107 protein-coding genes and 1 tRNA gene (1 of these 108 running past the window's edge) are annotated in these 115,343 nt (G+C 65.9%); 44 read left to right on the top strand and 64 right to left on the bottom strand.

Annotation, left to right across the window (positions count from 1 at the left end; translation table 11 throughout):
- On the top strand, positions 1–35 hold the end of the coding sequence (locus tag PV761_RS00590; RefSeq protein ID WP_028270423.1) for an RDD family protein. Its footprint begins 775 nt before the window's first position; the window shows 35 of its 810 coding nt (coding positions 776–810); the start codon falls outside the window, past its left edge; the stop codon is at positions 33–35.
- Between the two features lie 10 nt (positions 36–45).
- Here the strand turns inward: PV761_RS00590 and PV761_RS00585 are convergent, their stop codons facing one another.
- The 5 genes from PV761_RS00585 to PV761_RS00565 form a co-directional block, all read right to left on the bottom strand.
- Complete coding sequence (locus PV761_RS00585) at positions 46–1,278, bottom strand: Ig-like domain-containing protein (RefSeq protein WP_347893516.1); 1,233 nt, start codon at positions 1,276–1,278, stop codon at positions 46–48.
- Between the two features lie 139 nt (positions 1,279–1,417).
- Positions 1,418–2,647 (bottom strand): Ig-like domain-containing protein, encoded by a 1,230-nt coding sequence (locus PV761_RS00580; RefSeq protein ID WP_347893514.1) that lies wholly within the window; start codon positions 2,645–2,647, stop codon positions 1,418–1,420.
- 158 nt (positions 2,648–2,805) lie between these two features.
- The gene (gene ahcY / locus PV761_RS00575) at positions 2,806–4,284 is read right to left on the bottom strand and encodes an adenosylhomocysteinase (RefSeq protein ID WP_028270426.1); all 1,479 of its coding nucleotides are present in this window, start codon (positions 4,282–4,284) and stop codon (positions 2,806–2,808) included.
- A 133-nt stretch (positions 4,285–4,417) separates the two neighbouring features.
- Positions 4,418–4,699 (bottom strand): Trm112 family protein, encoded by a 282-nt coding sequence (locus tag PV761_RS00570; protein WP_347893511.1) that lies wholly within the window; start codon positions 4,697–4,699, stop codon positions 4,418–4,420.
- A gap of 90 nt (positions 4,700–4,789) precedes the next feature.
- Complete coding sequence (locus PV761_RS00565) at positions 4,790–5,179, bottom strand: DUF3499 domain-containing protein (protein WP_028270428.1); 390 nt, start codon at positions 5,177–5,179, stop codon at positions 4,790–4,792.
- Between the two features lie 154 nt (positions 5,180–5,333).
- Between PV761_RS00565 and PV761_RS00560 the strand changes: the two genes are divergently transcribed.
- A complete protein-coding gene (locus PV761_RS00560) occupies positions 5,334–5,861 on the top strand; it encodes a metallopeptidase family protein (protein ID WP_347893509.1) in 528 nt (175 codons plus the stop codon).
- A gap of 19 nt (positions 5,862–5,880) precedes the next feature.
- On the opposite strand, the gene PV761_RS00555 is transcribed toward PV761_RS00560, so the two are convergent.
- Genes PV761_RS00555 through PV761_RS00545 form a run of 3 tightly spaced genes read right to left on the bottom strand, consistent with a single transcriptional unit; the run spans position 5,881 to position 11,523 of the window.
- On the bottom strand, positions 5,881–7,566 hold the full coding sequence (locus tag PV761_RS00555; protein WP_347893507.1) for a DUF5719 family protein: 1,686 nt from the start codon (positions 7,564–7,566) through the stop codon (positions 5,881–5,883).
- Complete coding sequence (locus PV761_RS00550; RefSeq protein ID WP_347893849.1) at positions 7,559–10,978, bottom strand: glycosyltransferase; 3,420 nt, start codon at positions 10,976–10,978, stop codon at positions 7,559–7,561. The genes PV761_RS00555 and PV761_RS00550 overlap by 8 nt, the downstream gene beginning before the upstream one ends.
- A complete protein-coding gene (locus PV761_RS00545; protein ID WP_081818858.1) occupies positions 10,978–11,523 on the bottom strand; it encodes a WhiB family transcriptional regulator in 546 nt (181 codons plus the stop codon). Before PV761_RS00545 ends, PV761_RS00550 begins: the two co-directional genes overlap by 1 nt.
- A 416-nt stretch (positions 11,524–11,939) precedes the next feature.
- On the opposite strand from PV761_RS00545, the gene PV761_RS00540 reads away from it, so the two are divergent.
- A complete protein-coding gene (locus PV761_RS00540) occupies positions 11,940–12,641 on the top strand; it encodes a TIGR03089 family protein (protein ID WP_347893505.1) in 702 nt (233 codons plus the stop codon).
- 21 nt (positions 12,642–12,662) lie between these two features.
- On the opposite strand, the gene PV761_RS00535 is transcribed toward PV761_RS00540, so the two are convergent.
- Complete coding sequence (locus PV761_RS00535; RefSeq protein ID WP_028270433.1) at positions 12,663–13,244, bottom strand: GtrA family protein; 582 nt, start codon at positions 13,242–13,244, stop codon at positions 12,663–12,665.
- A gap of 230 nt (positions 13,245–13,474) precedes the next feature.
- Between PV761_RS00535 and PV761_RS00530 the strand changes: the two genes are divergently transcribed.
- The 6 genes from PV761_RS00530 to PV761_RS00505 all read left to right on the top strand — a co-directional run bounded on the left by PV761_RS00530 (position 13,475) and on the right by PV761_RS00505 (position 20,233).
- Entirely contained in the window at positions 13,475–14,623 is a 1,149-nt protein-coding gene (locus PV761_RS00530) for a 5-(carboxyamino)imidazole ribonucleotide synthase (RefSeq protein ID WP_347893847.1), read from the top strand.
- Positions 14,620–15,213, top strand: coding sequence for a 5-(carboxyamino)imidazole ribonucleotide mutase (purE, locus tag PV761_RS00525; protein WP_051628797.1), 594 nt, complete (start codon positions 14,620–14,622; stop codon positions 15,211–15,213). Before PV761_RS00530 ends, purE begins: the two co-directional genes overlap by 4 nt.
- A 7-nt stretch (positions 15,214–15,220) precedes the next feature.
- Entirely contained in the window at positions 15,221–16,864 is a 1,644-nt protein-coding gene (locus tag PV761_RS00520; RefSeq protein ID WP_347893502.1) for an LCP family protein, read from the top strand.
- A gap of 54 nt (positions 16,865–16,918) precedes the next feature.
- Positions 16,919–18,169, top strand: a complete 1,251-nt coding sequence (gene manA, locus PV761_RS00515) for a mannose-6-phosphate isomerase, class I (protein WP_347893500.1) — start codon at positions 16,919–16,921, stop codon at positions 18,167–18,169.
- Between the two features lie 4 nt (positions 18,170–18,173).
- The gene (locus PV761_RS00510) at positions 18,174–19,121 is read left to right on the top strand and encodes a peptidoglycan bridge formation glycyltransferase FemA/FemB family protein (RefSeq protein WP_347893498.1); all 948 of its coding nucleotides are present in this window, start codon (positions 18,174–18,176) and stop codon (positions 19,119–19,121) included.
- Between the two features lie 161 nt (positions 19,122–19,282).
- Positions 19,283–20,233 carry a hypothetical protein gene (locus PV761_RS00505; RefSeq protein ID WP_347893496.1) on the top strand — a complete coding sequence of 317 codons (951 nt, stop codon included), beginning with the start codon at positions 19,283–19,285 and terminating at the stop codon, positions 20,231–20,233.
- 63 nt (positions 20,234–20,296) lie between these two features.
- Here PV761_RS00505 and glpX read toward each other — a convergent pair whose 3' ends face one another.
- On the bottom strand, positions 20,297–21,319 hold the full coding sequence (gene glpX, locus PV761_RS00500) for a class II fructose-bisphosphatase (RefSeq protein WP_028270439.1): 1,023 nt from the start codon (positions 21,317–21,319) through the stop codon (positions 20,297–20,299).
- 192 nt (positions 21,320–21,511) lie between these two features.
- Here glpX and PV761_RS00495 point away from each other — a divergent pair, with 192 nt between their 5' ends.
- From PV761_RS00495 to PV761_RS00475, 5 genes are all read left to right on the top strand, one after another.
- Positions 21,512–22,219, top strand: a complete 708-nt coding sequence (locus tag PV761_RS00495) for a DUF4245 domain-containing protein (RefSeq protein WP_347893494.1) — start codon at positions 21,512–21,514, stop codon at positions 22,217–22,219.
- Between the two features lie 9 nt (positions 22,220–22,228).
- The gene (locus PV761_RS00490) at positions 22,229–22,843 is read left to right on the top strand and encodes a carbonic anhydrase (protein WP_028270441.1); all 615 of its coding nucleotides are present in this window, start codon (positions 22,229–22,231) and stop codon (positions 22,841–22,843) included.
- Positions 22,844–22,930: 87 nt separating this feature from the next.
- Complete coding sequence (locus PV761_RS00485; protein WP_028270442.1) at positions 22,931–24,358, top strand: class II fumarate hydratase; 1,428 nt, start codon at positions 22,931–22,933, stop codon at positions 24,356–24,358.
- Between the two features lie 155 nt (positions 24,359–24,513).
- Positions 24,514–25,179 (top strand): TetR family transcriptional regulator, encoded by a 666-nt coding sequence (locus tag PV761_RS00480; protein WP_347893492.1) that lies wholly within the window; start codon positions 24,514–24,516, stop codon positions 25,177–25,179.
- Positions 25,176–26,789, top strand: coding sequence for an MDR family MFS transporter (locus PV761_RS00475; RefSeq protein ID WP_347893490.1), 1,614 nt, complete (start codon positions 25,176–25,178; stop codon positions 26,787–26,789). The genes PV761_RS00480 and PV761_RS00475 overlap by 4 nt, the downstream gene beginning before the upstream one ends.
- 37 nt (positions 26,790–26,826) lie before the next feature.
- Here PV761_RS00475 and PV761_RS00470 read toward each other — a convergent pair whose 3' ends face one another.
- Together PV761_RS00470 and PV761_RS00465 are read right to left on the bottom strand one after the other, a co-directional pair.
- A complete protein-coding gene (locus PV761_RS00470) occupies positions 26,827–27,297 on the bottom strand; it encodes an NUDIX domain-containing protein (protein ID WP_347893488.1) in 471 nt (156 codons plus the stop codon).
- Between the two features lie 37 nt (positions 27,298–27,334).
- The gene (locus tag PV761_RS00465; protein WP_028270445.1) at positions 27,335–27,895 is read right to left on the bottom strand and encodes a prepilin peptidase; all 561 of its coding nucleotides are present in this window, start codon (positions 27,893–27,895) and stop codon (positions 27,335–27,337) included.
- A 58-nt stretch (positions 27,896–27,953) separates the two neighbouring features.
- Between PV761_RS00465 and PV761_RS00460 the strand changes: the two genes are divergently transcribed.
- Both PV761_RS00460 and PV761_RS00455 read left to right on the top strand, forming a co-directional pair.
- Positions 27,954–28,787 carry a hypothetical protein gene (locus PV761_RS00460; RefSeq protein WP_347893486.1) on the top strand — a complete coding sequence of 278 codons (834 nt, stop codon included), beginning with the start codon at positions 27,954–27,956 and terminating at the stop codon, positions 28,785–28,787.
- 36 nt (positions 28,788–28,823) lie between these two features.
- The gene (locus PV761_RS00455) at positions 28,824–29,474 is read left to right on the top strand and encodes a GNAT family protein (protein ID WP_347893484.1); all 651 of its coding nucleotides are present in this window, start codon (positions 28,824–28,826) and stop codon (positions 29,472–29,474) included.
- Between the two features lie 171 nt (positions 29,475–29,645).
- On the opposite strand, the gene PV761_RS00450 is transcribed toward PV761_RS00455, so the two are convergent.
- Both PV761_RS00450 and PV761_RS00445 read right to left on the bottom strand, forming a co-directional pair.
- Positions 29,646–31,088 (bottom strand): PhoH family protein, encoded by a 1,443-nt coding sequence (locus PV761_RS00450; RefSeq protein WP_028270448.1) that lies wholly within the window; start codon positions 31,086–31,088, stop codon positions 29,646–29,648.
- Positions 31,089–31,375: 287 nt separating this feature from the next.
- On the bottom strand, positions 31,376–32,137 hold the full coding sequence (locus PV761_RS00445; RefSeq protein WP_043438146.1) for an isoprenyl transferase: 762 nt from the start codon (positions 32,135–32,137) through the stop codon (positions 31,376–31,378).
- 213 nt (positions 32,138–32,350) lie between these two features.
- Between PV761_RS00445 and PV761_RS00440 the strand changes: the two genes are divergently transcribed.
- A complete protein-coding gene (locus PV761_RS00440; RefSeq protein WP_197024919.1) occupies positions 32,351–33,022 on the top strand; it encodes a hemolysin III family protein in 672 nt (223 codons plus the stop codon).
- Here the strand turns inward: PV761_RS00440 and PV761_RS00435 are convergent.
- From PV761_RS00435 to mca, 4 genes are all read right to left on the bottom strand, one after another.
- Positions 33,019–33,714 (bottom strand): HAD family hydrolase, encoded by a 696-nt coding sequence (locus PV761_RS00435; protein ID WP_347893481.1) that lies wholly within the window; start codon positions 33,712–33,714, stop codon positions 33,019–33,021. The genes PV761_RS00440 and PV761_RS00435 overlap by 4 nt on opposite strands.
- Positions 33,711–35,915, bottom strand: a complete 2,205-nt coding sequence (locus PV761_RS00430) for a thioredoxin domain-containing protein (protein WP_347893479.1) — start codon at positions 35,913–35,915, stop codon at positions 33,711–33,713. The genes PV761_RS00435 and PV761_RS00430 overlap by 4 nt, the downstream gene beginning before the upstream one ends.
- A complete protein-coding gene (locus PV761_RS00425) occupies positions 35,893–36,273 on the bottom strand; it encodes a hypothetical protein (RefSeq protein WP_347893477.1) in 381 nt (126 codons plus the stop codon). The genes PV761_RS00430 and PV761_RS00425 overlap by 23 nt, the downstream gene beginning before the upstream one ends.
- A 66-nt stretch (positions 36,274–36,339) precedes the next feature.
- Positions 36,340–37,245 (bottom strand): mycothiol conjugate amidase Mca, encoded by a 906-nt coding sequence (gene mca, locus PV761_RS00420; protein WP_347893475.1) that lies wholly within the window; start codon positions 37,243–37,245, stop codon positions 36,340–36,342.
- A 92-nt stretch (positions 37,246–37,337) separates the two neighbouring features.
- Between mca and PV761_RS00415 the strand changes: the two genes are divergently transcribed.
- On the top strand, positions 37,338–37,796 hold the full coding sequence (locus PV761_RS00415; protein ID WP_347893473.1) for a DUF4307 domain-containing protein: 459 nt from the start codon (positions 37,338–37,340) through the stop codon (positions 37,794–37,796).
- Between the two features lie 203 nt (positions 37,797–37,999).
- Positions 38,000–38,494 carry a transcription elongation factor GreA gene (greA, locus tag PV761_RS00410; RefSeq protein WP_011691028.1) on the top strand — a complete coding sequence of 165 codons (495 nt, stop codon included), beginning with the start codon at positions 38,000–38,002 and terminating at the stop codon, positions 38,492–38,494.
- Positions 38,495–38,587: 93 nt separating this feature from the next.
- Here greA and PV761_RS00405 read toward each other — a convergent pair whose 3' ends face one another.
- The 4 genes from PV761_RS00405 to PV761_RS00390 are packed head-to-tail and all read right to left on the bottom strand — an operon-like array spanning position 38,588 to position 42,901.
- Positions 38,588–39,229: a rhomboid family intramembrane serine protease gene (locus PV761_RS00405; RefSeq protein WP_347893471.1), complete on the bottom strand. Its 642-nt coding sequence runs from the start codon at positions 39,227–39,229 to the stop codon at positions 38,588–38,590.
- 5 nt (positions 39,230–39,234) lie between these two features.
- Positions 39,235–40,473 (bottom strand): threonine ammonia-lyase, encoded by a 1,239-nt coding sequence (gene ilvA, locus PV761_RS00400; protein WP_347893469.1) that lies wholly within the window; start codon positions 40,471–40,473, stop codon positions 39,235–39,237.
- Positions 40,474–40,476: 3 nt separating this feature from the next.
- Positions 40,477–41,811, bottom strand: a complete 1,335-nt coding sequence (locus tag PV761_RS00395; RefSeq protein WP_347893467.1) for an AI-2E family transporter — start codon at positions 41,809–41,811, stop codon at positions 40,477–40,479.
- Between the two features lie 46 nt (positions 41,812–41,857).
- Positions 41,858–42,901 carry an aldose 1-epimerase family protein gene (locus tag PV761_RS00390; RefSeq protein ID WP_347893465.1) on the bottom strand — a complete coding sequence of 348 codons (1,044 nt, stop codon included), beginning with the start codon at positions 42,899–42,901 and terminating at the stop codon, positions 41,858–41,860.
- Between the two features lie 182 nt (positions 42,902–43,083).
- Between PV761_RS00390 and galT the strand changes: the two genes are divergently transcribed.
- The 3 genes from galT to PV761_RS00375 are packed head-to-tail and all read left to right on the top strand — an operon-like array spanning position 43,084 to position 46,705.
- Positions 43,084–44,274 (top strand): galactose-1-phosphate uridylyltransferase, encoded by a 1,191-nt coding sequence (galT, locus tag PV761_RS00385; protein WP_347893463.1) that lies wholly within the window; start codon positions 43,084–43,086, stop codon positions 44,272–44,274.
- Positions 44,271–45,446, top strand: coding sequence for a galactokinase (gene galK, locus PV761_RS00380; protein WP_347893461.1), 1,176 nt, complete (start codon positions 44,271–44,273; stop codon positions 45,444–45,446). Before galT ends, galK begins: the two co-directional genes overlap by 4 nt.
- 20 nt (positions 45,447–45,466) lie before the next feature.
- Positions 45,467–46,705, top strand: a complete 1,239-nt coding sequence (locus PV761_RS00375) for an acetyl-CoA C-acetyltransferase (protein ID WP_347893459.1) — start codon at positions 45,467–45,469, stop codon at positions 46,703–46,705.
- A gap of 111 nt (positions 46,706–46,816) precedes the next feature.
- On the opposite strand, the gene PV761_RS00370 is transcribed toward PV761_RS00375, so the two are convergent.
- Positions 46,817–47,743 (bottom strand): Bax inhibitor-1/YccA family protein, encoded by a 927-nt coding sequence (locus PV761_RS00370; RefSeq protein WP_028270463.1) that lies wholly within the window; start codon positions 47,741–47,743, stop codon positions 46,817–46,819.
- Between the two features lie 506 nt (positions 47,744–48,249).
- On the opposite strand from PV761_RS00370, the gene PV761_RS00365 reads away from it, so the two are divergent.
- From PV761_RS00365 to PV761_RS00350, 4 genes are all read left to right on the top strand, one after another.
- Positions 48,250–49,533 carry a branched-chain amino acid ABC transporter permease gene (locus tag PV761_RS00365; RefSeq protein WP_028270464.1) on the top strand — a complete coding sequence of 428 codons (1,284 nt, stop codon included), beginning with the start codon at positions 48,250–48,252 and terminating at the stop codon, positions 49,531–49,533.
- Positions 49,534–49,542: 9 nt separating this feature from the next.
- Positions 49,543–50,511: a branched-chain amino acid ABC transporter permease gene (locus PV761_RS00360; protein WP_028270465.1), complete on the top strand. Its 969-nt coding sequence runs from the start codon at positions 49,543–49,545 to the stop codon at positions 50,509–50,511.
- 95 nt (positions 50,512–50,606) lie between these two features.
- Positions 50,607–51,593, top strand: a complete 987-nt coding sequence (locus PV761_RS00355; protein WP_051628811.1) for an ABC transporter ATP-binding protein — start codon at positions 50,607–50,609, stop codon at positions 51,591–51,593.
- On the top strand, positions 51,590–52,360 hold the full coding sequence (locus tag PV761_RS00350; protein WP_028270467.1) for an ABC transporter ATP-binding protein: 771 nt from the start codon (positions 51,590–51,592) through the stop codon (positions 52,358–52,360). The genes PV761_RS00355 and PV761_RS00350 overlap by 4 nt, the downstream gene beginning before the upstream one ends.
- A gap of 160 nt (positions 52,361–52,520) precedes the next feature.
- Here PV761_RS00350 and PV761_RS00345 read toward each other — a convergent pair whose 3' ends face one another.
- The 24 genes from PV761_RS00345 to PV761_RS00230 all read right to left on the bottom strand — a co-directional run bounded on the left by PV761_RS00345 (position 52,521) and on the right by PV761_RS00230 (position 77,751).
- Complete coding sequence (locus tag PV761_RS00345; RefSeq protein ID WP_028270468.1) at positions 52,521–53,870, bottom strand: ABC transporter substrate-binding protein; 1,350 nt, start codon at positions 53,868–53,870, stop codon at positions 52,521–52,523.
- 170 nt (positions 53,871–54,040) lie between these two features.
- A tRNA-Leu gene (locus tag PV761_RS00340) sits at positions 54,041–54,114 on the bottom strand.
- 20 nt (positions 54,115–54,134) lie between these two features.
- Positions 54,135–55,085, bottom strand: coding sequence for an N-acetyltransferase (locus tag PV761_RS00335; RefSeq protein WP_347893455.1), 951 nt, complete (start codon positions 55,083–55,085; stop codon positions 54,135–54,137).
- Positions 55,086–55,151: 66 nt separating this feature from the next.
- A complete protein-coding gene (locus PV761_RS00330; protein ID WP_347893453.1) occupies positions 55,152–56,621 on the bottom strand; it encodes an FAD-dependent oxidoreductase in 1,470 nt (489 codons plus the stop codon).
- A 52-nt stretch (positions 56,622–56,673) separates the two neighbouring features.
- Entirely contained in the window at positions 56,674–58,017 is a 1,344-nt protein-coding gene (locus tag PV761_RS00325; protein WP_347893844.1) for a S8 family serine peptidase, read from the bottom strand.
- A 78-nt stretch (positions 58,018–58,095) separates the two neighbouring features.
- On the bottom strand, positions 58,096–59,043 hold the full coding sequence (locus tag PV761_RS00320) for a Ppx/GppA phosphatase family protein (RefSeq protein WP_347893451.1): 948 nt from the start codon (positions 59,041–59,043) through the stop codon (positions 58,096–58,098).
- Positions 59,040–59,723 (bottom strand): DUF501 domain-containing protein, encoded by a 684-nt coding sequence (locus PV761_RS00315; RefSeq protein ID WP_347893842.1) that lies wholly within the window; start codon positions 59,721–59,723, stop codon positions 59,040–59,042. Before PV761_RS00315 ends, PV761_RS00320 begins: the two co-directional genes overlap by 4 nt.
- Before the next feature lie 130 nt (positions 59,724–59,853).
- Complete coding sequence (locus PV761_RS00310; RefSeq protein WP_347893449.1) at positions 59,854–60,585, bottom strand: septum formation initiator family protein; 732 nt, start codon at positions 60,583–60,585, stop codon at positions 59,854–59,856.
- An 86-nt stretch (positions 60,586–60,671) separates the two neighbouring features.
- The gene (gene eno / locus PV761_RS00305; protein WP_018774732.1) at positions 60,672–61,952 is read right to left on the bottom strand and encodes a phosphopyruvate hydratase; all 1,281 of its coding nucleotides are present in this window, start codon (positions 61,950–61,952) and stop codon (positions 60,672–60,674) included.
- Positions 61,953–62,074: 122 nt separating this feature from the next.
- The gene (locus PV761_RS00300) at positions 62,075–62,695 is read right to left on the bottom strand and encodes a MazG nucleotide pyrophosphohydrolase domain-containing protein (RefSeq protein ID WP_347893840.1); all 621 of its coding nucleotides are present in this window, start codon (positions 62,693–62,695) and stop codon (positions 62,075–62,077) included.
- Positions 62,696–62,762: 67 nt separating this feature from the next.
- Positions 62,763–63,917 carry an adenosine deaminase gene (locus tag PV761_RS00295; RefSeq protein WP_347893447.1) on the bottom strand — a complete coding sequence of 385 codons (1,155 nt, stop codon included), beginning with the start codon at positions 63,915–63,917 and terminating at the stop codon, positions 62,763–62,765.
- A 69-nt stretch (positions 63,918–63,986) separates the two neighbouring features.
- Positions 63,987–64,730 carry a DedA family protein gene (locus PV761_RS00290; RefSeq protein WP_347893445.1) on the bottom strand — a complete coding sequence of 248 codons (744 nt, stop codon included), beginning with the start codon at positions 64,728–64,730 and terminating at the stop codon, positions 63,987–63,989.
- Between the two features lie 141 nt (positions 64,731–64,871).
- Complete coding sequence (locus tag PV761_RS00285) at positions 64,872–65,504, bottom strand: DedA family protein (protein ID WP_347893443.1); 633 nt, start codon at positions 65,502–65,504, stop codon at positions 64,872–64,874.
- Positions 65,505–65,601: 97 nt separating this feature from the next.
- Positions 65,602–66,936, bottom strand: a complete 1,335-nt coding sequence (locus tag PV761_RS00280) for a thymidine phosphorylase (protein WP_347893441.1) — start codon at positions 66,934–66,936, stop codon at positions 65,602–65,604.
- Positions 66,933–67,337 carry a cytidine deaminase gene (locus PV761_RS00275; protein ID WP_028270480.1) on the bottom strand — a complete coding sequence of 135 codons (405 nt, stop codon included), beginning with the start codon at positions 67,335–67,337 and terminating at the stop codon, positions 66,933–66,935. The genes PV761_RS00280 and PV761_RS00275 overlap by 4 nt, the downstream gene beginning before the upstream one ends.
- Before the next feature lie 5 nt (positions 67,338–67,342).
- On the bottom strand, positions 67,343–68,668 hold the full coding sequence (locus PV761_RS00270; RefSeq protein ID WP_347893439.1) for an ABC transporter permease: 1,326 nt from the start codon (positions 68,666–68,668) through the stop codon (positions 67,343–67,345).
- Positions 68,665–70,038, bottom strand: coding sequence for an ABC transporter permease (locus PV761_RS00265; protein ID WP_347893437.1), 1,374 nt, complete (start codon positions 70,036–70,038; stop codon positions 68,665–68,667). The genes PV761_RS00270 and PV761_RS00265 overlap by 4 nt, the downstream gene beginning before the upstream one ends.
- Complete coding sequence (locus tag PV761_RS00260) at positions 70,031–71,656, bottom strand: ABC transporter ATP-binding protein (protein ID WP_347893435.1); 1,626 nt, start codon at positions 71,654–71,656, stop codon at positions 70,031–70,033. The genes PV761_RS00265 and PV761_RS00260 overlap by 8 nt, the downstream gene beginning before the upstream one ends.
- Before the next feature lie 174 nt (positions 71,657–71,830).
- The gene (locus tag PV761_RS00255) at positions 71,831–72,904 is read right to left on the bottom strand and encodes a BMP family ABC transporter substrate-binding protein (protein WP_347893838.1); all 1,074 of its coding nucleotides are present in this window, start codon (positions 72,902–72,904) and stop codon (positions 71,831–71,833) included.
- Positions 72,905–73,183: 279 nt separating this feature from the next.
- Positions 73,184–74,209, bottom strand: coding sequence for an NADP-dependent oxidoreductase (locus PV761_RS00250; RefSeq protein ID WP_347893433.1), 1,026 nt, complete (start codon positions 74,207–74,209; stop codon positions 73,184–73,186).
- Positions 74,206–74,637 carry an organic hydroperoxide resistance protein gene (locus PV761_RS00245; protein ID WP_347893431.1) on the bottom strand — a complete coding sequence of 144 codons (432 nt, stop codon included), beginning with the start codon at positions 74,635–74,637 and terminating at the stop codon, positions 74,206–74,208. Before PV761_RS00245 ends, PV761_RS00250 begins: the two co-directional genes overlap by 4 nt.
- Before the next feature lie 28 nt (positions 74,638–74,665).
- The gene (locus PV761_RS00240) at positions 74,666–75,115 is read right to left on the bottom strand and encodes a MarR family transcriptional regulator (RefSeq protein ID WP_028270487.1); all 450 of its coding nucleotides are present in this window, start codon (positions 75,113–75,115) and stop codon (positions 74,666–74,668) included.
- 154 nt (positions 75,116–75,269) lie between these two features.
- Positions 75,270–76,469: an amidohydrolase gene (locus PV761_RS00235; protein ID WP_028270488.1), complete on the bottom strand. Its 1,200-nt coding sequence runs from the start codon at positions 76,467–76,469 to the stop codon at positions 75,270–75,272.
- Positions 76,470–76,617: 148 nt separating this feature from the next.
- Positions 76,618–77,751: a mannose-1-phosphate guanylyltransferase gene (locus PV761_RS00230; protein WP_347893428.1), complete on the bottom strand. Its 1,134-nt coding sequence runs from the start codon at positions 77,749–77,751 to the stop codon at positions 76,618–76,620.
- A gap of 257 nt (positions 77,752–78,008) precedes the next feature.
- Here PV761_RS00230 and sdhC point away from each other — a divergent pair, with 257 nt between their 5' ends.
- The 5 genes from sdhC (at position 78,009) to PV761_RS00205 (ending at position 82,466) form a co-directional block, all read left to right on the top strand.
- Positions 78,009–78,389, top strand: a complete 381-nt coding sequence (sdhC, locus tag PV761_RS00225) for a succinate dehydrogenase, cytochrome b556 subunit (RefSeq protein WP_081818859.1) — start codon at positions 78,009–78,011, stop codon at positions 78,387–78,389.
- 3 nt (positions 78,390–78,392) lie between these two features.
- Positions 78,393–78,887 (top strand): succinate dehydrogenase hydrophobic membrane anchor subunit, encoded by a 495-nt coding sequence (locus PV761_RS00220; RefSeq protein WP_347893426.1) that lies wholly within the window; start codon positions 78,393–78,395, stop codon positions 78,885–78,887.
- Positions 78,888–79,004: 117 nt separating this feature from the next.
- Complete coding sequence (gene sdhA / locus PV761_RS00215; protein ID WP_347893424.1) at positions 79,005–80,804, top strand: succinate dehydrogenase flavoprotein subunit; 1,800 nt, start codon at positions 79,005–79,007, stop codon at positions 80,802–80,804.
- A gap of 1 nt (position 80,805) precedes the next feature.
- On the top strand, positions 80,806–81,588 hold the full coding sequence (locus tag PV761_RS00210; protein ID WP_028270493.1) for a succinate dehydrogenase iron-sulfur subunit: 783 nt from the start codon (positions 80,806–80,808) through the stop codon (positions 81,586–81,588).
- A gap of 107 nt (positions 81,589–81,695) precedes the next feature.
- Positions 81,696–82,466, top strand: a complete 771-nt coding sequence (locus tag PV761_RS00205) for an alpha/beta hydrolase (protein ID WP_028270494.1) — start codon at positions 81,696–81,698, stop codon at positions 82,464–82,466.
- Here PV761_RS00205 and PV761_RS00200 read toward each other — a convergent pair.
- The 13 genes from PV761_RS00200 to glyA form a co-directional block, all read right to left on the bottom strand.
- On the bottom strand, positions 82,423–83,418 hold the full coding sequence (locus tag PV761_RS00200) for a YihY/virulence factor BrkB family protein (RefSeq protein WP_347893836.1): 996 nt from the start codon (positions 83,416–83,418) through the stop codon (positions 82,423–82,425). The two genes, PV761_RS00205 and PV761_RS00200, sit on opposite strands and share 44 nt — an antisense overlap.
- Positions 83,419–83,524: 106 nt before the next feature.
- Positions 83,525–84,097 (bottom strand): 2'-5' RNA ligase family protein, encoded by a 573-nt coding sequence (locus PV761_RS00195; RefSeq protein ID WP_156037098.1) that lies wholly within the window; start codon positions 84,095–84,097, stop codon positions 83,525–83,527.
- A gap of 142 nt (positions 84,098–84,239) precedes the next feature.
- Positions 84,240–85,283 (bottom strand): tryptophan--tRNA ligase, encoded by a 1,044-nt coding sequence (gene trpS / locus PV761_RS00190; protein ID WP_347893421.1) that lies wholly within the window; start codon positions 85,281–85,283, stop codon positions 84,240–84,242.
- Positions 85,284–85,303: 20 nt separating this feature from the next.
- Positions 85,304–86,137, bottom strand: a complete 834-nt coding sequence (locus PV761_RS00185; RefSeq protein WP_347893419.1) for an exodeoxyribonuclease III — start codon at positions 86,135–86,137, stop codon at positions 85,304–85,306.
- A 10-nt stretch (positions 86,138–86,147) separates the two neighbouring features.
- On the bottom strand, positions 86,148–86,711 hold the full coding sequence (locus tag PV761_RS00180) for a hypothetical protein (protein WP_347893417.1): 564 nt from the start codon (positions 86,709–86,711) through the stop codon (positions 86,148–86,150).
- Positions 86,712–86,769: 58 nt separating this feature from the next.
- Positions 86,770–87,618, bottom strand: coding sequence for an ABC transporter permease (locus tag PV761_RS00175; RefSeq protein ID WP_347893415.1), 849 nt, complete (start codon positions 87,616–87,618; stop codon positions 86,770–86,772).
- Entirely contained in the window at positions 87,615–88,490 is an 876-nt protein-coding gene (locus tag PV761_RS00170) for an ABC transporter permease (RefSeq protein ID WP_347893413.1), read from the bottom strand. Before PV761_RS00170 ends, PV761_RS00175 begins: the two co-directional genes overlap by 4 nt.
- Positions 88,483–89,406 (bottom strand): ABC transporter ATP-binding protein, encoded by a 924-nt coding sequence (locus tag PV761_RS00165; RefSeq protein ID WP_028270502.1) that lies wholly within the window; start codon positions 89,404–89,406, stop codon positions 88,483–88,485. The genes PV761_RS00170 and PV761_RS00165 overlap by 8 nt, the downstream gene beginning before the upstream one ends.
- A 188-nt stretch (positions 89,407–89,594) precedes the next feature.
- Complete coding sequence (locus tag PV761_RS00160; protein WP_347893411.1) at positions 89,595–89,870, bottom strand: SHOCT domain-containing protein; 276 nt, start codon at positions 89,868–89,870, stop codon at positions 89,595–89,597.
- 133 nt (positions 89,871–90,003) lie between these two features.
- Positions 90,004–90,675, bottom strand: a complete 672-nt coding sequence (locus PV761_RS00155) for a response regulator transcription factor (protein ID WP_347893409.1) — start codon at positions 90,673–90,675, stop codon at positions 90,004–90,006.
- Positions 90,672–91,838 (bottom strand): histidine kinase, encoded by a 1,167-nt coding sequence (locus PV761_RS00150; RefSeq protein ID WP_347893407.1) that lies wholly within the window; start codon positions 91,836–91,838, stop codon positions 90,672–90,674. Before PV761_RS00150 ends, PV761_RS00155 begins: the two co-directional genes overlap by 4 nt.
- Before the next feature lie 100 nt (positions 91,839–91,938).
- Positions 91,939–92,847: a bifunctional methylenetetrahydrofolate dehydrogenase/methenyltetrahydrofolate cyclohydrolase gene (locus tag PV761_RS00145; RefSeq protein ID WP_347893405.1), complete on the bottom strand. Its 909-nt coding sequence runs from the start codon at positions 92,845–92,847 to the stop codon at positions 91,939–91,941.
- Positions 92,848–92,855: 8 nt separating this feature from the next.
- Positions 92,856–94,163, bottom strand: a complete 1,308-nt coding sequence (glyA, locus tag PV761_RS00140) for a serine hydroxymethyltransferase (protein WP_028270505.1) — start codon at positions 94,161–94,163, stop codon at positions 92,856–92,858.
- Between the two features lie 334 nt (positions 94,164–94,497).
- On the opposite strand from glyA, the gene purU reads away from it, so the two are divergent.
- Together purU and PV761_RS00130 are read left to right on the top strand one after the other, a co-directional pair.
- The gene (purU, locus tag PV761_RS00135; protein WP_347893403.1) at positions 94,498–95,358 is read left to right on the top strand and encodes a formyltetrahydrofolate deformylase; all 861 of its coding nucleotides are present in this window, start codon (positions 94,498–94,500) and stop codon (positions 95,356–95,358) included.
- Positions 95,359–95,372: 14 nt separating this feature from the next.
- Positions 95,373–96,062 carry a class I SAM-dependent methyltransferase gene (locus PV761_RS00130; protein WP_347893401.1) on the top strand — a complete coding sequence of 230 codons (690 nt, stop codon included), beginning with the start codon at positions 95,373–95,375 and terminating at the stop codon, positions 96,060–96,062.
- A gap of 70 nt (positions 96,063–96,132) precedes the next feature.
- On the opposite strand, the gene PV761_RS00125 is transcribed toward PV761_RS00130, so the two are convergent.
- On the bottom strand, positions 96,133–96,720 hold the full coding sequence (locus PV761_RS00125; RefSeq protein ID WP_347893399.1) for a DUF2231 domain-containing protein: 588 nt from the start codon (positions 96,718–96,720) through the stop codon (positions 96,133–96,135).
- Between the two features lie 104 nt (positions 96,721–96,824).
- On the opposite strand from PV761_RS00125, the gene PV761_RS00120 reads away from it, so the two are divergent.
- The gene (locus tag PV761_RS00120) at positions 96,825–97,346 is read left to right on the top strand and encodes a gamma carbonic anhydrase family protein (protein WP_028270509.1); all 522 of its coding nucleotides are present in this window, start codon (positions 96,825–96,827) and stop codon (positions 97,344–97,346) included.
- Positions 97,347–97,386: 40 nt separating this feature from the next.
- On the opposite strand, the gene PV761_RS00115 is transcribed toward PV761_RS00120, so the two are convergent.
- The gene (locus PV761_RS00115) at positions 97,387–99,117 is read right to left on the bottom strand and encodes an FAD-dependent oxidoreductase (protein ID WP_347893396.1); all 1,731 of its coding nucleotides are present in this window, start codon (positions 99,115–99,117) and stop codon (positions 97,387–97,389) included.
- Positions 99,114–100,649, bottom strand: coding sequence for an amino acid permease (locus PV761_RS00110; RefSeq protein ID WP_347893394.1), 1,536 nt, complete (start codon positions 100,647–100,649; stop codon positions 99,114–99,116). Before PV761_RS00110 ends, PV761_RS00115 begins: the two co-directional genes overlap by 4 nt.
- 103 nt (positions 100,650–100,752) lie before the next feature.
- On the opposite strand from PV761_RS00110, the gene alr reads away from it, so the two are divergent.
- Complete coding sequence (gene alr / locus PV761_RS00105) at positions 100,753–101,961, top strand: alanine racemase (RefSeq protein WP_347893392.1); 1,209 nt, start codon at positions 100,753–100,755, stop codon at positions 101,959–101,961.
- Complete coding sequence (locus tag PV761_RS00100; RefSeq protein ID WP_347893833.1) at positions 101,951–103,624, top strand: PucR family transcriptional regulator; 1,674 nt, start codon at positions 101,951–101,953, stop codon at positions 103,622–103,624. The genes alr and PV761_RS00100 overlap by 11 nt, the downstream gene beginning before the upstream one ends.
- Here PV761_RS00100 and PV761_RS00095 read toward each other — a convergent pair.
- Positions 103,567–104,397 (bottom strand): nitrilase-related carbon-nitrogen hydrolase, encoded by an 831-nt coding sequence (locus PV761_RS00095; RefSeq protein WP_347893390.1) that lies wholly within the window; start codon positions 104,395–104,397, stop codon positions 103,567–103,569. The two genes, PV761_RS00100 and PV761_RS00095, sit on opposite strands and share 58 nt — an antisense overlap.
- 228 nt (positions 104,398–104,625) lie before the next feature.
- On the opposite strand from PV761_RS00095, the gene PV761_RS00090 reads away from it, so the two are divergent.
- The 8 genes from PV761_RS00090 to PV761_RS00055 all read left to right on the top strand — a co-directional run.
- Positions 104,626–105,816 (top strand): ROK family transcriptional regulator, encoded by a 1,191-nt coding sequence (locus PV761_RS00090; protein ID WP_028270515.1) that lies wholly within the window; start codon positions 104,626–104,628, stop codon positions 105,814–105,816.
- A gap of 131 nt (positions 105,817–105,947) precedes the next feature.
- Positions 105,948–107,507, top strand: a complete 1,560-nt coding sequence (gene mmsA, locus PV761_RS00085) for a multiple monosaccharide ABC transporter ATP-binding protein (protein ID WP_347893388.1) — start codon at positions 105,948–105,950, stop codon at positions 107,505–107,507.
- A 45-nt stretch (positions 107,508–107,552) separates the two neighbouring features.
- Positions 107,553–108,824: a multiple monosaccharide ABC transporter permease gene (mmsB, locus tag PV761_RS00080; protein ID WP_347893386.1), complete on the top strand. Its 1,272-nt coding sequence runs from the start codon at positions 107,553–107,555 to the stop codon at positions 108,822–108,824.
- 50 nt (positions 108,825–108,874) lie between these two features.
- Complete coding sequence (locus PV761_RS00075) at positions 108,875–109,975, top strand: sugar-binding protein (RefSeq protein ID WP_028270518.1); 1,101 nt, start codon at positions 108,875–108,877, stop codon at positions 109,973–109,975.
- Positions 109,976–110,182: 207 nt separating this feature from the next.
- Positions 110,183–111,664: an FtsX-like permease family protein gene (locus PV761_RS00070; protein WP_347893383.1), complete on the top strand. Its 1,482-nt coding sequence runs from the start codon at positions 110,183–110,185 to the stop codon at positions 111,662–111,664.
- Between the two features lie 2 nt (positions 111,665–111,666).
- Positions 111,667–112,374, top strand: coding sequence for an ABC transporter ATP-binding protein (locus PV761_RS00065; protein ID WP_028270520.1), 708 nt, complete (start codon positions 111,667–111,669; stop codon positions 112,372–112,374).
- Between the two features lie 142 nt (positions 112,375–112,516).
- Positions 112,517–113,587 carry a Gfo/Idh/MocA family oxidoreductase gene (locus tag PV761_RS00060; protein ID WP_347893381.1) on the top strand — a complete coding sequence of 357 codons (1,071 nt, stop codon included), beginning with the start codon at positions 112,517–112,519 and terminating at the stop codon, positions 113,585–113,587.
- 1,191 nt (positions 113,588–114,778) lie between these two features.
- The coding region (locus PV761_RS00055; protein WP_347893379.1) for a chaplin family protein at positions 114,779–115,343 on the top strand (565 nt) is incomplete at its 3' end.

Genomic DNA, 115,343 nt, shown 5'->3' with positions numbered 1-115,343 from the left:
TGGACCGGCTCCCCTACAGCCGGGATGGCCGGTAGGCCGCGGGCACTACCGCTTGGCGTACTGCGCCCAGGGAATGTTCCAGTCGCCGTAGCCCTCCAGCGGCTCCACCGGCGGAGCGCCCGTGTTGAGGGTCTGGACCACGTCGCCGGTCTTCATGTTGTTGAAGAACCACGCTGCATCCGCGGGCAGGAGCCCCACGCAGCCATGCGAGACGTTGGATTTTCCGACGTAGCTCCAGGCGGATTCGAGGGCCTGGTGGACGTAAACGCCGGACGACGTCAGCCTGTTGGCGTATTCGACGGTCAGCGGCGGGTAGTAACCCTTGTCCCCGGGCTTGAGGCCGATGCTTCCGGCATTGAACTTGGAGTGCCGCTCCTGCTCCATGATCACGGCGTAGCCGGTGGGCGAGAGCCATTCGGCGTCGCCCAGGGTGACGGGAGCCGTCCGGACCAGTTGGCCGTCAAAGTAGACGTTCATGGTCTTGGTGACATCGTCCACGATGGCCACCCGCTGCGGGCCGACCTTGAAGCTGACCTTGGTGTCCACGTTGCCCACCATCTTGTTCCCGAAGTCGACGCCGAACAGCTTGAGGTCCACCGTGACCTGGCTGCCCGAGGCCCAGAACGCTTCGGGACGGATGCGCACGCGCTGGTCTGAGTACCAGCGCCAGGCGACCGCCTGGCCGGAGGATGAGGTGACGGTGACGGCCTTCTCCATGGCCTCCTTGTTCAGGACCGGCTCGGAGAAGACAATTTCAATCGGCTGGCCCGAGCCCACGGTGGAACCGTTTTGCGGGTACACGGCGGCGTCCGCCTCGTTGGCCGTTGCCACCGTGGTGAAAGTCTGGGTCTTTTTCGTTTCGCGGCCTGCCTGGTCCACGATCGTGAAGGCGTAATCGTAGGCGGCGTCGAATTCCAGCGGGTCCAAAGCGGTCCAGGTGGAACCGTCGGCGCTGAGGGTGCCCTTGACGGGCGCACCGCCGTCGGCAGTCGCCAGGACGACGTCCTTCACGGTGCCGTTGACGGCTTTGACGGACGGCGCGACGGCGGGATTGACTCCCGCGGCGCCGTCCGTGGGGGTTACGCCGAGTTCGACTGCCTTGACGACAGGAGCCGCGAGCCCCGGTTCGTTGCGGACCGGGCTGGAAGACTCCGACTGGAATACGGGTTCGGCCCAGCTGGGAGCCGTGGCCACGCCGATCCCGCCGGCCGCGACCGCAACGCAGATGGCGGCAATCCCCAGGATTTTCATGGTCTTCCGATTGTGGACTTTAGTCATGACCTTCTCCATGTCCCCCGACAGGCCCGTGATCAGCCCAAATACCGTCTTGAATCTTCAGTTGATACGTTCGTCAGCGCGTTAGTGAGGTGTTCAGCACTCACCGGTGACCAGACGATTTTACCGTATGCCGAACGGATCAATTGGCGTACTGCGCCCAGGGGATGTTCCAGTCGCCGAATCCGTCGTCGAAGTTGGCGTTTTCACCTTCGGTGTTGACTACCTGGACAACGTCGCCCGTGGTCATGTTCTCGAAGACCCACTGGGCGCCGTCCGGGCCCAGGCCGATGCAACCGTGCGAGAGGTTGCTGACACCGATGTACGGCATTGCGGAGCCCGTGGCCTGGTGGATGAATTCCCCGCTGGGTGTCAGGCGGGTGGCGAAGTTGACGTCCAGCTCGCCGTAGTAGGCCGGGTCGCCCGGCTTGAGCCCGATGCTGGCGGCAGACATATGCTCCACCCGGTACTTCTCCATGAAGACGAGGTAGCCCCTGGCCGAAGGGAACCGGGTGTCCCCCATGGTGGCCGGCCATGTGCCGGCCGGCTTGTCATTAACGCTCACCGAAAAGGTGTGCGCGGTAGCGTCGGCCACGGCGACCTTCTTATCGCCGATGTGGACCGTGACCAACTTGTTAAAGTTTCCGATCTGGCCGTTGCCGAAATCAACCCCGAAAAGCTGCAGGTCCATGGTGACCGTGCTGTTGGCCGCCCAGAAATTCTCGGCCCGGTACCGGACCATGCTGTCGCTGAACCAGTGAAAGTCGCCCACCTGGCCGGACGTCGAGGAGACCTTGATGGCTTTCTCCACCGCGTCCTTGTTCAGCACAGGTTCGCTGAAGGTGATCTGCAGCGGCTGCGCGACGCCGACATTCATTCCGTCCAGCGGGTAGACCGCGGCATCCGCCTCGTTGGCGGTGGACACCGTGGTGAACGTGCGGGTGCTGTTGGTCTTGCGGCCCGCAGCGTCGGCCACCACAAAGCTGTAGGTGTAGCTGCTGTTGAACTGCAAGGGCCCGGCGGCTGACCAGCCCGTACCGTCCGAGCTCAGGCTGCCCTCGACTGCTGCGCCGTCGCCGCCCGTGAGGGCCACGCGTTCAATGGTTCCGTTGGTGACTTTCAGCGATACCGGGGCTGCCGGATTTACCTGCTGCGCGCCGTCCGCCGGCGACGCTGCCAGTTGCACCGGCGCCATCACCGGCGCCGCGAGTCCCGGCGTCGTTCGCTCCGCGGAACCCGCTTCGGATTCGAAGGCGGCGTGGGCGGCCCCTGGTGCCACGGCGGCGAAAACGCCGCCGCTGGCGGCCAGCAGGCACAGCGCCCCAAGCAAAAAGGCCTTCCGGCCGGTGGTCCAGCGTTCCCTTGCCGTCACGACGCGGGGACCTTTGCAGTCATCATGGGCACAGCATAGGGCACGCTCCTTGGAGTTGACGGGGTATCCGGCAACCCGAAGGCCACGGCGAAGGGCCCCGGAAGTCATTCCGGGGCCCTCGCGATGCTGCTTTTACGGCCGCCTGGGCGGCTGCGCGCTTAGTAGCGGTAGTGGTCCGGCTTGTACGGGCCGGCAACGTCCAGGTCCAGGTACGCGGCCTGCTCCTTGGACAGTTCCGTCAACTCGACGCCCAGGGCGTCCAGGTGAAGCCGGGCAACCTTCTCGTCAAGGATCTTCGGCAGCACGTAGACCTGCTTTTCGTACTCCCGTTCGCCTTCGGGCTGGTCACGCTTGGTGAAGAGTTCGATCTGCGCGATCGTCTGGTTTGCGAACGAGTTGCTCATCACGAAGGACGGGTGTCCGGTGGCGTTGCCCAGGTTCAGGAGGCGGCCTTCGGAGAGGACGATGATGGAGCGTTCGTCCGGGGTGCCCTGGTCAAAGACCCATTCGTGGACCTGCGGCTTGATTTCCACCTTCTTGATACCCGGAATCCGGGCCAGGCCGGCCATGTCGATCTCGTTGTCGAAGTGGCCGATGTTGCCGACGATGGCCTTGTCACGCATGCCGGCCATGTGCTCGGCCATGATGACGTCCTTGTTGCCGGTGGTGGTGATGAAGATGTGGCCTTCACTGAGGACCGATTCCAGCTTCGCCACCTGGTAGCCGTCCATGGCTGCCTGCAGTGCACAGATCGGGTCGATTTCGGTGACGATGACGCGCGAGCCCTGGCCGCGGAAGGCCTCCGCCGCACCCTTGCCGACGTCGCCGTAACCGCAGACGACGGCGATTTTGCCGCCCATGAGGACGTCGGTGGCACGGTTGATGCCGTCCGGCAGCGAGTGCCGGATGCCGTACTTGTTGTCGAACTTGCTCTTGGTCACGGAGTCGTTGACGTTGATGGCCGGGAAGAGCAGCTTGCCCTGCTCCGCCAGCTGGTACAGACGGTGCACGCCCGTGGTGGTTTCTTCCGTGACACCCAGCAGGCGGGAACCGATGCGGGTCCATTTCCGGGCATCCGCTGCGAGCGAGGCACGCAGGACATCGAGGAAGACACGCCCCTCATCGGACTCGTCCGCGGCTGCCGCCGGAACGGACCCGAGGGCTTCGAATTCGACGCCCTTGTGGACCAGCATGGTGGCGTCGCCGCCGTCGTCGAGGATCATGTTCGGACCGAGGTCGGGGTTGCTGTCCGCGCCGGGCCAGGTGAGGATCTGCTCGGCGGTCCACCAGTATTCCTCGAGGGTCTCGCCCTTCCAGGCAAAGACGGGGACGCCCTGCGGGTCTTCGACCGTGCCGTTGCCCACCACAACGGCGGCGGCGGCTTCGTCCTGGGTGGAGAAGATGTTGCAGGAGGCCCAGCGGACCTCGGCGCCCAGAGCAGTGAGTGTTTCGATCAGCACGGCGGTCTGGACGGTCATGTGGAGCGAACCGGCAATCCGGGCCCCCTTGAGCGGCTGGCTGGCGCCGAACTCTTCGCGCAGGGACATGAGTCCGGGCATCTCGTGCTCCGCGAGGCGGATCTGGTGGCGGCCGGCCTCAGCCAGTGAAATGTCGGCAACCTTGTAATCGAAAGTCATGTGAGTCCTTGTGTTGTATCCGGAAAATTCTGGAACGGCGGAAGTCCGTGTCCGTTCGGCGAACCATGGGAAGTTCGACGCCAAGCGGACGGGCGATGGGCCGGCCGGGCGGTTATTCGGGCCGGCGGTGAAGCTATACGGCGTTGGCGGGCCCTGATGCCGCAGGGTTTGATGCCGCGGGGCTTGTTGCCGCGGTGCCGTGCCCGCCGTCATGCTGGTCCGACGCGGCGGCGTTCGCGGCGGCGACGAGTTCCGGCGGCAGCAGCAGCGGGATGCCGTCCTCGATGGCGTAGCGCAGCTTCTCCCCGGAGGCACCGGCGGCAGTCGAGACGAGTTCTTCGCCTTCCTGCACCAGTGTTGAGCCGGTTACGGGACAACGCAGGACGGACAACAGGTCAGGACTGATCTTTGGCATGGTGAATGCTCCCTGATGGGCGCCGCAGCAGGCGCCGGTGGCCGATGGATTTGCAGCTTCCAGCGTACAAGCTTCGCGGCGCGGCCGGGCTCAGGACGGTTCGCGGAGGACCCGCAGGTGTCCCCGCCGGGCGCCTTCCGAAGCCGGCGGGGCCTCAAGCGCCGCGTGGGCGGAACGCTGGCCCGGGGCAGGGTCCGCGGCGGACGGTCGCAGGGCCGCCTCGCGGACGGCGTTGGCGAGGGCCAGCAGGTCATCGGGCCCCGGCTGCGGCGGCGTTGCCGGCATGGCCAGGCGCAAAACTTCCCAGCCCCGCGGCACTGTCAGTGACCCGGCATGCTGTTCGCACAAATCGTAACAATGGGGCTCGGCGTACGTGGCCAGTGGCCCCAGGACGGCCGTGGAGTCCGCGTAGACGTACGTCAAAGTGGCCACCGCAGAGTTACGGCAGGCTGACCTTGAACATTGACGAATAGCACCCACGACATCACAGACTACTCCCCGTTGGCCGTTGTGCCGTACATTCCTGCCCGCAGTGTCCTGTGGTGTCGTCCGTGCTGCCGCAAGTTGCCGGGATGGTCCGTGTGGCGTTTCTAGTTATGTCGCGTATTTCAGGCGGCGGGTTTAGAGTCAATGTATGCAGCAATCGCACCACGTTCCGGGTTTTACGGTCCGGTTGGCTGACCCGGGAGCCGGCCAGCCGGCGGACACCGCCGCGCCCGCGTCAACAGTCCGCGGGAAGAGCTTCCGGGAGCGCCGCAGGAACCGCCATGGGCGTGGCCTGCGCGGCGAACTGATGCTGCCTACGCTTCCGGGCTACCGCACCCGTTCGGACCGCTTCGACGAGATGGTCATGGACTCCGCCCAGCGTCTCCACGACATCTGGGGCAAGCCCCTGGACGGTGTCAGGTTTGCTGTTGATGAGATCCCGCAGGGCCTGGAGCAGCTGGTTGCGGACCGCTCCCCCGCGCCGATGGGTCTTTATGAGCCCGCCGCCGCCGGCGAAGGTCCGGTGATCACGCTCTACCGCCGGGTCATCGAGAACGCCTGCTCCAGCCGCGAGGAACTCCAGGACCTGGTGCACGACGTCGTGGTGGAACGCACCGCAGAAATGCTCGGGGTGGCACCGGAAACACTGGACCCCGTCTACCGGCGCCGGTACTAAGCGCCGGCACCGGCTGGTGCTAGTAGCCGAGCTTCACCGCGACCTGTTCCTGTCCCGCGGCGCCCGGCGCCACCGCCACTGCGCCGATATCCGCGCGCCCGTCCTGCTCCAGCAGCACTGTGCCGTACGCCGCATCTCCGGACGCTGACACGACGTACCCCAGCACCGCCGAATCAGCCACCTCCGCGGGCACCTTGATGACTGCGGTGGTGCCGCCGGCGATGTCCGCGGCGGCCGCACTGCGGACCTTGCCGTCAGCAGTGATGGGTGTGTAGGTGATCTTGGCCCGGTCCTCGGGTGCACCGAAGACCAGGTAGCGTTCTCCACCTCGCGGCACCGCCACCACGTGCTGGCTCCCGAGCCTGGCGGATGACGGCGACCAGGCAAAGTCCGTGGCGCCGTCCGACTTGAGGCCGCGGGTGACCCGCGCCGCAGCGGCGAACGACACGTCGGAACTGGCCGCAACGGTGTATTGGCCGGCCGGAACACCCGCCAATGAAACCTCCGTCACGGATCCGCCCTTGGCCGTCACCACGCCGCCGCCCGGCAGCGCCTTTTGACCATCGCGGCCGTACAGCTTGATTTCCACCACGGCGTCCGCGGGGCCGGGGACGGCGAGCTGCAACGCCGCCGCGGCGTCAGCAAAACCTTGTTTGGCCGTGAGCGCCTTGGCGGAGGCCGGGTCCTGGATGTCCAGTCCGGACATGACCTGCCGCGTCGCCGGTGCCGCGCCGGGCACAATAAAGTCCACGCCGCCGGGAGTTAGCCCCCTCAGGACGCTCTGCTGGACCACGGCGGTGACCGGACCTCCGGCGCTCCGGGCGTGGATGCTGAGCTTTGCCTGGCCGGGCGCCAGCCCGGCCAGGACGATGGAGCGGGTGGTTCCCGGCGCAACCAGGAGTCCACGGCTGCCGGGGGCCTGGATCTGGCCCTCGGCGCCGTACAGGTCCAGGCTGACGGTCGCCGGGGTGCTGGAGGCGTTGCTGAGGTTGAGTACTGCGGTCCGCCCCAGTGAAGTGTTCGCGCCTACAAGCCACAGGTCGTTCGACGGCGCCTGGCAGCCGGCCGCGGCCAGGCCCTGCAGGTCACCGTCGGTGGCGGTGTAGCTCATCACTCCACCGGCCGTGGCCTGCTGGTTGCCTGCCGCGTCCGCGCTCAGGACGCTGACGGAATCCACCGACCGTTCGGACACGACCCCTGCCAGCAGCGCAGGAGGGGCGGTGGCAGCGGTGGGGCTTCCGGGATCCTTGGCGATTTCGACCAGCGGATTTCCGTTGAGCTCGGCAAGCCTGCTTCCGGGCAGCACTCCTGCGTTGGTGCTCAGCACTGCGCCGCTGACCAGGGTCCTGGCGGTGGCCGATTCCGGGCTGAACTGCGGGTCGGTGCCCACGGGGGTTCCCTCCAACAAGCGGGCGGGGCCGGGGCAGATCCCCACGTTGCTTCCCGCAGGTACTGCCGCCAACGGTGCTTCGAGCGTGCGGCTGCCGGCGCTTTGCGGGCCCATCGACGCCGCCGCCACCAGGCTTCCGGCCGCAGCCACGATGACCACTGCCGAGGCCAGCCCCGCCACCGTTCCGCGCACAGCCCTCCCGCGGCCGGTGAGTCCCTTCAGGCGTGCTGCCTCGGGCGCGGCTTCCCCTGCGTGGTCAGCCTCGTGGTCCGCGGTCCCTTCCTGCGGCACGCCGTCGTTCCCGTCCTTATGCATGCTGATGTTCCTTACGCAGGGAGCCTTCATCGCGGGAGAGTCCGGTGTTCGGCCGGCGGGCGGGCATGGGAATGGCGAGCAGCACGGTCAGTCCAATGACCGTGGCCTGGACGACGGCGGTCCACCCCGCCCACGGGTTTTCGTAGCGGATGGTGAGCTGTCCGGCCTGGGCGGGAAGAGTGAACGCCTGGGACCAGCCGGACGTTGTGGACGTCAGCCGCCTGCCGTCCAGCCATGCCGACCACCCCGGATCGGAACGTTCGGCGAGAACCACCAGCCGGCCTTCCGGCCCTTCCGGAACTGCGGCATCAACCGATTCCAGTCCGGAGGGCAGGAGCCCTATCGCGGCTCCGGCACCGTCAACGATGCGCACCCGGTGGGCGACATCCGCGGCGTCGATGACAGGCTGGTTGAGCGGGCTGATCCGCCAGAGCCAGCCGACGTTGGTCTGCCCCACGGCGACCAGTCCTGGCACGGCATCCATCCGGCTCGCAGTCAGCTGCGCGGCGGTGTCCGAGGACCGGAGGACAACGAAGCCTGCCCCCAGGCGTTCCAGTTCAGGGCGCGGGTCAACGCCCTGGCCGGCGACCACGGTGGCCACGACGCTGCGCAGGGCTGCGGTAACGGCGTCGTCATCCCTGACGGTCTCTTTGCCCGGGTCGCCCATGATGTTGCGGGCGGCAGCAATGGCGGACAGTCCGTCCAGGGTGGTGCCTGCACCCCTCACGATCGAGGCGTTGAAGCTGCCGTCCTCAGCCGTGTCGATCACCAGCGTCCGGGTCTGCTCCGGTCCCTGGCCGCGGTCGATGGCCGTTGCGGGCAGTGTGCGGGCAGAGGTGGAAGCAATCTGCCGAGGGGTACCCCAAGGGGCCGTTCCCGCAGCCTCAGGGGCAGCACCGGCAGCTGCGGCCCCGGAGGCGGACTGCAGCAGGTTCTGGGCTGCCCAGGCGCTCAGTCCGGCCACGGGCCCCGCCACGAGCAACACCATGGCAAGGACAGACATGCACTTAAGAGCGATCCGGCGGGCGGCCGGTGCGGCAGCTGTCCGCTCCGCGAAGCAGAGCAGACCGTCGGCCCCGATCAGGGCGGCACCCAGCAGCAGGAATCCGGACGCAGACACGGCAGGTCCCGTAAAGGGCGTGACCCGCGTGTCGGCGCTGGCGCCCGTGGCGACGTGGCCGGCGAGCCAGCCGCCCGCGAGGATGATCAGGGCGGCCACCCACAGGGCACGGGCAACGCGGGTGCGCTTGCCGGGGACAAAGAGTGCCGCCGTCGCCAGGGCGACGACCGGGAAACCGACCAGGAGGGCAAGGAGCAGCGCCCACGGGACGGCAGTTCCGTCGAAAACCGGAAGGCCGGCCAAACCGCCGTCGGCATCAAAGTACAACGGCTGTCCCAGCAGCTGCTGCCACAACGGCGCGCCATCAAAACCGAGCGGCACGCCGGGGTCGGCCAGCAGTGCCCGCGGGCGGTCGAGGACGGAGAACCCGAAGGGAACAAAAAGCGCTGCGCTCGGAAGCAACGCCCACCAGACAGTGCGTCCGCGCCGGCCCAGCAGGATCCCGGCAAGGACAACCACGGCGGCGGACGGAAGCAGCAGCGACGGTGCCGCAGCTGACACCACAGCCAGCGCCAGGCCGGCCGCAGCTGCGGCGGTCCACGATGGCATACCGTTGACGCCGGGCTTGGCGGGAGGCTTTTCCAGGAAGCGGCGGTCCCCCGGTTCGGGCACGGCAAAGCGGCCCTGGCCACGGGCAGTGCCGGTGGCACGCAGCAGGGCCACCACCAGTAGCGGAATCATGATGTGGGCTACCAGCGCACCCAGGCGTCCCTGGTTCAAAGCGACCTGCAGGGCGGGCGCCCCGCCCCACACGAGTGCAGCCACGAGGCGGAACCGCCGCCGGGTGGTCAGGCCGCCGGCTGCAAACCAGGCGGCGAGGCCGGAGAGCGGCATGGCAAGGAGCAGCAGCCAGGCCAGGGCGCTGTTGGCATCCCCGCCGCCCGCAATGCCAAGAACCCAAAGGAGGAGGGCGAAGGGGTCGCCGTGGCCGGGGAGTCCGGCGCCCAGCCCGATCCACCAGCTGGTGGCGTGGTGCCAGATGTCCGAGACCTTTGACGAAACGGGAATCAGGCCACCGCCGGAGACTGCTTCGGCACGGAACAACCCCGAAAGCCCGATCAGCGAGGCGGCCGCTGTCAGGATCACGGCCAGCAGGGCGCCGTTGCCCACCCAGCCGCGGTCCGAGGTGGTCAGCGCGGCGAAGTCGTCCGTGGAGTCACCGCTGGGCTGTTCGGCCAGCGGATCGGTTCTGGCCGCGTCGGGGCCCTGGTCGTCGGAGCCCAACGCTTCAATGAGGGAACGCCGGTGCGCCCAGACCTCGCGCCGCGGGGTCTGGAGTCCTTTGATCACCGAGCGGCGGATCCGCCGCGTCCGTGCTGCGTCGCGGCGCCCGCGGATCACGGCCGCGGGACGGCCCAGCGCCACAAACGTCGCCATGAGCTGGGAGAATCCGTGGCCGGGATCCTTGACGGCAATGCTCAGGACGAGCTTGAAGAGGCTCCCCAGCAGTGCTCCCGCCGCGTGCAGCGGCACCTTCCACCACACGGTGTGCTTGAGGCGGAGGTAGACCTGGGCCTTGCGGGCTGCGCTGGCGCTCCCCAGCGCGTGCGGCCGGTGCGACACGTGGAACATCCGCGCTGTGGGAACCACCACCACGCGGTGTCCGGCAAGGCGGTTGCGCCAGCAGAAGTCCACATCGTCCCCGGTTCCGGGCAGGGCGGCGTCAAAACCGCCCAGTTCCTCCCAGACGTCCCGTCGTACCAGCATGCCGGCGGAGTTGACCGCGAAGGTGTCGCTGCGGCCGTCGTATTGCCCCTGGTCGAGTTCATCCGCTTCGATGAGGGTCAGCCGTTCAGCCCAGCGGCTGGTGGAAAGTCCGACGTCGATCAGCCGGCGCCTGGCATGCCAGTCCAGCTGCTTGCAGCCGGCCACCGTCACTGACGGTGCCCGCTCCACGGCATGGAGCAGTTCGGCGAGCGCTTCCGGCGCGGGCGCGGCATCATCGTGCAGCAGCCAGATCCATTCGGCGTCGGCCGCCGGCCGGTCGCTGTCGCGGGGAACACTGTCCTGGGGAACGCTGTCCCCGGGATCTCCGTTTCGGGGGGCCAGGGCGGCCAGGGCGGCCTTGACCGCATCCCCCATCCCGGCCCGTCCCTGCTGGAAGGTGGTGACGTTTGCCTCGCCGAACGCCTGGTCCAGCAAGGCCAGGGAATTATCCCGTGAGCCGGTATCGACGCCGATGAAAGCGTCAACGGGTCGGGTCTGCTCCGACAAGGCCGCCAGGGTTCTGGGGAGATAGTCACCGCCGTTGTGGGCGACCACAACGGCGGTGACATGTACTACTTGAAGAATTAGACCGCTCGCTTCCTCAGCCGACGGCGCTCGCGCTCGGAGAGGCCTCCCCAAATGCCAAAGCGTTCGTCGTTCGACAGTGCGTATTCGAGGCACTGCGAGCGTACGTTGCAGGCGCCGCATACTTTCTTGGCGTCGCGGGTGGACCCTCCCTTTTCGGGAAAGAATGCCTCCGGATCGGTCTGGGCGCACAAGGCGTCGGTCTGCCAGCCGAGCTCGCCTTCGTCGTCGAAGTCCTGCTCGAAGGGTAGCCCGATCCAGACCGGTTGCGCGGTGGTTTCCGAGTGCAGTGTCTGCAGTTCCATCGGAGGATCGTGGAGATCGTTGTCCTGGTCGGGGTTGCCCGCCAGGAGTGCTTCATGTGCTGCCAGGAAGGCCGTAGCCTGGTCCTGCAGCAGATCGTTGGTGCTCTGGTTGTACCGCTCGGCGGCATCCGGATCGGCCGGATCTACATACCAATCACTTGGCACACCGCGCGAACGGTATTTTGCCGACGCCTGACCCGCGACGACTGCATCTTCATGGATACGCTCAACTTGCCCCATTATGGCGTCCCTCCTGATGTTGCTGCCCCTGACTGAATACCGGGACACTCGGTTGTGTGGCCCGTATCTGCGCAATGGCGTTCGATAACTAATTACACGTGTGTAAGTCGTTGGGAGTCAAGCGGCTGCCGGGATAATAATCAACTTCGTGCTCAATCCGCCGCCGCGCCACGCCCATGAATTTTCGGACGACTCGCCGCCATCACAGGACTTTCAACAGCATACTGACTAGTTTTCTGGGAATTTACCGGGAATCCCGGGAAATCCTCCGTCCATCGTGATTTAGGCAATCAAAGTGATCAAAAACGACGTGTCGCAAATCACACACTTCGGCGGGTGCCACTTCCCCGTAGCCCCGCATACCACCCTCCCGTCCAGGCCTCCCGCCCAGGCAGGCACCGTGGCAAGATGTTCGCATGAGCATCCCCGCGATCGACTTGATGACTGCACTGCGGTCCGGCCATTCCACTTCTCCCCGGCTGACCTGGTACGGACCGGACGCCGAACGGGTGGAATTGTCCGGCCGGGTCCTCGACAACTGGGTCGCGAAAACCAGCAACCTGCTACAGGACGAACTCGATGCCGAGCCCGGGATGCGGCTCCGGCTGGACCTGCCGGCGCACTGGAAGTCGATGGTCCTGGCCCTTGCCGCCTGGCAGCTCGGGATGGAAGTGGTCCTCGACTCCGCTGACGCAGAGCTCCTTGCCACCGGCTCGCCGGAGGCGGACCCCCAGGGCGGGTTCGACGCCGTCATTGCAGTTCCGCTTCCGGCGCTGGCCATGCGCTGGCCCGGCGAACTGCCGCCCGGCGTCGTCGATTTCGCTGCCGAAGTGCGTTCGCACGGCGACGTCTTTATGGCCCATCAGGATCCGGAAGGGTCACAGCGGGCCATCGTGTCGGCTGCCGGCACATCCCATCCGCACACAGAACTGCTGGAAGGCTTCGCCGCCACGCACGATACCGGTGTGCGGTTGCTGGTCCGGGCCGGCGACGGACTGGAGCAGGCCCTGGTCCAGTCGCTGGGCGCGTGGCAGAACGGCGGTTCGGTCGTCCTGGTCCACCCTGACGTTTCGGTGACCGAGAAGCTCCTCAACGACGAGCGCGTGCAGGGAGACTAGGCCCCAGCCGCTCCGGCCGTCCTAGCTGCGGGGCGGGCCGGGGAGGTCCGGATCCTGCACCTTGGCCAGCTCGTCGTTCGCGGGAACGCGGACCGCGTGCTTGTCCTGGTGGTGGTGCAGTTCGATGATCTCGTGGTCATGCGAGAACGACGGCTCTTCGTCCAGTTCCTTGTTGAAGACGAGGAACCGGTAGGCGAAGAAACGCACCACGGTGGCCACGAGGATACCCGCCACGCCGGCCAGGAACAGCATGTTCTTGTCCGTGATGCCGAATGAATACTTGGCCAGGGCGGTGAAGCCGGTTGAAATGCCGATACCGATGCCGTTGATCAGGATGAACATGAAGAATTCGCGGATCACGTTGTCCTGGCGGCGGTGGCGGAACGTCCAGAACCGGTTCGCGATCCAGGAAAAGACCGTGGCCACCGAGGCGCCCACGAACCGTGCCTTGGCCTCGCTGTCAGTCATCGGGCCGTGCATCAGGTAGTACGTCAGGCCGTTGTCGATCACGAAGGCGACACCGCCGACGGCGCCGAACTTGGCCACCTCGCGCCAAAAAAGCGAGGCGAGTCCGCGCAAACGTTCTGCAAGTGTGTAAATCATGACCCTCCATGGCCGTCTGAGATTTCGGGCCACAGGGCCGGGTACCCATTTTAGCCCGTTAGCTGGAAACAGTCTGAACGGGCCGGGCAGCCCAGCCTCCCGCCGGCTCTAAATAACGCAAATTCCGGGCCGAAACGGTGGTGAAGCCCGGAACTCCCCTGCACTTCTGTAGGCTGGTTCTTGTGACTTTTCCAGTAATAGGCGTAGTTGGCGGCGGCCAGCTTGCCCGCATGATGGCCCCCGCCGCAACGGCCCTGGGCTTTGAACTACGTGTCCTGGCCGAGGGCGAAGACGTGTCCGCGGTCTCCGCCGTGCCGACGTCGCCGGTAGGTGATTACAAGGACCTCGACGCCCTGCTGGAGTTTTCCCAGGGCCTCGACGTCATGACGTTTGATCACGAACACGTCCCGAACGACCACCTGCGCGCGCTGCAGGAGGCAGGGGTCAACGTGCAGCCCGGCCCCGACGCGCTGGTGCACGCACAGGACAAACTCGTGATGCGCGCCGCCATCGACAGGCTGGAGCTGCCGAACCCGGCATGGGCCTCTGTCGCCGACGTCGATGCCCTGGTTGCCTTTGGCGAGCAGACCGGCTGGCCGGTGGTGCTGAAAACGCCCCGCGGCGGTTACGACGGCAAAGGCGTCCGCATTGTCAGCTCGGCTGAGGAAGCCGCCGATACCGCCGACTGGTTCGCGGTCATGTCTCCCCTGCTGGCCGAGGCCAAGGTGGAATTCAGCCGCGAACTGTCCGCACTCGTCGCGAGGACACCGGACGGCGAATCCCGCGCCTGGCCGGTGGTCCACACCATCCAGGTGGACGGCGTCTGCGACGAAGTGATCGCCCCCGCCCAGGACATCCCGCTCGAGGTGGCGGCGGCCGCCGAAGACGCGGCAATCCGGATCGCCAACGAACTGGGCGTCACCGGCGTCATGGCCGTGGAGCTCTTCGAGACTCCCGGCGTCGGGTCCGGCTTCCTGATCAACGAACTCGCGATGCGTCCGCACAACACCGGCCACTGGACCCAGGACGGATCCGTCACGAGCCAGTTCGAACAGCACCTGCGCGCGGTACTGAATCTCCCGCTCGGCGCCACCGACGCCCTGGGGCCGGTTGTTGTGATGAAGAACTTCCTCGGCGGAGACAACCAGGAACTGTTCTCGGCCTACCCGCTGGCCATGGCCAGCGAGCCGGCCGCGAAAATCCACTGCTACGGCAAAGCCGTCCGGCCCGGACGGAAGATCGGCCACGTCAACCTGGTGGGCGCAGCCGCTTCCGACGTCGATTCCGTCCGGCAGCGTGCCACCACCGTCGCCAACATCATCAGGGACGGCCGTGCTCCGGCCCGAACAGCACCAGGGAATTCCGAGGAATCCGCATGAGCACTCCTGCAGCAGCAATCCACCCGGCCGAAACCGACGCCGCGGCGCCGATCGTTGGCCTCGTGATGGGCTCCGACTCGGACTGGCCCGTCATGGAAGCCGCAGCCGAGGCCCTGGCCGAGTTCGGCATCCCTTTTGAAGCCGATGTGGTCTCGGCCCACAGGATGCCCACCGAAATGATCCGCTACGGCCAGACAGCCCACGAACGGGGGCTGCGCGTCATCATCGCCGGAGCCGGCGGCGCGGCCCACCTGCCCGGCATGCTGGCATCCGTCACCCCGCTGCCCGTCATCGGTGTCCCCGTCCCGCTGAAGACGCTCGACGGCATGGACTCGCTGCTGTCCATCGTCCAGATGCCCGCCGGTGTTCCGGTGGCCACTGTCTCGATCGCGGGCGCACGGAACGCCGGCCTGCTGGCCGTCCGGATGCTGGCCTCGGGCACGGACGACTTGGCCGTCCGCCTGCGCGAGGACCTGGTGGAGTTCGCCCAGGAACTCAACGACGTCGCCACCCGCAAGGGCGCGGCGCTGCGGCACAAAGTCAGCGAAGTGTTCTCCGACGGCAACGTCGTTCTCCGGGGCAGCCGTTAGGAATCAGATGACCACCAGCCACTCCCGTCCCAAGGCGCCGCAACCGGCACTGACGGACCCCGTCCGCCATCCGGCGAATGCCCCGGCTCCGATGAGGACCAAACGCGCGTTCGTCCTCCTGCTGCTGACCCTGCTCGTCCCCGGCAGCGCCCAGATCGTGGCCGGCGACCGCAAATTGGGAAGGATCGCCCTCCGGGTGACGCTCGCCGCCTGGGCACTGGCGATCGCGGGACTGGTGCTGCTGCTGGTGAACCGCACGCTCCTGATCGGCGTCCTCACCAACACGGTGGCTTCGCTCCTGATCATCGCCCTCCTCATTGCCCTCGCAATAGGCTGGGCCGCGCTGTTCGTCAATACGCTCAGGCTCATCCGGCCGGTCCTGCTGGCTCCCGGGATGCGGCCCATCGTCGGCGTCGCCCTGGTCCTGGCCATGGTGCTCAGCAGCGGCACCCTGGGCTACGCGGCCTATGTGCTGAATGTGAGCCGGAACGCCATCGGCAGCATCTTCTCCGCCGGACCGGCCATTGATCCCGTGGACGGCCGCTACAACTTCCTGATGATGGGCGGCGACGCCGGAGACGACCGCACGGGCCGCCGTCCGGACAGCCTCTCCGTCCTCAGTGTCGACGCCAAGACCGGCCAGACCGCCATCATCTCGGTGCCGCGCAACCTGCAGAACGCACAGTTCAGCGAAGGCTCGCCGATGCGGCAGATCTACCCGGACGGCTACGACTGCGGCAACGAGTGCCTGATCAACGCCATCAACACCGAGGTGACCAACGAGCACGCGGACCTCTATCCCGGCGTCGCCGATCCCGGCGCCCAGGCAACCCTTGAGGCTGTCTCGGGCACGCTCGGCATCACCGTCCAGGCCTACGTCCTGGTGGATATGGACGGCTTCGCCAAGCTCATCGATGCCATGGGCGGCATCAGGATCAAGGCCGGCGGCTGGGTGCCGCTGAGCGGGGACATGGTGGACGAGGCCAACGGCATCCACGGCATGCCCCTCGGCTGGATCCCGGCCGGCGAGCAGCACCTGAACGGCTACCACGCACTCTGGTACGGACGCTCCCGCGAATTCGTGGACGATTACGCCCGCATCCAGCGTCAGCAGTGTGTCCAGCAGGCCATGCTGAAGCAGCTGGACCCGGCAACGCTGCTCGCCAAGTTCGAGGACATCGCCAACGCGGGCACCAAGGTGGTGGACTCCAACATTTCCGCGAGCCAGCTCGGCAGCTTTGTGGATCTGGCAATGAAGGCCAAGGGCAAGGAAGTCAGCCGGCTGACCATCGGACCGCCTGATTTCGACGCATCCTTCTCCACCGTGCCGGACTTCGACCAGATCCACCAGAAGGTGGACCAGCTGCTGGCCGCACAGTCCGGGAAGTCGGCCGGGGCGGCCGGGGATCCCGCTGGCGAGGACAGCATCGTGCAGGCCGGAACGGGGGCGGGCCACCTGATGGCAGCCGCACCGGCGGCGCCCCTGACACAGCCGGCACCCTCGCCGTCGTCGTCGGATTTCACACCGGTAACCACCACTCCCGACGGCGAGCCGATCACCGAAGAGATGCTCAACCAGTTCAAGCGTGAGGGCAACGAGCAAGCGATCCGGGACCTTGTGGCCACGAACGGCCAGTGCCGCCCGCTCTGAGCGCCCACGCCCCTTCCGCCGTAACTGCTGCACTGAGATAAAGGACACCAGGCTTTGTACGAAATCGAGAATGTCCTCCGGCCCTATGCCTGGGGCTCCACCACGGCGATTGCCGGCCTGCTGGGCAGGCAGGCCTCCGGCGGTCCGGAAGCGGAACTGTGGGTGGGCGCCCACCCGGACTCGCCGTCCGTGGCAGTTGCGGCCGACGGCGGTCCGCTGGCTTTGGATGCGCTGATCAGCTCCGATCCGGACCACCATCTGGGACGCGCCAGCGTGGCGGAGTTCGGCCCGCGCCTGCCGTTCCTCCTCAAGGTCCTGGCCGCCGAGAGCCCGCTGTCGCTGCAGGTCCACCCGACGCTGGAGCAGGCACGGGCGGGCTTTGCCCGCGAGGAGGCAGCCGGCGTCGACCGTTCCGCGGCCGAACGGAACTACAAGGATGACAACCACAAGCCGGAGATGATCTTCGCCCTGACGCCGTTCGAGGCGCTGTGCGGCTTCCGCCCGGCTGCGTCCACGCGTGCCCTCTTCGAACACCTGGCGGCGTCCATGCGCGCGATGTCGCTGGAGGTTCCGCACGTGATCCTCGACGTCGCGGAGGACCTCGCCGGCCCCGTGGAACACGATGCCCTGAAAGCCGCCTTCACCCGGCTCATCGGCGGCGGCCACGCCGTCTCGCACGCCGTGCGCGAACTCGTGGCGGCACTCAAGGCCGGGCTGCCGATGTCCCCGTACCAGACCGAACTGTCCACCGTGGTCAGCCTGCACGGCCACTACCCCGGCGACCCCGGCGTGCTGATCTCGCTGCTCCTGAACCGCATCTCGCTGGCGCCCGGCGAGGCTGTGTACCTGCCGGCCGGCAATGTCCACGCCTACCTGCACGGGCTCGGCATCGAGGTCATGGCGTCGTCGGACAACGTGCTCCGCGGAGGCCTGACGCCTAAGTTCGTGGACGTTCCCGAACTGCTGGCAACCGTGGAGTTCGAGTCCGTGGGCGTGCCGATGCTTGCCGCAGAGAGGTCTGAGCTGGGCCAGGAACTCTACCGGCCCCCGTTCCGTGAATTCCAGCTGCAAAGGATCGAACTGGAACCGGACGGCGGCCCCGTCCCGCTGGCACAGTCCGGCGCGGCAGTGATCATCGTGGTCTCCGGCTCGGTGCTGCTCGACTCCCCCAAGGGCGATCTCCATCTGGACCGCGGCGCGAGTGCCTTCCTCCCGGCCGCCGAGGCACCGGTCAACGTCCACCCCGCAGCGGGCTCCGAGGGGACCGCCGTGGCCTTCGCCGTGACCACTGCCGTAGGGGCTTGATCCGGTGGAATATTTCCTGCAGACCCCGCAGTGGGCCGACGTCCAGCGTTCCCTCGGGCGCACGGTGCACGAACAGTCGGGTCCCGGCTGGAGTTTCCTCGCCGTGGAGGAAAAAAATCCGGCAGGCAAGGTCCTTTACGCCCCGTACGGCCCCATTGCTGAATCACTCGAAGCGTTCGACGCCGCGTTGGCCGCCCTGGTGGCACTGGCCCGCAGGTGCGGTGCGGCGTTCGTCCGGATCGAGCCGGTCAGCGCCGGGTTCGACAACGCGGCATCCGAAACAGTGCTGCGCAGCCGCGGCCTGCGGCCGGCTCCCGTCAACCAGCAGCCTGAACTGAGCTGGATCGTGGACCTGGACCGGGACTTCAAGGAGGTCCTGGCCGGTATGAAACCCGTGAACCGGAACCTCTACCGGAACATCCACAAGAAGGACGTGACCTTCCGGACGTCGCAGGATCCCGACGAGATCCGCGTGCTGTTGAATTTCCTGCACATGACGGCCAAGCGGAGCGGATTCAAGCCGCAAAGCGATGAGTACCTTAGCCAGGTGGCCCGTTCCCTGATGCCTGCGGGCGCGGCCACGCTGTTCATCGCCGAGCGCCATGGCGGTCCCATCGCCGCGGCCCTGGCCTACGACTCCGCCGACACCCGCACCTATGCGCACGCAGCCCTGGACGACGCACACCGGAAGCTCAGCGCGGGTATTCCGCTGCTGGTGACGCTCATGGCGGATGCCAAGGAGAAGGGCCTGAAGTACGTGGACCTGTGGGGCGTGGCACCGGAGGACGAGCCGAACCACAAGTGGGCCGGGTTCACGGCGTTCAAGAAGTCCTTCGGCGGGCGCGAAATCGCCTACCCCGGCACCTGGGACCTGCCCGTGAAGAAACTCCGCTACGGGGCCTACCAGCTCGCCCGAAAGGCCCGGGAGAAGCTCCGCGCCCTCCGCAGCTGACCGACCCCCTGAGCGCGAACGGACACTTGAGACCCACCCCCTGAGCGCGAACGGACACTTGAGGCCCACCGTTTGGGGCTCCAACTGTCCGTTCGCGCATCGCCTGGAATCCGGCCTGTGGATAACGTCTTCGTGCATTACTGGCCGGTGCAGACTGAAGCATGCCCGTCACGCGCCTGCCCCAGGAATTACTCACCGGTTCTTTCACTGACCTTGCTGCCCGGGACCTTGGTGTCACCCGAAAGCGGCAGCGGCAACCCGAGGTCGCCATACCTTCACGGGGCATCCGTGTCCCATTTGGCGGCGCGGGCGGCCCGGCTGCAAGCCTCCGTGCCTATACGGAACTGGACAGCAAATCAGTCCTGACCCACCATTCCGGAGGCCGCATCTGGGAGTGCGCCTTGCCGGCCTGGATGCAGGAGGACTGGCGGATCCATATTGCCAGGGAACGGAACGGCAGCAAGCCGCGGCGACGCAACGTCGTGGGTCACCGTCTGACGTTCAAGGCAGGGGAGGTTGTGATGCACGACGGCGTCCGGGTCACCTCGCCGGCGAGGACGTGGCTTGACCTCGCGTCGCTAATAACCGTCGATGACCTCATCGCAGCTGGCGATTCGCTGGTCTGTGCCCATGGCCCTGACTTTCCCCGGCCGAAGGATGGCCTCTGTACGGTGGCCGAACTGCGTCGGATGGTCGGCGCCCATCCGGGAATGCGCGGGATGAAGACCGCAAGACTGGCTCTCACTGAAATACGAGTGGGCGCCGACTCCCCTCAGGAGACCCGGATGCGGCTGGTACTCGCCCGCTCCGGCTACGGCGAACCTGTTCTCAACTACGTCATCAGGAACACTTGGGGACAGCCGGCGGTGTGGCCGGATGCGGCCTACCCGGAGCAACGGATCGCGTTTCAGTACGACGGGGGCCACCACGCCGATCCGCTCCAGATCAGCAGCGACGTCCGCCGTCAGGCCCTGACTCAACGGCTTGGCTGGCGTGAAGTCAGGGTCTACAAAGAGGATCTCGACGGCGACAAACCGTTCCTGCTCGACAAGGTCCGGGCGGCCACGATGCCCAGCGCCGAACGGCAAACAACAGCGCGAACGTACACTTGAGGCCCCGCTAGGCGGGGCCTCAAGTGTACGTTCGCGCTGAATGAAGCGGGCGACGCAGAAGAGCTAGCTCTTGCGGGCGTAGCCTTCCCACTTGCTGGCCTGGTGCTCGCCGTCCACGAAGCGGATGGTGCCGGACTTGGACCGCATGACGATCGACTGGGTCAGGACCTTGTCCTTGGAGTAGCGCACGCCCCTGAGCAGGTCGCCGTCGGTGATGCCCGTGGCCGCGAAGTAGCAGTTGTCGCTGGAGACGAGGTCGTTCGTGGACAGGACGCGATCGAGGTCGTGCCCGGCGTCGATGGCCTTCTGCTTCTCGTCATCGCTGGTGGGCCAGAGGCGGCCCTGGATGACGCCGCCGAGGGACTTGATCGCGCACGCGGCGACGATGCCTTCCGGCGTTCCGCCGATGCCCATGAGCGCGTCCACGCCGGTACCGGAGCGGGCTGCGGCAATGGCGCCGGCGACGTCGCCGTCCATGATGAACTTCGTCCGTGCACCGGCTTCGCGGATTTCCTCCACAAGCGGGCGGTGGCGGTCCCGGTCCAGGATCATGACGTTCAGCTGGTTGACCTTCACGCCCTTCGCCTTGGCGATTAAGTGCAGGTTCTGCTTGACCGGGAGGCGCAGGTCGACCATGTCGGCAGCTTCCGGGCCCGTGACGAGCTTCTCCATGTAGAACACAGCGGAGGGGTCGAACATGGAGCCGCGCTCGGCCACGGCGAGGACGGCGAGGGCGTTGTTGATGCCCAGGGCGGTCAGTCGGGTTCCGTCAATGGGGTCGACGGCGACGTCGCACTCGGGGCCGGTGCCGTCACCGACGTGCTCGCCATTGAAAAGCATGGGAGCTTCGTCCTTCTCGCCTTCACCGATAACCACAACGCCGTTGAAGTGGACGGTCTGCAGGAAGGAGCGCATGGCGTCAACTGCTGCGCCGTCAGCCTTGTTCTTGTCGCCGAAGCCAACCCAGTGGCCGCCGGCAATTGCCGCAGCTTCGGTGACGCGCACAAGTTCAAGGGCAAGGTTGCGGTCCGGTTCGTCAATGCCTACGGCAAGCGACGGCGAAATCGTGGAGTACTGCTGGGTCATAGGCGCTGGTGACACGTGAACCTCTTCTTCGAGTGGCGATCATTGAACCCGTGCGGCCGGTACAGTCCGTCACGGTGATTCCTCTGTCACTGATCATAGTCGCGAGAGCATCCGAAGGTCATGGGATGACCGGCCCGTGATACCCGGCGTTTCCTCACCCCTGAATTGCAGGAATGTGAGAACGGCATTCCCATGGGCGACTATAGAAGCGTGAGCGAAACGCAGGACAAGTCCACCCCCGACAACCAAACGGCCAGCACGGGCTTCCCCGCGGCCACCAACGGCACCCCCGATGCACCCGTCGTGAAGCCCGTTATCCGCGCGGCGGCGGCGAAAAGGGCCAATGCCTCAGTCATCGGCATGATCATCGCCCTGGTGGTGAGTGTCGCCGCGTTCCTCCCCATCGTCCTCATGAACCCGTCACCCAAGAGCGACGGCTACCGCCCGAACGTCAATGTCAGCGCCGTGGCCCAGAACGCCGCAGGTGTGGCGGGATTCACACCCGTGGCCCCCGAGACCGGCGACACATTCAGTCCGAATTACGCCCGCTGGGAGTCCGGCACCGGCAGCGGCGTGCCCACGTGGGAGGTCGGATACGTCACGCCGAAGGAATCCTTCATCGGACTGGTCCAGACTGCCCAGGCAAATCCGACCTGGCTGCTTCAGCAGACGAACAATGCCCCGGTCACCGGAAGCCGCAACGCCGGCGGCCTGGACTGGGAACTCCGCGACACCGGCAAGGGCGAGCGAAGCATGGTCCTGGTCCACAAGGGCACCACCGTCATCCTGACCGGCACCGCGCAACTCGACGAGTTCGCCGTCCTGGCAGACGCCGTCGTGAAGTCCATGGAGAGTAACGCTGCCGCCACAGTTTCACCCTCGGCCGCACCTTCACCGTAAAGTGGCCCCGTGGCTACTTACTTGACTCCCGCGCTGGCTTGGCGGCGACTGCGCGAAGGAAACGAACGCTTTGTCGCCGGAGAATCCTCCCACCCCAACCAGGACGCATCACGCCGTTCCTCGCTGGTGGAGAACCAGCACCCGTTCGCGGTGATCTTCGGCTGCTCGGATTCGCGCCTCGCCGCTGAGATCATCTTCGACCTCGGCCTGGGCGACGCGTTCGTTGTCCGCACGGCCGGCCAGGTCATCGACGACGCCGTGCTGGGTTCCCTCGAATACAGCATCGGCGTGCTGGGTGTGCCGCTGATCGTGATCCTTGGCCATGACAGCTGTGGCGCCGTGAGTGCCACCAAGGACGCCGTTGAGACAGGCAAAATGCCGGTGGGATTCATCCGCGACCTCGTGGAGCGGATCACGCCGTCCGTGCTGACCTCGTTGCGCAACAACGAAACCGAGGTCAACGACATGGTGGTGGAGCACGTCAAGCAGACGTCACACCGCCTCGTGGACAGCTCCCGTGTGATTTCCAGCGCAATTGAGACCGGACGCGCGGCGGTGATCGGCCTCTCCTACAGCCTCAAAGAGGGCCGGGCGGACCTCGTTTCGGGCATCGGCGAACTCTAGGTCGCCGGTGCGCGGGCGGCCGCCCGCCGCCCGACTCAAGCGCTTCACGGTTTCAGCCAACGCCGCCAATCGCCCTAAGCTAGCCCCATGACTTCCACTGAAGAATTCCGCATTGAACATGACACGATGGGCGAAGTCCGCGTCCCCGTGAACGCCCTGTACCGTGCCCAGACGCAGCGTGCAGTTGAAAACTTCCCCATCTCAGGCAAAACCCTGGAACGCGCACACATCGAAGCCCTCGCACGGGTCAAGAAGGCTGCCGCCCAGGCCAACGCAGAACTTGGAGTGCTCGACGGCGAGCTGGCCAAGGCGATCGCGGACGCCGCCGATGAGGTTGCTGCCGGGAAGTACGACGGCGACTTCCCCATCGACGTCTTCCAGACCGGTTCCGGCACGTCCTCCAACATGAACACCAACGAGGTCCTCGCCGAACTTGCCACCCGCGCCCTGAAGGCCGCCGGCAGCGACAAGGTGGTCCACCCGAACGACCACGTCAACGCCTCGCAGTCCTCCAACGACGTGTTCCCCACCTCGGTCCACGTTGCAGCCACCTCGGCCCTGATCAACGACCTCATCCCGGCCCTCGGCTACCTCGCCGAATCGCTGGAGCGCAAGGCCGTGGAGTTCAAGGACGTCGTCAAGTCCGGCCGCACGCACCTCATGGACGCCACACCGGTGACCCTGGGCCAGGAGTTCGGCGGCTACGCCGCACAGGTCCGCTACGGCATCGAACGCATCAACGCCTCGCTCCCCCGCGTGGCCGAAGTTCCCCTCGGCGGAACCGCTGTGGGCACCGGCATCAACACCCCGGCCGGTTTCCCGGAGCGCGTCATCGAACTGCTGGCCACCGACACCGGCCTGCCCCTGACCGAGGCCCGTGACCACTTCGAGGCCCAGGCCAACCGCGACGGCCTCATCGAAGCCTCCAGCCAGCTGCGCAACATCGCGATCTCCTTCATGAAGATCAACAACGACCTCCGCTGGATGGGTTCCGGCCCCAACACCGGCCTCGGCGAAATCGCCATCCCGGACCTGCAGCCGGGTTCCTCGATCATGCCGGGCAAGGTTAACCCGGTCATCTGCGAGGCGTCCATCATGGTCTGCGCCCAGGTCATCGGCAACGACACCGCCATCGCCTGGTCCGGCACCAACGGCGCCTTCGAACTGAACGTCGGCATCCCCGTGATGGCTGCCAACCTGCTCGAATCCGTCCGCCTGCTGGCCAACACCAGCCGCGTCATGGCCGACAAGATGATCGACGGCATCACCGCCAACGTCGAGCGCGCGCGCTTCCTGGCCGAGGCCTCGCCGTCCATCGTCACCCCGCTGAACAAGTACATCGGTTACGAGAACGCCGCCAAGATCGCCAAGACCGCGGTAGCCGAGGGCCTCACCGTCCGCCAGGCCACCGTGAAGCTTGGCTTCGTCGGCGAAGGCGAAGGCAAGGTCACCGAAGCCGATCTCGACAAGGCCCTGGACGTCACCACCATGACGGCTCCGGCCCACAAGGCATAAGTCCCCACCGCCTCCTGAAGTACGACGGCGGCCGCTCACCTTCATCGCGAAGGTGGGCGGCCGCTGGCGTTTAAGGCAGCCCCCGCCGGGTGGGATCCCACTGTCCGCTCGCGCAAAAATTGCACCAATTCTTGATTGGTGCAAAACTTTACTTTGTGAATAATAGTGCAACAAGCGACGGCGGGCTCCGCGAACGCAAGCGCGCGGCAACGCGTGCGGCGATCACCGCCGTCGCGCGTAAGCTGACCGCCGAACGCGGGCTCAACGGCTACACCGTCGAAGAAGTCTGCGAGCAGACGGACATTTCCCGCCGCACCTTCTTCAATTACTTCCCCACGAAGGAAGACGCCATCCTCGGCCACGTGGACGACGAAATTCCCGGCGACGTCATCGAGGGCTTCATCCGCGGCGGCGAGTCCTCCGCCCCCGGCGAAATCTCCCCCACGCTCTTCCAGGACCTCATCGAACTTTCGTTGAAGCTGTCCGAAAACATGGCCGCCTCCGAAGAGGAGACCCGGCAGCTGATCGGGGTCATCAAGAAGGAACCCCAGCTCATGCTGAGGATCATCGGTGCCACCGAGGAACGTGAGGCGGAGTTCGCCCGGGTCCTGGCCATCCGTGAAGGCGTGGAGCCCGGCCACCCGGTGGTCCAGATGGCCGTCGTCCTGTTAGGCAACATCGCCCGCAAGAGCAGCATGACCTATTTCTCCGACGGCAACACCCGCACTTACCAGGAACTGTTGCTGAAGAACGTCTCAGCCGCCCGCCAGCTCTTTTCCCTTCCCTTTGAAGAACCCGTACCCGCAGAAGGACGCCCATGAGCACCGCCGTCAGTCCCAAGGCAGCCGAGCCGCTGCTGCTGACCCAGAAACGCATCTGGATCATTTTTTCCGCCCTCATCGCCGGCATGCTGCTTTCCAGCCTTGACCAGACCATCGTCTCCACCGCCATGCCCACCATCGTGGGGAAGCTCGGCGGAGTGGAACACCAGGCCTGGATCACCACCGCCTACCTGCTGGCCACCACCATCGTCATGCCCATTTACGGCAAGTTCGGTGACGTGCTGGGCCGCCGCAACCTGTTCCTCGTGGCCATTGCCCTGTTCACCCTCGCTTCCGTCGGCTGCGCCTTCGCGACCGACTTCTGGGGCTTCGTGGTCTTCCGCGCCATTCAGGGCCTGGGCGGCGGCGGACTCATGATCCTCTCGCAGGCCATCATCGCGGACATCGTGCCGGCCAAGGACCGCGGCAAGTACATGGGCCCGCTGGGCGCCATCTTCGGCCTCTCCGCGGTCGCCGGACCGCTGCTGGGCGGCTACTTTGTGGACCACCTCACCTGGGAATGGGCTTTCTACATCAACATCCCCATCGGCGTTGCGGCCTTCACCATTGCCTGGTTCACCCTGACACTGCCGAACAAGAAGGCCGAAAAGCGGATCGACATCCTGGGCGTGCTGCTGCTGTCCGCCGCCACCACCTGCCTGATCTTCTTCACGGACTTCGGCGGCAAGAAGGATGAGGGCTGGGATTCGCCGCTGACCTGGGCCTTCGGCGCCGGGCTGGTACTCGCCGCGGCCGCCTTTGTGATGGTGGAACGCCGCGCCGAGGATCCCATCATCCCGCTGGGCCTGTTCAAGAATCGGATCTTTGTGAACTCGACGGCCATCGGCTTCACCCTTGGCCTGGGCATGTTCGCGGCCATCGCATTCGTCCCCACGTTCCTGCAGATGTCCTCCGGGACCTCCGCAGCGGAATCCGGCCTGCTGATGCTGCCCATGATGGCGGGCCTGATGGGCATGGCCATCTACTCCGGCATCCGGATCTCCAAGACCGGCAAGTACAAAATGTTCCCCATCATGGGCGCCGCCCTCACCATGGGCGCCATGCTGTGGCTGACCACGCTCACAGCGGACACGCCCATCTGGGTCATCTGCGTCCAGCTGTTCGTCTTCGGCGCCGGGCTGGGCTCCATCATGCAGGTGATCGTCCTGGTGGTGCAGAACTCCGTGCCCGCCGAGCAGATCGGCACGGCCACCAGCACCAACAACTACTTCCGCGAGGTGGGTGCGTCCCTCGGCGTGGCCGTGTTCGGCTCCATCTTCACGTCCCGGCTGGCAGAATCCCTGACCAAGGCGTTCACCGGGGCAGGCGCCTCCGCCGACCAGGCAGCGCAGTCCACCCAGACGCTGGACCCGCAGGCCCTGAGCCAGCTCCCGGAACAGCTCCGGGACGCCATCGTGAACGCCTACGCTGATTCGCTGGCACCGGTGTTCTGGTACCTGCTGCCGTTCCTCGGGATTGCGCTGATCCTCGCGCTGACACTGAAGCAGATCCCGCTCTCCGACACCGCCGGAATGGTGGCCCGGGGCGAGGCTGTGGGTGGCGAGGAAGCAGAACGCCTCGAGGCTGAACGCCAGTCCGCCTCAGTCTAGGAAGCCGCCCTGAGGGGCTCCCGCAGCAGGGAGCCCCTCAGGGTTCGTAGTGGACGGCGTCCTCGGGCAGCAGCGCCCGCCGGATGCACTCGCGGTCACCGGGCCTGATGTCCGGAAGTTCCTCCAACGGAAACCAGCCGACGGCCAGGGACTCGTCGTCGTTCACGCGTGCTTCACCGGACACATGGCGGCAGCGGAACACAATATCCAGGAAGTCGCACACGTCGCCGTTGGGGAAGGTGACCGGACCCACGACGCCGACCGAGACCATGCGCTCCGTTTCGGCCACGACGGCCGTCTCCTCGAAGATCTCCCGCACGAGTCCGGGAGCAGGGTGCTCGCCCGGCTCCGGCATGCCCGAGATCAGCGCCCACCGTCCGTTGTCAGAGCGCTGGCCCAGCAGGACGTGGCCGTCGTCGTTGAAGACCACCCCGCGAACCGCAGGAATCCACAACGGATCATGGCCGATTTTTTCGCGAAGCTTGAGGACGAATTCAGGTGCTGGCATACCTTCAGCCTAGCGGCAGCACCGCTGGCGCAGCCCCTCAGGCCGCAGGCAGCAGCAGCATGGCCGCGGCAGTGCCTGCGAGCATGAACGGGCCGAAAGGGATGTCCGATTTGAGGGTTCCGCGGCGGGCAGCCAGCAGGCCCAGGCTCCAGAGCCCGCCCAGGAGGAAGGCGGCGAAGGTCCCGGCAAAAACATGTCCCCAGCCGAGGTAGCCAAGGTACAGGCCCAGCACGCCTGCGAGTTTTACGTCTCCGAATCCCATCCCGGGCGGATAAACCATCCGCAGGATGAAGTAGAACAGCCACAGCACGGCTCCTCCGGCAAGGATGCGTCCGCCCGGAAGCCCGAAAAGCGGGGCGGCGCCGTCGGGTACTGCCGCGGCGTCCGCACCGGCAGCGAGGACGGCGACAACCGCCGCCAACAGGAGCACGCCGCCTACGGCGTAGGACGGGAAGACAATCCTGTTCGGCAGCAGGTGGTGCCTGACGTCGATGACGGTCAGCCGCACCGCCATCACGCCGTAGTAGGCACAGGCCGCCAGGACCAGCCAGAACCCCAGCGGGGTGGATTCCCAAAGTTCGCCCAGTCGTTGGATCACCCTCGGATGCTACTGGATTTTCGCGTCCCGCCGCTGAGCCCGCGCGTAAACTGTGGATATGTCGACATGGGACGCGAGGCGCCAGGGGGAAGCCGGTCAGCAGTCCAGGCCGCCGGACATGGCCGCAAAGTTCCGGAACCTGTGCCGTTCCTCTCCCTGGAAGTGGCAGAGCCTCCGTTTCGAATATGTGGACCGCCCCGCGCCGGCCCCCGCAACCCCCCACACCGCAGATTCGGGCGCCGAAAACCCGGACCCGGAAAACACCGTGCGTGCCTGGCTGCGGCGGCCCGGCGCCCTCCGCCTTGAATCCGCAGCCGGCGTGGTGCTGCACAGCACCACGGGCATCAACGACTCCAAAGACGGCTTCTACGTCAGCTCCACCAGGAAGTCGTGGCTCCTGCCTCCGCAGCTGGTCACCCCCGTGTATGACGACGGCGGACTGGTCCGGCGCCGCCCGGAGGCCGCCTACGGCGAACCGTGCTTTGGAAACGGCCGCTTTGCCGCGGCCTTGGACCCGGTGGAACTCGCCGGCAATGCCCCCGTACCCATCGAATTCCCGAACACCAACGCCGTGGAGCTCGGCCCCATCACCGCCGTGGACCACCAGGGCCGCCCCGCCCTGGAAGCCGTCGTGACTCCCAATGCCGCCTACCGGCCGGCGGACCCGTTGGCGCCGCTGTGCGGACCGGGACGGAACCTGATCCGGATCGATGTCGGCACCGGTGTCTGCGTGTTGAGCCGCTCGCTGGAGAACGAATCGGCGGCCCCTGGCCACTGGCTCAGGATCCTCGGCGTGGACGAGTACATGCTTGATGACCTGTTCCTCGCCGAATCCATGAACCTTACCGACGTCCGCCGCCACATCAGCTGGGATATCTCGCGGGGCGTGTGACTGGCTGCCCGCGGGTCCCCCGGCTAAGCTTCCCTGATGACTGAGCCCGCCACCTTCTGGCCCCCGTTCGCCCTCACCCTGACCACGCCCCGCCTGGCCCTCCGGCCCATCCGTGACGAGGACATCCCGGCCGCGGTGCAGGCTGCGCTGAATGGCGTCCACGAACCCGGCCACAGCCCGTTCAGCCGGCCTTGGGCGGAGTCCCCTGCAGAGGAGCTGGGCCCCAACATGGCGCAATGGTACTGGCGCTGCCGGGGGAACATGTCGCCACAGGAGTGGACGCTCCTGCTCGGCATCTGGCACGACGGCGAGTTCCTTGGCTGCCAGGACGTCGAGGCCAAGGATTTCGCGGCGCTGAAGACCGTCACCACCGGTTCCTGGCTCACGAAATCGGCACAGGGCAAGGGCTTTGGCAAGGAGATGCGGGCCGCGGTCGTCAGCTATGCCTTCGACTACCTGAAAGCGGACGTCGCGGAATCCGAGGCGGCCGCCTGGAACGAAAAATCCCTCGGCGTGTCCCGGTCCCTCGGCTACGAACTGAACGGCGTCACCCGGGCCTCCTGGGGCGGCAAGGTGGAGGACGTCCAGAAGGTCCGGGTTACCCCGGCCACCTTCAAACGCCCCGACTGGACCCTGAAGGTAGAAGGCCACGAACCCACGGCCCGGTTCCTGGGTATTCAAGGCTAGTGGGGCGACCGACGCACTAGCCCGGTCGCGGTCCTTCGCGTAGGAGCGCATCGCGGCGCATCGGACCCGAAGGTCGCCCAGCGACCGCAGCGGGTCCCTATGCGACGTGTCTAAGCGACGGCGAAGGGCCGTGGCCGGGCGAACCCGGCCACGGCGCAACCACCTGGGAGCCTAGATTTCCGCCCCTTCCAGCAGTTCAGTGACGAGTGCCGCGATCGGCGAGCGCTCCGAGCGGGTGAGGGTGATGTGCCCGAAGAGCGGGTGTCCCTTGAGGGTTTCAACGACGGCGGCAACTCCGTCGTGACGGCCCACCCGGAGGTTGTCGCGCTGGGCGACATCGTGTGTCAGGACGATCTTCGAGTTCTGGCCGATCCGGCTCATCACCGTCAGGAGGACGTTCTTTTCCAGGGACTGCGCCTCATCGACGATCACGAACGCATCGTGGAGCGAGCGGCCGCGGATATGGGTCAGCGGCATGACTTCGAGCATCCCGCGGTCCATGACTTCCTCGACGACCTCCTGGCTGACCAGGGCTCCGAGGGTGTCAAAGACGGCCTGCGCCCAGGGGTTCATTTTCTCCGCTTCGGATCCCGGCAGGTAGCCGAGCTCCTGCCCGCCCACCGCGTAGAGCGGCCGGAAGACAATCACCTTGCGGTGTTCGCGGCGTTCCAGCACGGCTTCGAGGCCGGCGCAGAGTGCCAGCGCCGACTTGCCGGTGCCGGCCCGGCCGCCGATCGACACGATGCCTACGGACGGATCCATCAGCATGTCGATGGCCAGCCGCTGCTCCGCGGAACGTCCGTGGAGTCCGAAGACGTCGCGGTCCCCCTTGACCAGCCGGACCTGCTTGTCCGCACCCACACGTCCCAGGGCTGAGCCCCGGTTTGAGAGCAGCACCAGTCCGGTGTTGACGGGCATCTCTGCCGCGGCCGGGATAAAGACGGGCTCGTGGCCATAGAGGGTGGAGACGTCCTCCTCGCTGGCCTCGACTTCCGCCACGCCGGTCCAGCCGGAGTCCTTCACGAGTTCGTTGCGGTACTCGTCGGCGAGGAGCCCCATGGCGGATGCCTTGACGCGCATCGGCAGGTCCTTGGACACCACCGTGACGTTCCGGCCTTCGTTGGCGAGGTTCTTGGCGACGGCGAGGATGCGGCTGTCGTTGTCCCCGCCACGGAATCCGGCGGGGAGCACCTCGGTGGAGATATGGTTCATTTCCACCATCAGCGTGCCGCCGTCTTCGCCCAGCGGGATGGGCCGGTCAAGTCCGCCGTGCTGGACCCGGAGGTCGTCGAGGAGCCGGAGGGCCTTGCGGGCGAAGTAGCCCAGTTCGGGGTCGTGCCTCTTGCCCTCAAGCTCCGTGATGACCACGATCGGCACAATGACTTCGTGCTCCGCGAACCGCAGCAGGGCGCGGGGGTCCGAGAGCAACACCGAGGTGTCGATGACAAAGCTCCACAAGGTGTCATCCGCCGCAGCACTGCTGCCGGATACAGCAAGACCGGCCGCAGCGTCATAGCTCGCTGCTCCGGTCTGTGAGGTGGCTCGCGCGGTGCGAGAGGTAGCTTTCTCTCCCTGGTCGGAAATGACGTCGGGCAGTTGTTCAGAAATAGCCACATCGACTCCAGCCCCGGGGCGCACGCCCGGATAATTTATAGGTGAGGCGGAGCGGCCACGAGGCCGGTTCCGGCCTCCCATACATCCGGTGCGAAAGTTCGCTCCATGTACTGGCCTCCCCGATTAGCGGGCAGTGTGCCTGCTAATGGATTCAACGTAATTCCCCGCCGCTTTGTTTCCCAAACTATTTCGCGGCGATTCTTGTTGCGATCACGTGAATTCCGCGTGAACCGGCCATGAGCGGGCGCCGTACCGGGCTGCCGGCCGCCAGGCTTCAGGAGCCGGCTTCAGGAGCCGAAGCGCCGCTGCCGGCCGGCGTAGTCGCGCAAGGCCCGGAGGAAGTCCACCTTGCGGAAGGCGGGCCAGAGCGCCTCGCAGAAGTAGAACTCGCTGTAGGCGCTCTGCCACATGAGGAAACCGGACAGCCGCTGCTCCCCCGACGTACGGATCACCAGGTCCGGGTCGGGCTGCCCGCGGGTATACAGGAAGCGCGAAATGTCGTCGACCGTGAGGTCGTCCGCCAGCTTGCCGATGTCCTTGCCCCGGGCCACGGCATCGTGGAGGAGTTCCCGGACCGCGTCCACGATCTCACGGCGTCCGCCGTAGCCCACAGCCACGTTGACGTGGAGCTTTTCATGGGCCGGCGTGCGCGCCGTGAGATTGTTGAGCCGTTCGGCCAGGTAATCGGGAAGCAGCTCCGGAGCACCCATGGCGTGCACGGAGATGTCCTCGTCCTCGTCCAGCCGGTCCAGGGTGTTGGCGATAATGCCCATCAGCAGGTCCAGCTCCTCGCCGGAGCGGCTCATGTTGTCGGTGGAGAGCATGTACAGCGTGACCACTTTGACGCCGAGTTCCTGGCACCAGCCGAGGAACTCATGAATTTTGTCCGCGCCCGCCTGGTGCCCCTGGCTGGTGGGCGCGTTGAACTGTTTGGCCCACCGGCGGTTGCCGTCCACCATCACGCCGATGTGTTTGGGGATGCGGTCCTTGTCCAGCGAGCGCAGGAGCTTGCGCTCGTAGAAGCCATAGAGGATCCCGGGCAACTCCATCCGGAGACTCACCTGACTTCCTTGATGTACGACGGCAGTGCATTCCTAGGCTACCCGCCCGCAACAGCAGCGCGGTGCACGAGGGCTTTCCAATCCAGTAGACCCAATAGTTACTCACAAGTAACTTACTGGAACGTAGTTTATTCTTGAGCCATGGAAAGCAAAACTCCCCAACCGGATGCGGGAGCAGGCCGCGGCCGGAAATCGGGCCCGATGGACGAGGCTGCAGTCCGCATCGCGGAGCTCCTGACGATCAAGCCCAAATGGCGCGGCTGGATCCATACCGTCACCGCTCCGCTGGCCTTTGCCGCCGGGCTGGTCCTGATCCTGCTGGCCCCCACCACCGACCTGAAGATTGCTTCCGCCGTCTACGCAGTGACCGGTGTGCTGCTCTTCGGCATCAGTGCCGTGTACCACCGCGGGAACTGGTCACCGGGAGTCAAGATCGTCCTGAAGCGCCTCGACCACACCAACATCATGCTGGTGATCGCCGGCAGTTACACGCCGCTGGCATGGGCGCTGCTGGAACGGCCCAAGGCTGTGCTGCTGCTGTGGGTCATCTGGTCCGGCGCGATCCTGGGGGTGCTCTTCCGGCTGCTCTGGACCGATGCTCCGCGATGGCTCTACGTGCCCATCTACATCGCCCTGGGCTGCGGCTCCCTGTTCTACCTGCCGGACTTTTTCGCAGCCAGTATCGCCTCGGCAGTCCTGATCTGCGTTGGTGGCGCCCTGTACATCGCCGGAGCCGTCTTCTACGCCCTCAAGAAGCCGAACTTCAGCTACCAGCACTTTGGCTTCCATGAGCTGTTCCATGCTTTCACCGTGTTCGCTTTTGCCGCGCACTTCATCGCCATCGCCATCGCGGTGCTCGGCAGGCCTGCCTAGGGCCTGCCCGCGGAGATGAGGTCCGGAAGCTCCCTCATGTGCCGGAAGACCGTGGTGCCCGGGCCCGCCAGCCGGGCCGCCGGCGTCACTCCCCCGCCAAAGGCGAAGACGTGCATTCCGGCGGCCCGGGCAGCCTGGACTCCGTAGAGGCTGTCCTCCACCACGGCGCATCCGGCCGGTTCCGCACCGAGCATCCGGGCAGCATGAAGGAACAGATCCGGGGCCGGCTTGCCCCGTTCAACCTCCGAGGCGCTGAAGATCCGTCCTTCAAACGCCGGCAGCAGCCCCGTCTGTCCGAGCGTCCGCTGCATCTTGGCGTGCGTGCCGCTGGAGGCGACGCAGTGCGGGAGCCGCAGCTGTGCCAGGGCGTCCTCGATGCCGTCAACGGCCGCCAGGTCCCGTTCGAAGGCCGTCCGGTACCAGTGCTGGTACTTCTGCTCCCAGTCAGCGTCCAGCCTGATGCCCAGGTGCCGCTCCGCCTCCGCCACGAAGTGTGCCTCGGACCTGCCCACGAAGCGTTCCACGATCTCCTCGAGGCCAAGCTCCCAGCCGAGATCCGCGAGGACGCGCTGGTCCACCCTGATGGCGATGGACTCGGAGTCCACCAGGACACCGTCACAATCGAAAATGACCAGGTCAAAGGGGCGCCGGCTCCCGGGAGCCCCGGGCTCCGGGTGCGGCGAAGAAGTCATCGGGTCATCGTCGCCAGTCGCTCCAGCAGTTCGGCCACGGAACCCACCGGTCGTTCGCACACCATCCCGCGGCAGAGGAACGCCTGCGCTGAGCCGTCAGGCGCCGCTGTCCGGCCTTCCAGCAGCGGCACGGCGGGCGGGCCACTACTACCCGCGCCACCAACAGCAGCCGGGATCCCGGCGTCGGACGCCAGCGCTACCACCAGCCCCGGGCTGGCCGACAGCAGCAGCGCGTGGTGGAGTTCTGCGCGAGCCGGACCGTCAGGCCCGACGACGGCGGCTTCCACTGGTCCGGCCAGCGCAGCCTGCGCCGTGGCCAGCAGCCAGCCTGCCGCCCGGGGCGCCCGGGTTGCCAGCGGGGGCAGCAGCGAAAGGATATTACCGGCCATGATCCGGTGGTCACTGGAACCGGACAGCGCTGCATAGCCCAGCAGGGCGCCTGCGAACGCTGCCGCACCGCTCGGCGTGGCGTTGTCGAAGAGCTCCAGGCCGGCGCGCTGCCCCTGCGCGTTGAACACCTGGGACGATTCGCCGGCAGTGTCCACCAGGGTTCCGTCCGCGGCGAACCGCAGGCACGCAGCCAACAGGATGTCCTCGGCCAGCAGGTACCACCGGGCATCTCCCGTGACCCCGAAGAGGGTCAGGAATCCGTCCACGCAGAAGGCATAGTCTTCGAGCAGGCCGCCGATCCCGCGGGCCTCTCCGGCGTGCGACACCCGCACCAGGGTGCCGTCCGTCCAGTGGATCCGTTCGAGGTAGGCGGCCGTTCGCGTTGCAGCAGCCGTGAAGTCGGGCCGGCCGAGGACTGCCCCCGCTTCAGCGAGCGCAGCGACGGCCAGGCCGTTCCAGCCGGCCACCACTTTGTCGTCCCTGGCGGGCTGGGGGCGGCCCGATCGGGCAGCCAGCAGCCGCGGCCGGGCACGGGCCCACACGAGGTGCTCCGCGCCGTCGAGCTTGCGGCCGGGATGCAGCGGCGAAGCTGCCTTCGTCACGGTGCCCTCGGGGGCGACGTTCATCAGCCGCGCCACAACGGGACCGTCCTCCGGCCCCAGGATCTCCAGCAGTTCCGCCGGGGTCCAGAGGTAGCTGGCGCCTTCGAGGTGTTGGCCGTCCACCACGGTGTCCGCATCCAGCGACGAAGCAAACGCCTCAGCCTGCCCTGAACCCGCTCCGGGGCCGCCTCCGGCACCGGCGAGGCCCAGCGACGCGATCATCCAGTCCGCGGTGCGCGCTGCGGCGTCCGCGGCCTCCTCCGCCGTGTACACCGCGTTGCCTCCGAGCCGGACCCAGTGAACGTAGGCACGCAACAGCTGGGCGTTGTCGTAGAGCATTTTTTCGAAGTGCGGCACGGACCAGTCGCGCGTCACGGAGTAGCGGGCAAAACCGCCGTCCAGCTGGTCGAACAGGGCGGACCGGGACATCGCTGCCAGCGTCCGGCCCGCCATGTCCCTCGCGGCATCGGCGGTGTCGGACGCCACCGCGGCGTGCCGGACCAGGAATTCCAGCACGGGCGACGGCGGGAATTTCGGGGCGGTGCCGAAGCCGCCGTCGTGCGTGTCTTCAGAGCGGGCCAGGACGCGGACCGCCTCGGAGAGCAGCCCGGTGTCCACAGGGTCCGGCGCTCCGGTCAGTTGGACGGCGGCGGCAAGCTGCGTTTCCGCCATTCCGCGGGCCAGCGTCTCGGCGTTCTGTTCGACGGCCTCGCGACGCTCCAGCCAGGCTTCGCGGACCGCCTCGAGGACCTGGCGGAAAGAGGGCCGGCCGGGCATGGGCCGGGGCGGGAAATACGTTCCGGCGTGGAACGCGCGTCCGTCCGGGGTCAGGAAGACGGACATCGGCCAGCCGCCTTCACCGCTGATTGCCTGGGTTGCGGCCATGTAGACGGCGTCCACGTCCGGGCGTTCTTCCCTGTCCACCTTGATGGCCACGAAGTTGGCGTTGAGGAAGTCCGCTGTTTCCTGGTCTTCGAAGGACTCATGGGCCATCACGTGGCACCAGTGGCACGCGGCGTAGCCGATGGACAGGAACACGGGAACGTCTCGTTGGGCGGCAAAGCCGAACGCTTCATCACCGAAGGGCCGCCAGTGAACAGGATTGCCGGCGTGTTGCCTCAGGTAGGCGGAAGGTTGGCCGGCCAGCGCATTGGAGGCACCGGGCCGGGCGTCGCCGGCTGCGCCGTCAGCGTTGTCCGCGGCTTTCATCACCGTTGTGTTCCGTCCGGAGATCGGCGCCGTCCAGCGGGCCCCCGCGTGTGACGGCCGCATCGCTCGTGCCGGCCTCGTCGCTTCGCGGTCCGTCCGTTCCCGGAGCCTCCGGCATGTCCTGCTCTCCGGCGGCCAGTGCAGCCAGGCGTTCTTCCTCCACCTGGGCCCGGTAGCGGACCCGGCGGATGCGCCGCACCATGTCCACGATCAGCAGCGTGGTGGCCAGGACGAAAAACACGGTCATGATGAAGCCCCACGTGCCCGGCGTCACCTGGTCTTCGGAGAGGCCCGGGCGCAGGGACGGCGTGGGGCTGGGCGCCGGAGTTGTCGCGAGGGCGAGGAGCAAGTGATGCACGGTTAGACCTTCTGTGGAGCGTATTGGGGGCCCTGACTTCTACGGGAGATAGAACATGGCTTGGTTCTATCTTAGTCCGGCGAAGAGATCCTTTTCCGGCAGCTCCACCGGCACCCGCGACTGAATCAGGCTGTAGTCCTCCCAAGGCCACGCGCGGCGCTGCATGTCCGGGGATACGGCGAAAAAGAATCCCAGCGGATCAACCTGGGTGCGGTGTGCACGGAGCGCATCGTCCCGGGCTTCAAAATAGTCCCCGCAGTCAATTTGGGTGGTGGTGGGGTGCATAGGGGCCGGTGGCGTGTGGCCCTCGGCATCAGCCTCGAGCCAGGCCGCCAGCCGCTCGGCGTAGGGGGACTGCAGGCCCGCCTCTTCGAGCGCAAAGTGGAGGGCCCGGAACCGGTCAGGGCTGAAGGCACGGTCGTAGTACAGCTTGCTGACTGACCACGGTTCGCCGATACCTTGGTACCGTTCCGGGTCGCCGGCTGCTTCGAAGGCCTCGACAGCCACGCGGTGGGCCATGATGTGGTCCGGATGCGGATAGCCGCCGTTTTCGTCGTAGCTCAGGATCACGTGCGGCTTGAAGTCGCGCACCAGCCTGACCAGCGGGGCCGCCGCGACGGCCAGCGGCTGGAGGGCGAAGCAGCCGGGCGGCAGCGGCGGAAGCGGGTCGCCTTCCGGGAGCCCTGAGTCCACAAAGCCGAGCCAGCGCTGGCGGACCCCCAGCACGCGGGCGGCATTGTCCATTTCGAGGCGGCGGGCGCCTGCCATGTCTCGTTTGGGGTGCGGCTCGTGCTCCATGGCCGGGTTCTGGATGTCCCCCCGGGATCCGTCGGTGCAGGTGGCCACCATGACGTCAACACCGGCCGCTGCGTACATGGCCATGGTGGCGGCGCCCTTGCTCGATTCGTCGTCAGGGTGAGCGTGGACGGCCAGCAGGCGGAGCGGCTTGGACTGGCTTGCGGACGCTGTCATCTGAAACGGCTCACTTTCTTCGAATTTGGGCTTGCGGGTTATGGCTGAGCGACGCGGAAATATTCCGGTCGGATCCACACTAAACTGGAACGGTGACTTCCGAGGATCGGCCGGCCATCTCGACGCCGGCAACTACCACCCTAGCCAATCGTTACGGGGGCCAAAAGCGTGCCCTGTCCCGCAAGGCCAAGCGCAACATCGGAATCGCTGCTCTTGCTGCCGGCATAGGCTTCATGGCGTGGATCTCCACTTCCCTGAACACGGAAACCGTGTCCTTCACGGATATCGGCTACAGCACGACGGACGCCACCCAGGCGGAGATCGATTTCCAGGTCACCAAGGATCCCGGAACCAGTGCCAAATGCGCCGTCAAGGCGCTGGACGCAAAATTTGCCGTAGTCGGCTGGAAAGTGGTTGATATCGGGCCGAACCCGGCCGAAGCCACCCCCGACGGCGGACGAACGACGGTCCACCGTGCCGTGGTGCGCACGGAGTCGCTGTCCGTTTCCGGCGTGGTGGACAGCTGCTGGATTTTTGGCTCGGAGAAGTAGCCGCCCGCGGCCCCAGGCACACTCCCGGTCTGGTCATGTGACCCATGCCGCAGGCGTTCTTTGGTTTGTCCACCGCATTGACTACAATGGATCAAATACCTTTACCCCGCCGAGCTGGTTACTGAGTCCCACAAGTGGCCACCGTGGCGGGGTCTTTACTTGTTTGACCGCAAACTTGTTTGACCACGAAAAAGGAGAAGTCCGTGTCTACCACCAACAGCGCAACTGCAGCTTGGCTTACCCAGGAAGCTTTTGACCGCCTGAAGGCAGAGCTGGACCACCTCTCCGGCGCCGGCCGGGCGGAAATCGTCCAGAAGATCGAAGCTGCACGCCAGGAAGGCGACCTCAAGGAAAACGGCGGATACCACGCCGCCAAAGAGGAGCAGGGCAAGATCGAGGCCCGCATCCGCCAGCTCACCGTTTTGCTCCGTGACGCCCACGTGGGCGAGTCCCCGGCGGACGACGGAATCGTCGAGCCCGGCATGATCGTCGTCGCCCGGATCGCCGGCGACGAGGAGACGTTCCTGCTCGGCTCCCGCGAGATCGCGGGCGACTCGGACCTCGACGTCTTCAGCGAAAAGTCACCCCTGGGCTCCGCCATTGTGGGCCACAAGGAGGGCGACAAGCTCAGCTACACCGCCCCGAACGGCAAGGACATCACGGTGGAGATCCTCTCCGCCAAGCCGTACGCAGGCTAGGAGCGCAGCTCCCCAACCACGGCAAAGCCTTAACGCACGACGCCGGCCCTCCCCTCCGCGGGGATGGCCGGCGTCGTGCGTTAACGCTGAGTTCTATGTGCTTTGGTTCTCCGCCACCAGGCGTCCCCGCGTCAGCCGGCGGGGTTTCAGCAGCACAGCGGCGGCAACACCGCCCAGCGCGCCGCCCAGGTGGGCCTGCCAGGAAACGAATCCTGCCACGCCCGGAAGGACCCCGAACAGGATGCCGCCGTAGCTGAGGAACAAAAGCACTGACAGGGCGATCTGCCACCAGCTGCGGTTGAAGAAGCCGCGGACCAGGAGGAAGGCAAACAGGCCAAACACCAGGCCTGAAGCACCCACCGTGATCCCCCAGCCGCCAATCAGCCACACCATCATGCCCGAACCGAGCCAGCTGAACGCCACCGCGGTGACGAAGACCCTGAGTCCGGACATAAAGACCAGGAAGCCGAAGATGATGAGCGGCAGCGCGTTGGAGACCACGTGGCTGAGGTTGGCGTGGAACAGCGGAAAGGTGAGGATGTCCAGCAGTCCGTCGGCGCTGCGCGGGCGGAGGCCGAACGTCCTGTTCAGTGCATGGAACGTGGCAGCGTTGACGAACTCGATCGCAAACAGGAGCACGACGAACAACCCCGTGACCAGCAGACCGCCCTGCGCACGTGCGGCAGGGCTGTGCCTTGCAGTCTGCGGCCGTCCCCCCTGTGCGTCCAGCATCATGGCCCCTAGTGGACCACGATCGGCTGGAAACCCTCGGCACGGAGCGCGCCCAGGACCTGCTCGCAGTGCTCGTGCCCCTTGGTTTCCAGGTTCACGGTGATCGAGACGTCTCCCATGGAGATCGAACCGCCAACCCGGGTGTGGTCCAGGCCCGTGACGTTGGCGTCGTTCTCGGCGATGATCCGGGCGATGGTGGCCAGCGAACCCGGGCGGTCGTCCAGCATCATCCGGACGGTCATGTAGCGGCCGGCGGCGGAAAGACCGCGCTGGATCACCTTGAGCATCAGCATGGGGTCGATGTTGCCGCCGGAGAGGATCACGGCAGTGGTGCCGGGGTTTTCGATCTTGCCGTCCATCAGGGCGGCAACGCCCACGGCGCCGGCCGGCTCCACCACCATCTTGGCGCGTTCCAGCAGGAAGATCAGTGCCCGGGCGAGGGAATCCTCGCTGACCGTCACGACGTCGTCCACGAGCTCCCGGATGATGCTGAACGGCAGCTGTCCCGGACGGCCCACGGCAATGCCGTCCGCCATGGTGGAGACCTTTTTCAACGGCACCAGGGCATCGGCGGCGAGCGAGGGCGGGTAGGCAGCGGCGTTTTCGGCCTGGACGCCGATGATCCGGATGTCCCGGCCCAGCTCCCGGGCCCTCGCCTTCACGGCCACGGCCACGCCGGCGAGCAACCCTCCGCCGCCCACGCCCATCAGGATGGTGTCCACGTTGGGGATCTGTTCCAGGATTTCCAGCCCCACCGTGCCCTGTCCGGCCACCACGTCCACGTTGTCGAAGGGGTGGACAAACACGGCCCCGGTCTCATCGGCGTAGCGCTGGGCCTCGGCGAGTGCTTCGTCCACGTTGTGCCCGTGCAGGACCACTTCGGCGCCGTGGCTGCGGGTGGCTGCCAGCTTGGGCAGTGCCACGCCCAGCGGCATGTAGATGCGCGCCTTGATGCCCAGGCTCTTTGCTGCGACCGCGACGCCCTGGGCGTGGTTTCCCGCCGAAGCAGCCACCACGCCGCGTTTCTTCTCGTCGGCGGACAGTTTGGCCATGCGGACGTAGGCGCCACGGACCTTGAAGGAGCCGGCACGCTGGAGGTTTTCGCACTTGAAGAAGACTTCGCCGCCCACCATGCTGCCCAACGCCCGGGACGTTTCCACCGGAGTTTTCGTAATAATCCCCTCAAGCAGCTTCTGCGCCTCCAGGACATTGTCCAACGTGACGGGCAGGCTATTGAGGGTTTTCACGAACTAGTCTCCTTTGGGAAATTCGGCTGGGGCGTCCGGGCCGGAATGTCCGGCGGGAGTTCCCGTTGACTGTGCGGCGCCCTTGCCGCGGCCCGGATTCGCACCGGGAAGGTAGACATCCTTGAAGGTGTTGTCTTCGCTGGTTCCGGAGTCCCCGGTTACACCCGGGCCATCCGCCACCAGCACACCTTCATGTTCCCACGTTCTGGCAGCAATATATCGAATCGCCGAGTTTGCTACGGCAAGGATAGGCACCGAGAAGAGCGCGCCGGGGATGCCGGCGAGGTAGGAACCGGCCGCCACGGACAGGATCACGGCCACCGGGTGCAGGGCCACCGCCTTGCCCATCACCAGCGGCTGCAGGATGTGGCTTTCCAGCTGCTGGACCAGCAACACGATTCCCAGCATGATCAGCGCGTTGACCCAGCCGTTGGCCACCAGGGCAAGGAGCACGGCTACGGCGCCGGTGACCAGGGCGCCAACAATGGGAATGAACGAACCCATAAAGACCAGGACACCCAGCGGAAGCGCCAGCGGAACACCGATGATGGCGGCGCCCACGCCAATTCCCACAGCGTCCACAAAAGCCACGAACATCTGGATGCGGGCGTAGCTGACCATGGACGCCCAGCCCTTTCGGCCTGCACCGAACGTGGCGGCGCGGGCTTTCCTCGGAAGCAGCCGGACCAGGAAGGCCCAGATCCGGTCACCCTCGAGGAGGAAGAAAATCAGGACAAACAACGCAAGGATGAGTCCCGCGGCAAAATGGCCTGCGGTGCTTCCGAAGGAGAGGGCACCGCTCAGGATGCTGCTGCTGTTGTTCTGCAGCGCATCCGAGGCTTCCTTCAGATACTGGTCGATCTGGGCCGCCGTCAGGTGAAGCGGCCCGTCCGCCAGCCAGCCCTGGATCTGCTGGATTCCGATCAGAGCCTCGCTCCATAGTTCGCTGAAGCCGTTGACCAGCTGCCGGCCCACGAGCGCAAGGGAACCGCCGATCAGGCCGATGAAGCCCAGCACGGTGATGGCCACCGCACCGCCGTTGGGCACTCGCCGGGCCTTGAGCCAGCGTGTGATGGGACTCAGCAGGCCGGCCAGCAAAGCGGCCACCATCACGGGGATGATCAGGAAGCTGATCTTGCTCAGCAGCCAGATCAGCGCAGCAACAACGAGCAGGATCAACCCCAGCCGCCAGGCCCAGGAGGCGGCGATCCGCACGCCGTAGGGAATGTCCTGATCCAGTTCGCGGTCAGTGACCACCCGCAACGGGGCCGCGGTGGCGGCGGGACCGGTCGCGGCGTCGGTGCTACTGGTCGGTGCGGCGTCCTCAGCTGGCGTCATAGCCTAATACTTCCCCAGCAGCGCTCCGATGGGAAACTGCTGAGGGCTACAGCGCGGCGCTGATGCCCCAGGTCATGGTGAACTGCTCCCCTGCCGGCAGCCAGCGCAGGCCGTCGCCGCTGTTGAACGCATTGGCCGGGCCGGTCATGGGTTCGATGGCAACGGCTTTTGCCCTCCCGGGGAACTGGTCCGTGACGAAGACGTGGACGTAGGCGCAGCTCTCGTCCTGCCAGAGGCTCACGCTGCGGCCGTCGGATGCCTGCAGCGTTTGGCGGGCCACGCCGCCGTGGAACTCCAGGTCTGTGTAGGCGACGTCGATATCCAGTTCGGCCACGGTTAGTCCGCCCCGCAGGTCCGTGTCACCGCTGACCGGCTCCGAGCTGCGGGGTATGAGCCTGTCATCCGCCACGAGCCGGCGCCCGGCGCCAACTGTCAGTACCAGCTCCCCGGCAGGGACATCCCCCAGCCTGAGGTAGGGGTGGGATCCCAGGACGAAGGGTGCGGATGCCTGGGAATCGTTGAGCAGGGTCTGGCGGACAACAAGCCCAAGGTCCTCGGCCAGGGCGTACTGGACGCGGTGCCGCACCAGGAACGGGTAGCCGTGCTGCGGGAAGATCGGCGCCTCCAGGGTCACCGAAAACTCGGATTCATCCACCAGTTCGTAGGAGGCGTTCCGGAGCAGGCCGTGGCTGGCGTTGTTGCGCGAAACCTCGGTGATGTCCAACTGCTGCTTCTTGCCGTCCAGGTACCAGACGCCGTCCTCGACCCGGTTGGCCCAGGGAGCCAGCGTGATTCCGGTGGCTCCCGGCGGGATGTCCCCGTCCCCGTACGTTTCCGTCAGCTGGACGCCGTCGCGGGAATACAGCCGCAGGCCAGCGGCCAGCTCGGTGACAACGGCCAGGGCATCGCCGCGGCGGAGCTCAAACTGCCGGCCGGAGGCGTAGCGGCGCGGCGCGCCCTCGCCAGCGCCGGAGGCAGAGGTGGTGCCGGCGGCCGCGGTGGTGCCGGCGGCTGCGGTGGTGCCGGCGGCTGCGGTGGTGCCGGCGGCTGCGGTGCCGCCCTGGCCGGAATGAGGTGCGCTCGGAGTCATGGGCACAACCGTACCTGTTCGGCCCCGCTGCCTCACCTGCCTTGGGGCGTCCCCACCCGTCTTGTTATCTTTTGTTCGAAACTATTCCTTTTTGATCGTTTTGTGGGAGAATTGAAGTGCCTGCTGCCACGCCTTACCCACGGCGGGCTCCGATGGCCGCCCGCTCGTAAAGGATTAGACGCATGACACACATCTCCAGCACCAACCTTGCCGACGGCCGGGAGCTGCTCTACTTCGACGACGCCACGGCGGATGCTGCCTCGGCTGACGATGCCGCGTTGGATAGTGCTTCGGCAGGAAAGAACACGCGCCGGCCGGAGGAACACCCCGACCTCCGCGAACTGCCGGCAAGGAGCGAGCCGGGCGAAGTCAGGTTTGACGCCCTCACCGGAGAATGGGTTGCGGTGGCTGCGCACCGCCAGGGCCGCACCCACCTTCCCCCGGCGGACCAGTGCCCCATCTGCCCCACCACGCCCGGCAACCCTTCCGAGATCCCTGCACCCGACTACGACGTCGTGGTGTTCGAGAACCGTTTCCCGTCGCTCGGGCCCGCGCTCGGACCGGTTCCCGGCAACGCCGGCTGGGGAACCACCGGCACGGCATTCGGCCGCTGCGAAGTGGTGTCCTTCACCCCCGAGCACACCGGGTCGTTCAGCGGGCTCAGCGAAGTCCGGGCCCGCACCGTCGTCGAGGCCTGGGCGCACCGCACGGGCGCATTGAACGAGCTGCCCGGCATCAAGCAGGTCTTCCCGTTCGAGAACCGCGGCGCGGACATCGGCGTGACGCTCCACCACCCGCACGGGCAGATCTACGCGTACCCGTACGTCACGCCCCGCGCAGCTGTGATGGGGGCGGCAGCCCGGAAGTTCTTCGACGATGCCGACGGCCGGCAGACGCTGACCGGCTCACTGCTGCGGTCCGAACGCGAAGACGGCAGCCGTATGGTCCTGGAAGGCGAGAACTTCAGCGCCTACGTTCCGTTCGCTGCGCGCTGGCCGTTGGAGGTCCATCTGGTCCCCCACCGCCAGGTGCCGGACCTCGCGGCGCTCAGCGGCGAAGAGAAGGACGAACTGGCGCACGTGTACCTGGACCTTCTCAAGCGGTTCGATGCGCTGTATCCGACGCCCACCCCCTACATCTCGGCCTGGCACCAGGCACCGCTCGATGACGTGCTGCGGCCGGCAGGCTACCTCCATCTCCAGCTGACGTCCCCGCGGAGGGCTGCGGATAAGCTCAAGTACCTGGCCGGCTCCGAAGCGGCCATGGGTGCTTTCATTAACGACACCACCCCGGAACTCGTGGCGGAGCGGCTGCGCACCGTCACAGTTCCCGCATCAGCCCTCAAGCCACTCCCGGAAGGCGCACACGCATGACCGCCCCACTCAGCAACGGCGACCTGAGCAGCAACGACCTCGAAGCACGGTTCCGGGATGCCTTCGGCACCGAGCCGGACGGCATCTGGCAGGCACCCGGGCGCGTCAACTTGATCGGCGAGCACACCGACTACAACGACGGCTTCGTGCTCCCCTTCGCCATCGACCGGACGGCACGGGTGGCTGTCCGGGTCCGCCCGGACTCGACACTCAGGCTGCTGTCCACCTACGGCGACCAGGGCATGACGACGGCGGACACCTCATCCCTGGCGGGCCCGCAGGCCAAGGGCTGGACCAAGTACCCCCTCGGCGTCATCTGGGCGCTCCAGGAGCGCGGCATCAACGTGCCCGGCCTGGACCTGCTGCTGGACTCCAACGTTCCCCTCGGCGCAGGGCTCTCCTCGTCCCACGCCATTGAGTGCGCCGTCATCTCAGCCCTCAACGAGCTGACCGGCGCTGGGCTGAAGGCAGAGGACATGGTGCTGGCCACCCAGCGTGCCGAGAACGACTTCGTGGGAGCCCCCACGGGCATCATGGACCAGTCCGCCTCACTGCGCGGCGCCAAGGGCCACGCCGTCTTCCTCGACTGCCGGGACCAGAGCGTCCGCCTCGTCCCGTTCGAGACCGAACCGGCCGGCCTTGTCCTGCTGGTGATCGACACCAAGGTTTCCCATTCACACGCCGACGGCGGCTATGCGTCGCGCCGGGATTCGTGCGAGCTCGGAGCCGAAGTGCTGGGCGTCAAGGCCCTCCGCGATGTTGGCGTCGAGGATTTGGACGAAGCCAGCGGCCTCCTGGATGAGGTCACGTTCCGCCGGGTCCGCCACGTGGTCACTGAAAACGACAGGGTCCTGCAGACCGTGGAACTCCTCGGTTCGGCCGGACCGGGCGCCATCGGTCCCCTCCTCGATGCCAGCCACCGTTCGATGCGGGACGACTTCGAGATTTCCTGCCCGGAACTGGACCTGGCGGTCGACACCTCCCGCGCCAGCGGCGCCATCGGGGCACGCATGACGGGCGGCGGTTTTGGCGGCGCGGCGATTGCCCTGACGCCGGTGGCCGCGGAGCAGCAGGTGCGCACCGCCGTCGAGCAGGCCTTTTCCCGCGCCGGGTACCGGAAGCCGGAGATCTTCACCGTTACCCCGGCGGCCGGGGCGATGCGGCTGGTGTAGCCCGGGCGTAGGCTGGGCGCATGTCAGAAGCAGTCATTGTTTCCACTGCCCGCAGCCCCATCGGACGCGCCTTCAAGGGGTCGTTGAAGGATGAACGGCCGGATGATCTTGCCGCCGCGATGGTGACGGCGGCCCTGGACAAGATCCCGTCCTTCGACCCCCGTGGAGAGACCGGCGCCGGCCTGGACGATCTCTATCTTGGCTGCGCCGAACCCAGCGGCGAAGCGGGTTCAAACATGGCCAGGGTGGTCACCATCCTGGCCGGACTGGACAACGTCCCAGGTGCAACAATCAACAGGTTCTGCGCCTCCAGCCTGCAGACCATCCGCATGGCGTTCCACGCCATCAAGGCGGGCGAGGGGGACGCGTTTGTGGCGGCCGGCGTCGAAGCTGTCTCCCGGTACCCCCACTGGACCGGGGCCGGGGAAACCGATGCGGGCACGCACAATCCGCTCTTCGACGCAGCCCGCCGCCGGACAGAGGCGCGGGCCGCGTCCAACACGCCCTGGACGGACCCGCGGCTCGGCGGCCGGATGCCCGACATCTACATTGCGATGGGACAGACCGCCGAGAACGTGGCCACCACCTACGGCATCAGCCGGGCCGAGCAGGATGAATGGGCGGTCCTCAGCCAGAACCGGGCAGAGGCGGCCATGGCCTCGGGATTCTATTCGCGCGAAATCACGCCGTACACGCGCCGCGACGGCACGGTGGTGGACCGGGACGACTCGCCCCGCGCCGGAGTCACGCTGGAAGGAGTGGCCGCGCTGCAGCCTGTCTTCCGCAGCGGGGGGACGGTAACCGCCGGGAACGCGTGCCCGCTGAACGACGGCGCCGCCGCGGTGGTGGTGATGAGCCATGACCGCGCCCGGGAACTCGGGCTGGAGCCGCTGGCTCGGATTGTGTCCACGGGCGTCAGCGCGCTCTCCCCCGAACTCATGGGCATGGGGCCGGTGGAGGCAACCCGCCGGACGTTGGCGAGGGCAGGCCTGGGCATCGGCGACATCGACCTTGTGGAACTCAACGAGGCGTTCGCCGTGCAGGTGGTGGCCAGCGCCCGTGAACTCGGCATCGACCACGGGCGGCTCAACGTCCACGGCGGGGCGATCGCCCTGGGGCATCCGTTCGGCATGACCGGCGCGCGCATGACCACAACGCTCCTCAACGGTCTCCGGGAGCGCGACGCAACGCTCGGCCTCGCCACCCTGTGCGTCGGCGGCGGCCAGGGCATGGCGGTTGTTTACGAGCGGCTCAGCTAAGCAGGACCGTTAACTGGAATGAGCCCCGCCGTGTGGCGGGGCCCATTCCAGTTACTGCACGAATCAATGCACGACGGCTGAAGGCACGACGGCGCGTGCCTGGCTAGCGCCCTAGTCGTCGCCGCGGAGGATCGCCAGCAGGCGGATGATCTCCACGTAGAGCCAGACCAGGGTCACGGTGAGGCCGAAGGCGGCGGTCCAGGAGAACCGCTCGGGTGCGCCGTTGCGGACGCCTTCTTCGATGCTGGTGAAGTCCATCACCAGGGAGAACGCAGCCAGGCCAATGGCCAGGACTCCGATAACGACGCCAATGATTCCGCTGCGCAGGCCGAACGGTTCCGTCGTCAGGCCGGTCACCATCATCACGAGGTTCACCACGGAGAACAGGGCGTACCCGACGAGGGCGATCATAAAGAACTTCATGGCCTTGGGCGTTGCACGGACCTTGCCGCTCTTGAACAGCAGCAGGGTCACCGCGAACACGGACAGCGTGCCGATGACGGCCTGCAGGCCCACGCCCGGGTACATGGTGTCCAGCACGCGGGTCAGGCCGCCAAGGAACAGTCCTTCCAGCCCGGCGTACGCCAGGATCAGCGCCGGCGAAGGCTGCTTCTTGAACGTGTTGACCATGGCCAGCACAAAGCCGCCCAGTGCGCCGACGATCATCAGCAGCGAGGCCAGCGACATGCCCACGAAGAGCGTCACCGCCGCGCCGGCAACCAGCACACCGAGGCAGGCGGCGGTCTTGATGATGACGTCGTCGAACGTCATCCGTCCGGTTTCGGCCGGACCGGCTGCCGGCTGGTTGTACATCTGCTGCAGCTGGTCATGGGTCATGTTCTGCTGCTGGGCCATCCAGCCGCCCTGCGCATCCATGACCTGGCCGGGGGCGCGTCCCGGAGCCTGGCCGTACGGGTTCTGCCCGTACGGGGCCTGGCCGTAGGGGTTCTGGCCGTACTGAGCCTGCGGAACAGGCGGTGCCTGGGTGGCTCCACGGAAATTCTTTCCGTTGAAGATCGGGTTTCCGCCAAGTGCCATTGCGGGTGTCCTCCAAATAAAGGGGGTGGGTGGTGATCCTTATAGTTCAAGGTATCAATTCCCACGCCCAAGAGGCAGGGATAGTTCCCCCGTCCCGCCAGCCGAAACGCAACCGTGACATGCGCTACTCCAGGCTGTGACGGATCCCACGGGCACGAAGTCGAAGTGACTGTTTAGGAATACTCAGAATCAACAAAAGTTTTCTTTAGCAGAACTGTATTGATTCGAAGGTTTGGCTTCACGGTTGTTATCCGATCGCTATCTTAGGCGCCCCTGCACGAGGCTCCATTGATGCCCGCTGGCTGTAACATAAGCCCAAGCAGGGTGACTGACATCACAAGGTATTCGGTTTAACTACCGCATATTTGGCGCCACGACTACGTCCCCCGCACCGTTCGCAGTGGTTGTAAAGGCGCAACCCAGTCCACCCCCATGTGGAGGTTTTCATTTTGAGAAGCACACCGAGAGGCCTGTCGCACAGACGGCGCGGCGGATTGCTGAAGACGATGGGGGCTGTATTTGCCGCCGTCGTGGCAATTCTCCTCGTCGTTGCCCCGGCATCGCAGGCCACCACTCCCTCACCGACACCATCCCCGTCGAACCAGCAGTTCCAGAACAGCATCAGCGGCTTCCTTCGGGACGATGCACGTGCACCTATCGCTGACGTGACGATCACCGCCAAGAGCGGCGATTTCACCGGGACCGCAAAATCAGGCGCCAACGGCTCGTGGACCATCGGAGTTCCGGTCCAGGGCACCTACGAAGTGGAACTCGACGAATCCACCCTCCCCGAAGGCATCAAGCTCGCCGACGGCCAGGAAAATCCACGAAAAGTCACGTTCAGCCAGACGTCCAACCTGTCAGTGATCTTCGCCTTCGGAAAAGGCATCGTGGTCCAGCAACAGGACTTCGGCCAGAACCTGCTCAACCGGCTCGTAGCAGGGCTTAGCTTCGGCCTGCTGCTGGCACTGGCCTCGGTCGGACTCTCGCTGATCTTCGGAACCACCGGCCTTACCAACTTTGCCCATGGCGAAATGGTGACGTTCGGGGCCGTGCTGGTCTTCGCCTTCAATGCCATGAGCCTGCCGTTCTGGCTGGCTGTGGTCCTTGCCCTGCTGGGCGGCGGCCTGTTCGGCTACGTCCAGGATGCCGGGCTGTGGAAGCCGCTGCGCCGCCGCGGGACCGGCCTGGTCCCCATGATGATCGTCAGCATCGGCCTCGCGCTGGCAGTCCGCTACGTCATTCAGTTCTACTTCGGCGGATCCACCCAGCAGCTGCCGTACGCCCAGAGCTCCGAAATCCAGATCGGGCCGGTGTCCATCTCGCCCAACAACCTGTGGTCCCTGGTCATCAGTGCCGTCGTGATCGCGCTGATCGGCTTCATCCTGCTCAAGACCCGCCTGGGCAAGGCCACCCGTGCAGTAGCCGACAACCCCGCCCTCGCGGCAGCGTCCGGCATCGACGTGGATAACGTGATCCGGATTGTCTGGGTGGCCGGCGGCATGCTCGCCTCCCTCGGTGGCATCCTCTGGGCCTACTACCGGCCCGGCGTCACGTTCGACATGGGCTCACAGATCCTGCTGCTTATCTTCGCGGGTGTGACCTTGGGCGGCCTCGGCACCGTTTTCGGTGCACTGATCGGATCCATCATCGTCGGCATCTTCGTGGAGCTGACCACCGTGTTCGGCCTAGCCGCCGACCTCAAATATGTGGGAGCACTGTTCATCATGATTGTTGTCCTCTTGTTCCGGCCGCAGGGCATCCTTGGCCGTCGCGAGCGCGTGGGTTAGGAGACAGCCATGGACTTGGGATTCATATTTTCCAGCGCTGCCGGTGAACTGTTCAGCCCGACGACGGCGGCGTACGCGCTTGCCGCCCTCGGCCTCGCCGTTCACTTCGGCTACTCGGGCCTGCTGAACTTCGGGCAGGCCGGCTTCATGGCCGTCGGCGCCTACGGCTTCGCCATCTCCACCCTGACGTTCGGCGTGCCGTTCTTCGTCGGCCTGCTGATCGCCGTGATCTGCTCGGCGATCTTCGCCCTGCTCCTGGGTATTCCGACCCTGCGCCTGCGTGCCGACTACCTTGCCATCGTGACCATCGCGGCGGCGGAAATCGTCCGCTACATCGTCACCACCAACCAGCTGACGTCCGTCACGGGATCGGCCAACGGCCTCGCCGCCTTCGAAGGCGGGTTCTATGCCATGAACCCGTTCCCGGAAGGTTCCTATTTCGGTATGAACAACAGGGACTTCTTTATCCGCGTTGTGGGCTGGGGGCTTGTGATCATCTGCTGCACCCTGGTGTGGCTCCTGATGCGGAGCCCGTGGGGACGCGTCCTCAAGGGCATCCGCGAAGACGAGAACGCCGTCCGCTCGCTGGGCAAGAACGTCTACGCCTACAAGATGCAGGCCCTTGTCATCGGCGGCGTGCTCGGCGCCCTCGCCGGCATGATCTTCACCCTTCCCCGAGGCGCAGTCCAGCCGGCCAACTACGGCACTGAACTGACGTTCTTCCTGTACACGTGCCTGCTGCTGGGCGGCCTCGGAACGGTACTCGGCCCCGTGGTCGGCGCCATGATCTTCTGGGTGGTGCTTTCGCTCACCCAGGGCATTCTCTACGGCCTGATTGAGTCCGGCGCCGTGACATGGCTGAACACGGTCCAGGCCGGGCAGCTGCGGTACATCCTGGTGGGTGTGGCCCTGATGCTGCTAATGATCTTCCGGCCCCAGGGCGTCTTCGGCAACAAGAAGGAGTTGGCGTTCGCATGAGTGAGCAACGCAATGTGCCAACAGCAAACGGCACGGGAAGCACCGGAAACTCCGGGACCACCGGGACCACCGGGACCACCGACAAGATTGACTACATGACGGACACCCGGCCGATCGCGGCCGGCGAGACAGCTCCCGGCTGCAAGAAGCGGGACCCGATCGTCGTCGCAGAAAACGTCACCCGCAGCTTCGGCGGCATCAACGCCGTCGACGTTGAATACCTGGAGATCCCTCGGCACAAAATCACGGCGCTGATCGGGCCGAACGGTGCCGGCAAGACCACCCTGTTCAACCTGCTGACCGGCTTTGACACGCCGAACTCCGGCAAGTGGCAGTTCGAAGGCAACAGCCTCGCGGGTGTCTCCCCCTACAAGGTGGCCCGGATGGGCATGGTCCGCACGTTCCAGCTGACCAAGGTGATGGGCAAGCTGACCGTCATGGAGAACATGCGGCTAGGCGGTTCGGAACAGCCCGGTGAACGGCTCTCCAAGGCACTGTTCAAGGGCATGTGGGGCGGACGGGAAAAGGAAATCACGGCACAGGCCAACGTCCTGCTGGAGAAGTTCAAACTGGACGCGAAGAAGGACGACTACGCGGCATCGTTGTCCGGCGGCCAGCGCAAGCTGCTCGAGATGGCGCGGTCGCTCATGGTCAGGCCCAAGCTTGTGATGCTGGACGAGCCCATGGCCGGCGTCAACCCGGCGCTGACCCAGTCCCTCCTGGACCACATCAAGAACCTCAAGGCCGAAGGCATGACCGTGCTCTTCGTCGAGCACGACATGAACATGGTGCGCCACATTGCCGACTGGGTTGTGGTGATGGCCGAGGGCAAGATCGTCGCCGAAGGTCCGCCTGTTGAGGTCATGAAAAACCCGGCCGTGATCGATGCCTACCTGGGCGCCCACCACGACGTGGACCTGGGCGACGCCGAAGGCATCAAGGAACTGGCCGCCGAGCTCGTGGCCGACGAAGAGTCCATCGTGGGCACCGAGAACGCCGGCATCATCGCCGTCGACGTCATTGCCCCCGAAACGGACGCTGACACGGTGACGCCCGACACCAGGAAGAAGGACACCGAATGAGCGCCACCAGTGCGGCCGCGGCCGCCACACCAGCCGCAGCGGATGAATCCGTCGTCAAGGTCACCAACCTGGTGGCGGGCTACATCCCCGGCGTGAACATCCTCAACGGCTGCAGCATCGAGGCCCGCAAGGGTGAACTGATCGGCATCATCGGACCCAACGGCGCCGGCAAGTCCACGCTCCTGAAGGCCATGTTTGGCCTGGTGAAAGTGCACTCGGGGTCAGTGGTGGTCCGGGGCCAGGACATCACCGGGCTCAAAGCCAACAAACTCGTGTCCAAGGGCGTGGGCTTCGTCCCGCAGAACAACAACGTGTTTGCCACGCTGACCATCGAGGAGAACATGCAGATGGGCATGTTCCAGCGGCCCAAGGATTTCGCCGAACGGTTCGACTTCGTCACCAGCCTCTTCCCCGAACTCGGCAAGCGCCGCGCCCAGCGGGCCGGCTCGCTCTCCGGCGGTGAACGCCAGATGGTGGCCATGGGACGAGCCCTGATGATGGAACCCGCCGTCCTGCTGCTCGATGAGCCGTCGGCCGGCCTCTCCCCCGTCAAGCAGGATGAAACCTTCCTGCGGGTCCACGAGATCAACCGGGCCGGTGTGTCAGTCATCATGGTGGAGCAGAACGCCCGCCGCTGCCTGCAGATCTGCGACCGCGCCTATGTGCTGGACCAGGGCAAGGACGCGTACACGGGCACCGGACGGGAACTCATGAAGGACCCCAAGGTGATCCAGCTATACCTCGGCACCCTGGCAGACGAGGTCTAAGCCCCGCCCCTCCGGGAGCCATTCCAGGAACCGCGCAAGGGCCGTCACCGTCCGGTGGCGGCCCTTCTGCGTGCCCCGCGGCGCGTCCCCCGCCCCCGGGCAACAGAAAGCCCCCGTCCGGCCGGACGGGGGCTTTCCTGCTATCCAGGGTGGGTCGGCTTTACAGCTTGCCGAATTCTTCCTTGGACGGCTTGTAGGTGTTGTCATCCTGGTACTCGTAGATGCCGATGTAGGCTTCCGTGGGGTCGCCAGCATCGGAGAAGGTCACCGGACCGGACTGGCCGTCGTAGTCGATGTCCTTGCCGTTGCGGAGCAGCGTCACGCAGGATGCGAAGTCGTTGCACTTCTCGCCGGCCTCAGAGACAGCTTTGAGCTGCTTGGCGATGTCGGTGCCCTTTGTGCTCTTCGCGGCCTCGGCTGCCAGTGCAATCAGGTTGACGGCATCGTAGGACTCGCCAGCGTAGCTGTAGTCCTTCAGGGCCGGGTCGATGGCCAGCAGCTTCTTCTTGAAGTCGTCCTTGGCGAACGTGCCCGGGATGGTGCCCTGGGCGCCCTTCAGGGTGCCCGCCTGGAAGTCCTTGCTGTAGTCCGACGTGTTGCCGTCCACCAGGAACATCTGGGTTGCCTTGATGCCCTTGCCGGTCATCAGGGGGACGATGCTCTTGGCCTGGTCGAAGGTGATCAGGGCAATCGCGTCAGGCTTGGCTGCAATGACCTTGTCCACCTGGCTGCTGAACTGCGAGTCGCCTTCGTTGAAGAGCTCCTCGGCAACGACCTTGCCGCCGGCGGCTTCGAACGCAGACTTGACGTTCTTTGCCAGGCCGGTGCCGTAGGCGTCGTTCAGGACGATCATGCCGACGGTCTGGGCACCACAGGTAGCCATGTAGTTGCCGAGCACCTTGCCCTGCAGCACATCCGAAGGTGCCGTGCGCCAGTAGAGGCCCTTGTCATCCCAGGTGGTGAAGTCAGGAGACGTGTTCGCAGGCGAGAACTGGATGACGCCGGCGCCCGTGATCTGGTTGATAACGGTTTTGGAAACGCCCGAGGAAGCAGCGCCGATAATGGCGCTGACGCCGCTGCCGAGCAGCGCGGTGGTGGACTGCGTGGCGATGTCCGTCTTGGTGTCACCGGAGTCGCGGTGGATCACCTCGACGGGCTTGCCCAGTACGCCGCCTGCGTCATTGACTTCCTTGATGCCAAGGTTGACACCCGCAATTTCGGGCGGCCCGAGGAACGCCAGCGACCCCGTTGTCGGCAGGAGCGATCCAATCTTGAGCGGTGTGTCGGTTGTGGTGGTTGAGGCCGGAACCGACCCGCCTGCGCCTGCTCCGGTAGTGGCACTGCCGGTAGCGCTCGGCGCCGGGCAGGCAATACCTGACGCTGCGGGAGTGGTTGAGCCTGTCGAACTCGGGGTGGACGAGCCGCCACAAGCCGTAGCCAGAAGGGCGACGCCGATGCTAAGCGCTGTCAGCTTAGCGACACGCGGCGCCGCCTGGGGGAGTGAAATCATAGAGAGTCTCCTCGATCGAAAGGTGCGAACGGCCTTTGATGCGAATTACCAGGTGTACCTGATTTAGATTCAAGCTAGTGCAATTTCCCCGCGAACATAAGTGACTATGGTCACATCCTTATAACAGTCGTTGCATATGGGAAATCACGGGGCATGGAGGAGAAAAGTAGTACCCCAGGTGGGACTCGAACCCACAACACGCGGATTTTAAGTCCGCTGCCTCTGCCAATTGGGCTACTGGGGCGCCCGGTCCATGGTATCCCGTCAGAGCCGCTCAAAGGGTGCGGCGTACCGGAACGTCCCGTGGATGCCACCTGGCCAGACGGCGAGCGGGAGCACCTGGAACGATTCTCCCCACTCGGCAGTCGGAGGGTCGATGCCCAGCGAGACCGACGGCACAAATCCGAAACGGGAGTAGTACTCGGGGCCGCCCAGCAGGGCGATGCCCCGCTCCCCCGCGGCGTTCGCGCGGGCCACGGTTTCCTGGATGAGGGCCGAACCGATGCCGTGCCGCTGCAACCGCGGCACCACGCCGATGGGGCCAAGTCCCAGCAGCTCCAGGTCCCCCACCCAGCCCCTGGTGCTGATCACGTGGCCCACCACTTCGCCGTCCTGTTCCGCAACGATGCTGAACTCGGGCAGGTACTCGTCACAGTCGAACAGCTGCTTCAGCAGCCCCACTTCCACCGGTTCGCCGTCCACGGGCAGCCCGGTTGCGGGCGAGACCGAGAAAGCCGCCGCCGTCAGCTCCAGGATCGCCGGCCGGTCCGCCGGCTGTTCGGTACGCAGGACGAGCGCGGGAGCGGGCGCCGTCTGGTCGGAGCTCCGGGCGGCCAGTTCATGCAGTATTTCCAGGGCGCGGTCGGCGTCGGCCACCGGGACCAGGAGATGGTCGTGATGGAACCCGGCGAGGACGTTGCAGCTGATGCGGGCCTCGGTAAGCGCCGCACTGACGGCGGCTGTCAGTCCGACGGCTTCAAGCGACGAATGCACCTGAAGCGTGATCCAGGCGGCAACGAAGTCGTAGCGAAGCTCCAGCCTGTCCGCTTCAGCCCGGGGCAGCACCACCGTGAGCCCTTCAGCTTCCCGGACGGCGGCTTCGATGCCCGGCACGAGCGGCCGGCCGTACGGCCACAGGACATAGACGTATTCCCCCTCGCGCAGCACGGGATGGATGGATGCCAGCAGGGTCCGGATGTCCTTTTCACCAGTCATTGAGCCATTAAACAACAGCGGCGGCCGTTCCCCGGGGGAACGGCCGCCGCTGACGGAGTCGCGCAGCTACTTGGTGTCAGCCGATACGGTCTGCTTCTGACCGCTGGTGCTGCCGGATTCGGCCGGCTTCTCAGCCGCCGGTGCGGCCGGAGCCGCAGCCGGCTTGGGAGCAGGAGTGGCGGCGGAGACGAAGGCTCCGCGCGGGTTCTCCAGGTCGATCAGCTGTGTGGTGTCGCGGCCAACAAAGAAGCTCAGGATCCAGTTGAAAATAACGCGGAACTTGCGCTCGAACGTAGGCATGGCCATGCCGTGGTACCCGCGGTGCGCCAGCCAGGCCAGCGGACCCTTGAGCCCGATGCGGCCCAGGAGGTTGATGTTGGCAACGCCCTTCCATTCGCCGAAGCCGGCAACGGCGCCCAGGTTCTTGTGCTTGTAGTCCTTGAGCTCCTTGTCCCAGCGGGAGGCCCACAGGTTCTTCGCGAGGCGCTTGGCCTGGCGAAGGGCGTGCTGCGCGTTGGGCACGCAGGTGCCGTCGGGCAGGCCGCTGCCGGTGAGGTCCGGAACGGCGGCGACATCGCCGGCGGCCCAGGCGTTCTCAACAATGCCTTCGTCGCCTGCGATGCGCAGGTCCGGAAGAACGCGGACGCGTCCGCGCGGCTCCAGCGGGAAGTCGGTGGAGCGGACCATCGGGTTCGCCTGCACACCGGCAGTCCAGACAAGGGTGTCCGCTTCGAATTCCTGGGCGGGGGTCTTGTCCGGAAGGTTGATGAGCTTCAGGGAGCCCTCGGCGTTGTCCAGCGAGGTGTTCAGCAGGACTTCGATGCCGCGGCTGCGCAGGTGCTCCACAACCCAGTCGGCCTGCTTGGCCGTGACCTCGGGCATGATGCGGCCCATGGCTTCAACCAGGACGAAGCGGACTTCCTCCTGCTTGACGCGGGGGTTGTTTTTGACCGCCGCACGGGCGAGGTCTTCCATCTCGGTGATGCACTCGATGCCGGCGAAGCCGCCGCCAACCACCACGAAGGTGAGGGCACGTGCGCGATCCGCGGGATCGGTGATGGTGGAACCGGCTTCAATCCGCTCGAGGACCTTGTTGCGCAGCGCAACGGCTTCCTCGATGGTCTTCAGGCCGATGCCCTTATCCGCCAGGCCCTTGATGGGGAACGTGCGGGTGATGGCGCCTGCGGCCAGGACGACGTCGAAGTAAGGAACCTCAAAGTTCGGTCCGCCGTCGGACGGGGCAACCACGGCGGTCCGGTTGGCATGGTCGATCGAGGTGACGCGGCCCTGGATAAGTTCCGTCTGCTTCAGGTGCTGACGGTGTGAGACGACAGCGTGGCGCGCCTCAATGTTTCCGCCGGCAACTTCCGGCAGGAAGGGCTGGTAGGTCATATAGGGCAGCGGATCAACGACGGTGACGATGCCACCGGCATTCGCGATCTTGTTCTGCAGTTTGAGGGCTACGTACAGGCCGACGTACCCGCCGCCGACGACGAGTACCCTGGGACGGTCCTGGAGCTGTGGGGTTGTTGCCATGACTCAAGAATACAGTAGTTTGTGAAAATCTTCACTAACTAAATCGTCGCCGTTACGTTCCGTTCGAGTCCACCTTGTCAAGGACTCCGGTCTCCGGCTCCTCGGGCACATTTCCGGGGTTCCTGGTGGCCCGCCGCAGCTGGAAGGCGGCGCCCCCGATGATGCCCACGAACAGCAGCCCGAAGCCGATGACCACCACGGCCGGCACGGCACTGTCCAGCTGGGACGGCGCCTCAGCCACCGGCACCGTGGCCACCGGCAGTGTGGGCGGCGCACTCGTGGGGCTGTCGCTGGGCTCAGCGGCGGGGGCGGTTGCGGCTGCCTCGCCCCGGCGGTGGATCCTGATCCAGTCGGCGACGGTGCCCAGCGGATTCACCTTCGTTTCGGGCACGTCCGCCTTTAGCGCAGCTTCCGCGTTCAGCACGCCGTACCCGTAGATGGGGTCCTTCCCCGGCGCCCCGGCATCCTTGGCCGTGGTGACAATCCTGTTGATGACCTGGCTGGCCGTCATCTCCGGCCATTTGGACCGGATCAGCGCCGCCACGCCGGACACAATCGGTGTGGCGCCGGACGTGCCGGCCCATTCCGCATAGCCGTCCCCGGGCATCCCGCCGATCAGGTTTTCGGCCGGTGCCGCCACGCCAATGCTGATGCCTTGGGAGGAGGAATCGATGCTGGCAGCACCCTCCCGGTTCAGGCCCGCCACAGTCAGGACGCCCGGGATGGTTGCCGGCGCTCCGACCTGGACGTTGCCGCCCACCCGGTTGCCCGCTGCGGCCACAATGACCACATCCTTTTGCTCGGCGTAGAGGAACGCTGCATCCCAGCTCTGCGGCCATTCGGGTGAGGTGCTGCCCAGCGAAATATTGATCACGCGCGCGCCGTTGTCCACGGCCCAGCGGACGGCCGCCGGAATCTGTTCCTGGTCCGTCTTCCCGCCGGGGTTCTGGGAACCAAGCCAGGTGGACACTGACAGGATCTGCGCTTCGGGAGCCACGCCCACGATTCCGTCGGGGCCCGGGGCCGGAGTGGCGCCGGGACTCGCCGTGGACTTCGGCGGCTGGTGTCCGCGGCCGGCCAGCATCGTAGCCACCAAGGTGCCGTGCTCGGGCTTCGAGCCGATGCTTTTCTGCCCGTCCGCGCTGCCCGCCCCGGAAGCATCGCTGCCGCCGACGACGGCACCCTTGAGGTCGGGGTGCTTGGCATCCACGCCGCTGTCGATGACGGCCACTTTGACGTTGGCGCCCTTGGACACTTCCCACGCCTTGGTGATGCCGGACTCGGCCAGCCAGTACTGCTTGTCCCGCCATGAATCGGCACGGGCTTCCGGTGCAGCGACCAGCGACGTCGCCAGGCCGCCTGTGGCCAAGGCAATTGCCGTCACGGCGGAGGCCATCCGGCCCCAGCGGGTTGTTGCTCTGGTCATTCGGGTCCAATCGGCTGTACGTGCGAAGTCATGAGCTGATGCCACGTCCTAGCTGATGCTCAGGGCAATTCCGTCGAGAATATCGTGTTCACTGGCGACAGCCGAAGTGATCCTTCCCTCCGTTACCTCGGCGAGGCGTTCCAAAACGCGCCGCCAGACCAGTCCGCCGGCACCGATGACGTCTACCCGGCCCGGATGCATGTAGGGAAGTCCGGCCCGTTCGGCTTTGGTCATCCCGAGCAGATCCGTGCACGCCTCGCCAAAGGTCTTCAGCGGAAGCTCCGCGCCGTGGATCGCCGCAGGCGAGTATTCCGGCAGCCGGAGCGCGTGGGCCGTTATCGTGGTGACGGACCCCGCCACGCCGACGACGACGGTGGTGCGGTCCAGCGGAACGGCCAGTCCCGCCTCGCTGATGGCGGCGTCGACGTCGGCCTCCGCGGCAGTAACCTGCTCCGGAGACGGCGGGTCGTTGCGGAGATGGCGTTCGGTCATCCGGACGCAGCCGACGTCAACGGACTTGGCGGCGATGACGCCGTTGGCGTCGCCGAGCACGAATTCGGTGCTTCCCCCGCCGAGATCCACCACGAGCACGGGATCGGTGCCGCGGGACGGAAGAACGCTGCTGGCACCGGCGAAGGACAGGGCGGCTTCTTCGTCGCCGGTAATCACTTCAGGTTCCACGCCGAGGATTTCGCGGATGCCGTCCACGAATACCTTCCGGTTGCTGGCGTCGCGCGTGGCCGACGTGGCAACGAAACGGACCTTTCCAGCCCCATGCTCGCGGATCAGCGCGGCGTAGTCGGTCGTGGCGGCGAAGGTCCGGTCCAGGGCTTCCTGGGCCAGTTCTCCGGTTGCGTCCACGCCCTGGCCCAACCGGACCACACGCATTTCGCGGACGACGTCCGTCAGCTTCGGGCTGCTCCCGTTCCCGGCCACGTCGGCGATCAGGAGCCGGATGGAATTGGTTCCGCAGTCGATGGCGGCAACTCGGGTCACTGGGCGGCCTCCGTGGAGTCGGTTTTCTCGTCAGCGTGATTCTCTTCAGCGTGCTTCTGCGTGTTGCGCACGGGTGCCGGACGGCCCACGATCTCGGGCAGGCCCTGCGGCCCGTGCCGGCTGAGGTCCTGCGAGGGCGCTTCTCCGCCGGTGTCCCACGCACCGTCGCAGTAGCAACGGTCCGCCGTCCACCATTCACTGATGGCTTCGAGGGCTTCATCGCCCAGCGGATTGACACCGGGACCGGCAGCAAGGGAATGGCCCACCAGGACGTGAAGGCACTTGACGCGGGTGGGCATGCCGCCGGCAGAGATCCTGTCAATCTCGGGCACGGCGCCAATGCCGGACCGCTCCCCGATCTCCGCACGCGAAACCAGATATGCATCGTGGGCGGCGCGGTAGCTCGCTGCGAGTCCGGAGTCTTCGGCCAGGCGTTCGTTCATCCGGTTCATCAGGCCGGCGGCCTCAAGGCGCGACACGGCGGAGGTGATGACCGGGTGGGTCAGGTAGAACGTGGTGGGGAACGGGGTTCCGTTGCTGAGCCGGGGGGACGTCGCCGCGACGAGGGGGTTGCCGCAGACACAGCGGGCGGGGATTTCGACGACGTCGCGCACTGGACGCCCCAACTGGCGGCTCAGGACGTCGAGGTCGCGGGCGGAGGGGTGGCTGTACCCGGGCACGGTCGGGGCCTCGTTTTTTGCGGGGTGTCCGCCCGGGGCGTTGTCGCCTACTGCATGCTGGTCCACTGGCGCGGCCGCCTTCCTGCCCTTGGAGGCTGACCCGTGGGAAAGCCGGCGGAGGGCACCGCCTCTAGTCTGTTGCCGAGCGCCTGATGGACTCCCAAAGCGAGTCCACCCATGGCAGGTTGGCCGGGTCCTGGGCTGATCCTGTGCCGCCCTGGCCACTGGCGGTCCCGGCCGGCAGATCGCTGCCAAACACCCAGTAGCCGGTCTCTCCCGGCATAACCATGTTAATGCGGTCGCGGGCCTGCTGTTTCACGTAGTTCGGGTCCTGCCACCTGGATACCTGGAGTTTCAGCCCCTCCTGCTCCGCCTGACGGGCGGCGATATCCGCCTCCAGCGCCGCGATCTCCGCCCTTTTGTCGATGAAGATCTTGACGGTGGGGGCCAGCATGATGGTGATGGCAATCATGACGACGGCCAGCGCCAGCATCCGGCCGGAAAAGGCCTTGGCGGGCACCGGATCCTGGTTATCCCCCCCGTGCCTGGCGTCACTCCCCGAGGATTGGCCGGGCTGCTTGTTGCCGTCCGGGCTGCCGGCAGGCCGGCGGGCCGCCTGTTTGCCGGCGGCAACCCCGGCCTTGACCGACGCCCCCAGCCGTCCGGCGGTGGTGGACTTTCCTTGCGCAGCGGGTGCCCGCCCAGCGGGTGTATCCGCGGCGGGCGTTTTCGCTTCCCCGGCCGCGGGCAGGTGCCGCGTCGCGCCGAAATCGGCGCGGATGACGTCAGCGCCGTCGTCGGCGTCCTTTGACTGACGCGCCGCGGGCGTAGCCCGGGGAACCTTGGGACGGCGGGTGGCCATGACACTCCTTCAAAAGCGGACCACAAACAAAAACCGGTGGCCATGGTCTTTCAACCATAGCCACCGGTCAGCTGTTTTTTTGGATGCTAGCCCTTGAAACGCGGGAAAGCGCTGCGTCCGGCGTAGCGTGCGGCGTCGTCGAGTTCCTCTTCGATGCGCAGCAGCTGGTTGTACTTCGCGACGCGCTCGGAGCGGGCCGGGGCACCGGTCTTGATCTGTCCCGCGTTGGTGGCAACGGAGATGTCAGCAATGGTGGTGTCCTCGGTTTCGCCGGAGCGGTGCGAGGTGATGGTGGTGTAACCGGCACGCTGGGCCAGTGACACTGCGTCCAGGGTCTCGGTCAGGGAACCGATCTGGTTGACCTTGACGAGCAGCGAGTTCGCGGTCTTGGTGTCGATGCCGCGCTGCAGGATGGCCGGGTTGGTGACGAAGAGGTCATCGCCCACGAGCTGGACCTTGTCGCCGATGGTGTCGGTGAGGGTCTTCCAGCCTTCCCAGTCGTTCTCGTCCAGCGGGTCCTCGATGGAAACCAGCGGGTAGTCGGCCACGAGCTCGGCGTAGTAGGCGCTCATCTCGGTGGCGGAAAGTGCCTTGCCCTCGAACTGGTAGGCGCCGTCCTTGAAGAACTCGGAGGAGGCGACGTCCAGGGCCAGGGCGATGTCCTTGCCCGGAGTGTAGCCGGCGTTCTTGATGGCTTCCTGGATCAGGTCCAGCGCGGCACGGTTGGACGGCAGGTTCGGCGCGAAACCGCCCTCGTCGCCCAGGCCGGTGGAGAGGCCCTTGGCCTGCAGGACGGACTTGAGGTTGTGGTAGACCTCGACGCCCCAGCGCAGGCCCTCGGAGAAGGTTTCGGCGCCGATCGGGACGATCATGAATTCCTGGATGTCCACGTCGGAGTCGGCGTGCGAGCCGCCGTTGAGGATGTTCATCAGCGGAACGGGCAGGACGTGCGCGTTGGGGCCGCCCAGGTACTTGTACAGCGGCAGGTCAGCGGATGCTGCGGCGGCGTTGGCCACGGCCAGGGAAACACCCAGGATGGCGTTGGCGCCGAGCTTGCCCTTGTTGGGGGTGCCGTCCAGGTCAATCATGGCCTGGTCGATGCTGCGCTGGTCCGTGGCGTCGAAACCGGTCAGTGCCGGCGCGATCTGGTCGATGACGGCGTCGACGGCCTTCTGGACGCCCTTGCCAAGGTAGCGGCCCTTGTCTCCATCGCGGAGTTCCACGGCCTCGTGTTCGCCGGTGGAGGCGCCGGAGGGCACTGCTGCGCGGCCGATCTGGCCATCGGAAAGCAGGACTTCAACTTCTACGGTCGGGTTGCCACGGGAATCGAGGATCTCGCGGGCGTGAATGGCATCGATAAGCGCCATGAATATGCTCCTTATGGTGAAGCGATTTACTGGGAAACTAGCGGAAAAACTCGACGTCCTCGTCAGGGACTAGCGTAGTCGAGAGTGTTGCAGGTTACGGAAACCTATCCAGCACCCGGACGTCATGATCCCGTCCGGTGCGTGGAAGGGTGAAGGGGGCGGCGGCTGTCCTGATACCGCCGGACTGCCCCGCGGAGGGCGCGTTCGGCGTCGAAACCCCTGGTCCGGGCGGCGGACACGACGGCGAGCAGCAGCTCGCCGAGCTGCTCCTCGGAGTCCAGGTTCCTGACAAAGTCAGCTGCCGCGGTGAGAGGCGGGGCCGGCGTGACGCCCGCCCTCGCCGCCCGGTCCAGTGACTTCTGGGCCCGGGCCAGGGCCGGAAGGCCCTGCGGAATTCCCTCGAAAGGATCACCGCGTTCCGGCTTCTCGGCCCGCTTGATGGAGTCCCACGTGCGGACAATTTCCTCCACACTGGCCGGGAAAGTGTCCTGGAGCGAACCGTCGGGCCGGAACACGTGCGGGTTCCGGCGGATCATCTTGGCGCTGAGGCCACGGACGACGTCGTCGAAACCGAAAGTGCCGCGTTCCTCGGCAAGGCGGGCGTGGAGGACCACCTGGAGCAGGACGTCGCCCAGCTCCCCCCGGAGCTCTGCCTCGTCGGCGCCGGTTTCGATTGTTTCGGCTACTTCAAAGGCCTCCTCGAGGAGGTACTCCACCAGTGATTCGTGGGTCAGCGCCCCCATCCAGGGGCAGTGCTCCCGGAGGGCGGCGATCACGGCAACCAGGGAGGCCACCGGGACGGAATCGTCCTTAGGCAAGATTGGCGTAGGCGTCGTTGATGTACTCAACGAGTGCTTCCTTTTCCTCCAGCGGCAGGAAAGCGGCCTCGGCGGCGTTGAGGGTCAGCTCAAGGATGTCGTCGAGGTCGTAGTCGAACGTCTCCACCAGCAGTTCGAACTCATCGGTGAGGGTCACGCCGCTCATCAGTCGGTTATCGGTGTTGATGGTGACGTTGAAGCCGAGCTGGTACAGCATGTCCAGCGGGTGGCTTTCGATGCCTTCGCCGAACCCGGCGATGGCACCGGTCTGCAGGTTGGAGGACGGGCAGATTTCCAGGGCGATGCCGCGGTCGCGGATCCAGCTGGAGAGCTCGCCGAGGGTGACCATCCCGATGTTGGCGTCGGCTTCATCGCTCTCTGCGTCAGCGTCCTCGTCGTCGAACTCAACGGTGATGTCCTCGGCGATGCGCACGCCGTGGCCGAGGCGCAGGGCACGGCCGTCAACGAGGGCGGACTGGATGCTTTCCAGGCCTGCTGCCTCGCCGGCGTGGACCGTGGCGGGGAAATTGTGCTGGGCGAGGTATGTGAATGCATCACGGAAGCGGGACGGCAGGAACCCGTCCTCTGCGCCGGCGATGTCGAAGCCCACGGCCCCGTTGTTGCGGTGGCGGACGGCCAGTTCGGCAATTTCCTGGCCGCGGTCGGCGTGGCGCATGGCGGTGATGAGCTGGCCCACCTGGATGTCCCGGCCGGTTTCGGCGACGGCTTCCACGCCGGCGTCGAGCCCTTCCTGGATGGCCTCGACCACTTCATCCAGCGTCAGGCCCTTCTGCAGGTGCTGCTCCGGTGCCCAGCGGACTTCGCCGTACACGACGCCGTCGTCGGCAAGGTCTTCCACGAATTCCTTGGCCACCCGGAAGAGGCCCTCTTTGGTCTGCATCACGGCGATGGTGTGGTCGAAGGTTTCGAGGTAGCGGACCAGGGAGCCGGAGTCTGCGGATTCGCGGAACCATTCCCCCAGCGCCACCGGATCGGTGGAAGGCAGCGTGTGCCCCACGGCTTCCGCAAGTTCGATGATGGTGGCCGGGCGCAGGCCGCCGTCCAGGTGGTCGTGCAGGGATACCTTGGGGAGGCTCTTGAGGTCAAAGTCGATGGCAGGGGCAGCGTCAAGAATAGGCTCAGTCACGTACCAACCTTAGGGTCGGACGGCGTCCGGCGCCACCCGGAAAGCGGCAGCTTTGGCGGAGGCGCCGGTTCAGCGGCGCGTTTCCACATCGACGACGGCGGGAACGGCCAACGGCGCGACCTCCACCACCGCCTCCCGCTCGGCACGCGCATCCTGTTCTGCCGCTGATTCCTTGCTGGATTCCTGGCCGGATGCCACATGATCGTGGCGGCCCAGACGCTTGTGCCACCAGCGAAGCAGGTGGTCGATGATGACGCCGAGGATGATGGCGAACACCACGGCAATGCCGGCCCCGAGCAGCGGGTTGTCATGCAGCAGCGGGAAGGAGCTGGCCAGCAGGCCGATCCCGATCGAGTAACCGACCCACGTGACGCAGGCAAAGGCATCGAGGACGAAGAACCTGCGGTGCGGGAACGCGGTGGTGCCGGCAACGTAGTTGACCGCCACACGGCCCCAGGGGATGTACCGGGCTGTGAAGATCAGGACGGCGCCGCGCTTCTCCAGCTCGTAGTGGGCCCAGGCAAAGACCTTCTGAACCTTGGGCTTCCGCATCCAGCGCCAGCGTTCAAGCCCGATCTTCCGGCCGAGCATGTAGGCCATGTTGTCTCCGGCGATGGCACCCACCAGGGCGGTGGCGCCGAGGATCCAGAGGTTGGGTTCACCGCTTTGGCGTGAAAACGCCGACAGTGCCACGATGAGTGTTTCGCTGGGGACGACCATCGCAAAACCGTCCACAAAAAAGAACACCAGCAGGATGGGATAAATCCACCATTGGCCTGCGGCATGGAGCACTGCCTCATTGATAAATTCCACGCGGGGCCCTGCTCCTATAAAGTGACGGAAATCGCTATTTAGTGTCCCATGGCGGCGGCATAATCCGCTACGCTAAAGCCGCGAAAGCTCACCCGCCGTCATGTGTCTCCCGGCGGCGCCCAGGGCGGCCCGCGCAGCGGATCAGGGGCCCGCCGCTGTCCCCTCTGCGGGTTCCTCCGGCAGCCGGCCGCGGAGGCGGCTGATCAGGATGTCCACGATGATGCCGAGCAGAATCGCGCAGACGATGGCGATGGTGGCACCCAGCAGGTGGTTGTCTTCGAACCACTGCCCGAAAAACAGCCCGATGGATACTGAATACGAGGACCACAGGGCTGCGGACAATACCGTCAGGCCCACGAAACGCAGGTGCGCGAAATGGGTGGCACCGGCCGTCAGGTTGACGGCAACCCGTCCGATCGGAACAAAGCGGGCCACGAGCACCAGGGACGCCGGCCGTTTCCTCAGTTCATTCCCGGCCCAGTGGAAGGCGGTCTGCATTCGCGGCCCGCGCATCCACCGCCACCGGCGCGTACCCACCTTGCGGCCGATCAGGTAGGCGATGTTGTCGCCGCCGAACGCACCCAGCGCGGCCACGAGCATCAGCATCCACGGATTGGGGACGTCTGCGGTCGCTGCCACGGCCGCCAGGCCAACGACCACCGACTCGCTGGGGATCGGCGGGAAGAACCCGTCGATCACGCAGCAAGCCAGCACCAGGAAGAGTACCCAGGGCTGCCCCGCCGCCGCGAGAATGAAGTCGTTGATAGCCTGCACAGTTTCCTAACGGCCGGGGCCGCCCGTTTTCTCCCCGGCCGGTCTGCGGGCGGGCCGTGGCGCTCCCGAAGGGAGCCGGCCGGGGAGGGTCACGGGATCAGGCGATGCGGTCGATGATGAGCTTCTGCGCCGGCCGGGAGCCCTCCGGCGCAACTACAACAGCCCCTTCCAGGGCCTCCTTGGCGCGGCCGAATTTCTCCGGTGTGTCGGTCAGCAGCGTCATCAGGGGTTCTCCGGCACGGACCATGGCACCGGGCTTGGCGTGCAGCCTGACGCCTGCACCGGCCTGGACCTGGTCCTCCTTGCGGGCGCGGCCTGCACCCAGCCGCCAGGCGGCAACGCCCACCGCCAGGGCATCCAGCTCCACGAGGACACCGTCGGCCGGAGCGTAGATGACCTCGGATTCCCTGGCAACGGGCAGCTTGGCGCGGGGATCCCCGCCCTGCGCTTCGATCATGCGGTTCCACACATCCATGGCCCGGCCGTCCTTGAGCGCGGCGCGTGGATCCGCATCGTGGACTCCGGCGCAGGCCAGCATTTCCTCGGCCAGCCGGACCGTCAGTTCGACGACGTCTTCCGGGCCGCCGCCGGCCAGCACCTCCACTGATTCCTCCACCTCGATGGCGTTGCCGGCGGTGAGGCCCAGAGGCGTGTTCATGTTCGTCAGCAGCGCCACCGTGTTGACGCCGGCGTCATTGCCCAGGGCCACCATGGTCTCGGCCAGTTCCCGGGCGCGGGCCTCGTCCTTCATGAAGGCACCGCTTCCCACCTTGACGTCGAGGACCAGCGAGCCGGTGCCTTCGGCGATTTTCTTGCTCATGATGGACGACGCAATCAGCGGGATGGCTTCCACCGTTCCCGTGACGTCACGCAGGGCATAGAGCTTCTTGTCCGCGGGTGCCAGACCCGCACCGGCGGCGCAGATCACGGCTCCGACGTCCTGCAGCTGGGCCATCATTTCGTCGTTGCTCAGTGCCGCACGCCAACCCGGGATCGATTCCAGCTTGTCCAGGGTGCCGCCCGTGTGGCCGAGTCCGCGGCCGGAGAGCTGCGGAACGGCCACGCCGAAGACGGCTACCAGCGGTGCGAGCGGGAGCGTGATCTTATCCCCCACTCCCCCGGTGGAATGCTTGTCCGACGTCGGCTTCACGCCGCCGTCGGGACGCCGCAGGGCGGAGAAGTCCATCCGTTCACCGGAGGCGATCATCGCAGCGGTCCACCGCGAGATTTCCGCGCGGTCCATGCCGTTGAGCAGGATGGCCATGTTCAAGGCAGCCATCTGCTCGTCGGCAATGGCGCCCCGGGTGTAGGCGTCGATGGTCCAGTCGATCTGGGCCGGGCTCAGGACGCCCTTGTCCCGCTTGATGCGGATGATGTCGACGGCGTCGAACGCTTCAGTCTTGCTGTTGTTGGTCTTAGTACTCTGTGTCACCGGGGTTCCTCCAGGTGTTGGGGACCAAAGGCATCGGGTAGCACCTGGTCCATTGTCTTGATTCCCTGCGTGGTCATGAGTTCCATGTCGGGCGCCCGGAATTCGTACAGCAGCTGGCGGCAGCGCCCGCACGGCATCAGGATGTTGCCGCCGGCGTCCACGCAGTAGAAGGCGCGCAGCTGGCCGCCTCCGGTCATGTGCAGGTTGCCCACCAGGGCGCATTCGGCACAAAGGGTCAGGCCGTAGCTTGCGTTTTCCACGTTGCAGCCGCTGACGATCCGGCCGTCCGCGGTGAGGGCAGCCGCCCCCACCGCAAACTTCGAATACGGCGCGTACGCGTTCTTCATGGCGGAAACGGCGGCCGCTTCGAGCGCCGCCCAGTCCACCGTGTTGAGTTCCACCGCCGTCAACCCTTGACGTACGGTATGCCGCTGGCGGCCGGCGGCCTGGAGCGGCCCACGAGGCCGGCCACGGCAAGCACCGTCACCAGGTACGGAAGCATGGCCATGAACTGGCTCGGAACGGGCGTGCCGATAATGGTCACGATGCTCTGCAGGTTGTCCGCGAAGCCGAACAGCAGCGCGGCGAAGAAGGCACCGATCGGGTTCCAGCGGCCGAAGATCAGCGCGGCCAGGGCGATGAAGCCGCGTCCGCCTGAAATCTCCTTGGTGAAACTGTCGATGGCCACCAGGGTGAAGAAGGAACCGCCGATGCCTGCAACGGCGCCGCCGAGGGTGACGTTCCAGAAGCGGGTGGCGTTGACCTTGATGCCCATGGTGTCCGCGGCCTGGGGGTGTTCGCCGACGGCACGGACGCGCAGGCCCCATTTGGTCTTGAAGAGGCCGATCCACACCACGATGACCGCAATGTACATCAGGTATCCCACCACGGACTGCTTAAAGAGGATGGGGCCGATGATCGGAATCCCGGACAGCACCGGAACTTCAATGTTGTCCAGGCCCATCGGCGCATTGAACTGCGCCTTGTTGGCCTGCATGACCGTGCTGAACAGGAAGCCGGTGAGGCCGGACACCAGGACGTTGAGGACAACGCCCACAATGATCTGGTTTACCAGGTACTTGATGCTGAAGAGCGCCAGGACCATGGAGACGACGGCGCCCGCCACTGCTGCGGCCAGCAGGCCCAGGAACGGGTTCCTGGTCATGGTCGCCACCATGGCGGCCGTGAAAGCACCTCCGAGGAGCTGTCCCTCGATGGCTATGTTGACCACCCCGACGCGTTCACACAGGACCCCGGACAGGGAACCGAACACCAACGGCACGGCAAGGGTGACGGATCCGGCGATGAGGCCCGCGAGCGAAATGCTGGGCGTACGCGCTCCGCCTACCACCCAGATCAGGAAGGCCGCCACGAAGAGCACCGTGAAGGTGATGGGCAGCCAGGCCGGTGCCGCCTGGTCCTTCGTTTTGAGGAAGACCGCATACGCGGCGAGCCCCAGCAGAATCACGGAAAGGACGATGCCGCCGAGGAAAGCGGGCACCTCAAGGGCGGGGAGTTGGAAGAAATCACCGCCGGTGGAAATGCCGAACTCGGCGGTCTGGTTGGGTCCCATCAGGCCAAAGAACACGAAGGCCACGAGTGCCAGCAGCGCCAGCATTACGGGAGACTTCCACGTCACTGGCTTGGCCGAGACTCCCTGGGACTGGTTGGCGTCCTGCGGGATTCCGGGCCCACCTTTTCCGGGCAGGGGCGATGTTGCTGTTGCGCTCATGCTGCGCCTCCGGTGGTTGCTGCCTGCTCTGCGTTTTTGGCTTTCGCCGGCTTTCTGCGCCGCGGATTCAGCCCGAAGACAGCCCGCACCAGCGGCGGCGCCGCGATGAACAGGACGATCAGTGACTGGACCACGAGCACAATGTCGATCGGGGTTCCTGTCTGGATCTGCATCTGCACAGCCCCGGCGCGGAAGGCGCCGAACAGCAGACCGGCAGCCAAGGTGCCCCACGGCGTCGAGCGTCCCAGCAGCGCAACGGTGATGGCGTCGAAGCCGTAAGTGGCTGCCACGCCGTCGGTGAGGACCTTCTCCGTGCCCGCCACCTGGGCGACGCCTGACATGCCGGCGAGGGCGCCAGCGATGGCCATCACCAGGATGGTGGAACGGGATACGTTGATGCCTGCGGTCTGGGCTGCTTTGGGGTTTGCCCCCACGGCCCGGAATTCGAAGCCCACGGTGGACCGGTTGAGTATCCACCAGACCAGGACGGTTGCGGCGATGGCCAGGATGAAGCCGAGGTGCAGGCGGTACTGTGAGCCGAGGATCTGGGGGTAAACAGCTGTGGGATCCAGAATCGGAGAAATCGGGTTGGATTCGCCTGGCCGCTGGAAGGCCGGCGTGTTCAGCAGATACCCCAGGAAGTACAGAGCTACGTAGTTGAACATGATGGTCAGGATGACTTCGTGGGCGCCTGTCCGCGCTTTGAGTAGCCCCACCAGCCCGCCCCAGAGCGCGCCGCCCACGATGCCGGCCACGAGGACCAGAAGCAGGTGCAGTCCGACGGGGAGCTGCAGCGCGAAGCCCACCCAGGCGGCGAGGATGCCAGCCATGATGATCTGGCCTTGGGCACCGATGTTGAAGAGGCCCGCGCGGAATGCCAGGGCCACACCCAGGCCAGCCGTGATCAGGGGCGTCGCAATGGTGAGGGTCTCCATCAGCGGGGCGAACTGGACAGCCACGCTGGACGCCAGCGGGTTGAAGATCGCACCTTGGAACAAGGCAACGTAGGAGGCTGTGGCCGCGGTCCAGACGGCGGAGAGGAAATCGGTGGGCCGGGCAAACAGGTAGGTGGAGGTCGCGCCCACGCGCTCATCCGTGCTGGCAATCAGCAGGCCGCCGAAGATGAGTGCAAGCAGCACAGCCAACACGGAAACCATGCCGCTACCGGTGAAAATCCTCCTGGCCAAGGTTTCGGGGTCGCCCGGCAGCTTGCCGCTCTGGGCCGTCGCCGGAACCGCGGACGGTTCCATGGCTCCCCCGGCGGTATCCATGGCGACCACCGCGGCCGTCTCTTCGGCAGCGGAAGTGGCCTCATGGGGTTTGTCAGGATGCTGGTCTGCCGCGTGTTTGCGGGGATGCTTCTCAGACATGGTCGCCTCCTTCGGCGCTTGCGGTGGAAGTCCCCGGAGTCTCGGGCGTGCCGGCTTCGGGGCGCCCGCCGTCTGCGGGCAGCCTGCCTTCGTGCGAATTGTCCTTTGGTGCGGCGTCCTCCGGCGATATCCCTGCCATCATGAGGCCAAGGCCGTCCCTGCCGGTGCCCGCCGGGACGATACCCACCAGCTTGCCCTTGTAAACGACTGCAATCCGGTCGGCGAGTTCCATGACCTCGTCCAGTTCCGTGGACACGATCAGGACAGGCGTTCCGTGGTCGCGTTCAGCAACGATCCGCTTGTGCAGGAACTCGATCGAACCCACGTCAACTCCGCGGGTGGGCTGGGAGGCGATAAACAGCCGCAACGGCCGGGACAGTTCCCTGGCCATGACGACTTTCTGCTGGTTGCCGCCGGACAGCGTCCCCGCCGCCAACGACCCTGACTGGGTGCGGACGTCGAACTCGTCAATCCGCGTTTTCGCGTTCTCAAGCACCTTCGCCGGGCTCATGCTGATGCCCTTGGCGAACGGGGGCTGGTCGTACCGGTCCAGGATCAGGTTTTCGGCGATGGAGAACGTACCGATCAGTCCGTCCACCGAGCGGTCTTCCGGAACAAAGCCGACACCGGAGTTGAGGACGTCCTTGACGCTGCGGCCCAGGAGTTCCTCGCCGTCGAGCATGATCGAGCCGTGGACCCGTTCCTGTAGGCCAAGGATGGCCTCGGTCAGTTCCGTCTGCCCGTTTCCCTGGACCCCTGCCAGCGCCAGGATCTCGCCCCGCGCGATGTCGAAGCTGATGCCGTCAACAACGTGTTGGCCGCTCGGGGCAATAACAGTCAGGTCCTTGACCTGGAACGTGGTTTCCTGCGGCTTCGCCGGGGCCTTGTCCAGGGTCAGGTTCACTGCGCGGCCCACCATCATGGAGGCCAGCTCGGTGGTGGACGCGCCGGGATCCGCTGTGCCCACCACTTTGCCTCGGCGGATCACCGTGATGGTGTCGGAAACAGCCTTCACTTCGCGAAGTTTGTGCGAGATGAAGACGATCGAGGTGCCGTTGCTTTTCAGCTGGCGCATGATGTCCAGGAGCTCGTCGGTGTCCTGCGGTGTCAGCACGGCGGTGGGTTCATCGAGGATGAGCACCTTTGCGTCGCGGACCAGTGCCTTGATGATTTCCACACGCTGCTGGACGCCCACGGGGAGGTCCTCGATCAGGGCGTCGGGGTCGACGTCGAAACCGTATTTGTCGGAGATTTCCTTGATTTTGCGGCGGGTATCATCCAGGTTGAGGAAGCCGCCGGCTTTGGTGGTTTCTGCGCCGAGCGCCACATTCTCCGCGACGGTGAACACGGGAACCAGCATGAAGTGCTGGTGCACCATGCCGATGCCCGCAGCCATGGCGTCGCCCGGTCCGCGGAAGGTGACGGCCTTGCCATCCACCAGGATTTCGCCCTCACTGGGCTCGTAGAGTCCGTACAGGACATTCATCAGCGTGGACTTGCCAGCGCCGTTTTCACCAAGCAGGCAATGAATTTGCCCGGGTTCAACCACAACGTCGATGTGATCGTTGGCGAGCAGGGCGCCGAAACGTTTAGTGATCCCTCTGAGTTCAAGTTTCAAAACTCTGACCAATCTCGAAGCGTCCGGTGAATCCCACCGGACGGGATATATGGCTGCAGCACCAGCCTAGTGCGTGCAGTCCTGTGTGGGCGGTCCGCCGGACAGCGACTCCAACAAAAAGCGCCACCGCCCGGCCAGTCGTTGACCATCCGGGGGTGGCGCTTCAAAGGGTGGCTAGGACTTGGCCGGGCTGGCCGCAGACTCGACGTTCAGCTTGCCGTCGATGATGTCCTTCTTGAGCTGGTCGAGCTCGGACTTCAGCTCGGCAGGGACCTCATCCTCGAAATTGTGGAACGGTGCCAGCTGGACGCCGTCGTTCGCCAAGGTGCCTACGTAGGGCGTGTTGGTGAACTTGCCTTCCTTGTCATCCTTAACCACGGTTTCAACGGCTTCGCCCATCAGCTTCATGACCGAGGAAAGCATGATGTCCTTGTACTCCGGTGCGGTTAGGAAGCCGTCGGAGTCAACCCAAATGAGCTTGACGTCCTTGCCTGCAGCCTTCGCCTCCATGAGGGCTGCGCCGGCGCCCTTGCCCACCGGCCCGGCTACGGGCAACACGATGTCAGCTCCCTGGTCTAGGAAGTTCTGCGTCAGCTGCTTGCCCTTGTCCTGCTTCTCGAAGTCGTTGGTGAAGCTGCCGTCCTGGCTGGCTTTGTCCCAGCCAAGGACCTTGACGTCCGTGCCCTTCTTCTCGTTGTAGTACTTCACGCCGTCGGCAAAACCATCCATGAAAATGGTCACGGAGGGAATTTTCCGGCCGCCGAACGTGGCCACGCTTCCCGTCTTGGTGGTGCCGGCTGCGAGGTACCCTGCCATGAACGCCGCCTGGGCGGTGTCGTAGACGATCGGCTTGACGTTGTCGATGGGCGGGTCGTAGGTTTCGTCGATGATGGCGAAGTGGCTCTCGGGGTTGGCCGCGGCCTGGGCCTTGGTAGCGTCAGCGAGGAGGTAACCAACCGTCAAGGTCAGGTCGCAGCCTGCGGTGACCATGGCGCGGAGGTTCGGCTCGAAGTCGTTGTTGGTCTTTGACTCGACCTGGTTTACCTTGATCCCGAGGTCCTTCTCAGCCTTCTTCAGGCCTTCGTAGGAGGACTGGTTGAACGACTGGTCGTCGAATCCGCCCGAGTCGGACACGATGCAGCCCGTGTAGTCGCTTGCGGTGGCACTAGCGGTGCTGCCGGCTTCCGGGGCAGCCCCGCAGCCGGTCAGCAGAAGAGCTGCCGCCCCGGCGGTGGCGACGCCGGTCATTGAACCGCGCTTGAGGGTTGCACGCAGTGAGTTCTTCAATTTTCCTCCAGGAACAAAGAGATAGGCGCTACGACGGGTGTTCAATGAGTGTCCGTTTCGAATGCTCCACACTGAAATTCTGTTTTCACTGATGGGTTCGCAGCACTGCGCCGAGGCGCACTGATGACAGTTACTGTAGTGGCCTGGAACACGTCCGGGTACCACAGGGGCACCCGGACGCGGAGATCGTTGAGAACTTGTTACCTACCGGTAGCAGGTACCGCAAGTCATGTCCATTTCCTAGAGCCGGACCAGCATCTTCCCGGTGTTGGCGCCGTCGAGGAGGTCCATGAAGGCCTGCGGGGCGTTTTCGAGGCCGTCCACCACCGTTTCGTCATAGCGGACGGTGCCGTCAGCCACCCAGGCGGACACAGCGCCCACGAACTCGGCCATGTGCTGCCAGTAGCCGCCGACCAGGAAGCCTTTGAGCGTGAGTTGCTTGCCGATGGCCAGCATGAGGTTCCGGGGAGCGGGAGTCGGTTCCGTCGAGTTGTACTGCGCAATGGCGCCGCACATGGCAACGCGGCCGCCGACCGTGAGCGCGGACAGCGCCGCCTCCAGGTGTTCACCGCCGACGTTGTCGAAGTACACGTCAATCCCGCGTTCCCCGGCAGCCGCCGCGAGCTGCGCGGCCACCGGGCCGTCGTTGTAGTTGAACGCGGCGTCGAAGCCGAGCTCCAGCAGGCGGGCCACCTTTTCCGGGGATCCTGCACTGCCGATCACCTTGGAAGCGCCCATCGCCTTGGCGATCTGTCCCACGAGCGACCCGACGGCTCCAGCTGCCCCGGAAACGAAGACCACTTCTCCGGGCTTGAATTCGGCGACTTTCAGGAGGCCGGCATACGCCGTCAGGCCCGTCATGCCCAGGGCGCCGAGGAACGCTGACGCCGGGGCCAGGTCGGTGCGCGCCAGGGACGTGGCCGCAGCGTCCACAACGGCGTATTCACGCCAGCCGAGGGAATGCACGACGACGTCTCCCACCTTGCGTTCATCCGACCGGGACGCGATCACCTCACCGACGGCGCCGCCGTCGAGCGCTGCATCCAGCGCAAACGGTGCCGAATACGACTTGACGTCGTTCATGCGGCCGCGCATGTAGGGATCGACGGAGATGAACTGGTTGCGGACCAGCACCTGGCCGTCCTGCAGTTCCGGGAGGTCGGATTCGGCCAGACGGAAGTTTTCCGGGACGGGCCGGCCGTGCGGGCGGGACGCCAGCTGGATTTCGCGGGTGGTGAGGGGAAGGGTTGCGGTGTTGGCGCTCATGCGGCCACCTCCAGGATCTTGATGTCTACGTTGATGTTGCCGCGGGTGGCATTTGAGTACGGGCAGATCTGGTGCGCTTTGGCCACGAGGGCCTCCGCCGTCGCCAGGTCCAGGGCGGGCAGGGCGATTTCGAGTTCAGCGGCCAGGCCGTAGCCCACGCCGCCCTCGAGTGCGCCGAAGTGGATCTTGGCTGCCACTGCGGAATCGGTGAGGTCGGCCTTTTCCTTCCGGCCCACCAGTCGCAGGGCGGAGTGGAAGCACGCGGCGTAGCCGGCTGCAAAGAGCTGTTCCGGGTTGGTGCCCTGGCCGTTGCCGCCCAGTTCCACCGGGCTGGCGAGGGTGACGTCCAGCTTGCCGTCTTGGGTGCGGGCGTTTCCGTCCCGTCCTTCGCCTGAGGCGAGGGCTTCAGCTGTGTAAAGAGTCTTCACGTGGTTCCGTTCTGTTGGGGGAAATCTGTTAGCGATAGGAGTGGAGGGCCGCGGTGAGCCTCGACAGGGTCTCCCGGAGCTGGTCCAGCTCGGCCGCGGACAAACCGGCGGCGTCTGCGAGCTGCTGCGGAATGGCGTTGGCCCGCGCGCTGAGCGCAGTACCGGAGTCCGTCAGGAAGACCTCCACCCGGCGCTCGTCCTCGGTGGAACGCCTGCGCTCCACCAGCCCCAGCGACTCGAGCCTCTTCAGCAGCGGGGACAGGGTGCCTGAGTCCAGGCCCAGCTCCTCCCCCAGCTCGCGGACACTGCGGGGCTGTTCCTCCCAGAGCACCAGCATGGCCAGGTACTGCGGATAGGTCAGGCCCAGCTGGTCCAGCATGGGCCGGTACACGGCAGTGGCTGCCTTCGACGCGGAATAGAGGGCGAAGCACACCTGCCGGTTCAGGCGGGGGGCGTTGAGTCTGGGAGCGTCGGTCATAAATAAAACGATATCGCACAATTAGATTGTGCACAACTCATCTGCACTTGGTGAGAGTGCGAACGGACACTTCCGGCCCCAGCAGAAGCGCGAACGTACAGTTGAGGCCCCGGGGTCGGGGCCTCAACTGTACGTTCGCGCTTTGAGGGTGGGCTTAGAGGTCGCGGATGGTGCGGAGTGCTGCCGCGGTCAGGACCTGGATGCCGTAGCCCAGTGCACGCTCGTCCAGGATGTAGTCGCCGCGGTGAAGGTCGTATTCCTCGCCGCCGGGCGTTTTGGTGCCCAGCCGCATCATGGCACCGGGCAGCTCGGCCAGGAACCAGGCGAAATCCTCCCCGCCCATGGACTGGGGCGTAAGCACTACGGCACTTTCGGCGATCTCGGCGCGGGCTGCTGCTTCGATGAGCGCGGTTTCATGCTCGGAGTTGACCACGGGCGGAACGCCGCGGGTGTGCTCCAGCCGGACGTCCACGTTGTAGGGCGCCGCCACCTGGTGGACCACTTCATCCAGGAGTTCGCCTGCGCTGTGCCAGGCGTCGCGGTCCAGGCACCGCATGGTCCCTGCCATGTAGCCCGTGCCGGGAATGGCGTTGGGTGCCGAGCCGGCCGAAATGTGCCCCCAGACGACGGAGACGCCGCTACGGACATCCACCCGGCGCGAGAGGACGGCCGGGACGTTGACGGCGATCTGCGCCAGCGCGAAGACGAGGTCCTCGGTCAGATGCGGCCGGGAGGTGTGGCCGCCGCGCCCGGAAAGCTCGATCCTGATGGTGTCCGAGGCCGACGTGATGGCCCCGATCCGGGTCCCGATCTTGCCCACGTCGATGCGCGGATCGCAGTGCAGTGCCAGGATGCGCGGCACGCCCTCGAGCACGCCCTGCTCGATGCAGGAATGCGCTCCGCCGGGCATGGTTTCCTCGGCGGGCTGGAAAATGATCCGGACCGTGCCGCCCAGCGGGGATTCCTGGTGCATGCGGTGCAGCACCAGCGCGATACCGAGCATGGTGGTGGTGTGGACATCGTGGCCGCAGGCATGGGTGACGCCGTGGTTCTTGGAGGCGAACGGCAGCCCAGTTTCCTCAATGATGGGAAGGGCGTCGATATCGCCGCGCAGTGCCGTGGCAATGGGACCTTCGCCGACGTCGACCGTGAGGCCCGTGCCTTCGAGCCGGCGGGGCTTGAGCCCTGCCGCTTCGAGCCGGTCTGCCAGCTTGTTCGTGGTCCGGAACTCCTTGAAGGACAGCTCCGGATGCGCATGGAGGTCACGGCGGAAATCGATCAGTTCCGGCAGCAGCGGCTCCAGCCACGGCCCCACGAGGGCGGTGGGCTCGGCTTCAGTAGTGTAATTGCGCACGAAACAACTCTAGCGAGGCTGCTCCGAATACCAGCATCAGTGTCGGAGGTTACGGATCCGGGAGCCGGCTCCCGTGCCTGAAAAGGCTCAGCCCAGGTGTTCCCGCACTGCCGGGAACACCTGGGCTGAGCCGAAGCTGGCGGCCGGTTTAGAGGACGTCGGTGTCGCCGCTGGCCTTGAGCGCGTCCACGGCGGCTTTGACCCGCTGGGAGTTCGCCATGGTGGTCACCAGCAGGGCATCCGGCGTGTCAACGATGACCACGTCCTTGATGCCGATCAGTGCAATAACGCGTTTGGTGTCCGTCACCACCACGCCGCTGGCGTTTTCGGTGAACACGCGGGCACCTTCGCCCAGGACGGTGACATCGTCCACCTCCCTGGCACTGTTGAGCCGGCCCACGGAGGCGAAGTCTCCGACGTCGTCCCAACGGAAAGCGCCAGGCACGACGGCGACGTCCCCGGCCGCCGCGGCGGGCTCCGCCACCGCATAGTCGATGGCGATCTTCGGAAGGGTGGGCCAGACGCGGGCCGTGACCTCGTCACGTTCATCCGTGTCCCAGGCCTGCGCGATCTCCGTGAGCCCCTTGAAGAGTTCCGGCTGGTTCTGCTCGAGGTGCTTCAGCATGAGCGACACCGGCGCGACGAACATACCCGCGTTCCAGACGTACTCTCCGCTGTCGACATACTGCTGGGCGACGTCCTCGCTGGGCTTTTCGACAAACTCCACCACGGCCTGCGCACTCGGGGCGTTCTCGACGGCCAGCTTCTGGCCCGCACGGATGTAGCCGAACCCGGTGGACGGGTGCGTGGGCTTGATGCCGATGGTGACGATCTTGCCGGACGCGGCCGTGTAGATGGCCTCACGCACGGCATCCTGGAAGAGGTCGTCCGGGCTGATCACCTGGTCCGCCGCGAAGGAACCCATGATGGTTTCCGGGTCCCGCTGGTACAGGATGGCCGCTGCGAGGCCGATGGCCGCGCCGGAGTCCTTGGGCTCGCTTTCCAGCACGAGGTTGGATTCCTCGATCTCGGGAAGCTGGCCGCACACCGCGCTCCGGTGGGCCACGCCGGTTACAACCAGCACGCCCTTACCGGCAAGCGGCTCCAGGCGGTCGTAAGTGGCCCGCAACAGCGTGCTGCCTGAACCGGTGAGGTCGTGTAGAAATTTCGGGGCTGCTGCACGTGACAGGGGCCAGAGGCGGGTCCCCACTCCGCCTGCAGGAATTACCGCAATAAAACGGTCCAGCGGTGAATTCCGGCTTGTCACTATGTCTGTAGTCATCACGGCCTACTTTAGCCGACCACCGCGCGGATACCGGCAGATGCTGCCCCTCCGCGCCCCCGCGGAGGCCACAATGTGGCGTTCGTCTCAAAAATGCGCAAAAACCGCACGGGGAGGCGTCACCTACAAGTTCCTGAATTGAATAAGCTGTGAGCGAAGCCTAGATTTAGGCTTGAGCTTACGAGTGCTCTCGCAGCAGGCGTTCCCCCCGCGTGGATCCCATGCCAGCGCCGCTGTGTTGCAGGGAGGTTTATTCAGTGCCGACAAAACCAGCTGGCACCTTGTACCGCGGCCGTGAAGGCATGTGGTCCTGGGTTGGACACCGCATTACAGGTGTAGTGATTTTTTTCTTCTTGTTGGTCCATGTACTGGACACCTCATTGGTGCGCGTGTCCCCAGAGGCATACACCGCCGTAATCGGCGCCTACAAGAACCCCCTGATGGCCCTGGGTGAAACGGGCCTCGTCGCAGCGATCGTTTTCCACGCCTTCAACGGCCTGCGGATCATCGCCGTCGACTTCTGGAAGAAGGGCGCAAAGTACCAGCGCCAGATGCTGTGGACGGTCCTCATCCTCTGGGTCATCGTCATGGTGGGCTTCTCCATCCGCCACCTTTCCCTCGCCTTTGGAGGTCACTAAGCCATGACTGCAACCATTCAGAGTCCCCGCAGCGGAAAAGACGGCGGGAAGCCGGGCGCAGGACTGATTGCCCCCAAATACCGCCGCAGCGCTGCCTCCAAGGGCAACTTCGAAATGGCGGCCTGGCTGTTCATGCGGCTTTCAGGCGTTGTCCTGGTGGTCCTGATCTTCGGGCACCTGTTCGTTAACCTCCTGGTGGGCCAAGGCATCCAGGCCATTGACTTCGGTTTCGTGGCCGGCAAGTGGGCCGATCCGTTCTGGCAGTTCTGGGACCTGGCCATGCTCTGGCTGGCCATGCTGCACGGCACCAACGGCGTCCGCACCATCATCAACGACTACGCCGAGAAGGATTCCACCCGCTTCTGGCTGAAGATCGTCCTCTACGCCGCAACAACCGTCATCATCATCCTCGGCACCTTGGTGATCTTCACCTTCAACCCGTGCCCGGTGGACGTCAACGGAATCCCGCTGCCCGGCGGCTTCTGCCCCGCAGCCTAGCGGCACCTTCCCTTCCCGGGGATCAGCTGTGCCCGCAAGCGCGGGTCAACGGTTTTACGGTGCGGGCTCCGCCCGCCCGTGGTTCTATAGCGAATTTTGAGAGAAAGAGCATCTGGTATGCAGGTCCATAAGTACGACGTCGTCATCGTCGGTGCCGGTGGCGCTGGCATGCGCGCCGCGATCGAATCCGGTCAGCGCGCGCGCACAGCAGTACTGACCAAGCTCTACCCCACACGCTCGCACACCGGTGCGGCGCAGGGTGGCATGTGTGCAGCACTGGCCAATGTCGAGGAAGACAACTGGGAGTGGCACACGTTCGACACCATTAAGGGCGGCGACTACCTGGTGGACCAGGACGCCGCCGAGGTCATGGCGAAGGAAGCCATCGACGCCGTGCTGGACCTGGAAAAGATGGGTCTTCCGTTCAACCGCACGCCGGAAGGACGGATTGACCAGCGCCGCTTCGGCGGCCACACCCGCGACCACGGCAAGGCCCCGGTCCGCCGGGCCTGCTATGCGGCTGACCGCACGGGCCACATGATCCTGCAGACGCTGTACCAAAACTGCGTCAAGCACAACGTGGAGTTCTACAACGAGTATTACGTCCTGGACCTCCTGACGGTTGAAGAGGACGCGGTCCGCGAAGACGGCACGCCCTACAAGCAGAAGCGTGTTGCCGGCGTCGTGTCCTACGATCTTGCTTCGGGCGAACTGCATGTGTTCCAGGCCAAGTCCGTGGTGTTCGCCTCCGGCGGCGCGGGCAAGGTCTTCAAGACCACCTCCAACGCGCACACCCTGACCGGCGACGGCATGGGCATCGCGTTCCGTCGCGGCATCCCCCTGGAGGACATGGAGTTCTTCCAGTTCCACCCGACCGGCCTTGCCGGGCTGGGCATCCTGCTTTCTGAAGCCGCCCGCGGCGAGGGCGCCATCCTGCGCAACTCCGAGGGTGAACGCTTCATGGAGCGCTACGCCCCCACCATCAAGGACCTTGCACCCCGTGACATCGTGGCCCGCTCCATGGCCAACGAAGTCCGCGAGGGCCGCGGTTGTGGACCGAACAAGGACTATGTGCTCCTTGACCTGACCCACCTCGAGCCGGCGCACATCGATGCCAAGCTGCCGGACATCACCGAGTTCGCCCGCACCTACCTCGGTGTGGAGCCGTACACGGAGCCGGTCCCGGTGTTCCCGACGGCGCACTACGCCATGGGCGGCATCCCCACGAACATCACCACCGAAGTCCTGCAGGACAACGACACCGTGGTGCCGGGCCTCTACGCGGCCGGTGAAGTGGCCTGTGTTTCGGTCCACGGCTCCAACCGCCTGGGCACCAACTCGCTGCTGGACATCAACGTGTTCGGCAAGCGCGCCGGCATCGCCGCTGCGGAGTACGCCAAGGCCGCTGAGTTCGTGGAGCTCCCGGCCGACCCGGAGGCGTACACCATCGAACTGCTGGACATCGCCCGCAACGGCACCGGCGACGAAAAGGTGGCTGTGATCCGCAAGGAACTCCAGGACACCATGGACGCCAACATGCAGGTGTTCCGCACCGCAGACACGCTGAACCAGGTCCTCAGGGACATCGAGTCCTTCGAGGCGCGGTACAAGAACATCAGCGTCCAGGACAAGGGCAAGCGCTTCAACCTGGACCTCCTCGAGGCCGTTGAGCTGGGCTTCCTGCTGGAACTGGCCAAGGTCATGACGGTTGCCGCCCTGCACCGTGAAGAGTCCCGTGGCGGACACTTCCGCGAGGACTTCCCGGACCGCGACGACGAAAAATTCATGAAGCACTCCATGGCGTACAAGGACGACCACGCCCCGGCTGACGGCTCTGCAGAAGCAATTGCCGGTATCCGCCTGGCCACCAAACCGGTTGTCTTTACCCGCTACGAGCCGATGGTGAGGAAGTACTAAGATGTCCGCCGAACTTGCTGAGCCAGCCTCAAAGATCGAACTGCCCGCACACATCGGAGGCGGCGGAGAGATTCCGACGTTCGACGTCACCCTCCGCGTGCGCCGCTACAACCCCGAAGTTTCTGAGGACGCCACCTGGGACGACTTCAAGGTGACCATGTACGGCACCGACCGCGTGCTGGATGCCCTGCACAAGGTCAAGTGGGAAATTGACGGCAGCGTCTCCTTCCGCCGGTCCTGCGCCCACGGCGTCTGCGGTTCCGATGCCATGCGCATCAACGGCCGCAACCGCCTCGCGTGCAAGACCCTGCTGAAGGACCTGGACACGACCAAGCCCATCACCGTCGAGCCCATCAAGGGCCTGCCGGTGGAGAAGGACCTGATCGTGGACATGGAGCCGTTCTTCCAGTCCTTCCGTGAAGTCATGCCGTTCCTGATCAACAAGGGCCACGAGCCCACCAAGGAACGCCTGCAGTCCGCCGAGGACCGTGAGCGCTTCGACGACACCACCAAGTGCATCCTCTGCGCCGCGTGCACGTCCTCCTGCCCGGTGTTCTGGACCGACGGCCAGTACTTCGGCCCGGCAGCGATCGTCAACGCCCACCGCTTCATCTTCGATTCCCGCGATGACGCCGGCGACATGCGCCTGGAGATCCTCAACGACAAGGAAGGCGTGTGGCGCTGCCGCACCACCTTCAACTGCACCGAGGCATGCCCCCGCGGCATCCAGGTTACGCAGGCCATTGCCGAGGTCAAGCAGGCAATCCTGTCCCGCAAGATCTAGCACCACCGGAACCAAAAGAAGTACGACGACGGCGCCTCTCACCTTTAAGGTGGGGGCGCCGTCGTGGTTTCACGGCCATCTACCGGCACCAAACGAAAAGGTTCCCCATGTCCCGCTCCGAAAAAGTCAGCTTCGAAGGATCCACCGGCGAATTGCTCTCCGGCATCATCGATGTCCCGGAAGGACCGGTGAAGGGCTGGGGTGTGTTCTCGCACGGGTTTACGCTGGGCAAGGACAGCCCGTCGGCGTCCCGGATGTGCAAGGCGCTGGCTGACAACGGTGTGGGGATGCTGCGCTTCGACAACCTGGGCCTGGGCGATTCCGCCGGGTACTGGTCCGAGGGCTCGTTCAGCCACAAGGTGGCCGACACGGTCAAGGCTGCTGAGTTCATGCGGGCCGAAGGCAAGCCGGTCTCCCTGCTGGTGGGCCATTCCTTCGGCGGCGCCGCCGTCCTGGCGGCAGCCAAGGAGATCCCCGAGCTCGACGCTGTGGCCACCGTGGGGGCGCCGTTCTCTCCCAAGCACGTGGCCCACGTCTTTGACGCGGCCCTGGACCGGATCCTGAGTGAAGGCAGCGCGGAAGTGGACCTCGGCGGCAAACGCGTGGAGATCCGCCGGCACTTCGTCGAGGACCTGGAGAACGCGGACCTGACCGACTGCATCAAGCGGTTGCACAAACCCCTGATGGTGCTGCACTCCCCCACGGACAACACCGTGGGGATCGAGAACGCCAGCACCATCTTCCAGACGGCCCGGCACCCGCGCAGCTTCGTCTCGCTGGAAGGCAGCGATCACCTGCTGACCGGCAAGGGCCAGGCCGCCCGTGCCGCGAAGATTATTTCCGCGTGGGCCGATCAGTACCTCGACGCCGGACGCTAGCAGCCTTCCGGTCCCGCTCCACCGGCGTCTTACCCGGCTGGACCTGGCGCGAACCCCAGCCGGCAGTTGCCTTCGCTGCGGGGGCGTTCTTCAGGTCTTCGTCGCGGATGGCGGACCATGCCGCGGAGACCAGGTAGACCTGGCTGACCAGGTTGAACCAGATGAGCAGCCCGATGATGATCGCAAACGGCGCCAGAATCGGGTTGCGGCCGGCGTTTGCAAGCAACTCCGTGCTGAAGATCTGCAACACGGTGGTACCCACAGCCGACAGGACGGTTCCTTCCAACAGCGCCTGCCGGCTAAGTTTCAGCCCCGCCGCGAGCCGGAACATGATCAGTGCGGTGACCCAGCCCAACGCGAGCGGTACGCCCACCTTGATGGCCGTGGTCAGCGGCCAGGCCATCACCGGATCCAACTGCAGCTGCTCGGTGACCCATCCCGCTGCGGTACCGAAAATCAGGGAGGCGCCGGCGCTGAGCACCAGCGCAACGCCAAGCAGCAGCAACGTGCCGGTGTCCCGCAGCTTCTGGACTACCGGATTCATCTTCAGCGGACCGAGCTGCATCACGCCCCGCAGGCCCTCCCGGACCCCGGCTATCCAGCCAAGGGAGGTCACGATGGTGACGACGGCAGCGATGACCGCGGTCCAGCCAAGGCCGGCAGGATTCAGCAGGTCCTGCGGGTCCACCAGCCCGTCGCCGCCGTCAACCTTCACCAGGCCCGGTGCGCTTGCCGCCACGCTGCTGACGATCCGGTCAAGCAGCGCCGGTTGGCCGCTCAACAGCAGCCCCGCCACGGAAAAGCCGGTGGCCAGCAGGCCGGTGATGGAGAAGAACATGTTGAAACCGATGCCGGCCGCCATGAGGGGCCCGTGCTGCAGGTTGTAGTGCTGGAACGCGCGCATGGGACGGAAGGCATTCAGCCGTGCCAGCAGCCATTGGAACATTGCCATCAGGCCGGCCACAGGGCCGGCGCCTGACCGGCGCGCCTTGCTCCACTCGACCTTCTTCCGGCTCACTTCCAGCTTCAGCCGGGCGCGCTCCGTGGGCAGCGGAGGATTATTCCCGGCCTGCGCCGCCTGTGCTGCCTGCGCCGTCGGGGCCGGTCGCGCCTCGGGGGTGGTCAGTTTCGATACCAAAGTCGAGTTCTTCCCGTAGCTGCCAAATGCCATTGATGTCATGCTCGTACAGCCCCATGCTAACCACAGGGAAGGTGGCCCGGTAATCCTTCAGCACCGTTTCGGCCTCATCCAGGCTCTCCGGCGCAACATCGTGGGCAATGGTCACATGCGGGTGGTAGGCAAAAGGCAGTTCCCGTTCCAGCGGCCCGGTCTGCAGCTGTTCGTGCAGCTTCACGCAGTCACCAAAACCGTCTTCAACCTTCAGGAAAACCACCGGGGACACCGGCCGGAAGGAGCCGGTCCCCGCAATGGTGACGGTAAACGGCTCCTGCCTGCGCGCGATTTCGCGGACGTGGCATCGGGTGGCTTCCCAGTCCCTGGTGGGGGTGGTGGTGACCAGCGTGATGTGCGCGGGGATGACGCCGGCCATGGGGTCCCCGAAGGAGGCCCGCCAGCGCCGCAGTTCCTCGGCAATGTCCGGCGGGAACCCCAGGATGACGCCGACGCTCATCCCGTCGGTCCTGGCCTCGCGGCTACCCGGTTCAGTGCCCCGGACCTTGGCAGCGTTATCATCGGCGTCAACGAATCTTCTCTCGCCGCGGTAGGCAGGGGAGTTTTCGTTTGCAGTGACTTTGCTGGCGGACGACATGGGGCTAGCGGACTCCTGCAAGGCTCAGGGACGGCAGGAAGCCCATGCGCTCGTAGACCTGGCCGAGGGTCACGGAGGCGATTTCGCGGGCACGTTCGGCACCCTGGGCCAGGAGCCTGTCCAGCTCGGCCGGGTCCGCCATAAGTTCATTGGTGCGGTCCCGGAGGGGCGTGATGAAGTCCACCATGACGTCGGCCAGGTCCTTCTTGAGGTGGCCGTACATCTTGCCCTGGTATTCCGCCTCAAGCTCGGCCACGGACTTCCCCGTCAGCGTCGAATAGATGGTGAGCAGGTTGGAGACGCCGGGCTTGGCTTCGGCGTCGAAGCGGATGTCCGTTCCGGTGTCTGTCACGGCGGACTTGATGCGTTTCGCGGCGATCTTGGGATCCTCCAGGAGCTGGATGGATCCGTGCGGCGAGCCGCCTGTTTTCGACATCTTGGCAGTCGGGCTCTGGAGGTCGTAGATCTTTGCGGTGGCCTTGAGGATGGTGGCCTCAGGCACCGTGAAGGTCTGGCCAAAGCGGGTGTTGAAGCGCTGGGCCAGGTTTCGGGTCAGCTCCAAGTGCTGACGCTGGTCCTCGCCGACCGGGACAAGGTCGGTCTGGTACAGCAGGATGTCCGCGGCCATCAGGGTCGGGTAGGCGAAGAGGCCCAGCGTTGCGGATTCCGTTCCCGATTTCTGCGTCTTGTCCTTGAACTGCGTCATCCGGGAGGCCTCGCCAAAGCCGGTGATGCAGTTCAGCGCCCAGGCCAGCTGGGCGTGCTCGGGGACATGCGACTGGACGAAGAAGATGCTTTTGTCCGGGTCGATACCGGCCGCAATGTACTGGGCGGCCACTACGCGGGTGCGCTTGGCCAGCTCTGCCGGTTCGAAATCCACGGTGATGGCGTGGAGGTCGGGAATGAAGAACACGGCGTCGTATTCAGCCTGCATGTCAACCCAGTTGCGGACGGCGCCAATGTAGTTGCCCAGATGCAGGGAGTCCGCCGTGGGCTTGGCACCTGAAAGGATGCGCTTCTTGGTTACCGGGGTAGTCGAGCTAGTCATTGTGAGAAAAACCTTTGGGCTTAGAGCTGGTAGTCCACTACCAGCGGGGCGTGGTCGGAGAAGCGGGTGTCCCATGACGGCGCCCGGTCCACCACTGCCGAAAATGCAGCGGCCGCGAGGGCGGGGGTGGCCATGTGGTAGTCGATGCGCCAGCCTGTGTCAGTGTCAAAGGCCTTGCCGCGCTGGGACCACCAGGTGTAGGGGCCTTCTACGTTTCCCGCCAGGCCCCTGTGGACATCCCTCCATCCGATTTCGTCGCCAAAGAAGCGGTCAAAGTAGGCACGTTCCTCCGGGAGGAAACCGGCGCGCTTCACATTGCCTTTCCAGTTCTTGATATCCAGCTCCGTATGCCCGACGTTGAGGTCACCCACCACGAGGCCATGGTCGCTGTGCTTTGCCAGCTCCGGAAGGCGGCTGGTCATGACATCCAGGAACCGGAATTTGTCGTCCTGCTTCGGGGTCCCGGCCTCACCGGAGTGAACATAGGCGCTCACGACGGTCAACTGGGCGACAGCTCCGGCGGCATCCCTGACGCGGAAATCCGCTTCGACCCATCGTCCGGCGGTCGCAAAGTAATCGTCGCCGATGTGGGGGCGGGTAGCCAGCGGTTCCTCTCGGGAGGCAATGGCTACGCCTGCGCGGCCCTTGGCCTCGGCTTCCTCGTGCAGGATGAACCAGCCGTCGCCCAGGAGTTCACGGACGATCTTGTCCGGTGCCCTGACCTCCTGCAAACAGAGAATGTCCACCTCGCGCGGCTCAAGCCACTCCGCCATACCGTTCCGGTAGGCGGCGCGGAGGCCGTTGACGTTGACTGATGCGATACGAAGGTGGTCCTTCTTCAATGCCGAGATCACCCGCTCCACTCTAGTCGATGATGGTTCCGCTGACGGGTTCGTCAGCGCCACCGGAGGACTTGATCATGTCCCTGGCGTTGGTGGCCGTGATTTCGATGGTCTCCAGTGCGCGGCGGATGGTGTCATGGTCCGAGGCTTCGCCCTTGGCCCGTTCCTGCTCGACGACGCGCACCTGGACCTGGACGATCTTGAAGGAATGGTCCAGCTTCATGTCCCGGACTTCGTCGGCTTCGCTGCGCGACCGGACCAGACGTGTGCCGCCGTGATCGGCACTGCCGGACGACGGTGCCCGGCCGGTGGCTGCGTTGAAGGCGTTCTGCGCTTCGTTGAGTTTGACGGTCGCCTTCTTGGCGGCCTTCTGGATGCTGAAAACGACGAACGCTGCAAGCGCGAGCCAGAAGCCGGCGATGATCGCCACCACCCAGCCCACGACGTCGTTCTGGTTGGCAGCGAAGATGACGGCGACAACGAAGGCGACGACAAACACCATCATTCCCGGACCGCTGATACGCAGCATGGAGAACCCGCCCTTGGCCGGGTTGGACGCAGAGTGAGGGTTACCCAAAGTTCGCATGGGTCCATTGTCTCAAACGCCGGAGCCGGAAAATGGACGCTTCCACCCCGGGCGAACGTTATTTCAGGAACAGCTTCCGCAGGCGGCCGGCCGTGAGCATGACCCCCAGGACAATCATCACCAGGTAGTACCCGACGTGGATGGCCGTGGCAGGGGTGAAGATTCCCACGCTGATCTGCCGGAGCAGCTCCACACCGTGCCACAGCGGCATCGCCTGGATCAGCCACTGGATGGACTGCGGGTAGACACTGAGCGGGTAGAACGTGGCGCTGAAGAGGAACATCGGCAGCATCACGAAGTTGATCCAGTCCATCTGTTGGAACGTCTTCATGAAGCTCGTGATCCCCATGCCGAAGCTGGCGAAACCGAAGGCGATCAGCACCGAGGCCGGAATCATGAGGATGGCCCACGGCGTGGTGATCAGTCCCATGACACCCATGACTGCGGTGAATCCGGTGGCGTACAGGAGGCCCCGCAGCAAGGCCAGGAAGATCTCCCCCATGGCCACGTCCAAGGGGCCCAGTGACGTGTAGAGCATCCCCTGGTACAGCTTGGCAAAGTTCATCTTGAAGAAGACGTTCCACGTGGAGTCGTACACGGCGCCGTTCATGGCAGACACGGCCAGGAGCGCCGGAGCAATGTAGGCGGCGTAGCTGATTTCCTGGCCGCCGGGTCCTTGGACGGCACCCACGATGGCACCCAGTCCCACGCCCATCGAAATCAGGTACAGCACCGGCTCGAAGAAGCCCGAGAGCATCACCATCCAGTTGCTGCTCTTCGTGGCCATCAGTCCGCGGGCAATGACCGCCCTGACGTTCCTGGAGTACATCGGTCCGAAATGGCGGTTCCGTGCCGCCTCGGTCACGCTGTGGCCGCCCGGGTTGTGACTTTGAGACAGAACGCTCATTGCCCCAGCCTCCTGGCGAACTGGCGTTTTGTCAGCATCCATCCCGCCACGGCGAGGCCGACCAGGAACACCACGTGCAGGATAGTCAGCAGCGGCGACTCGTCATAGCCGTAGCTGAAGACGCGGCCCAGCTCGGTGCCGTGCCAGATCGGAGAAATCCAGCCGATCCAGCGCACCACGAGCGGCAGGGAATCGAGCGGGAAGAACGTTCCGGAGAACAGGAACAACGGGGTCACAATGAACCTCATCACCATGGCAAACTGGCCCTTGTCCTCCTTGATGGAGGCGGCGTAGGCCATCAGCGGAAGGCCGAAGGACAGTCCCGCGAGGGTGGCCACCAGTACGGACACCCAGCCCCAGCCGCTAGGTGATGCACCGAAGAGCGCCACCACCGCGAAGTAAATGGCGGACTGCAGCAGGAACCTTAGGGTCACGGCCATGATGTGGCCCGCGGCGATTTGCTCAGGCGTGAGCGGGGACGCGTGCGGCCCGTAGTACACCCGCCGCCATTTGAAGCCGTCCATCACCGGGAAGGTGAATTCGTTGGCGGCGGTCATGACCGCCGCAGAGATCAGCAGCGCCGGGGCGATGAAAGCGAGGTAGCTGACCCCGCCGAAGGCAGTGCCGCTGTTGGTGTCCACCAGGGTGGCCAGTCCCACCCCCATGGCGAACAGGTAGGCCACGGGCTGGCCAACGCCGTACATCACGATGGTCCAGCCGTAGCTCTTCATGACGCGGAGGACCTGCTCCGCGTAGTAGAAGGCTCCCCAGCGGCGTGCGCGGGCCGCTGACACGGCAGGCGAATGGGCGCGCAGCACGGCAGCTCCGCGGCGGCCGGCGTCTGCCACCGACGGCACAGGCTGCTCAGTCAACGAGGCTCCTTCCGGTGAGGCGGAGGAAGACATCCTCCAGGGACGACCGCCGCACCAGTGACGTGACCGGGCGGAGTCCGCGGGCTGACACCTGCTCCAGGGCCGCCTCGCCGTCGTGCGCATAAATCAGCACCCGGTCCGGAAGCGTCTCCAGCCGTTCGCCAATGCCTTCGAGCTCAGCGCCGATGGTGGCGTTGCGTTCCGATCCGAAGCGGAGCTCCAGGACTTCCCGGGTGGAGTACTCGCGGATGAGGCTGGCCGGCGACCCCTCGGCCATGATGCGTCCCTTGTCCACCACGATCAGGCGGTCGCACAGCTGTTCCGCCTCGTCCATGTAGTGCGTGGTGAGGATGAGCGTAACGCCCTGCTCCTTGAGCCGGAACAGCCTGTCCCAGAGGATGTGCCGGGCCTGGGGATCCAGGCCCGTGGTGGGCTCGTCAAGCAGCAGGATCCGGGGTTCGTTGATCAGCGAGCGCGCAATGGTCAGCCGGCGCTTCATGCCGCCCGAGAGAGCGTCGACCTTCGATTTCGCCTTGTCTGTCAGCTGGGCGAACTCCAGCAGCTCATCGGCCTTGGGCCGGAGGTAGCTCATGGGAAGTCCGAAGTAGCGGCCGTAGACCAGGAGGTTGTCGCGGACCCTGAGTTCCTCGTCGAGGTTGTCCTGCTGCGGCACAACACCGAGGTGGGCGCGGACTTCGGGACCATGGCTTTCCGGATCCAGCCCCATGATGGACAGGCTTCCGGACGTGCGCTGGGAGACGCCGCCGATCATCTTCATGGTGGTGGACTTGCCTGCACCGTTCGGGCCAAGCAGTCCGAAGGCCTCACCGGCCGGAACACTGAAGGAGATGCCGTCGACGGCGGTGACGTCGCCGTACGTCTTGGTGAGGTTTTCGGCGGTGATGACGTACTGCATCTGGTCGCCCTGGGTCTGGCTGCTGGATTGGTTGCGTGAGAGTTCTTCGTTGGACACAAGTTCAGGCACTCACCCAACGTTAGTACGCACGTTCGAACAAAGAAAGAGTTCGATCTCAAAAAATCCATTCGATTTTGTCACGTCGGCCGCGGACCCGGCGACCCGCCCTCCGGGCCGCCGGAACCCGCCTACTTTTCCTCGGCGCGCAGGACCTGCAAGCGCTGTCGGTACTCCGTTTCATCGATTTCCCCGCGAGCGTAGCGTTCCCTGAGCACCCCTTCGCCGCCTTGGCGGGCCGCCCAGCGGTGGTTGGTCCGCCACGTGCGCCGGGCAACGAAGATCAACAGGCCGATCACGAGGATCCAGAACAGCGGGAGCAGCAGGAACCAGGGTGAGAAGCCGCCGTCGTACCACGGCGCATGGGCGCGGACGGTCCCAAAGGCAGTGCCTATTGCAGTCAACATGTCAGCTCCAGACTTTCAACGGGCCGGATTTCGGCTCCGCTTCAAGTCTGGTTTCGGCGCCCTGCGCCGTCGTCCGGCGGCGGGAGGCACTTGGGGCATGCGCCCTACTACCCGGGGAGGCAGCCGGGAGTCCTCAGCTGCTCCAGCCGGGCCGGATCAGGCCCGACTCATAAGCCAGCACCACCAGCTGCGCCCGGTCACGTACCTGCAGCTTGGTCATGATCCGGGAGACGTGGGTTTTGGCGGTCAACGGCGTGATGAAAAGCCGCCCGGCGATCTCGGCGTTGTTCAGTCCCTCCCCCACCAGCCGGAGCACTTCCCGTTCGCGTTCGGTGATCCGGTCCAGCACGGCATCGGAGGGCTTGCCGGGCAGGCGGGGCTGCAGGGCCAGCTGGGCCATGATCCGCCGCGTCACTGACGGCGACAGGAGCGCGTCGCCGTCGTGCACCACGCGCACCGCGCGGAGCAGTTCCTCTGGTTCGGTGTCCTTGACCAGGAAGCCGGCGGCACCGGCACGCACAGCCTCGGCGATGTACTCGTCCAGTTCGAAAGTGGTGAGGATGATGACCCGGGTCCCGGGAAGCGTCGGATCGGCCAGGATCCTGCGGGTCGCCTCGAGCCCGTCGCCCTGCGGCATGCGGATGTCCATCAGCACGACGTCGGGCCTCTCGCGTGCCGCCAGCCGCACGGCGTCGTCGCCGGTGCCGCATTCGGACACGACCTCCATGTCCGGTTCGGCATCCAGGAGTGCACGGAATCCGGCCCGGATGAGGGTCTGGTCATCGGCGATCAGGATGCGGATCATGCCCGGTCCCCGTCCTGGTCGCCGCCGTTGGGGTGGCTGCCCAGCGGCAGCACTGCCTGGACCCGCCAACCCGGGTTGAGCGGCAGGACCCGTACTGTGCCGCCCAGCGCGGCGGCGCGTTCCCGCATCCCCCGCAGGCCGTTGCCTTCCGGTGCCCCGGCGGCTCCGCGGCCGTCGTCGTCGACCGTGACGGTGAGGCGTCCGGCGTCGGGCCCGTCGGCGGGAACGTCAACCACGACGGCGGCGCGGCCGGCCCCGGCATGCCTCACCACATTGGTGAGGGCCTCCTGCACGATGCGGTAGGCGGCCTCTTCGGCTGCGGCGGGCGGCCCGCCGGTGTCCGGATCCGTCCGGATGTCCAGCTTCACGTCCAGTCCCGTGCGCCGCGCGTTCTCGGCGAGCTCGGGCAGTTTCCGCAACCCGGGACCTGCGGCCGGGCGCAGCGGTGCGTCGTCCCGGAGCACGCCCAGCAGCTGGCGGACTTCGTCCAGGGACTCCTTGCTGGCCGTTTTGATGGCCTCCAGGGCGGGACGGAACTGTTCCGGGTCCCGGTCCCCCAGGTGCAGCGCCACTGATGCGCGGACGTTAATGAGGGACAAGGAATGCGCCACAACGTCATGGATATCCCTGGCCAGGGCAAGCCGGTATTCGTCCCGGGCGGCCTGCTCCCGGGACTCGCGCTGCCGCCGCCTTTCGGCCAAGCGCTCGTGGCGGAGCCGGGCACCCTCCCCCAGCAGCACCAGGATCACCAGCCAGGACGTCCCGGCGATTGCTCGGATCAGGGCACCTTCGTCCCCGCCGGCCATAAAGAAGGCAGCCAGCGCCGCCGCGCAGATTCCGGCCACGGTCCAGGTCTGCCAGCGTCGTCCGGCGGCCGCCGAGAAGACGATGGCCAGTGCCAGGGACAGCAGGACAGGACCCCACGGGTAGCCTGCGGCAAGGTAGAGGATGGTCGCCGCGGCAGCCGCAGGCAACATCGCGGCGGGCCGGCGCCGGCGCAGGGACAACGCGGCCGGGCCGGCAAGCAGCAGCACGAAGGCCAGGACGTCCAGGGGCCGGTGGTCGGGCTGCCGGGCAGCGGCGAAGATCGTGCCCACGACCTGGACAACGGCCACGGCGATCACGAGGAAGGCAGTGGGCGGACCCTGGAATCGGCGCGGCATACTTCGAGCCTAGCGGCGGCGGCCGACCTGCGTCGTCCGGTTAACGGCGCAGGGCGCCTACTCCCGCGGGAGTAGGCGCCCTGTCTGCATTCCGTATAGCTTAGGCGGCGCCGGCGTGGCGCTCCGCCACTTTGCGTTCCGCGGCTTCGACCACGTTGGTCATCAGCAGCGCCACGGTCATGGGACCGACGCCGCCGGGGTTCGGCGAGATCCAGCCGGCCACCTCGGCAGCTGCGGGATCGATGTCGCCGTGGACCTTGCTCTTGCCCGTCTCGGGATCGGTTTCACGGGTGACACCGACGTCGAGCAGCGCCGCGCCCGGCTTCACGTCCGCCGCCTTGACGATGTGTTTGGCACCCGCCGCGCCCACAATGACATCCGCCAGCTGCAGCAGCTCCGAAAGGTTCTCGGTGCCGGTGTGAGTCAGCGTAACGGTGGCGTTCACGGCCCGCCGCGTAAGCAGCAGGCCGATCGTGCGGCCGATCGTGACACCGCGGCCGACCACCACGACGTGCTTGCCGGCGAGGTTGTAGCCGTTGCGCTCCAGGAGCTCGATGACGCCGCGCGGGGTGCACGGCAGCGGCGAAGTGATCTCGCCGCTGACGTTGAGCACCAGCCGGCCAAGGTTGGTCGGGTGCAGGCCGTCGGCATCCTTGTCGGGGTCGATCCGCTCGAGGATGGCGTCGGTGTCCAGGTGCTTGGGCAGCGGCAGCTGCACGATGTACCCGTGGCAGGCGGGGTCCGCGTTGAGTTCGTCAATGAGGGCCTCGACCTGGGCCTGGGTGGCATCGGCCGGAAGCTCACGCTGGATCGAGTTCATCCCGATCTCCACCGACTGTTTGTGCTTCATGGACACGTACAGCTGGGAGGCAGGGTCCGCGCCCACGAGCACTGTGGCAATGCCAGGGGTGACGCCGCGGGCCTTCAGGGCCGCGACACGGTCGGCCAGCTCGGATTTGATGGCGGTTGCAGCAGCCTTGCCGTCAAGGATCTTCGCGGTCTGCGCCATGGACGGGTTCACCACTGTTCGTGCTGCGGGTACAGCGGGAAGTCGGCGGCAAGCTTGTCCACGCGGGCCTGCAGGGCTTCGATGTCGGTGGCGGAACCGGCCTTCAGGGCGGTGGCGATGATCTCGGCGACCTCGGTGAATTCGTTGGCACCGAAGCCGCGGGTGGCGAGGGCTGGAGTGCCGATGCGAAGGCCGGAGGTGACCATCGGCGGGCGGGGGTCGAACGGAACGGCGTTGCGGTTCACGGTGATTCCCACGGAGTGCAGGAGGTCCTCGGCCTGTTGGCCGTCCAGCTGCGAGTTACGCAGGTCCACCAGGACCAGGTGCACATCGGTGCCGCCGGTGAGTACGGAGACACCGGCTTCTGCGACGTCAGCCTGGTTCAGGCGGTCGGCGATGATCTTGGCGCCCTCGAGGACACGCTCCTGGCGTTCCTTGAACTCAGCGGTACCGGCGATCTTGAAGGCAACGGCCTTGGCGGCGATGACGTGCATGAGCGGTCCGCCCTGCTGGCCCGGGAAGACGTTGGAGTTGAGCTTCTTGGCCCATTCCTGCTTCGCCAGGATCACGCCGGAGCGAGGTCCCGCGAGGGTCTTGTGCACCGTGGAGGTGACGACGTCGGAGTGCGGCACGGGGCTCGGGTGCAGGCCGGCGGCCACCAGGCCGGCGAAGTGGGCCATGTCGGTCCAGAGCAGCGCGCCGACTTCATCGGCGATCGAGCGGAAGGCCGCGAAGTCCAGGTGGCGCGGGTAGGCGGACCATCCAGCGATGATGACCTGCGGCTTCTCGGCGATGGCCTGCTCGCGGAGTTTGTCCATGTCGATGCGGAAGTTGTCCTGCTCCACCTGGTAGGCAGCCACGTTGTAGAGCTTGCCGGAGAAGTTGAGCTTCATGCCGTGTGTCAGGTGGCCGCCGTGAGCCAGGGACAGGCCCAGGATCTTGTCGCCCGGGGTGATCATGGCGGACAGCGCGGCGGCGTTGGCCTGGGCGCCGGAGTGCGGCTGGACGTTGGCGTATTCTGCGCCGAACAGGTCCTTGACGCGGTCGATCGCCAACTGTTCAGCGATGTCCACGTATTCGCAGCCGCCGTAGTAGCGGCGGCCCGGGTAGCCCTCGGCGTACTTGTTGGTCAGGACGGAACCCTGGGCTTCCATCACGGCGCGCGGGGCAAAGTTTTCCGAGGCGATCATTTCCAGGGTGCCGCGCTGGCGGCCAAGCTCCTGGTCCAGTACTGCGGCGATCTCGGGGTCGAGCTCCGCCAGCGGGAGGTTGCTGACGGTGGCGGACGTGCTAACGGAAGTCGGAGAAGTAGTCACGTAGAACTCCTGGCTAGGGATGGGCGCTGCTAAGGTCAGGCTACCGGCTGTGGCGTTGCCCTGCCCCCTTGATGACGGGGAAACCCGGTGAGGGGAAACCCGGTTGCGGGCAGGACACCGAAGAGGAACGGCAGCGGTTAAGCTGCCGGCCGGCAAAACATGACCCTCGGCCCAGGCGTACGATCCGTGGTCTTCGTCAGTGCCGCTCCCTGATGGTTAGCCATCCAACGCCAGTTGCGACCGGACAAGCCTATCAAAACCTTCCCGGGTGCCGTTTGAATCCCGCCTGAATACCGTCGAGAACAGGGCCTCCGGCGCGGGTAGGCTGTTCTTCGTGACTGAAGACCAGCTGACCTCCGACTATGTCCTGACCCTTTCCTGCCCGGACCGGCCCGGCATCGTGCATGCCGTGGCGGGTGCATTGCTCGTGGCCGGCTGCAACATTACGGACTCACAGCAGTACGGAAGCCACGCCACCGGCACGTTCTTCATGCGCGTTGAAGCCACCACCGACGCGTCCCAGGCGGAGGTCCACGCCGCGCTGCAGCCCGTGACGGAGGCCTTCGGCATGGAGTGGAGCCTCAACCCCGCCGGCCGGAAGGTCCGCACGCTGCTGATGGCGAGCAAGTCGGCACACTGCCTCAACGACCTCCTGTTCCTGCAGCGCTCCGGCACGCTGCCCATCGAGATCCCCGCCATCGTGTCCAACCACCAGGACCTGGCCGGGCTGGCGGAGTTCTACGGCATTCCCTTCCACTACATCCCGGTCACCGCGGACACCAAGGTCCAGGCCGAGGACCAGTTGCGCCAGATCATCGCACATCAGGACATCGAGCTGACCGTCCTGGCCCGCTACATGCAGATCCTGTCCAACGAGCTCTGCACCGAGCTCACCGGCAGGGCCATCAACATCCATCATTCCTTCCTGCCGTCCTTTAAGGGTGCCAGGCCGTATCACCAGGCCCATGCCCGCGGCGTCAAGCTGATCGGCGCCACGGCGCACTATGTCACTGCCGCCCTCGACGAGGGGCCCATCATCGAACAGGAAGTCATCCGCGTGGACCACCGCCGCACGGCCGAACAGTTCGTGCAGATGGGCCGCGATGTGGAAGGCCGCACCTTGGCCCAGGCGGTCCAGTGGCACGCAGAGCACCGGGTGCTGCTGGACGGCAACCGCACCGTCGTCTTCAACTAGGGTCCGGGCAGGACGTGGCCCCGGATGGGGAGGACTCCGGAGCCCCGGAGCTCAGCGGCGAGGACCGGCTGGCCGCGTTCTACAACCAGCGCGCTGTACTTTATCCTGAGCATCCCTTGACTCCGCAGCGGGTGCAGCAGCGGGAGCGGTTCATTGCACGCTTGAAGGCCGAAGGCAGGCACGCCGTGCTGGAAGTTGGCTGCGGCGCGGGCCTTGACGGGCTGAAGTTCGTCCAGGCCGGCATCCACTACACGGGTGTGGACATCTCCGAAGAACAGGTCCGGCTGGCTGCGGCCAAGGGACTGGATGCCTCGGTCGCCAGTGTGCGGAGCCTGCCCTTCGCCGACGGCGTCTTCCCGGCACTGTGGACCATGAGCACCTTGCTGCATATCCCCGACAAGAACATCGACGACGTCGTCTGCGAACTCGTGCGGGTGGCCGCGCCGGGAGCGCTGATCGCCGTCGGACTCTGGTCCGGTGACGATGAAGAGGTCCTCAACCCCGAAGACGAGATCCAGCCGCCGCGCTTTTTCAGCCGCCGCAGCGACGAGACACTCCAACGGATCTTCGGCCCGCACGGCCGGATTGAGGAATTCGTGACGTGGCCCGAAGGCACTGGCGCGGAGTCCGGACCGGGTGCGGGCCACTGGACGCAGCATTACCAGTTCCTGGTCCTCCGCACTCCCCGTGCCCAGCCCAACTAGGTAGCAGCAGGTGTCGTTATGAGCCCTCAAAACGACACCTGCTGCTACCTAGTTGGGGCCGTGCGCTGTCCTAGGCACCCCGCCGCGCGCTGCCCATGTATCCGCCCAGCATCGCGCTTGCCATTAAGACGAGAGCCCCCACCCGCGCCAGGCCAACGCCGAGCTTGCGCCGGCCCCGGAGCCGTGCGGCCCAGGACCCTGCGAAGATCAGGACGGCCGTGCCATTCAGACCTGCATGGACGATTCCGACGCGCTTCGTTCCGCGGCCGGCCAACGACCATTCGGCCCATCCTGATTTCGCGGTGGGAACGGCAGTGATGACGCCAAGGCCGATCAGCCGGGTGGCCGCCCGCTGCGTCCCGGGGTCGGAGTACAGGTCCAGGTACGTGGCCATGAACCACGCGCCAAACGGTGCGTCCGTCAGGATGCCGTGCAGCGCTATTCCGGTTGCGTCGCCGTGCAGGAAGCTGCGAAGACGCCTGTTCTGGACCAGCCGGCCGGCCGGCGGCCCGGCCGCACGGACGGCCGGGTCAAGGGCATCCAGCTGCTCTATCCGCCGCATCAGCCGGCGAAACCGGCTGGACCCTCCGCCGCCGTCCGTCCGCAGGTGAAGTCCTTGCAGCTGAAGCCCTGACGGGCCAAAACCCCGAAGTTTCATGGCCCCATGGTAGTGAGACACGTCGGCGGCGTCACTAGGCCACAAAGCCCGGCTGGGGAGCGTGCTTCCGAATGCCTGCCGGAGCAGTGTCCTAGGCTGGGCACATGGCTCCTCTTTATCCTTTCGCCGGCACCAGCCCGGACGTCCACCCTTCAGTCTTCGTCGCCCCCAGCGCCTCCGTGATCGGCAACGCCACCCTGGCTGCGGATGCCAGCGCGTTCTACGGCGTCTCCGTGCGGGCCGACACCGCCGCCATCACCGTGGGTGAGGGAAGCAACCTGCAGGACAATGTTGTGCTGCACGCCGACCCGGGATTCCCGTGCAGCGTGGGGGCCCGCGTCAGCGTCGGCCACAGCGCCGTCGTGCACGGCTGCACTGTCGAGGACGACTGCCTCATCGGCATGAGCGCCACCATCCTGAACGGTGCGGTGATCGGCGCCGGATCGCTGGTGGCGGCCGGCGCCGTGGTCCTCGAAGGAACCGTCATCCCGCCCCGGTCGTTGGTGGCCGGCGTCCCGGCGAAGGTCCGCCGTGAACTCACCGACGAGGAATTCGACGGCGTGAAGCGCAACGCCGCCCACTACCGCGAGCTGGCGCAGGCACACCGGGAACTCCACGCAGGCTAGGCCCGCCTCCGGGTTCGCCAAGCTCAACCACCGGGGCCGGCTAGTCCAGGCTGATCGGCCCAAGTGCGTCCAGCACATCGCCCGGTCCCGGGTTCCCGGCGGCTGACCGGCCGCCCAGGTGGTTCACCACGCCCCACACCGCGTTGAGGCCGGTGGTGACGGCGCCCTCGGCCCAGCCTGCGGTGAAGGATACGTCGTCGCCGGCCAGGAAGATCCCGCGCTGGGCTTCCGGCAGCTTGTCCTGTTTGAAGTGCGTGAACAGCCGCTGCTGGTAGCGGTAGTGCCCGGGCAGGTTCGCCTTGAAGGCGCCCATGAAGTTGGGGTCCGCCTCCCAGGAGACCGTGATGGGCTGGCCGATGATGTGGCTGGCGATGTCCACCCCCGGGTAGATCTGCTCCAGGGAATGCAGCATGAGCTCCACCCGCTGGTCCGCGTCGAGCGCCAGCCACTTCAGCGCGTCATCGTTCCAGGTGTAGGAAAGCAGGATGACGGCGGGTTTGTCCGGACCGTCGTCCAGCAGGTAGGTGGCACGGTTCAACCGGTCGGTCAGGGTCATGGACAGCACATCGCGGCCGGTCTCCGGATCCGTGTCCTTCCAGAACGGGCGGTCCACCATCACGAAGGTCTTGGAGGACTGCATGTAGTGCGAGCGCTCGATCGCCGTCCACAGCTCCGCGGGGAACAGTGCCTCCTCGGTGTGGATCCGGGTGGACAGCAGCCAGGACTGGCATGTGGTGACGACGGCGGGATAGCTCGCCTCCCGGCCCCAGCGTTCGCGCAGGCGCAGGTCGCCGTTGGCGTCCCGGCTGATGCGGTCCACGGCGCCCCGCGGGGAGCCTGAATGCAGCGACGCCAGCGACGTCCCTTCCGGCCAGTGGGCCATGCCCGACGGCGCGTGCTGCCACAGTGCCTCGGGGAGCCGCTGCGCTCCCCCGGCAATCAGCCGGTGCTGGTCATCGGCGTCGGTATAGACGACGCGGAGGATCTCGAGGATGGAGTTGGGGAAGTCGGTGTCCCAGCCGCCGGTGCCGAAGCCCACCTGCCCGAACGCCTCGCGGTGCGCGAAGCCCGCCTCCTTGAAGGACTCGCTGGCCGCGATGAAGCCGTAGAACGTCTGTTCGTCCATCAACGGCAGTAGTTCGTTCCAGATCTCCTTGATCCGGGCCGTGTCCCGCGCCCGGATGGCGTCCTGCATCTCGCTGAACCGGGCGCCGTCGTTCACTGCCGCTTTCCATGCGTCCGCCACTTCCCGGAAGAACGGCGGCAGGTCCGCCGGTGTGCTCGCATAGTGCTTCTGGCCGGCCAGTTCAATCACGGTGCTGGAGGTGACCGGGGCCAGCGGGTTGGGGAAGTCCTGGGTCTGCAGGCCCAGCAGGTCCACGTAGTGGTAGAACGCCTTGCCGGACACCGGGAACCGCATGCCGCCGAGGTCCGCCACCACGCCGGGAGCTGACGGGAAGCTGGCAGTCCGGAGGCGGCCACCGATCTGGTCGGCCTCGTACAGGACCGGGCGGAGGCCCAGCTTCATCAGTTCGTAGGCCGTGACCAGGCCGGACAAGCCCGCACCGACCACCGCCACCTGGGTGCCGTACAGCTCGGGCGGGACCGAGCCGAGGCCGTCCGGGTGCGCGAGATAGTGGTCGTAGCTGAACGGGAAGTCCGGGTTCAGCATGGTGATCGGGGCGTCGGCTGCCCGGTCCGCGGTGGCCGCGGCCTGAGCGCCGGATGCCGCGGCGGGATCGTTGGCCGGCAGTTCGGTGGCGATGGTCATGAAAGGTCTGCCTTCGTCGGTTCGGGGGTGGACAGTGGTGAAGTTTCGCGCCCGCTCAGTTCACGGTATTCCTCGTGGCCCAAGGCCGCCACCCTGGAGTGCTTCCGACCGTAGCCGAAGTAGGCGGCGAGGCCCACCAGCATCCAGATGCCGAAGACCGCCCAGGTATCGGCGCCGAGGTTGGCCATGAGGTAGGCGCACATGAGCGCGCCGAGGATGGGGGTCAGCGGGAACAGCGGCACGCGGAAGGTGCGCTTGAGTTCGGGCCGGTTGCGGCGCAGGTAGATGACGGCCACGTTGACCAGGGCAAAGGCGAACAGGGTGCCGATGCTGGTGGCGTCCGCCAGGTCACCGAGCGGAACCAGCCCCGCGGTGAGCGCCACGAGGACGCCTACGATCACGGTCCCGGCAACCGGGGTGCCGGTCCGGGAAGAGACGCGGCCGAAGATCCTGGGAATGAGTCCGTCGCGGGACATGGAGAGCAGGATGCGGGTCTGGCCGTAGAGGACGGTCAGGACGATGCTGGCGATGGCCAGCACGGCGCCGACGGCGAAGACCAGGGCGATCCACGGCTGGCCTGTGGTTTCCTCGAGGATTTTCACCAGGGCGGCCTCGGTGCCGTCGAACCAGCCCCAGGGGCGGGCGCCGATGGCAGCGACAGCCACGAGGACGTAGATGGTGGTGACGATGACCATGGAGAGCATGATGGCCCGCGGCAGGTCCCGCTTGGGATTGCGCGCTTCCTCGCCGGCCGTGGAGGCGGCGTCGAAGCCGATGTAGGAGAAGAAGACCGTCGACGCAGCGGCCGAGACGCCTGCCGCGCCCATCGGCAGCAGCGGTTCGAAGTTGCCGGCGTTGAAGGCCGTGAAAGCGACGGCGCAGAAGAAAAGGAGGATGCCCACCTTGATCACGACGATCGCGGTATTGATCCAGGCGCTCTCCCTGGCCCCGCGGACCAGCAGGATCGTCGCGAGGACCACGATGACCATGGCCGGGATGTTCATGATGCCGCCGTCCCCGGGCGGCTGCGAGATGGCGTCGGGCAGGACCTGCCCGAACACTGCGAGGGTCTCGTTGACGTACTGGCCTGCGCCGACGGCTACTGCGGCCACCGACACCGCGTACTCCAGCACGAGGCACCAGCCGCAGATCCAGGCCATCCCTTCGCCCATCGTGGCGTAGGTGTAGGAATAGCTGGAGCCCGCCACCGGGACCAGGCCGGCCATTTCGGCGTAGGACACGGCGGAGAGCAGGGCGGCGAGTCCGGCGATGGCAAACGAAATCCAGATGGCGGGGCCGGCCAGCGGCACTGATTCGCCCAGGATGACCAAGATGCCGGTTCCCAGCGTGGCGCCGACGCTGATCATGGTCAGCTGCAGGACCCCGAAGCTGCGGACCAGCTTGGTGCCGCCATGGCCGTTGTCGGCCTCGCTGACCATCTGGCCGATCGGCTTGCGGCGCAGCAGTTGCGCAGCCAGGCCCGGACGGCGGGCAGCTGCCGGCGGCCGGCCGGTGAGTGTAGGCGCAGTCATCATTGACGTCCGTTCGTGAGTAGTTAGCGGCTTTCCCCTGGGTCCAGCTTAGGTTTGTGAGCCACCTCTCATTGTTGTGCAAAATGACCTATAGTCTTCTGGCATGAGACTTAATGCACACATCGAGAGCACGCGTAACGCCGCGCTGACCGGACAGGTCAGCGTTGACCTTTCGGCCATCGCGGACAACATCCGCACCCTCCGCCAGCGCTCGGCGGCACCCCACTTCATGGCCGTGGTGAAGGGCAACGCGTACGGCCACGGACTTGTTGACGTCGCCCGGACGGCGTTGTCGGCCGGCGCGGACTGGCTGGGAACGGCGCAGCTTCATGAAGCGATTGCCCTGCGCCGGGCGGGCATCACCGCTCCGGTATTGTCCTGGCTGTACCTCGCGGCTGCCTCCAGCGGGACGATCCGGGAAGCGCTGGAGTACGACGTCGACGTGTCGCTGGGCAGCGTTGCCCAGCTCGACGTCGTGGCCGGCATAGCCCGCCACCTGGGCCGTCCCGCCGTCGTCCATCTTGAACTGGACACGGGGCTGAGCCGCGGCGGGGCGCGTTCGGAGGACTGGGCGGAACTCGTCGCCGCTGCCCGGGCGTCAGAACGTGCAGGCACGCTCCGCGTGCGCGGTGTCTGGACGCATCTTGCCTGGGCCGACGTTCCGGCGCACCCGGCCAACCTGGCGGCGGTGGAGGCTTTCGAAGAAGCCGTCCGCGCGGCCAGGGCGGCGGGACTGGAACCGGCTCTGCGGCACGTCTCGAGTTCCGCCAACATCCTTGACCGGCCGGAATTCGCCTTCGATATGGTGCGGGCCGGCCTGGCGTTCTACGGGCTGGCCCCGGCCGACCACCTGGCTCCGGCCGACTTTGGCCTGCGCCCCGCCCTGACTGTCACGGCGCCGGTGGTGCTGGTGAAGAAAGTGCCAGCAGGAACCGGGGTGAGCTACGAGCACCGGGCCATCACGCACGAGCCGCGGTACCTGGGGCTGATCCCGCTGGGCTACGCGGACGGCATCCCCAAGGGCATCACCGGCCGCAGCCTGATCCTGCTCGGGGGCCGCCGGGTCCCGGTAATCGGCAAGGTCTGCATGGACCAGTTCATGGTGGATCTGGGCCCGGATGCCCAGGGCGTGGCCGTTGGTGACACAGCTGTGCTATTTGGCGATCCGCGCACCGGGGCCGCGAGCGCCGATGACTGGGGCGCGGCAATCGGCAGCCACGGCGACGAGATCATCAACCGGATCGCCCCGCGCCTGCCGCGCGCCTACGAGTGCCCGGACTACCAGGAAGCCGGTGCTCCCGTTGGCGCCTGAGGCAGCGGTCGAGCGGCTCGGCTTCGTCTCGCTCGAGCAGTTCCTGCAGAAGCTGCCGCCGGAGTTGAAAGTACTCCACGACGGCGGCAACGGCGCCGGGATGCTCCGCTGGGTGGAGCCGAGCGAACTGGAGGATCCAACGCCTTACCTGCTCGACGGCGAGTTCATCCTCACCGCCGGCCTGCCGTTCCTCGGCGAGGGCGGCAGCGAGGGAAAAGTGGATGACTACGTGCAGCGGCTGGTGGGAGTCGGGGTGGGCGCACTGGGGTTCGGGCTGGAACCGTACTTCGACGCCGTGCCGGAGACCGTGGTGGCGGCGTGCCGGCGCCACAACCTGACCCTGGTGGAGTTTCCCAGGACTGTTCCGTTCGCGGCGATCGGGCTGGCGTTCTCGCAACTGCTGGAGTCGGACAACGCCAGGGTGTTCCGGCAATTGGCGGACACCAACCGGCAGTTGATGCGGGCGGTCCTGTCGGCCAGGCCGGAGCACGAACTCCTGGCGGCCCTGGTGCAGCGGGTTCCGGTCTGGGCGCTGCTCATCGGGGCCGACGGCAGGACCCGCGCCCGGGCCGCGGCCGGCGGCGGAAGCGGCAACAGCAGCGGCGGCAACGGCTCGGCCAGCAACCAGGCCCCGCCCGCCGCCGTCGAACTTTCCGCCTTGCAGCCGCTGCTGAAACGGCTGCTGGCTGGCAGCGGCCCCCGGGTTGAGATGGAGTCCTTCGAGGAACCGCGGCGGTCTACGGTGTTCGGCCACCCGCTCCGCAGCACCCGCGACGCCAACCTCGGCGCCCTGATCCTGGGCTCCGTCGGACCGCTCACCCCGGCGCAGAACAGTGTGGTGTCCTCGGTGGTGGGCCTCCTGGAACTGCTGGTGCGGCAACGGACCAGCGGCTCGCTGGCACCAAGCCAGCTTGCGACCGCGCTGCTGCTGCATCCGGACAGCGTGGCCTCCGGCGGCACGAAGCACATCAACGGCCTCAAGGACCTCCTGGCACAGAGCATCTCCTCCACGCGCTCTGCACCCTTGCGGGTGGTCCAGGGCGTGAAGGCGGAACCCGGGGGCCCTGCGGGCGACAGTCCCGTCCGGGAGCTCCTGCAGTGGCGCCGGATGTTCGACACCAAACTCGTGGAGATCACCGACTACGGTTTTGCCGCCATCACCCGCCTCAAGGTCGACGAATCCCTGCTGGACGAGGCGGAAGAACTCGGCTGGCGCCTGGTGATCGGGGATGCCACCGAGTTCCAGACGCTGGCGGCCGCGTACCGCCGGGTGTCGTCGCTGCGTGCCCGGGTTCAGGCAACGGGACGGAGCGCCCGGGTGGACGAGGTGACATGGTCCGTGGCAGGCCTGCTTGGCCGCGAAGCCGGAACCATGCTGGCGGCACGCCTGCTGGAGCCGGTCCTTGGCCAGGATGATCCCGAACGGCGGGCCGCCCAGCTGGCGGTGCTGCGGACGTGGCTGGGAGAGAACGGGAGCTGGGACGCCACGGCGAAGGCGCTGGGCCTGCACCGGAACAGCGTCCGCCGCCAGATCAACGCCCTGGCCGAACTCCTGGATACCGACCTCAACCAAGCCCAGGTCCGCGCTGAACTCTGGTTCGCGCTTCAGTACGTGGACGAATCTCGGCCGGCGACCGCGGCTGAGCCCTCCCAGTCCGAGTAGAGCTCGGGCCTGCGCTCCCTGAGGTACGGCACCGCTTCCCGTGCGTCGCGGGCGCTGGCGGCGGACACCTCGGCGTACAGCAGTTCGGGCGCCGGACCTGCAGCGGCAAGGAGGGTGCCGTCGGGGCCGGCGATGACGCTGCCGCCCAGGAACGCACAGCCGTCCTCCTCCCCTACGTGGTTGGCATAGGCCACCGTCAGCTGGCTCTCCAGTGCCCTGGCGCGCAGCAGGACCTGCGGAACGGAGTCGAATCCCTGGGCCAGGGCGGTGGGGACCAGGAGCAGTTCTGCGCCGCGGACTGCGGCGGCACGCACCGCTTCGGGAAACTCGACGTCGTAGCAGATCACCATGGACGTCTTGATGCCGTGGAAGTCCACGACGGCGGGAGGTTCAGCGGCCGGGCTGAACGCCTTGCGCTCGTCCTCGCCAAACAAGTGGACCTTGGCGTAGTTCAGCAGCTCGGCCCCTTCGCGGTCCACCAGCGTGGAGGTGATCTGCCAGCGGCCGTCCGCGGTGACGGCGGGCAGGCTGTAGACCAGTCCGATGCCGTTCTTTCGCGCGATGCCGGCCAGCGTCCGGCGGATGGCCGGCAAGCTGGCGGGATCCAGTCCGGCCCGGACCCGGACGGGCGCATACCCCACCGGAAACAGCTCCGGGGTGAGAAGCACCTCCGCCCCGGCAGCGGCGGCCTCCCGTGCCGCATCCTCAACCGCCGCGCAGTTGGCTTCCACATCAAGTACGGCGGCGTTCGCCTGCAGGAGTGCCAGCAGCACCGTTACCACCTCTATAGTCTCCGGGTTGCCCGCGCGGAGCGCGGGCCGCCTCTTCTTGCAGCCTCTTCCTACCAGCGTAGCGAGGGTGCAGACTGTGCCGTAGGTGCATTTCCACCCGGAAACAGGGGCTCGCAGTGCGGAACGTCCGTGCGTGCGGCGAGGGTGCTGCAATGGCGCCTTGCGTTAACTTCTTGACTACAACGGTGCAGATGGTGCACGCTTCTTTGCATGCCCTCATCACCGCGCTCAACGAGGAGCCGAACCAAGAACCCTGGTTCACAGTCCGCCCTGAGGCACTTGAACCAGCAACGGATCATCGAGTGCCTGCTGAACGGTCCGTCAACCCAGGCTGAACTCGCCCGGCAGACCGGATTGTCCACCGCCACTGTCTCCAACATCGTCAAGATCATGCAGGATGCCGGGCTGGCGTCCACGGAGCCGATCACCAGTTCCGGCCGGCGCGCGCTGAACGTCCGGCTCAACAGCAACGGGGCGGTCGCCGTGGGAATCGACTTCGGCCGGCGGCACCTCCGGGTGGTCCTGGCAACCCTGAGTTACCACATCATCGCCGAGGAATCCGTGCTGCTGCCACTGGGCCACCACGCCGACGAAGGCATCCGGGCCGCCGTCGAACTCCTTGCGAAACTGCTGGCGGAAAGCGGCGTGGAACGCAGCGCCATCGTAGGGGCCGGCGTCGGCATCCCGGGCCCCATCGACCGCCGGACGGGCACTGTGGCGCAGGGTGCCATCCTCCCCGAATGGGTGGGCATCAACATCCTGCATTATCTTGAAGAGACGCTGAATTTCCCCGTGTTCATTGACAACGACGCCAACCTTGGCGCCCTGGCGGAAGTCACGTGGGGGCCCCACAGCGGCATCAGCAACCTGATGTTCATGAAGATCGGCTCGGGCATTGGCGCCGGGCTGATCCTCAACGGTGCCCCGTACTACGGAAACGTGGGCATCACCGGCGAAATCGGCCATGCCACCATTCACGAGCACGGCCTCATCTGCCGCTGCGGGAACCGGGGGTGCCTGGAAACCATTGCGTCCACAACCACCATGATCGAGCTCCTCAGCCGCGGGGAGGAGAAACCGCTCAGCGCCGAGGACATCGTCCGCAAGGCCCTGGAGCGGGACTCCGCGACTCTTCGGGTCATCGACGACGCCGGCCTTGCGGTGGGCCGGGCCCTGGGAAACGTAGCCAACCTCATCAACCCCGAAGTCATTGTGATGGGCGGTCCCCTGGCGGGGCTGGGAGACCTTCTCCTGGACCCCATCCGGCGGGGCCTGGTGCGCCATGCGGTCCCCGTCATCGGCGAGACCACCACTCTGACCATGTCCTCGCTCGGGGACCGGGCGGAGGCCCTCGGGGCGGCCGCACTGGTCTTCCAGCATGCGGGAATCCGCCGGTCCTGAACCTATTCGTTATCGGGCCGTTGCGTTAAAGACTTGACGACAACGGCTGTGATCAAGTTTACTTTTTCATCAGACGGCCCTGCGGTTTGCAGGGCGGACAACGAAGTCATGCATTGGAGGCGTAAGGGCAAATGACGTCCCAGACCACGCAAAGCGATCCGATCCTTCTCGAGATGCGCTCCATCACCAAGGAATTCCCCGGCGTTAAAGCTTTGTCCGAGGTGAGCCTGCGGGTGAAGGCCGGCGAGATCCACGCCATCTGTGGTGAGAACGGCGCCGGCAAGTCCACCCTCATGAAGGTCCTGTCCGGTGTGTATCCGTACGGCACCTATGACGGCGACATCGTCTACCAGAACGAAGTCCAGCAGTTCAAGGACATCCGGGCCAGCGAGCAGGCCGGCATCGTGATCATCCACCAGGAACTCGCACTCATTCCGGAGCTCTCCATCATGGAGAACATCTTCCTGGGCAACGAGCCCACCAAACGCGGCATCATCGACTGGGCCGAGGCCCGGACGCGGTCCACCGAACTGCTGGCCCGGGTGGGCCTGCGCGAGGATCCCGATACCGCCATCAAGGAAATCGGCGTCGGCAAGCAGCAGCTCGTCGAAATCGCCAAGGCGCTGAGCAAGTCGGTGAAGCTCCTGATCCTCGACGAGCCCACTGCGGCCCTGAACGAATCCGACTCCCAGCACCTGCTGGACCTCATGCTGGGCCTCAAGGGCCGCGGCATCACGTCCATCATCATTTCCCACAAGCTTAACGAGATCGAGCAGATTGCGGACTCGATCACCATCATCCGTGACGGCAAGTCCATCGAGACCCTCGACGTGAAGGCCGACGGCGTGGACGAGGACCGCATCATCAAGGGCATGGTGGGCCGCACGCTGGAGTCACGCTTCCCGGACCACGAACCGAAAATCGGCGAGGTGTTCTTCGAGGTCAAGGACTGGAACGTGGGGCATCCCCAGATCCAGGACCGCCTGGTCTGCAAGAACTCCAACTTCTTTGTCCGCCGCGGCGAGATTGTCGGTTTTGCCGGGCTTATGGGCGCCGGCCGAACCGAGCTTGCCCGTTCCGTATTCGGCCGCTCCTACGGAAGGTTCATCTCCGGCCACATCTATAAGGACGGCAAGGAGATCACCCTCCGCTCGGTGCGCCAGGCGATCGACGCCGGGCTGGGCTACGTCACCGAGGACCGCAAGTCCCTGGGATTGAACCTCCTCGATGACATCAAGACCACCACGGTCGCAGCGAACCTGAAGAAGATCAGCAAGCACAACATCGTGGACCCCAACAAGGAATTCACCGTTGCGGAGCAGTACCGCAAGTCCCTGCGCACCAAGACGCCCTCAGTGGAAGAAGGCGTCGCCAAACTCTCGGGCGGCAACCAGCAGAAGGTGGTGCTCGCCAAATGGATGTTCACCGACCCGGACCTGCTGATCCTGGACGAGCCCACCCGCGGCATCGACGTGGGCGCCAAGTACGAGATCTACGGCATCATCCAGCAGCTGGCCAACCAGGGAAAGGGAGTGATCGTGATTTCCTCCGAACTTCCTGAACTGCTGGGACTCTCGGACCGCATCTACACCATCTTCGAAGGCGCCATCACAGGCGTCCTGAACAAGGATGAAGCCAGCCAGGAAAGCCTGATGAAGCTCATGACATCCGCCCGCAAGACCGCCGCCTGACCTTCTGGATACCTCCAGAACCTTCCAGACACAAGGACCGAAACAATGAACGCGCTCAAGAAGCTATTTGGCGGCAACACCCGCCAATTCGGCATGATCTTCGCCCTGGTTGCACTGATCGTCTTTTTCCAGATTTTCACCGAGGGCCGCACGCTCACCCCGGGCAACGTCATCAACCTCTTCAACGGCAACTCCTACATTCTGATCCTGGCCATCGGCATGGTGCTGGTCATCATCGCCGGCCACATCGACCTCTCCGTGGGTTCGGTGGCGGCGTTTGTCGGCGTCACCGTGGCCCTGGCCATCCGTGACTGGGGCATCCCCTGGTACGCCGGCGTTCTGCTCGGCCTGGCCCTCGGGGCGCTGATCGGGGCCTGGCAAGGGTTCTGGACCGCCTATGTGGGCATCCCTGCCTTCATCGTGACCCTCGCCGGCATGCTGCTCTTCCGCGGCTTCAACCAGTTCGTCGGCAAGTCCAACACCATCCCGGTCCCCAACGACTTCCAGTACCTCGGCTCCGGCTACCTCCCCGAGGTGGGGCCGTCCACGGGATACAACAACCTCACCCTGCTGCTGGGCCTGCTGGCCGTTGCCTACGTCATCTTCAGCGAAGTCCGCTCACGCCGCCGGGCCATTGCCCTCGGCGCTGAAGTCCCCGAAGCCTGGGTGATGATCCTCAAGCTCGTCCTGATCTGCGGCGCCATCCTTTACGCCACGTACCTGTTCGCCACGGGCCGCCCGGGGACGTCCTTCCCGATCCCGGGCCTGATCCTGGCCGTCCTGGTCCTCATCTACGGGTTCATTTCCTCCAAGACCATCGTCGGCCGCCACATCTACGCTGTGGGCGGCAACCGGCACGCAGCCGAACTCTCCGGTGTGCAGTCCAAGAAGGTCAACTTCCTGGTCATGATGAACATGTCCGTGCTAGCCGGCCTGGCAGGCATGATCTTCGTGGGCCGCTCCACCGCCTCCGGCCCGTTTGACGGCGTCGGCTGGGAACTGGACGCCATCGCAGCAGTCTTCATCGGCGGCGCTGCCGTGACCGGCGGCGTAGGCACCGTGATCGGCTCGATCGTTGGTGGCCTGGTGATGGCTGTCCTGAACAACGGCCTGCAACTCCTGGGCGTCGGCGCGGACCTCACGCAGATCATCAAGGGCCTCGTCCTCCTCATCGCCGTCGCCTTCGACGTCTACAACAAGACCCAGGGCAAGAAGTCCATCATCGGCATGATGATGAAGAACTTCGGCGGCAAGAGCACCGAGCTCCAGCCGGACGAGACGACTGCTACCAAGGACGTCATCCGCAAGGAAGGCTGAGCGCTCCCCCACGATTCTCCGCACACCATCTATAGAAAGTGAACCAAGCAATGCAAATGATTGGTAAAGCAGGAAAGGCAGCAGCAATCGCTGCTATTGCGGCACTGGCGCTGACAGCCTGCGGCCGCTCCGAAACCGGCACCACAGGCGGTGGCACGGGCGGCGGCGAGGCATTCCCCAAGAACTCCTCGATCGGCGTCGCGCTCCCCCAGAAGACCAGTGAAAACTGGGTGCTGGCCGAGAAGCTGTTCAACGACGGCCTGAACGGAGCCGGTTTCAAGGCTGACGTGCAGTTCGCCAACGGCGGCGTCTCCGAGCAGCAGAACCAGATCAGCGCCATGGTCACCAAGGGTGCAAAGGTCATCATCGTGGGTGCCATCGACGGCGCCCAGCTGGGTACCCAGCTCAAGCAGGCCAAGGACTCCGGCGCCACCATCATCGCCTACGACCGCCTGCTGCTGAACACCGAGAACGTGGACTACTACGTGGCCTACGACAACTTCAAGGTGGGCGAACTCCAGGGCCAGGCGCTGCTGGACGGCATGAAGGCCAAGAAGCCGTCCGGCCCGTACAACATCGAACTGTTCGCCGGTTCCCCGGATGACGCCAATGCCAAGGTCTTCTTCGACGGCGCCATGAGTGTCCTCAAGCCGAAGATCGACGACGGAACGCTCAAGGTTGTCTCCGGCCAGACTTCGTTCGAACAGGCTGTCACCCAGGGATGGAAGGCAGAGAACGCCCAGCGCAGGGCTGACACCCTGCTGACCGGCAGCTACAACACCGCTTCCCTGGACGGCGTCCTGTCCCCGAACGACACCCTGGCGCGTGCAGTCCTGACGTCCGTCAAGGCTGCCGGCAAGCCGCTTCCGGTCATCACCGGCCAGGACTCCGAAGTTGAGTCCGTGAAGTCCATCATGGCCGGTGAGCAGTACTCCACCATCAACAAGGACACCCGCAAGCTCGTTGAGCACGCAATCACCATGGTCAAGGACATCCAGGCCGGCAAGACGCCTGAGATCAACGATGACAAGTCCTACAACAACACGGTCAAGACTGTTCCGGCCTACCTGCTGGATCCGGTCATCGTGACCAAGGAGAACGTCAAGACGGCCTACGTGGACGATCCGGTACTCGGCCCGATCACCAAGTAGTCCCGCGCTGGGGCGCTCCTCAGTACAGTGAAAAGCCCCGGCCCACCCGACAGGGTGGGCCGGGGCTTTTGCGTTCTCCGGCCCCCGCCCTCCGCCGTCGCCCTTCACAGCGCAAACACAGCTTCGGCCCGTTCTCCGCACAGCCACGCGCACCACTGTTGGATCAGCAGCCGGTCATTCCGTCCGGCCAGAGATTCTAGGAGTACCGTGAGCGTCCTCGCCCGAAGTATAGGCAATGCCTTCAGAAACAAGGTCCGGACCGGGGCCGTGGTGGCAGTGCTGGCCGTCGCCATCGGCCTGGCCCTGTCCATGCTGGTGGCCAACCAGGCCGTTGCCGCCAAAGTCGCTGAACTGAACGCATCCGTGGGCACCGTGCTGACCGTCAATCCGGCCGGAGGCCAGGGCTTCGAAGGCGGCGGCGAACCGCTCACGTCAGAGCAGGCCGCCACCGCGGCCGCCGTACCCAATGTCACCAGCGTCGTCGGCACCAAGGCGCTGCGGCTGCGCAACGCCACGGAAGCGGCAACACAGTCCGCCGCCGGAACCCAGACAAGCGGGCCCCAGGGAACCGGCCCCGGCGGGGGCCAGGGCGGACCCGGCGGGCAATCCACCACCACGCTAACCACCAGCCTCACGGCCGCCGTCGACGCCGGAACGCTCGGCGGCCGCAACCAGGCCGCGGAGGGAACCACCGGGAGCACCGGCGCCACGCAGCCTGTCCGTAGTCTCCCGATTACGGCCACGGGCATCGGCGCCGAGGTGGACAGCACAGGCAAGGCCCTGGCGATCACCGAAGGCACCGGCCTGGGCGACTACTCCGCCGAATCAACCAACGCGCTCCTGGGCACCACCCTCGCCGAAAAGAACAGCCTCAAGGTCGGCTCCACCTTCACGATCAACGACAAGACCTACACTGTGACCGGCCTGTTCGACGCCGGCACCACGTTCGGCAACAACGCCCTCTACGTCACCCTCCCCTCCGCCCAGACCCTGGCCGCACTGCCGGGCGAGCTGTCCACCATGATCGTCACGGTGGACACCCTGGAAAACGTCGATTCCACCAAGACTGCCGTGCAGGCCGCCCTCGGCACCGACAAGGCCGATGTCACACAGGGCCAGAACCTCGAAGCCGCCGTCAGCTCGCTGGACAGCGTCAAGAACATCTCCTTCATCGCGTTCGTCGCGGCACTGGGCACGGCCGGCCTGATCATCCTGCTGATCATGGTGATGCTGGTCCGCGAGCGCCGTCGTGAAATCGGTGTGCTCAAGGCGATCGGCGCTCCGAACCGCACCATCGGACTCCAGTTTGTCCTGGAGGCGCTGGTCCTCGTGGCGCTCGGCAGCGTGGTGGGTGCCGCCGTCGCCTCCTTCGCCAGCGGCGGCATCGCCTCCGCACTGATCAGCTCCAACACCAGTACGACGACGGCGGCAACCACCGGGCGCGGCATGCCCGGCGGGGCGGCCGGCTTCCCGGGCGGCGGCGCTGGCCTCCCGGGCGGCGCTGGCCTCCCCTCAGGAGGACCGTTCGGCGGCGCTTCCCAGCTGCTGACCACCGTCACTGCGAGCGCCTCCCCCGGCGTGATCGCCGCCGGCATCGCCGCAGTGTTCTGCGTGGCCATCATCGGAGCCCTGGTTCCTGCACTCCTGACCGCCCGCATCCGCCCCATCGAAGTCCTCCGAGGAGAGTAACCATGATCCAAGTCAAGAATCTCGTCCGCACCTTCAAGTCCGGCGACCGCACCATCAAACCCGTCAACGACGTCAGCTTCGAACTCGAACAAGGCACGCTCGCGTCCATCGTGGGCAAGAGCGGCAGCGGCAAGAGCACCCTGCTGTCCTTGCTGGGGGCGCTGGACAAGCCCACCAGCGGAGACGTCGTGGTCAACGGCGTCAGCCTGGCCAGCATGCCCGACGGCAAGCTGACCGAATACCGGCGCCGCGACATCGGCTTCGTGTTCCAGCAGTTCAACCTGATCCCCAACCTGTCGGCCGTGGACAATGTGATGCTGCCGATGGAGTTCGCCGGGGTCCGCAAATCCGTGAGGCTGGCCAGGGCCAAGGAGTTGTTGGAGCAGGTGCAGCTGGATCCGGAGAAGCACGTGCGCCGCATCAACCGCCTGTCCGGCGGCGAGCAGCAGCGCGTGGCGATTGCCCGGGCACTGGCCAACGAACCTAAGCTGATCCTCGCCGACGAACCGACCGGAAACCTGGACGAGCAGACCGGCGAACACATCATCGAACTCCTCAGCTCGCTGAGCCGCGACCACAACACCACCATCCTGGTGGTGACGCACGACCGCCAGCTCGCCAACAAGACGGACCGCCGCTTCCGGCTCCAGCAGGGCCGCCTCACCGAGGAGCCCGCCCGCGCCAGGGTGGCAGCGGCCGCCACGGCATAGGCGGGACGCTGCCCGCACACGCGGGAGCTGAGCAGGGCGTATCCCAACGCTCTCTCAGCTCCTGCGGCTTTTAACCGGACCCTCTCTCACTTTCTGCGGGTTTTTCCCCAACGCTCTCGCGGCCGGGTGAGAGGATGGCACAATGAGCGCCCACATCGCGAAACCGTGGCTATTCAGCCAGTCCGATCAGGATCCCCGTTCTTCGACCGGACGCACCCTGCGGTGGGGAGTAGTGGCGACAGGAAGTATCGCCCGGTCGATGGTTCAGGATCTGGCCCTTCTCGCTGATGCGGAGCTGTATGCGGTCAGCTCAAGAAGCCAGAAGTCGGCTGATGCTTTCGCAGCCGAGTACGGCTTCGCCAGGGCGTACGGGGACGACGACGGCGGACCGGGCTACCAGCGGCTCCTCGCCGACGACTCCGTGGACGTCGTGTATGTGGCCACTCCGCACGCCCAGCACTACGAAGTTGCGTTGGCCGCCCTCCAGGCGGGCAAGCATGTGCTGTGCGAAAAGGCGCTGACCATCAACGCGCGGGAAGCCGCGGAACTTGTGAACCTCGCGCGTGCGAAGAAGCTTTTCATGATGGAAGCGATGTGGAGCCGATTCCTGCCGAGCATGCAGCGGGCTTTCGAAATCGCGGCGTCCGGGGAACTCGGGTCAATTCAGTGGGTCACCGCGGATCTCGGCTTCCCGGCTGTCTACTCCCCCAGCGCTCGGCTGTGGGCACTCAAGGACGGCGGGGGCGCCCTCCTTGACCTGACGGTGTATCCCCTGCTTTGGGCCCTGGGCACCTTGGGTTTCCCGCAGACCGTCAGCGCCACGGGATCAGTGAACGACGACGGCGTGGACACCCAGAATGCGTTGACCCTGGGGTACCACCACGGCGCGCAGGCGCAGCTGACGTCGTCGCTGATGGCCTACGGTCCGCGGGCAGCAACCGTCGCGGGAAGCCTGGGTTATTTGCACACCATGGGCTCAATCAACAATCCCAGGGAAATCCTGATCAGGGTCGGCATGGCGGAACCGCGCACCGAACACTTCGACGTTGTGGGCCGCGGTTATTCTTACGAGCTCCGTGAGGTCACCAGATGCATCCAGCAAGGACTCACGGAGAGCCCCGTCGTGCCGCTTGAGGATTCCTTGAATGTCATGCGGTTGTTTGACGGTGTCCGTGCACAGCTGGGCGTGAGCTACCCGAATGATGCCCATTAACTCGGATTAGCAGGGACGGGAAATAATAATCAATTTGCCGGATTATTTGTCCTAACCTCTGGACTCCCGCTCTTGGTCGTGCCTAGGCTGTAGGCAATCGTCGATTTTTCGAGGAGCCGGGGGGTGTTGCACATGAAACGTTTGTCATGGCGCGCGCTCCGACCTTTACTCTTTGCCGGCGCAGCAGCCACAGCCTGGCTGACCCTGTCAGCCCCCGGCGCCAGCGCTGACGCGGCATCAGATCCCGGTTCATTGCTTGGGAACGTCAGCTCTTCTGCGTCCTCAGTCACCGAAGCCGCTGTCAGTCCTGTCGCAGGCGCCCTTGCCGCCGCGGCTCCCTCCGTTGCTTCGGGCGCTCCGAGCGCGGCTGAGGCGGCCGGTGCAGCACTTTCCGGCCAGCCAAGCACGACTGAACATGCCGGCCTCCTCAGTCCTCTCACCGGTCCTGCGACCGGCACCGTGGACCAACTGATTGAAGCTGTCCCGCTGGTGAACAGGTTTGTCCCGTCCGGCAGCGTCGGCACCGTCACGGCACCAGTTGTCGAGGCGGCCGACGGAGTCGTCGTCGAAATAGCCCAGCAGGCCCTGCCCGTAGCCAGCGATGCCCTTCCAACCGTTGACCCAGCAGTGGAGCGGGTTGGCGACCTGCTGACTGGTGTTGAGTTGCTTCCGGATACTGGTGCCGCGCTACTCCCGGCTCTTCCTGCTCCGTCTGTTTGGGAGGGCGGGACCGCCGGCGATGTCGCACCATCTTCGGTGGTGCCCATTAGTACAGGACCTGAAAGTTCCCGCGAACTCTCCGCCGACGCCGCGGAATCAGCGGTATTGTCCGCCTCTAGTGGTTCCGGGACGCTGCCAGTTCCTCATGCCGGGAGCCTCGAAGCACCCCTCCCCGCCGACGAAACACCGTACCCCGCTGCGTTACCGGCCGTTCCGGGGTCCGGGTCGGGGAGCAGCCAGTCTTCAAGCAGCGGAGCCGGCGGCGCAGCCTGGCTTTCCGGCTTTCACACGGATGTTCCGCTGAATCAGGCATTCCCGGTCAGCGGCCCCTTGCAGACTTCGCCCGCGCCCGTTTCCTTCGACCCCGGTTCATCTCCTGACTAGTTGGGCCCTCCCTGCGCGGCCCTGCGCAGAAAACGGCCATTCAGGCTGCCATTGGCGCCTGACCAACAACTTTCAGGAGATATCACCATGCACGCAAATATCCGCAGGGGGCTGCTCAGCACCCTCTTTGCCGGCGGGCTCTTAGCCCTCGGCTCCACCGCTGCAAGTGCAGCGGATACAACGAGCGGTTCCGACGGTCTCGCCTCCGGAAACCAGGTCATCGCACCGGTCACCGCACCCGTCACGGTAGGAACGACGTCGTTGGGCCTCCTGGGTGACTCAACGGCCACCGACACCACCACCAACAACGGGAGCACCGCACCGGCAGAAACCGGCACCACCGGTTCAACCACCAACGGTTCCGACGGTCTCGCCTCCGGAACCCAGGTCATCGCACCGGTCACCGCACCCGCCACGGTAGGAACGACGTCGTTGGGCCTGCTGGGTGACTCAACGGCAACCGGCAATACCGGGACCACCACCGCACCGGCTGGCACCAACACGAGCGGTTCAACCAACGGTTCCGACGGTCTCGCCTCCGGAACCCAGGTCATCGCACCGGTCACCGCACCCGTCACGGTAGGAACGACGTCGTTGGGCCTGCTGGGTGACTCAACGGCAACCGGCAATACCGGGACCACCACCGCACCGG

Source organism: Arthrobacter sp. CC3 (assembly GCF_039907775.1).
Lineage (GTDB): Bacteria > Actinomycetota > Actinomycetes > Actinomycetales > Micrococcaceae > Arthrobacter.
Note: the sequence above shows the minus strand (reverse complement) of the source record. Positions and strands in the feature narration are given on the sequence as shown.

Bases quoted from the DNA above. Each gene is read 5' to 3' on its own strand.
- PV761_RS00175 (WP_347893415.1), bottom strand. From the start codon at position 87,618: ATGAGCGTTCTGTCTCAAAGTCACAACCCGGGCGGCCACAGCGTGACC.
- alr (WP_347893392.1), top strand. From the start codon at position 100,753: ATGAGACTTAATGCACACATCGAGAGCACGCGTAACGCCGCGCTGACC.
- PV761_RS00520 (WP_347893502.1), top strand. From the start codon at position 15,221: ATGACCACCAGCCACTCCCGTCCCAAGGCGCCGCAACCGGCACTGACG.
- PV761_RS00475 (WP_347893490.1), top strand. From the start codon at position 25,176: ATGAGCACCGCCGTCAGTCCCAAGGCAGCCGAGCCGCTGCTGCTGACC.
- PV761_RS00270 (WP_347893439.1), bottom strand. From the start codon at position 68,668: ATGAGCGCAACAGCAACATCGCCCCTGCCCGGAAAAGGTGGGCCCGGA.
- PV761_RS00115 (WP_347893396.1), bottom strand. From the start codon at position 99,117: ATGACCATCGCCACCGAACTGCCGGCCAACGATCCCGCCGCGGCATCC.
- PV761_RS00110 (WP_347893394.1), bottom strand. From the start codon at position 100,649: ATGACTGCGCCTACACTCACCGGCCGGCCGCCGGCAGCTGCCCGCCGT.
- PV761_RS00430 (WP_347893479.1), bottom strand. From the start codon at position 35,915: ATGAAAGCCGCGGACAACGCTGACGGCGCAGCCGGCGACGCCCGGCCC.
- sdhA (WP_347893424.1), top strand. From the start codon at position 79,005: ATGCAGGTCCATAAGTACGACGTCGTCATCGTCGGTGCCGGTGGCGCT.
- eno (WP_018774732.1), bottom strand. From the start codon at position 61,952: ATGGCGCTTATCGATGCCATTCACGCCCGCGAGATCCTCGATTCCCGT.
- PV761_RS00300 (WP_347893840.1), bottom strand. From the start codon at position 62,695: ATGGGGGCGCTGACCCACGAATCACTGGTGGAGTACCTCCTCGAGGAG.
- PV761_RS00200 (WP_347893836.1), bottom strand. From the start codon at position 83,418: ATGGCAATGTTCCAATGGCTGCTGGCACGGCTGAATGCCTTCCGTCCC.
- PV761_RS00155 (WP_347893409.1), bottom strand. From the start codon at position 90,675: ATGATCCGCATCCTGATCGCCGATGACCAGACCCTCATCCGGGCCGGA.
- PV761_RS00445 (WP_043438146.1), bottom strand. From the start codon at position 32,137: ATGGAGTTGCCCGGGATCCTCTATGGCTTCTACGAGCGCAAGCTCCTG.
- PV761_RS00150 (WP_347893407.1), bottom strand. From the start codon at position 91,838: ATGCCGCGCCGATTCCAGGGTCCGCCCACTGCCTTCCTCGTGATCGCC.
- PV761_RS00560 (WP_347893509.1), top strand. From the start codon at position 5,334: ATGCAGCAATCGCACCACGTTCCGGGTTTTACGGTCCGGTTGGCTGAC.
- PV761_RS00240 (WP_028270487.1), bottom strand. From the start codon at position 75,115: ATGACCGACGCTCCCAGACTCAACGCCCCCCGCCTGAACCGGCAGGTG.
- PV761_RS00405 (WP_347893471.1), bottom strand. From the start codon at position 39,229: ATGATGCTGGACGCACAGGGGGGACGGCCGCAGACTGCAAGGCACAGC.
- PV761_RS00365 (WP_028270464.1), top strand. From the start codon at position 48,250: ATGGGGGCTGTATTTGCCGCCGTCGTGGCAATTCTCCTCGTCGTTGCC.
- PV761_RS00555 (WP_347893507.1), bottom strand. From the start codon at position 7,566: ATGCATAAGGACGGGAACGACGGCGTGCCGCAGGAAGGGACCGCGGAC.
- PV761_RS00440 (WP_197024919.1), top strand. From the start codon at position 32,351: ATGGACGAGGCTGCAGTCCGCATCGCGGAGCTCCTGACGATCAAGCCC.
- PV761_RS00470 (WP_347893488.1), bottom strand. From the start codon at position 27,297: ATGCCAGCACCTGAATTCGTCCTCAAGCTTCGCGAAAAAATCGGCCAT.
- PV761_RS00310 (WP_347893449.1), bottom strand. From the start codon at position 60,585: ATGGCCACCCGCCGTCCCAAGGTTCCCCGGGCTACGCCCGCGGCGCGT.
- PV761_RS00540 (WP_347893505.1), top strand. From the start codon at position 11,940: ATGAGCATCCCCGCGATCGACTTGATGACTGCACTGCGGTCCGGCCAT.
- mmsA (WP_347893388.1), top strand. From the start codon at position 105,948: ATGACGTCCCAGACCACGCAAAGCGATCCGATCCTTCTCGAGATGCGC.
- PV761_RS00220 (WP_347893426.1), top strand. From the start codon at position 78,393: ATGACTGCAACCATTCAGAGTCCCCGCAGCGGAAAAGACGGCGGGAAG.
- PV761_RS00345 (WP_028270468.1), bottom strand. From the start codon at position 53,870: ATGATTTCACTCCCCCAGGCGGCGCCGCGTGTCGCTAAGCTGACAGCG.
- ahcY (WP_028270426.1), bottom strand. From the start codon at position 4,284: ATGACTTTCGATTACAAGGTTGCCGACATTTCACTGGCTGAGGCCGGC.
- PV761_RS00065 (WP_028270520.1), top strand. From the start codon at position 111,667: ATGATCCAAGTCAAGAATCTCGTCCGCACCTTCAAGTCCGGCGACCGC.
- PV761_RS00390 (WP_347893465.1), bottom strand. From the start codon at position 42,901: ATGACTCCGAGCGCACCTCATTCCGGCCAGGGCGGCACCGCAGCCGCC.
- PV761_RS00230 (WP_347893428.1), bottom strand. From the start codon at position 77,751: ATGACTACAGACATAGTGACAAGCCGGAATTCACCGCTGGACCGTTTT.
- PV761_RS00165 (WP_028270502.1), bottom strand. From the start codon at position 89,406: ATGCAGTACGTCATCACCGCCGAAAACCTCACCAAGACGTACGGCGAC.
- PV761_RS00370 (WP_028270463.1), bottom strand. From the start codon at position 47,743: ATGGCACTTGGCGGAAACCCGATCTTCAACGGAAAGAATTTCCGTGGA.
- PV761_RS00125 (WP_347893399.1), bottom strand. From the start codon at position 96,720: ATGAAACTTCGGGGTTTTGGCCCGTCAGGGCTTCAGCTGCAAGGACTT.
- trpS (WP_347893421.1), bottom strand. From the start codon at position 85,283: ATGACTAGCTCGACTACCCCGGTAACCAAGAAGCGCATCCTTTCAGGT.
- PV761_RS00255 (WP_347893838.1), bottom strand. From the start codon at position 72,904: ATGACCGGCGTCGCCACCGCCGGGGCGGCAGCTCTTCTGCTGACCGGC.
- glpX (WP_028270439.1), bottom strand. From the start codon at position 21,319: ATGACCCAGCAGTACTCCACGATTTCGCCGTCGCTTGCCGTAGGCATT.
- mca (WP_347893475.1), bottom strand. From the start codon at position 37,245: ATGACAGCGTCCGCAAGCCAGTCCAAGCCGCTCCGCCTGCTGGCCGTC.
- PV761_RS00160 (WP_347893411.1), bottom strand. From the start codon at position 89,870: ATGTTGACTGCAATAGGCACTGCCTTTGGGACCGTCCGCGCCCATGCG.
- mmsB (WP_347893386.1), top strand. From the start codon at position 107,553: ATGAACGCGCTCAAGAAGCTATTTGGCGGCAACACCCGCCAATTCGGC.
- galT (WP_347893463.1), top strand. From the start codon at position 43,084: ATGACACACATCTCCAGCACCAACCTTGCCGACGGCCGGGAGCTGCTC.
- PV761_RS00330 (WP_347893453.1), bottom strand. From the start codon at position 56,621: ATGGCAACAACCCCACAGCTCCAGGACCGTCCCAGGGTACTCGTCGTC.
- PV761_RS00090 (WP_028270515.1), top strand. From the start codon at position 104,626: ATGCCCTCATCACCGCGCTCAACGAGGAGCCGAACCAAGAACCCTGGT.
- PV761_RS00195 (WP_156037098.1), bottom strand. From the start codon at position 84,097: ATGAGCGTCGGCGTCATCCTGGGGTTCCCGCCGGACATTGCCGAGGAA.
- PV761_RS00355 (WP_051628811.1), top strand. From the start codon at position 50,607: ATGACGGACACCCGGCCGATCGCGGCCGGCGAGACAGCTCCCGGCTGC.
- PV761_RS00505 (WP_347893496.1), top strand. From the start codon at position 19,283: ATGCCCGTCACGCGCCTGCCCCAGGAATTACTCACCGGTTCTTTCACT.
- PV761_RS00075 (WP_028270518.1), top strand. From the start codon at position 108,875: ATGCAAATGATTGGTAAAGCAGGAAAGGCAGCAGCAATCGCTGCTATT.
- PV761_RS00485 (WP_028270442.1), top strand. From the start codon at position 22,931: ATGACTTCCACTGAAGAATTCCGCATTGAACATGACACGATGGGCGAA.
- PV761_RS00120 (WP_028270509.1), top strand. From the start codon at position 96,825: ATGGCTCCTCTTTATCCTTTCGCCGGCACCAGCCCGGACGTCCACCCT.
- PV761_RS00395 (WP_347893467.1), bottom strand. From the start codon at position 41,811: ATGACGCCAGCTGAGGACGCCGCACCGACCAGTAGCACCGACGCCGCG.
- PV761_RS00210 (WP_028270493.1), top strand. From the start codon at position 80,806: ATGTCCGCCGAACTTGCTGAGCCAGCCTCAAAGATCGAACTGCCCGCA.
- PV761_RS00360 (WP_028270465.1), top strand. From the start codon at position 49,543: ATGGACTTGGGATTCATATTTTCCAGCGCTGCCGGTGAACTGTTCAGC.
- PV761_RS00335 (WP_347893455.1), bottom strand. From the start codon at position 55,085: ATGACTGGTGAAAAGGACATCCGGACCCTGCTGGCATCCATCCATCCC.
- PV761_RS00375 (WP_347893459.1), top strand. From the start codon at position 45,467: ATGTCAGAAGCAGTCATTGTTTCCACTGCCCGCAGCCCCATCGGACGC.
- PV761_RS00145 (WP_347893405.1), bottom strand. From the start codon at position 92,847: ATGGCGCAGACCGCGAAGATCCTTGACGGCAAGGCTGCTGCAACCGCC.
- PV761_RS00265 (WP_347893437.1), bottom strand. From the start codon at position 70,038: ATGTCTGAGAAGCATCCCCGCAAACACGCGGCAGACCAGCATCCTGAC.
- PV761_RS00180 (WP_347893417.1), bottom strand. From the start codon at position 86,711: ATGCGAACTTTGGGTAACCCTCACTCTGCGTCCAACCCGGCCAAGGGC.
- PV761_RS00535 (WP_028270433.1), bottom strand. From the start codon at position 13,244: ATGATTTACACACTTGCAGAACGTTTGCGCGGACTCGCCTCGCTTTTT.
- PV761_RS00250 (WP_347893433.1), bottom strand. From the start codon at position 74,209: ATGAGCGCCAACACCGCAACCCTTCCCCTCACCACCCGCGAAATCCAG.
- PV761_RS00060 (WP_347893381.1), top strand. From the start codon at position 112,517: ATGAGCGCCCACATCGCGAAACCGTGGCTATTCAGCCAGTCCGATCAG.
- PV761_RS00545 (WP_081818858.1), bottom strand. From the start codon at position 11,523: ATGGGGCAAGTTGAGCGTATCCATGAAGATGCAGTCGTCGCGGGTCAG.
- PV761_RS00570 (WP_347893511.1), bottom strand. From the start codon at position 4,699: ATGCCAAAGATCAGTCCTGACCTGTTGTCCGTCCTGCGTTGTCCCGTA.
- PV761_RS00435 (WP_347893481.1), bottom strand. From the start codon at position 33,714: ATGACTTCTTCGCCGCACCCGGAGCCCGGGGCTCCCGGGAGCCGGCGC.
- PV761_RS00495 (WP_347893494.1), top strand. From the start codon at position 21,512: ATGGGCGACTATAGAAGCGTGAGCGAAACGCAGGACAAGTCCACCCCC.
- PV761_RS00205 (WP_028270494.1), top strand. From the start codon at position 81,696: ATGTCCCGCTCCGAAAAAGTCAGCTTCGAAGGATCCACCGGCGAATTG.
- PV761_RS00530 (WP_347893847.1), top strand. From the start codon at position 13,475: ATGATGGCCCCCGCCGCAACGGCCCTGGGCTTTGAACTACGTGTCCTG.
- PV761_RS00325 (WP_347893844.1), bottom strand. From the start codon at position 58,017: ATGGCCTCCGCCGTGACGGCAATTGCCTTGGCCACAGGCGGCCTGGCG.
- PV761_RS00585 (WP_347893516.1), bottom strand. From the start codon at position 1,278: ATGACTAAAGTCCACAATCGGAAGACCATGAAAATCCTGGGGATTGCC.
- PV761_RS00460 (WP_347893486.1), top strand. From the start codon at position 27,954: ATGTCGACATGGGACGCGAGGCGCCAGGGGGAAGCCGGTCAGCAGTCC.
- purE (WP_051628797.1), top strand. From the start codon at position 14,620: ATGAGCACTCCTGCAGCAGCAATCCACCCGGCCGAAACCGACGCCGCG.
- galK (WP_347893461.1), top strand. From the start codon at position 44,271: ATGACCGCCCCACTCAGCAACGGCGACCTGAGCAGCAACGACCTCGAA.
- PV761_RS00350 (WP_028270467.1), top strand. From the start codon at position 51,590: ATGAGCGCCACCAGTGCGGCCGCGGCCGCCACACCAGCCGCAGCGGAT.
- PV761_RS00455 (WP_347893484.1), top strand. From the start codon at position 28,824: ATGACTGAGCCCGCCACCTTCTGGCCCCCGTTCGCCCTCACCCTGACC.